74 protein-coding genes, 5 tRNA genes, 3 rRNA genes, 1 pseudogene and 1 riboswitch (2 of these 84 cut by a window edge) are annotated in these 115,343 nt (G+C 46.3%); of the genes and pseudogenes, 73 read left to right on the forward strand and 10 right to left on the reverse strand.

The window, feature by feature from the left end; translation table 11 throughout:
• From ACUN27_RS11285 to ACUN27_RS11435, 31 genes are all read left to right on the forward strand, one after another.
• On the forward strand, positions 1-680 hold the 3' portion of the coding sequence (locus ACUN27_RS11285) for a metal ABC transporter substrate-binding protein (protein ID WP_445558914.1). Its footprint begins 265 nt before the window's first position; 680 of the gene's 945 nt are visible here — the last part of the coding sequence; its start codon lies off the left edge, out of view; it ends in the stop codon at positions 678-680.
• A 15-nt stretch (positions 681-695) separates the two neighbouring features.
• Positions 696-1,934: a GTP-binding protein gene (locus ACUN27_RS11290; RefSeq protein ID WP_445558915.1), complete on the forward strand. Its 1,239-nt coding sequence runs from the start codon at positions 696-698 to the stop codon at positions 1,932-1,934.
• Positions 1,935-2,148: 214 nt separating this feature from the next.
• Positions 2,149-3,681, forward strand: coding sequence for an ABC transporter substrate-binding protein (locus tag ACUN27_RS11295; RefSeq protein ID WP_445560617.1), 1,533 nt, complete (start codon positions 2,149-2,151; stop codon positions 3,679-3,681).
• Positions 3,669-4,697, forward strand: coding sequence for an ABC transporter permease (locus ACUN27_RS11300; RefSeq protein ID WP_445558916.1), 1,029 nt, complete (start codon positions 3,669-3,671; stop codon positions 4,695-4,697). Before ACUN27_RS11295 ends, ACUN27_RS11300 begins: the two co-directional genes overlap by 13 nt.
• A complete protein-coding gene (locus tag ACUN27_RS11305) occupies positions 4,694-5,521 on the forward strand; it encodes an ABC transporter permease (protein WP_445558917.1) in 828 nt (275 codons plus the stop codon). The genes ACUN27_RS11300 and ACUN27_RS11305 overlap by 4 nt, the downstream gene beginning before the upstream one ends.
• Before the next feature lie 33 nt (positions 5,522-5,554).
• The gene (locus ACUN27_RS11310; protein WP_445558918.1) at positions 5,555-6,472 is read left to right on the forward strand and encodes an ABC transporter ATP-binding protein; all 918 of its coding nucleotides are present in this window, start codon (positions 5,555-5,557) and stop codon (positions 6,470-6,472) included.
• Positions 6,465-7,067, forward strand: coding sequence for an ABC transporter ATP-binding protein (locus ACUN27_RS11315; protein ID WP_445558919.1), 603 nt, complete (start codon positions 6,465-6,467; stop codon positions 7,065-7,067). Before ACUN27_RS11310 ends, ACUN27_RS11315 begins: the two co-directional genes overlap by 8 nt.
• Positions 7,068-7,214: 147 nt before the next feature.
• A complete protein-coding gene (gene glyA, locus ACUN27_RS11320; protein ID WP_315955333.1) occupies positions 7,215-8,462 on the forward strand; it encodes a serine hydroxymethyltransferase in 1,248 nt (415 codons plus the stop codon).
• An 81-nt stretch (positions 8,463-8,543) separates the two neighbouring features.
• Entirely contained in the window at positions 8,544-9,089 is a 546-nt protein-coding gene (locus ACUN27_RS11325; RefSeq protein ID WP_326062227.1) for an NUDIX domain-containing protein, read from the forward strand.
• 26 nt (positions 9,090-9,115) lie between these two features.
• Positions 9,116-9,315: riboswitch (cobalamin riboswitch) on the forward strand.
• Positions 9,316-9,483: 168 nt separating this feature from the next.
• A complete protein-coding gene (locus ACUN27_RS11330) occupies positions 9,484-15,510 on the forward strand; it encodes a DUF4430 domain-containing protein (RefSeq protein ID WP_445558920.1) in 6,027 nt (2,008 codons plus the stop codon).
• A gap of 99 nt (positions 15,511-15,609) precedes the next feature.
• Complete coding sequence (locus ACUN27_RS11335) at positions 15,610-17,247, forward strand: S-layer homology domain-containing protein (protein WP_445558921.1); 1,638 nt, start codon at positions 15,610-15,612, stop codon at positions 17,245-17,247.
• Between the two features lie 13 nt (positions 17,248-17,260).
• Positions 17,261-18,178, forward strand: coding sequence for a DUF4430 domain-containing protein (locus tag ACUN27_RS11340; protein ID WP_445558922.1), 918 nt, complete (start codon positions 17,261-17,263; stop codon positions 18,176-18,178).
• Positions 18,175-19,065: an energy-coupling factor transporter transmembrane component T gene (locus tag ACUN27_RS11345; RefSeq protein WP_326062222.1), complete on the forward strand. Its 891-nt coding sequence runs from the start codon at positions 18,175-18,177 to the stop codon at positions 19,063-19,065. Before ACUN27_RS11340 ends, ACUN27_RS11345 begins: the two co-directional genes overlap by 4 nt.
• Positions 19,038-21,515, forward strand: coding sequence for an ECF transporter S component (locus ACUN27_RS11350; RefSeq protein ID WP_445558923.1), 2,478 nt, complete (start codon positions 19,038-19,040; stop codon positions 21,513-21,515). Before ACUN27_RS11345 ends, ACUN27_RS11350 begins: the two co-directional genes overlap by 28 nt.
• A gap of 10 nt (positions 21,516-21,525) precedes the next feature.
• Positions 21,526-22,431 (forward strand): LysR family transcriptional regulator, encoded by a 906-nt coding sequence (locus ACUN27_RS11355; RefSeq protein ID WP_326062224.1) that lies wholly within the window; start codon positions 21,526-21,528, stop codon positions 22,429-22,431.
• Between the two features lie 138 nt (positions 22,432-22,569).
• On the forward strand, positions 22,570-24,858 hold the full coding sequence (gene metE / locus ACUN27_RS11360; protein WP_445560618.1) for a 5-methyltetrahydropteroyltriglutamate--homocysteine S-methyltransferase: 2,289 nt from the start codon (positions 22,570-22,572) through the stop codon (positions 24,856-24,858).
• A 173-nt stretch (positions 24,859-25,031) separates the two neighbouring features.
• Positions 25,032-26,543: a putative glycoside hydrolase gene (locus tag ACUN27_RS11365; protein ID WP_315955325.1), complete on the forward strand. Its 1,512-nt coding sequence runs from the start codon at positions 25,032-25,034 to the stop codon at positions 26,541-26,543.
• Positions 26,544-26,913: 370 nt separating this feature from the next.
• A 16S ribosomal RNA gene (locus ACUN27_RS11370) occupies positions 26,914-28,449 on the forward strand.
• A gap of 236 nt (positions 28,450-28,685) precedes the next feature.
• A 23S ribosomal RNA gene (locus tag ACUN27_RS11375) occupies positions 28,686-31,728 on the forward strand.
• A gap of 167 nt (positions 31,729-31,895) precedes the next feature.
• Positions 31,896-32,012, forward strand: a 5S ribosomal RNA gene (gene rrf, locus ACUN27_RS11380).
• Together the 16S, 23S and 5S rRNA genes with 5 tRNA genes alongside form the textbook arrangement of a ribosomal RNA operon.
• A gap of 26 nt (positions 32,013-32,038) precedes the next feature.
• Positions 32,039-32,115, forward strand: a tRNA-Ile gene (locus tag ACUN27_RS11385).
• 3 nt (positions 32,116-32,118) lie between these two features.
• Positions 32,119-32,194: transfer RNA gene (locus tag ACUN27_RS11390), tRNA-Asn, on the forward strand.
• Between the two features lie 18 nt (positions 32,195-32,212).
• Positions 32,213-32,285 (forward strand) — tRNA-Val (locus ACUN27_RS11395).
• A 10-nt stretch (positions 32,286-32,295) separates the two neighbouring features.
• Positions 32,296-32,371, forward strand: a tRNA-Phe gene (locus ACUN27_RS11400).
• A gap of 6 nt (positions 32,372-32,377) precedes the next feature.
• Positions 32,378-32,448 (forward strand) — tRNA-Trp (locus ACUN27_RS11405).
• 218 nt (positions 32,449-32,666) lie between these two features.
• Positions 32,667-34,208, forward strand: coding sequence for a response regulator transcription factor (locus ACUN27_RS11410; protein ID WP_445558924.1), 1,542 nt, complete (start codon positions 32,667-32,669; stop codon positions 34,206-34,208).
• 23 nt (positions 34,209-34,231) lie between these two features.
• Entirely contained in the window at positions 34,232-35,998 is a 1,767-nt protein-coding gene (locus ACUN27_RS11415; RefSeq protein ID WP_445558925.1) for a sensor histidine kinase, read from the forward strand.
• A gap of 198 nt (positions 35,999-36,196) precedes the next feature.
• Positions 36,197-37,504, forward strand: a complete 1,308-nt coding sequence (locus tag ACUN27_RS11420; RefSeq protein ID WP_315952761.1) for an extracellular solute-binding protein — start codon at positions 36,197-36,199, stop codon at positions 37,502-37,504.
• Between the two features lie 118 nt (positions 37,505-37,622).
• On the forward strand, positions 37,623-38,486 hold the full coding sequence (locus ACUN27_RS11425; protein WP_315952759.1) for a carbohydrate ABC transporter permease: 864 nt from the start codon (positions 37,623-37,625) through the stop codon (positions 38,484-38,486).
• Positions 38,486-39,310, forward strand: coding sequence for a carbohydrate ABC transporter permease (locus tag ACUN27_RS11430; protein WP_315952758.1), 825 nt, complete (start codon positions 38,486-38,488; stop codon positions 39,308-39,310). Before ACUN27_RS11425 ends, ACUN27_RS11430 begins: the two co-directional genes overlap by 1 nt.
• A 61-nt stretch (positions 39,311-39,371) precedes the next feature.
• Positions 39,372-42,416: a glycoside hydrolase family 2 TIM barrel-domain containing protein gene (locus ACUN27_RS11435; RefSeq protein WP_445558926.1), complete on the forward strand. Its 3,045-nt coding sequence runs from the start codon at positions 39,372-39,374 to the stop codon at positions 42,414-42,416.
• 548 nt (positions 42,417-42,964) lie between these two features.
• Here ACUN27_RS11435 and ACUN27_RS11440 read toward each other — a convergent pair.
• Genes ACUN27_RS11440 through ACUN27_RS11450 form a run of 3 tightly spaced genes read right to left on the reverse strand, consistent with a single transcriptional unit; the run spans position 42,965 to position 44,127 of the window.
• Positions 42,965-43,186, reverse strand: coding sequence for an IS3 family transposase (locus ACUN27_RS11440; protein ID WP_445558927.1), 222 nt, complete (start codon positions 43,184-43,186; stop codon positions 42,965-42,967).
• A gap of 57 nt (positions 43,187-43,243) precedes the next feature.
• Entirely contained in the window at positions 43,244-43,819 is a 576-nt protein-coding gene (locus ACUN27_RS11445; RefSeq protein WP_445560619.1) for an IS3 family transposase, read from the reverse strand.
• Positions 43,820-43,830: 11 nt separating this feature from the next.
• Positions 43,831-44,127, reverse strand: a complete 297-nt coding sequence (locus ACUN27_RS11450) for a transposase (RefSeq protein WP_326063633.1) — start codon at positions 44,125-44,127, stop codon at positions 43,831-43,833.
• A 500-nt stretch (positions 44,128-44,627) separates the two neighbouring features.
• Between ACUN27_RS11450 and ACUN27_RS11455 the strand changes: the two genes are divergently transcribed.
• Positions 44,628-48,584: a PA14 domain-containing protein gene (locus ACUN27_RS11455; RefSeq protein ID WP_445558928.1), complete on the forward strand. Its 3,957-nt coding sequence runs from the start codon at positions 44,628-44,630 to the stop codon at positions 48,582-48,584.
• A 127-nt stretch (positions 48,585-48,711) separates the two neighbouring features.
• Here ACUN27_RS11455 and ACUN27_RS11460 read toward each other — a convergent pair whose 3' ends face one another.
• Complete coding sequence (locus ACUN27_RS11460; RefSeq protein ID WP_445558929.1) at positions 48,712-49,359, reverse strand: peroxiredoxin-like family protein; 648 nt, start codon at positions 49,357-49,359, stop codon at positions 48,712-48,714.
• Between the two features lie 205 nt (positions 49,360-49,564).
• Between ACUN27_RS11460 and ACUN27_RS11465 the strand changes: the two genes are divergently transcribed.
• Together ACUN27_RS11465 and ACUN27_RS11470 are read left to right on the forward strand one after the other, a co-directional pair.
• Entirely contained in the window at positions 49,565-50,128 is a 564-nt protein-coding gene (locus ACUN27_RS11465; RefSeq protein WP_445558930.1) for a TetR/AcrR family transcriptional regulator, read from the forward strand.
• Between the two features lie 90 nt (positions 50,129-50,218).
• Positions 50,219-51,631, forward strand: a complete 1,413-nt coding sequence (locus tag ACUN27_RS11470; protein WP_418936932.1) for an MATE family efflux transporter — start codon at positions 50,219-50,221, stop codon at positions 51,629-51,631.
• A gap of 18 nt (positions 51,632-51,649) precedes the next feature.
• Here ACUN27_RS11470 and ACUN27_RS11475 read toward each other — a convergent pair whose 3' ends face one another.
• Positions 51,650-52,495, reverse strand: a complete 846-nt coding sequence (locus tag ACUN27_RS11475; RefSeq protein WP_315952750.1) for an AraC family transcriptional regulator — start codon at positions 52,493-52,495, stop codon at positions 51,650-51,652.
• A 124-nt stretch (positions 52,496-52,619) separates the two neighbouring features.
• Between ACUN27_RS11475 and ACUN27_RS11480 the strand changes: the two genes are divergently transcribed.
• The gene (locus tag ACUN27_RS11480; RefSeq protein ID WP_445558931.1) at positions 52,620-53,813 is read left to right on the forward strand and encodes a Gfo/Idh/MocA family protein; all 1,194 of its coding nucleotides are present in this window, start codon (positions 52,620-52,622) and stop codon (positions 53,811-53,813) included.
• Positions 53,814-53,829: 16 nt separating this feature from the next.
• Positions 53,830-54,657, forward strand: coding sequence for a sugar phosphate isomerase/epimerase family protein (locus tag ACUN27_RS11485; RefSeq protein WP_315952746.1), 828 nt, complete (start codon positions 53,830-53,832; stop codon positions 54,655-54,657).
• Between the two features lie 97 nt (positions 54,658-54,754).
• On the opposite strand, the pseudogene ACUN27_RS11490 reads toward ACUN27_RS11485, so the two are convergent.
• Positions 54,755-55,706: pseudogene (locus ACUN27_RS11490) on the reverse strand (iron-hydroxamate ABC transporter substrate-binding protein).
• Positions 55,707-55,962: 256 nt separating this feature from the next.
• On the opposite strand from ACUN27_RS11490, the gene ACUN27_RS11495 reads away from it, so the two are divergent.
• The 8 genes from ACUN27_RS11495 (at position 55,963) to ACUN27_RS11530 (ending at position 70,134) form a co-directional block, all read left to right on the forward strand.
• Entirely contained in the window at positions 55,963-57,786 is a 1,824-nt protein-coding gene (locus ACUN27_RS11495) for a sensor histidine kinase (RefSeq protein ID WP_445558932.1), read from the forward strand.
• Positions 57,779-59,299, forward strand: coding sequence for a response regulator transcription factor (locus ACUN27_RS11500; protein ID WP_315952734.1), 1,521 nt, complete (start codon positions 57,779-57,781; stop codon positions 59,297-59,299). Before ACUN27_RS11495 ends, ACUN27_RS11500 begins: the two co-directional genes overlap by 8 nt.
• Before the next feature lie 156 nt (positions 59,300-59,455).
• The gene (locus tag ACUN27_RS11505; protein WP_445558933.1) at positions 59,456-60,934 is read left to right on the forward strand and encodes an ABC transporter substrate-binding protein; all 1,479 of its coding nucleotides are present in this window, start codon (positions 59,456-59,458) and stop codon (positions 60,932-60,934) included.
• A 72-nt stretch (positions 60,935-61,006) separates the two neighbouring features.
• Entirely contained in the window at positions 61,007-61,945 is a 939-nt protein-coding gene (locus ACUN27_RS11510) for an ABC transporter permease (protein WP_127450471.1), read from the forward strand.
• Positions 61,946-61,975: 30 nt separating this feature from the next.
• Positions 61,976-62,893, forward strand: a complete 918-nt coding sequence (locus ACUN27_RS11515; protein ID WP_315952731.1) for a carbohydrate ABC transporter permease — start codon at positions 61,976-61,978, stop codon at positions 62,891-62,893.
• A gap of 54 nt (positions 62,894-62,947) precedes the next feature.
• Positions 62,948-64,267 (forward strand): glycoside hydrolase family 125 protein, encoded by a 1,320-nt coding sequence (locus tag ACUN27_RS11520; RefSeq protein ID WP_315952730.1) that lies wholly within the window; start codon positions 62,948-62,950, stop codon positions 64,265-64,267.
• Positions 64,264-67,398, forward strand: coding sequence for a beta-galactosidase (locus ACUN27_RS11525; protein WP_445558934.1), 3,135 nt, complete (start codon positions 64,264-64,266; stop codon positions 67,396-67,398). The genes ACUN27_RS11520 and ACUN27_RS11525 overlap by 4 nt, the downstream gene beginning before the upstream one ends.
• 3 nt (positions 67,399-67,401) lie before the next feature.
• On the forward strand, positions 67,402-70,134 hold the full coding sequence (locus ACUN27_RS11530) for an alpha-mannosidase (RefSeq protein WP_445558935.1): 2,733 nt from the start codon (positions 67,402-67,404) through the stop codon (positions 70,132-70,134).
• Between the two features lie 343 nt (positions 70,135-70,477).
• On the opposite strand, the gene ACUN27_RS11535 is transcribed toward ACUN27_RS11530, so the two are convergent.
• The gene (locus ACUN27_RS11535; RefSeq protein ID WP_315952727.1) at positions 70,478-70,822 is read right to left on the reverse strand and encodes an ArsR/SmtB family transcription factor; all 345 of its coding nucleotides are present in this window, start codon (positions 70,820-70,822) and stop codon (positions 70,478-70,480) included.
• A gap of 118 nt (positions 70,823-70,940) precedes the next feature.
• Here ACUN27_RS11535 and ACUN27_RS11540 point away from each other — a divergent pair, with 118 nt between their 5' ends.
• The 4 genes from ACUN27_RS11540 (at position 70,941) to ACUN27_RS11555 (ending at position 75,284) form a co-directional block, all read left to right on the forward strand.
• Positions 70,941-72,308 (forward strand): MFS transporter, encoded by a 1,368-nt coding sequence (locus tag ACUN27_RS11540; RefSeq protein ID WP_315952726.1) that lies wholly within the window; start codon positions 70,941-70,943, stop codon positions 72,306-72,308.
• 130 nt (positions 72,309-72,438) lie between these two features.
• A complete protein-coding gene (locus tag ACUN27_RS11545; RefSeq protein ID WP_315952725.1) occupies positions 72,439-73,266 on the forward strand; it encodes a thermonuclease family protein in 828 nt (275 codons plus the stop codon).
• Between the two features lie 410 nt (positions 73,267-73,676).
• Positions 73,677-74,225 (forward strand): D-lyxose/D-mannose family sugar isomerase, encoded by a 549-nt coding sequence (locus tag ACUN27_RS11550; RefSeq protein WP_315952724.1) that lies wholly within the window; start codon positions 73,677-73,679, stop codon positions 74,223-74,225.
• A 141-nt stretch (positions 74,226-74,366) separates the two neighbouring features.
• A complete protein-coding gene (locus tag ACUN27_RS11555) occupies positions 74,367-75,284 on the forward strand; it encodes an aldo/keto reductase (RefSeq protein WP_315952723.1) in 918 nt (305 codons plus the stop codon).
• Positions 75,285-75,294: 10 nt separating this feature from the next.
• Here the strand turns inward: ACUN27_RS11555 and ACUN27_RS11560 are convergent, their stop codons facing one another.
• On the reverse strand, positions 75,295-75,630 hold the full coding sequence (locus ACUN27_RS11560; protein ID WP_315952722.1) for a hypothetical protein: 336 nt from the start codon (positions 75,628-75,630) through the stop codon (positions 75,295-75,297).
• A 94-nt stretch (positions 75,631-75,724) separates the two neighbouring features.
• Between ACUN27_RS11560 and ACUN27_RS11565 the strand changes: the two genes are divergently transcribed.
• The 3 genes from ACUN27_RS11565 to ACUN27_RS11575 all read left to right on the forward strand — a co-directional run bounded on the left by ACUN27_RS11565 (position 75,725) and on the right by ACUN27_RS11575 (position 77,534).
• Positions 75,725-76,273 (forward strand): ATP-binding protein, encoded by a 549-nt coding sequence (locus ACUN27_RS11565; protein ID WP_445558936.1) that lies wholly within the window; start codon positions 75,725-75,727, stop codon positions 76,271-76,273.
• Positions 76,274-76,275: 2 nt separating this feature from the next.
• The gene (locus tag ACUN27_RS11570; RefSeq protein WP_445558937.1) at positions 76,276-76,935 is read left to right on the forward strand and encodes a DUF2306 domain-containing protein; all 660 of its coding nucleotides are present in this window, start codon (positions 76,276-76,278) and stop codon (positions 76,933-76,935) included.
• A 116-nt stretch (positions 76,936-77,051) separates the two neighbouring features.
• The gene (locus ACUN27_RS11575) at positions 77,052-77,534 is read left to right on the forward strand and encodes a CcdC protein domain-containing protein (protein WP_326062433.1); all 483 of its coding nucleotides are present in this window, start codon (positions 77,052-77,054) and stop codon (positions 77,532-77,534) included.
• 61 nt (positions 77,535-77,595) lie between these two features.
• On the opposite strand, the gene ACUN27_RS11580 is transcribed toward ACUN27_RS11575, so the two are convergent.
• Positions 77,596-78,471: a phosphotransferase gene (locus ACUN27_RS11580; RefSeq protein ID WP_445558938.1), complete on the reverse strand. Its 876-nt coding sequence runs from the start codon at positions 78,469-78,471 to the stop codon at positions 77,596-77,598.
• 430 nt (positions 78,472-78,901) lie between these two features.
• Here ACUN27_RS11580 and ACUN27_RS11585 point away from each other — a divergent pair, with 430 nt between their 5' ends.
• Both ACUN27_RS11585 and ACUN27_RS11590 read left to right on the forward strand, forming a co-directional pair.
• On the forward strand, positions 78,902-80,092 hold the full coding sequence (locus ACUN27_RS11585; protein WP_326062436.1) for an MFS transporter: 1,191 nt from the start codon (positions 78,902-78,904) through the stop codon (positions 80,090-80,092).
• Positions 80,093-80,156: 64 nt separating this feature from the next.
• Entirely contained in the window at positions 80,157-81,062 is a 906-nt protein-coding gene (locus ACUN27_RS11590) for an aminoglycoside phosphotransferase family protein (protein WP_445558939.1), read from the forward strand.
• Here the strand turns inward: ACUN27_RS11590 and ACUN27_RS11595 are convergent.
• A complete protein-coding gene (locus ACUN27_RS11595; protein WP_445558940.1) occupies positions 81,041-81,946 on the reverse strand; it encodes a LysR substrate-binding domain-containing protein in 906 nt (301 codons plus the stop codon). The genes ACUN27_RS11590 and ACUN27_RS11595 overlap by 22 nt on opposite strands.
• Positions 81,947-82,074: 128 nt before the next feature.
• Between ACUN27_RS11595 and ACUN27_RS11600 the strand changes: the two genes are divergently transcribed.
• The 20 genes from ACUN27_RS11600 to ACUN27_RS11695 form a co-directional block, all read left to right on the forward strand.
• Positions 82,075-82,743, forward strand: coding sequence for an O-methyltransferase (locus tag ACUN27_RS11600; protein ID WP_445560620.1), 669 nt, complete (start codon positions 82,075-82,077; stop codon positions 82,741-82,743).
• A gap of 149 nt (positions 82,744-82,892) precedes the next feature.
• Positions 82,893-83,792, forward strand: a complete 900-nt coding sequence (locus tag ACUN27_RS11605; protein WP_315952713.1) for a DMT family transporter — start codon at positions 82,893-82,895, stop codon at positions 83,790-83,792.
• Positions 83,793-83,955: 163 nt separating this feature from the next.
• Positions 83,956-84,864, forward strand: coding sequence for a hypothetical protein (locus tag ACUN27_RS11610; protein ID WP_315952712.1), 909 nt, complete (start codon positions 83,956-83,958; stop codon positions 84,862-84,864).
• A gap of 178 nt (positions 84,865-85,042) precedes the next feature.
• Entirely contained in the window at positions 85,043-86,248 is a 1,206-nt protein-coding gene (locus ACUN27_RS11615) for a chromate transporter (RefSeq protein WP_315952711.1), read from the forward strand.
• Between the two features lie 174 nt (positions 86,249-86,422).
• Complete coding sequence (locus tag ACUN27_RS11620; protein WP_315952709.1) at positions 86,423-87,088, forward strand: YfbR-like 5'-deoxynucleotidase; 666 nt, start codon at positions 86,423-86,425, stop codon at positions 87,086-87,088.
• A gap of 211 nt (positions 87,089-87,299) precedes the next feature.
• Complete coding sequence (locus ACUN27_RS11625) at positions 87,300-88,091, forward strand: sugar phosphate isomerase/epimerase family protein (protein WP_445558941.1); 792 nt, start codon at positions 87,300-87,302, stop codon at positions 88,089-88,091.
• An 87-nt stretch (positions 88,092-88,178) separates the two neighbouring features.
• The gene (locus tag ACUN27_RS11630; RefSeq protein WP_445558942.1) at positions 88,179-89,102 is read left to right on the forward strand and encodes a glycoside hydrolase family 43 protein; all 924 of its coding nucleotides are present in this window, start codon (positions 88,179-88,181) and stop codon (positions 89,100-89,102) included.
• Entirely contained in the window at positions 89,099-89,383 is a 285-nt protein-coding gene (locus ACUN27_RS11635; RefSeq protein ID WP_315952706.1) for a chorismate mutase, read from the forward strand. Before ACUN27_RS11630 ends, ACUN27_RS11635 begins: the two co-directional genes overlap by 4 nt.
• Positions 89,384-89,656: 273 nt before the next feature.
• Complete coding sequence (locus ACUN27_RS11640) at positions 89,657-90,673, forward strand: S-layer homology domain-containing protein (protein WP_445558943.1); 1,017 nt, start codon at positions 89,657-89,659, stop codon at positions 90,671-90,673.
• Positions 90,674-90,978: 305 nt separating this feature from the next.
• Positions 90,979-95,220: a PA14 domain-containing protein gene (locus ACUN27_RS11645; RefSeq protein ID WP_445558944.1), complete on the forward strand. Its 4,242-nt coding sequence runs from the start codon at positions 90,979-90,981 to the stop codon at positions 95,218-95,220.
• Positions 95,221-95,400: 180 nt separating this feature from the next.
• A complete protein-coding gene (locus tag ACUN27_RS11650; RefSeq protein WP_445558945.1) occupies positions 95,401-95,994 on the forward strand; it encodes a TlpA family protein disulfide reductase in 594 nt (197 codons plus the stop codon).
• A gap of 116 nt (positions 95,995-96,110) precedes the next feature.
• Positions 96,111-100,451, forward strand: coding sequence for a family 16 glycoside hydrolase (locus ACUN27_RS11655; protein WP_445558946.1), 4,341 nt, complete (start codon positions 96,111-96,113; stop codon positions 100,449-100,451).
• Positions 100,452-100,661: 210 nt separating this feature from the next.
• Entirely contained in the window at positions 100,662-106,340 is a 5,679-nt protein-coding gene (locus ACUN27_RS11660) for a family 43 glycosylhydrolase (RefSeq protein ID WP_445558947.1), read from the forward strand.
• Positions 106,341-106,841: 501 nt separating this feature from the next.
• A complete protein-coding gene (locus ACUN27_RS11665) occupies positions 106,842-107,873 on the forward strand; it encodes an ABC transporter substrate-binding protein (RefSeq protein ID WP_315952700.1) in 1,032 nt (343 codons plus the stop codon).
• A gap of 84 nt (positions 107,874-107,957) precedes the next feature.
• Positions 107,958-109,493, forward strand: a complete 1,536-nt coding sequence (locus ACUN27_RS11670) for a sugar ABC transporter ATP-binding protein (protein ID WP_445558948.1) — start codon at positions 107,958-107,960, stop codon at positions 109,491-109,493.
• Positions 109,465-110,505: an ABC transporter permease gene (locus ACUN27_RS11675; protein ID WP_315952698.1), complete on the forward strand. Its 1,041-nt coding sequence runs from the start codon at positions 109,465-109,467 to the stop codon at positions 110,503-110,505. The genes ACUN27_RS11670 and ACUN27_RS11675 overlap by 29 nt, the downstream gene beginning before the upstream one ends.
• Positions 110,489-111,517: a galactofuranose ABC transporter, permease protein YjfF gene (gene yjfF / locus ACUN27_RS11680; protein WP_127450416.1), complete on the forward strand. Its 1,029-nt coding sequence runs from the start codon at positions 110,489-110,491 to the stop codon at positions 111,515-111,517. The genes ACUN27_RS11675 and yjfF overlap by 17 nt, the downstream gene beginning before the upstream one ends.
• 37 nt (positions 111,518-111,554) lie before the next feature.
• Entirely contained in the window at positions 111,555-113,339 is a 1,785-nt protein-coding gene (locus tag ACUN27_RS11685) for a sensor histidine kinase (protein WP_326062459.1), read from the forward strand.
• A 10-nt stretch (positions 113,340-113,349) separates the two neighbouring features.
• Positions 113,350-114,555 carry a response regulator transcription factor gene (locus ACUN27_RS11690; RefSeq protein WP_326062460.1) on the forward strand — a complete coding sequence of 402 codons (1,206 nt, stop codon included), beginning with the start codon at positions 113,350-113,352 and terminating at the stop codon, positions 114,553-114,555.
• 1 nt (position 114,556) lies between these two features.
• Positions 114,557-115,343: the start of a substrate-binding domain-containing protein gene (locus tag ACUN27_RS11695; RefSeq protein ID WP_445558949.1), read on the forward strand. The gene runs 1,106 nt beyond the window's last position; 787 of the gene's 1,893 nt are visible here — the first part of the coding sequence; the start codon lies at positions 114,557-114,559; the stop codon falls past the right edge of the window.

Genomic DNA, 115,343 nt, shown 5'->3' on the forward strand with positions numbered 1-115,343 from the left:
GGATCGTCGAAGGTTGGGCCGAGCAAGCACTTGCGAGTGCAGGTAATTCGAAGCGGGTTGTTGTGGAAGCCAGCCAAGGCATCGCGTTGATGGAAGGGTTGCCGGAAGAAGAAGAGGAGCACAAAGAGGAACACAAGGAGTCTGCTGACGGTATAATCCTTGATCCGCATGTGTGGCTAAGCCCTGCCCTCGCTCAAAAAGAAGTGGAGTCCATTGTGGCTGGGTTGACCCAAGCGGATCCTGCGCACAAAGAGGACTATCGGAGGAATGCCGATGCTTATATCGCGAAGCTCAAAGCCTTAGATGAATCCTTCCGTACGGGTCTCAACAATGTGAAACAGAAAGATTTCGTAACACAGCACGCCGCATTCGGTTATTTGGCCAAAGAATATGGATTGACACAGGTGCCAATCGCAGGACTCTCGCCGGAAGAAGAGCCATCACCGGCTAAAATGGCCGAAATCATCGATTTTGCCAAACAAAATCAAGTCAAAACGATTTTCTTTGAAACATTGGTTGATCCGAAAGTGGCCCTGACGATTTCCAAAGAAATCAATGCGAAAACGGATGTGCTGAATCCATTAGAGGGCTTGACGGACGAAGATAAGAAGCAAAATTTGGACTACATCGCGATAATGACCAAAAACCTGGAAGCACTCAAGAAAGCTTTGAATGAATAGGAATGGAGAATGAATATGTCAGATCATAAAACGGATCATAAAGAAGATCATAAAATACCCGTTACGGTTTTGAGCGGGTACTTGGGAGCCGGTAAGACCACATTGTTGAATCATGTTTTACATAATCGGGATGGCTTGAAAGTTGCTGTTATTGTCAATGATTTAAGCGAAGTGAATATAGATGCCGGGCTTATTCGTGAGGGGAATGGGCTGTCTCGGACGAATGAGAGTCTAGTTGAAATGTCCAATGGCTGCATTTGCTGCACGTTGCGGGACGATTTGCTGAGGGAAGTTGAACGGCTTGCCAAAGATTATACATTTGACTATATCCTGATTGAGTCAACCGGTGTCGGCGAACCCCTACCAGTAGCTCAAACGTTCACCTACATCGATGAGGAACAGGGAATAGATCTTTCCCAGTTTTGTCGATTGGATAGCATGGTGACGGTTGTAGATGCCTATCGGTTCTGGACGGATTATTCCTCAGGCGAAACGCTGCTGGAACGGAGTCAAGCCGTTGGGGATGACGACACCAGAGAAGTGGTGGATCTGCTGATCGATCAAATCGAATTCTGCGATGTGTTGATTATGAATAAATGCGACATGTTGGAGGAAGAGGAGCTGAATGAGCTGGAAGGCGTTCTTCGTTTGCTGCAGCCAAGAGCCAAGTTAATTCGCTCTGTTCATGGGCAAGTCGCACCAGCGGACATTCTTAATACGCATCTTTTTGATTTTGAAGCGGCTAGCACGTCTGCGGGCTGGATGAAGGAGTTGGCGAAGGAAACGCATATTCCTGAAACCGAGGAGTATGGTATTTCTTCCTTTGTGTACGAAAGAGAGCGGCCTTTCGAGCCTTCGCGGCTGATGAGCTGGATGGCAGATTGGCCTGCAGAGATCGTGAGAGCCAAAGGAATCATGTGGCTGGCTACCCGAAACGATCACGCTCAAAACTTGAGCCAAGCCGGCCCTTCGGTTCGGTTCGGTCCTGCAGGGTATTGGATAGCCGCGCTTTCGGAAGAGGAAAGAGAAGCTATTCTCGAGGAGGAAGTTGACCAGATCCCGCATTGGGATGCCACCTACGGGGACCGAATCAATAAGGTTGTGTTCATTGGGATAGAGATGGATCGGGAAGATATTACGGCTTCGCTCGATGCCTGTTTACTAACTGAGGATGAGATGCGTAGCGATTGGTCGCTATTTGAAGATTATTTGCCAAATGCTGTTTTGGAGCTTGAGGATGCTAAGGAAGCCTAGTTGGGGAGGGAACTAGGGTCCGCTATTTCTCTGAAAAGGTACACTTTCCAGAAAATTCGATGAAATGAATAATGACTAGTCGTCATTTTTGTGCTACTATTTCAATTAATCGTGCTACTGCACACGTGAACATTGAAAGGTGGGAATGAAAATGAAACATCGACTAGTCATTTTTTTGATTCTGATGGTCACCATGAATTGGATTAGCGGCTGTATGGTAGAGAAGCCAAAACCGGCGGCAGAGGCAAGCAAAAAACAGCTCGTTCTAGCTATTGGCGGAGAGCCGGAAGCCGGGTTTGATCCAACAACGGGGTGGGGGCGATACGGTTCGCCACTTTTCCAAAGTACCCTGCTTAAGCGGGACAGCAATTTGAATATCACAAATGATCTGGCCACGGGTTATGAGGTTAGCCCAGACGGCTTGATCTGGACCGTGAAGCTGCGCAAGGATGTCAAGTTCAGCGATGGTCAACCGTTAACGTCAGCTGATGTCGTATATACCTATCAAACCGCTGCGTCGAGCGGATCTGCCATTGATCTGAGCAATGTCAAACGTGCAGAAGCTCCTGACGACGCAACGGTCAAGTTCACACTGAAAGAACCGCAATCGACGTTTACCCAAATGCTTGTTTCAACCGGCATTGTCCCCAAGCATGTCCACGGCAAGGATTACGCCAACAAACCGATCGGCTCCGGTCCTTACAAATGGGTCCAATGGGATAAAGGGCAGCAGCTGATTGTTGAATTGAACCAAGACTACTATGGGAAAAAGCCGTTTTTCGAAAAAATCACCTTCCTTTTCCTAGGGGAAGATGCCGCTTATGCAGCAGCCAAAGCGGGAACAGTGGATATGGCTGCGATTCCTGCGGCATTTAGCAAGCAAACCGTGAACGGTATGGAGTTACAAACAGCAGCAACCGTGGACAATCGAGGCATCATGTTTCCTTATGTAAAATCCGGAGAGAAGACGAAAGACGGTTACCCAATTGGCAACGATGTCACAGCGGATGTAGCGATTCGTAAGGCAATTAATCTAGCGCTCGATAGAAAAGCGTTGGTTCAAGGCGTTCTAGAAGGTCACGGCACTCCCGCCTATACCTTAAATGATGGCCTTCCTTGGTTTAATCCTGAAGCCGTTTTTGCTGACGCCGATATGAACGCAGCGAAGAAAATACTCGCTGATAACGGTTGGAAGGATACCGATCATGACGGCATTGTTGAAAAAGGAACACTGAAGGCAGTGATCAATTTGCTTTATCCTTCTAGTGATGTCACACGACAATCGCTCGCCATTGCATCGGCAGATATGCTAAAACCTCTGGGCATTCAAGTGAAAGCCGAAGGCAAAAGCTGGGATGACCTCGAGAAGCAAATGCACGCGAATCCTGTTATTTTTGGATGGGGAAGTCAAGATCCCTTGGAGATGTATAACGTTTACAGCAGTAAATATGGTGGAGTGGACTATTATAACCCGGGGTACTACAGCAACGCGAAGGTTGAAGGATATATGAGTCAAGCTTTAAAAGCAACGAACGAAAAAGAAGCATGGGGCTTTTTGAAAAAAGCGCAGTGGGATGGTGAAACCGGGTTAAGCACGTTAGGCGATGCACCTTGGGCATGGTTGATTAATCTGGATCATTTGTATTTGGTGAGAACAGGACTTGATATCGGCAAGCAAAAAATCCATCCGCACGGACATGGCTGGCCGGTAACTGATAACATCGAGGAATGGCAATGGAAGTTATAAAGCGTGAATCATCTAACTTGGCAAAGGTAAGCCGGATTCTGGCTCCCTTCCTTTTACGAAAAGGACTAGGGTTAATCTTGCTTTTACTTGCCGTGAGCGCTGTTTCGTTTCTGCTCGTTCACTTCTCACCCATTGATCCGGTTCAGGCTTATGTTGGTGCCGATATGATGAAGGTAAGTGCTGAACAGAGAGAACTGATCATGCAGTATTGGGGACTGAATGAACCGCCGGTAACGCGGTATTGGAACTGGCTGTGCGCTGTGGCAAGCGGTGATTTAGGAACGTCAATGATTTATAGGAGGCCCGTGCTCGAAGTGATTGGCGAACGATTTGCTGCCTCTCTTGCTTTGATGGGGATTGCTTGGGTTCTATCCGGCATTATCGGATTTGTTTCCGGTGTTCTAGCTGCTATGAATCGGAATACATGGATCGACCGAATGATTCGCTGGTATTGTTATACGCTATCCTCGACGCCTACTTTTTGGATTGGCTTGCTGTTTATGCTCGTTTTTGCGGTATGGTTGGGATGGCTGCCTGTCGGTCTGGCAGTTCCTGCGGGGGTTACTACTGAAGAAGTCAACCTGCTTGATCGTATCCGTCATATGCTGCTTCCGGCATTGACACTCAGTGTAACCGGAGTTGCAGCAATCGCTCTGCATACGCGAGAAAAACTAATTGATATTACAAACAAAGAGTATTGGATATTTGCAAGAGCAAGGGGGGAGCGGGGCTTTCAAATCTTTTGGAGACATGGGCTTCGGAATGTGGCCCTGCCCGCAATCACGCTGCAATTTGCTTCATTCAGTGAGCTGTTTGGTGGAGCCGTTCTTGCTGAGCAAGTATTTTCGTATCCTGGACTCGGGCAAGCAGCAGTGGAAGCAGGGCTCCGAGGCGACGTTCCACTTTTGTTAGGCATTGTTTTGTTCAGTGCTGTGTTCGTATATTCAGGAAATGTTATGGCTGATATGTGTTATCGCCTGATTGATCCCAGAATGAAAGAAGGCGGTAAAACATGAGATGGCTGAATGATCGTCACAAGCTTGCGTTAACTTCGGTTGCTGCTGTACTTGTTTTACTTACCATTTTCGCGATGTCTGTAGGTATGGATTCCTCAGGCCTGTCTACCAGCTTGGCCCAGCGTAATTTCGCGCCGTCTGTCGCGCATCCTTTTGGGACGGACTGGTTAGGAAGAGATATGTTAACGCGCACGATCAAAGGATTGGCGCTTAGCCTTGGGGTCGGTGTTGTTGCTGGAGCTTCAAGCGTCATCATAGCGGGAATTATGGGGCTTGCGGCAGCCGTTATGGGCAAAACAGTAAATCGACTTGTGAGTTGGCTGACGGACTTGTTTCTCAGCGTCCCTCATCTTGTAACGCTGCTATTGATTGCTTTTGTTGTAGGTGGGGGGGCCAAAGGCATTATCATCGGTGTCGCACTAACGCATTGGCCTAGTTTAACGAGGGTCATACGTGCTGAGGTGATGCAGATCCGTTCGGCACCGTATGTTTCCATATCGCGTAATTTCGGAAAATCCAGTTGGTGGATTGCGACAAGACATATCGTCCCGCATCTGCTGCCCCAGCTTTTGGTCGGGCTTATTCTAATCGTGCCGCATGCCATTTTGCATGAGGCTGCCGTTACCTTCATTGGGATGGGACTTTCCCCGCATGAGCCGGCGATTGGCATTATTTTATCCGAATCTATGAGGTATTTATCTTCCGGCATGTGGTGGCTGGCGTTGTTCCCTGGTTTGTGCTTGCTTCTGTTGGTTCGGGCTTTTGCCATGTTGGGAGAGAATTTGAAGACGTGGGTAGACCCCAGACGTGCACATGAGCATTAAACATTTTAAGCTTGGAAAGAGGGATTCGGTTTTATGTTGGAAGTCAGTGAACTTTCGATCAGCTTTAATACGTTGGACCGACACTTTCGCCCTAAAAAAATGGAAGCCATTCATAAATTGGAGCTTTCGATTGATGCCGGAGAAATTCTAGCTGTCGTAGGCTCCAGCGGTTCCGGCAAAAGTCTGCTAGCTCACGCCATCTTGGGTATACTTCCCGGCAATGCTCAAGTTACGGGGACAATTCGCTTTAAAGGCGAGAAACTGACCGCTGGAAGGCAGGCGGGATTGCGTGGGAAAGAAATCGCGCTTATTCCTCAGTCTGTACAGTATTTGGATCCCTTAATGCGCGTCGGCGATCAAGTGAGACAAGCGGTTCGGCGAGGAAATCCCGCCGAGCTTCAGCGGAAAGCTTTTAGTAAGTATAAGTTATCGGACTTTGTCGCCAAGCTGTTTCCCTTCCAACTTTCCGGAGGTATGGCGCGAAAAGTTCTCGTCTCAACCGCTACTGTAAGCGGAGCTCAGTTGTTGATTGCGGATGAGCCTACTCCAGGCTTGGATGCGCCTTCTATGAGTGAGACCTTAAGCCGATTCAAGCAGCTGGCTCAGGAAGGTTGTGCGGTCATGTTAATCACACATGACATTGAAGCTGCTTTAACGGTAGCCGATCGCATTGCTGTGTTGTATGCCGGGACCGTAGTTGAAATTGCACCCCGCAGCGATTTCACAGGAGATGGGCAGAGGCTGCGGCATCCGTATACACAAGCGTTATGGAGAGCGCTCCCGGGTAACGGATTTATTCCTTTACCCGGGGCTCAACCGCTGCCGGATGCTTTGCCGGCAGGGTGCGTTTTTGCTCCACGCTGTTCTATGGCCACTTCGGAATGTGAACGGCAAGCTCCTGAATCGCGCATTGTAAGAAGCGGAAGGGTTAGGTGCATACACAGTGATTGAGGGAAAATCTTTGGGGTATCGTTATGGGAAAGAGGCGTGGGTGTTTCGTGACCTCGATATTCAATTAGAAGCCGGAGAGATCGTAGGACTCATCGGGCCAAGTGGTTGCGGGAAGTCCACGCTAGGGCAGTTACTTGCAGGTCATGTGGGACTGCAGGAAGGGCATGTAAGTGTGGACGGTGTTCCACATAGGAAGGTGTCAAGGAACCCTGTCCAATTAGTGCTGCAGCATCCCGAGCAAGCGGTTAATCCGAGGTGGAAACTGCGGAGAACTCTTCAGGAGTCAGGTATGATGGACCCTGTTATGCGCTCGGAATTATCGATTGAAGACCCATGGTTAGATCGCTATCCGAACGAGTTGTCCGGCGGGGAGCTGCAGCGGATTTGTGTAGCGAGAGCGCTAGGGCCGGAAACACGCTATTTAATAGCGGATGAGATGACCACCATGCTAGATGCTATTACACAAGCGCAAATCTGGCGTACGGTGCTGCGATGGGCTGAACGGCAGCGTGCTGGCGTTTTGGTGATCAGTCATGAGCGGGAATTGATTGAGCGGTTGTGTGGACGGGTGATTCGCTTTCCTTCAATTCGCTAAACTGCACAAATTAACGGGAAATATTTCCTCTATCTCTTGCTGATATAGCCATTAACTATATCTAGGTATAGCTAAATCCAGTTACTCTATAGCCACAGCTCTATGGTATCTTCTTAATAACAAAACGATGCTAAGGAGCAATTGACTGTGGAGCAATTACGTAAACAAGACCCTAAAATTGTTGAGGCAATGAATCTGGAGATCGGCCGTCAACGTGACAAAATTGAATTGATTGCTTCTGAAAACTTCGTCAGCGAAGCTGTTCTTCAAGCAATGGGAACGGTTCTAACGAATAAATACGCAGAGGGCTATCCAGGAAAACGCTACTACGGCGGATGCGAGCATGTCGATATCGTTGAGGATATCGCGCGTGATCGTGCAAAAGAATTATTTGGCGCAGAGCATGCCAATGTGCAGCCGCACTCCGGCGCGCAAGCCAATTTGGCGGTATATTTAGCTGCTCTGAAACCGGGAGATACCGTTCTTGGTATGAACTTGGCGCATGGCGGTCATTTAACACATGGAAGTCCTGTTAATGCCTCGGGTATTTTGTATAACTTTATTCCTTATGGTGTTAGAGAAAGCGACGGGCTTATTGATTACAACGAGGTTCGCAAATTGGCATTCAAGCATAAGCCTCGTATGATTGTGGCTGGTGCCAGCGCATATGCACGCATTATTGATTTTGAAGCATTAGGTGAGATAGCTCATGATGTAGGAGCTCTGTTCTTTGTGGACATGGCCCATATTGCCGGGTTAGTTGCCGCAGGGTTGCACCCTAGTCCTGTGCCGCACGCTCATTTTGTAACTACAACTACGCATAAAACCCTTCGCGGACCCCGCGGCGGTATGATTCTTTGCCGCAAGCCTTGGGCTGCAGCGATTGATAAAGCAGTATTTCCCGGAACGCAAGGCGGACCGTTGATGCATATCATTGCCGCTAAAGCCGTTGCTTTTGGCGAAGCGCTTCAACAAGATTTTAAAACGTACGCTCAAAATGTTGTTCTCAACGCTAAAACGTTATCAGAACAGCTTTTAGCAGAAGGTGTCAATCTTGTTTCGGGAGGTACAGATAACCACCTGATGCTGATCGACCTGCGTAGTCTGGGTATCACCGGTAAAGAGGCGGAACATTTACTGGATGAAGTAGGAGTAACGGTGAATAAAAATGCGATTCCTTTCGACCCTGCGAAACCGATGGTTACAAGCGGAGTTCGCATCGGAACTCCAGCTGTTACCGCCCGTGGCATGGATCAAGAAGCTATGAAAACAATTGCCAAAATTGTGGCGTTAACTTTGAAAAATCCTACGGACGAAGCTGTGCATAACCAAGTACGGGGAATGGTCAGTGATCTGACAGCGCAATTCCCATTATATCCAGGGTTGAGCTACTAAATTTAAGTTTACATCTGGGCCAAGTATTTGATCTTTGGATCAAATACTTTTTTTATTATTAGAAAAAAAGTTGGTGGCATAGTGAAGTATGAATTTCCAGGTGCTTTACAGAATCAAAAGATTATTTTATCAAAGGAATGTCTCATTGAAGAAGCTAATTGTGTCCTGATTTGTGCATTTTATCAAGGTCAATTGGTTCTTGTTCGACATCACAGCCGGGGGTGGGAGTTGCCTGGGGGAATGAGAGAGAAGAGTGAGTCCGTTCTTCAAACGGTTCGAAGGGAGATGCAGGAAGAGGCTGGAGGAGAGCTCGATGCGATCGAGAGAATTGGGCAATATCTAATTTTTGAAAATGATCATCTAGTATTTGTGAAAAATATTTATATTTCCACGGTCCGTATTCTTGGAGCGCTCCCGAGCGGATTTGAGACGGATGGTATCATGCTGGCAGATGCTATTCCGAAGCAAGTTGAGATTATGAATGATCACACATTTAGTCCTTATATGAAGGATAATGTCTATATGATTGTTTCTGAGTGGATAAAGGATCATCGGTTTATTAGAGATAGTTTCAAGGCTTGTCCTGAATGCTATGAAATAAATTATGAAGTAGACAAAACGAAATAAACGATATAACATTAGCGATGACAAAATATAATATGCTAAATGAGGGTGCAAGCATACGATTTGGATGCTTGCTTAAAAGGGAAGTTCGGTCAAAGCCGACGCGGTCCCACCACTGTAATTGCCGAGTAACTCTTTCATATGCCACTGACTTGTTCACGAGATTGGGAAGGCGAAAGAGAAGCGATGACGCATGAGCCAGGAGACCTGCCTTTATTTATAGTATGTTACTAATTCTTTGGGGGTGGGAATTAGCAACAAAAAATTATGCTAAGGCATAATTCTTACTATGACACATGTTATTTGTGCGTACTGATGGATGTACAGCCACCCTAGTTTTTTAGGGTGGCTTTTTTGCGCGGTTGTCCAAATTTGGTAGGAAAGAGGAATGACAAGAATGAGTCATCGTTATGCTTCAAAACCGATTATTGCACTTTTTATGTCTTTTGTACTCTTATTTTCTTCGCTGGGGGTTTTGGCAGGACCGAGCAGTCAAGCTCTTGCCAGTACAACAGGCCCAAGTTCAATCCGCGAATGGTTGCCAGCACCGGGGCAATTCGTTAACGAGACTGCTTGGGGAGGAACGGGCGATATTAACTCGAAGTGGACGAACACGCCCGGTTCTACGGGAGTCTCCCTCGGTTCTTTTGGAGGAAGCGTCGTCTACAAATTTGATGAGCCGATCCAGAACAATCCCAAAAATCCGTACGGCGTGGATTTCACTGTATTTGGAAATGCCTTCGCTGGTAACGAAGAACCTGCCGGTGTGGCTGTAGCACAGGACGATGGGACAGGTAATCCGGGCCCGTGGTTCTATATTGCCGGATCCGAGCATTACGAAGACAGTACAATTTGGGATTATAGAGTTACTTATACGAATCCCGAGCCGGATTTTACTAGCCCTAATGGTGTCAATGTGCCATGGGTTGATAATCAGGCAGGCAGTGGGGAAGTAAAAACAAATGCTTATCATAAACATGCATATTATCCGATACCTGCAAATTACCCCAATGCCCCATCGGATTTTAACAGCCAATCGTATACTTATTCCGGTGTGAAAATAAATGTTAGAAAAAATGCTTTCGGTTATCCCGATACGCACGCGAACGGCAGTGCTCCCTATGATGTTCCTGCTAATCCCTATCTAACGACGCCAGTCAAAGGTGACCCTATCGATATTAGCTGGGCTGTTGACAGTGCTGGCAAACCTGTTAATTTAACGAATGTTAGCTTTGTTAAGGTTTATAATGCAGTTCAAATAGACGGTGGTGCCCTGGGTGAAATAGGTGCCGAAGTTACTTCTCTGCAGAAGGTATCCGTCAATGACGCGGTTTATGAAACTGACGATCTTTCAAGCATCGTATTGTCAGGGGTTGGTGCTGACGTAACGAAGCAAGTTACCGTTACTTCTGGTGTTTATGTCTATGAGGATATCCGAATCAATGCAGATAAAATTAAGGTTACGGCTAACGGCACAGCAAGCCAAATTTTCGTCAATAATAAAAGCGGTACTTCAGGTACATTAATTGACAAAGAAATTACATTGAGCGCAAATAAGGCTAAGATCGTTAGAGTTATTGCTCAAGAAGGCATAAATACCCCTAAGATTTACTACTTGAGTATTATAAAAGAGGCCAATAAAACGGCGTTGAATGCCTCGATTACTGATGTCGAGAGCATGACAAAAGGTAATTATTCAGACACGAGTTGGCAAGCGCTGCAAAATAGTTTGGCAGCAGCCAAACAAGTGGCTGCCGACAGTACGGCAATCCAAGATCAGGTTGACGTCACGTTAGCTAATTTGCTAGCAGCCGTGCAAGGCCTGCAAAATAATGCTCCTCCTACAATTTCGGTTTCTGTCATCTTAAATGGTTTCAGCGCAGCAGCTGGAAAAATAGTTAACTTAGCTAAAACAGACACTGTTGTTGAAAATGGCTCAACAGCTGCAGCTGCGATTCAAAAAGTACTAGATGCAAATCAGATCTCCGTTGTTAATGCAACTGGGAATTACATCACGAAAATAGGCGATTTGGCTACAGGTGATGGTGGTACCAAGAGTGGTTGGATGTATTTGGTCAACGGGCAATTTGCCGATGTTGGCATCGCGGATTACAAATTAAAAAGCAGTGACGTTATCTCACTTGTTTACACAGATGACTATGAGCAAGATATAACAACAACAGCCAATAAAACGGCACTGATTGCAAAAATTGCTGAACTTGATGCATTGCAGCAGGGCAATTATACTGATGCGAGCTGGCTTGTATTACAAAACAGCTTAACTCTCGCGAAAGCAGTATCTGCAAACAGTAATGCTATTCAATATCATGCAGATAGTGCATTAGCAAAAATAAGTGAAGCCTTTCAAAACTTAGTCACAACAACAGGTCCGGTGGATCCACAGACGATTGCTGTTTCATTTACTTTGAATGGCATTAGTGCTGCTGCTGGTAAAAGTGTCACTTTGCCGAAAACAACTATAAATATTGAACCAGGTCATACGGCAGCTTATGTGATTGAGAAGGTTTTAAATGAAGCAGGTATTTCCTTTGTCAATGAAAATGGTGCCTATATCTCAAAGGTTGGAGATTTGGCTGCATTTGATGGGGGGCCAAACAGCGGTTGGTTGTACTCCGTTAATGGCGTAGATCCGGATGTTGGAATTGCCAGCTACGTACTAGACCATAACGCCGATATCGTGCTTCGCTATACGGATAATTACTTGGATGAATATCCGCCAACAACGCCGGGTAATATTACGGTTTCTATCATCGTAAATGGTTTCAGCGCAACAGCTGGAAAAATCGTTAACTTAGCTAAAACAGACACTATTGTTGAGGAAGGCTCAACAGCTGCATTTGCCGTTCAAAAAGTATTAGCTGAAAAACAGATCTCCGTTGTTAATGCAAGCGGGAATTACATCACAAAAATAGGCGATTTGGACACAGGTGATGGTGGTACCAAAAGTGGCTGGATGTACTTGGTCAATGGCCAATTTGCCCTTGTTGGCATCGCGGATTACAAATTAAATAGCGGTGACATCATTTCACTTGTTTACACTGATGATTATGAACAAGATATAACAACAACAGCTAATAAAACGGCACTGAATGCAAAAATAACTGAGCTTGATGCTTTGCAAAAGAGCAACTATACCGATGCAAGCTGGCTTGTACTGCAAAATAGCTTAACGCTTGCAAAAGCAGTTTCCGCAAATATCGATGCTATTCAATATCATGTTGATAGTGCATTAGCAAAAATAAATGCAGCCTTTCAAAACTTAGTCACAGCAACAGTTCCGGTGGATCCAAATGACCCATCCGGCGGTCAGCCTTCAGCAGGTGATATTCAAGCGGCAATTAACGCTGCTTCTAATTATTTTCTCTCCAAACCAAGTGGGGTAAGCTCAGACTGGAGCGCGATCGGTTTAGCTCGCACGGGTTCTAAGCTTTCTATAGCGTATTATCAAAAACTAGCCGATAGTGTTTCAAGTTCCAAAGGTGACTTTAAATTAGTTACTGATCTTGAACGGACGATCCTTGGTATAACGGTTACTGGCGGTGACGCTTCCCAAGTTGAAGGTTATAACCTGATTGAGAAATTGTACAGTCACAGCAATATGACATCGCAAGGCATCAATGGTTTAGTCTTTGCTCTACTGGCACTCGATTCCAAAAATTATTCTGTACCGGAGAATGCCGATTGGACAAGGCAAAAAATCATCAATCAAATTATTTCTAGACAGAATCAAGACGGAGGCTTTGTTTTAGGCACTGGTAAAAGTGATCCTGATATTACTGCGATGACCTTTACTGCTTTAGCTCCGTATGCGAACAACCAAGCTTTAGTTCAGGCAGACACCCTTACAAAAGCAGCTAATTGGTTGTCACTGAACCAACAATCCAATGGGGGCTATCTTTCATATGGAGTGGATAGCAGCGAAAGTGTCTCTCAAGCCATTATTGCACTAACCTCGAATAATATAGATCCAGCAAGTGCGAAGTATGCAAAAAATGGCGTCAATTTACTTGATAAATTATTCAAATTCCGTTTGCCAGATGGCAGCTTCTCGCATGCAATGCAACTTCGATCGAATGCAATGGCTACGGAACAAGCACTTCAAGCGTTAGCTGCCTATAAGATTTTCAAAGAAGGCCATGGAGAACGGTTGTATGACTTCACCAAATCCCTGCCTGGGTTGGAGGATCCGGCACCTATTCAAGTGCCCCTACCAAGTGGTGATCAGCCTAAAGTAGTTATTCCATCTGATAATCAGAACTATCTCATTCCCATAACGAGTGCAGATGCAAATAAATTAGTTACGGTGGAAATTCCAAAAGATAGTCATTCAAAAGTCCGATTGGATTTGCCAACAGGAACAAGTTTGCCAAGAATTGAGGCAGTCAAAGGTGATCTATCTGTTGTTATTCCAGCAGGTGCGCAGATTACCACCGGTCAATCATCCGCATTGGAACTGATTACTACCAATGATACATCGGATGCTACATTGAAAAATGCTTTGAATGCGGTAATTTCTAGCGGGAAGAAGCTCGATACGGTGTATCATGCGATTACCCTCGGGGGCAATGATCGCATAGAATTTGATCAATTTGTAACACTGGTTATAGCGGGTATGAAAGGGAAAGAAGCTGCCTATATTCAGAATGGATCAACGAAATCAATCCAGAGGTTCTCGAGTGACGCTGAGGGATTGGCTAGCGGTAAAAACGAGTATGCATACGATAGTGGTAGTGACCTTATCATTAAAACGAAGCATTTTACAGACTTTGTTGCGTATACTACGAGCGATGTTACTACTGGTCCAGGGAATGGCGGTGGGGGCACTACTCCGCCAGCAACAAAGCATGTAACGCTTTCAGTAGATAAACTGACAATTAATAAAGGCTATGTGGTTTCTGAAACTAGTGTAGAACTGAAGACTGGTGATACGGCTTGGAGCGTATTAAAAAGAGTTCTCGAAACACGCGGAATCAACTACAGCGCTATATGGAATGAAGATTACGGCAGTATATATGTTCAATCTATTAGCGGCGATGGTGAGTTTGACCATGGTTCTGGAAGCGGATGGATGTATAACGTGAATGGGACATATCCAAATGTCGGTGCAAGTGAAAGTACACTGCAAGATGGCGACACCGTCCAGTGGCGATATACAACGAATCTTGGGGCAGATTTGGGGCAAGACAATAGCCAATGGCCAAAGCCTCCTGTACCTGTAACTCCAGCGTCATCAACGACAGTCGGCAATAAAACAGTCTTTGATATTCCAGCAGATCTTAAACAAGATTACACGGTTAACATCTCTGCTGATTTAAAAGGTAAAGATCTCATCACAATCAAAATTCCTGATGTAAAATCGAGAGTGCTTCTTAATCTTGGGGAAGTAAAGGACAGCATTCCGGCAATTACTGCGATTAAAGGCGATATTACTCTTTCAATCGATAAAGGCACAGTACTCAAATCAGGAGATCACAATGTCGAGCTGCTCACATCCATTAATACGGATGATACAAGTGTTCTGAATCTTGTAAACAATAGCCTAAATAACGGTAGCACAAAGTTAACGAAAATAAACCATGCGTTTGCTATGGGTAAAGCGGATCAATCCGTCCTGTTCGATAGGCCGCTTACGTTCATCATCAAAAATGGTAAAGGACAACTTGCCGGGTACATTGAAGAAACGAAGTTTACGCCAATCGAGATCTATGAGTCGGACACTCAAGGCATGGAAGCAACAAAAGGCAAAGAGAAGATTACTTACGCGTACGTGAAAGATCAAGATTTGATTATTAGAACGAATCATTTCACAAGCTTCCTGTCCTACACAGTAGGTGCCAAGGATACTGAAACGACACCGGTATTTGATCTGAAGAACCTTTATACAGATTCAAGTTCTATCTCAACTTGGGCCATCGACGCAATTAAAGAAGCCACTCAGAAAAAGTTTATCGAAGGCAACGAAGGTAAATTCTCTCCACAAGCTGCCATTACAAGATCAGAATTCACCAAAATCCTGGTCAATGTGCTGGGTCTAGAAATCAAGAAAGAGAATGCGATTCAATTCCAAGATGTGTCTCAGAATGACTGGTTCTACCCTTACGTGAATACGGCTTATCAAGCTGGCATAATCTCTGGGTACGACACCGAGCATTTTTATCCAAATGAGAAGCTTACACGTGAACAGATGGCAGTTATTATCGCCAATGCGCTAGCTCTTCCAAAAGCAGATCAGAATTCTGGTATTGAAGACATGGAGCAAGTATCCGATTGGGCTAAATCCAGTGTTCAGACCATTATGGCTAATGAGCTAATGACGGGTTGGAATAATCGCTTCCAGCCTGGTGATGAAGTTACAAGAGAAATGGCCATTGTTGTGGCTATGAGAGCTTATAAAAAAAGATAGTACAGAACGATAGCTTGCAGCATGCATGGAGAAGGAGCAGAACAATTTCTGCTCCTTCTCCAATATTTGATTTGAAATATTGGGGGGAGAACATTGAGAATGATGAAGAAGCTTTCGATTCTACTTCTTATTCTTTGTCTTTATTTAAGTAGTTCGATTCAAGCTTTTGCAGCGGATCAAGCAGAGATTTCTCAGGTAGTTACTAACACAGCATCCTATCTGACGAAGACCGTTTCAGAGCCGCATGTAGGATCCATAGGTGGAGAATGGGCAGTTATAGGGCTGGCTCGCTCTGGATATTCAGTCCCGCAGCATTATTATGACGATTATTACAAAGTGGTAGAAAAGTATGTCAAGGAGCTTGGCGGCGTTTTGCATGACAAGAAATACACAGAGTATTCGAGAGTGATTTTAGCTTTAACCGCTATTGGCAAAGATCCCTCCAATGTAGCAGGCTATAACCTGTTAGAGCCTTTAGGGGATTTCGACAAAACGAATTGGCAGGGCATTAACGGTCCGATTTTCGCTCTTATTGCCTTAGATTCAGGGGAATATGAGATACCTGTGAGCAAAAACGCGAAGACTCAAGCGACTAGAGACATGTATATCGACGAAATCTTGGCAAGACAGTTGACGGACGGGGGATTTGCTTTGTCCGGTACCACAGCTGACCCTGATGTGACGGGTATGGCATTGCAAGCTCTCGCCAAATATCAAAGTAAGGAAAAGGTAAAAGCAGCAACGGATAAGGCCGTTGAAGCCCTATCCAACATGCAGAACAACTCGGGGGGTTACGCTACCTGGGAAACCGAGAATTTGGAAAGCGCGGCGCAAGTTCTCATGGCTTTATGTGAGCTTGGCATCCGCCCAGATGATCGCAGATTTACTAAAAATGGTCACAATCTTATCGACAACCTGTTAAGTTATTATCGAGAAGGACGGGGATTTCTGCATACAACTGACGGCAGCGGCGAAAATCTGATGTCCACGGAGCAGGCATTTTATACGTTGGTCAACGTACAAAGAGTAGATGCAGGGAAAACTAGTCTTTACGACATGACAGATGTCAAAAAGGGCTCCCAGACGGATGCTGGCAACGAAACCAAATCTCCGGAAAACGGAGGATTGCCGAATAAAAATAAAGATGTTAAGCCGAGCGTCATCACTAATGCAGGTAAAACTTTTACGGATATTCAAGGGCATGTCAATCAGAAATCCATAGAAGCGATGGCTGCCAGAAATATGCTTAACGGCATAACGGACACCCAATTTGCACCGGATCAAACGATGACAAGGGCTGAATTTGCTGCCATTGTAACGAGAAGTCTAGGCTTGACACCTAAGGCAGCGTCAGTTTTTAAAGATGTTCCTGCAGATAGCTGGTATGCACCCTATGTAGGCACGGCTTACACCTATAACCTAATCCAAGGAACTTCAGAGGATACATTTACACCAGAACAAACAATTACCCGGCAGGAAGCTGCTGTGATGGTTGCTCGTGCGGCCAAACTTTGCGGCCTGGATACGAATGTACAGGACATCGAAATCCGAGATATGCTTGCTCAGTTTACGGATTATACGAAAACGGCAGAATGGGCAAGAGCAAGTCTAGCGTTTTCTTATCGTGAACATATTTTGTCCCAAGAAATGATAGAGATACAACCTGAAGCGGCAGTAACGCGCAGTGAAGTGTCAGATATGTTATATCATCTATTAATGGCATCTAAACTTTTGTGAAACAGGTGATCCTATGAAAATAACGAAAACGAAATTAGTTTCGGCTATCGTTATCGTGGTTGCGCTCGTAACCAGTTACCTGTTTATGGGACCGCAACCGAATACCCCAGCGAAATTGCCTGCACCAATGACGGAAGCGGCTGGGCAGCAAGTTGAAGTGAAGAGTCAAGCTGCCCAGCAGCCTGACTCTTCTAAAGCTGCACCCTCAGCAGCGCAGTCATCAACGGATCAGCCTATTAGTACAGTTAAGCCGACAGAAGCAGCACCTACGCAGACGCCGGAACCAACGAAGGCAGTAACCGCTAAAGAATCTGATAAAGACTCTTCAAAGGAAACACCTACTCCTGTTGTCAATCAACCTGCTGCCAGCCAACCTATTGCCAGTCAACCTGCTGCCAATCAAGAAATTGATCCCAAGACAGGTAAAGATAAATACTTAACGGAGCCAGTCCCGTCTGGGAAGCCGCTGCCTGTTGAACCTCAGAACATCAAAATTTCTGATAAGGCCATGACGGCTACCCTATCCGTTACTTGTTTGACCATTTTAGATAACATGAAGCTGTTGGATAAGGAAAAGGTGGAGCTGGTGCCAAAGGATGGAGTCATCCTTCCAGCCACAAAGGTAACTTTCTACGAAGGCGAATCTGTGTTTAACGTTCTGCAAAGGGAATTGAAAAAGCATAAAATTCATATGGAGTTTGTAAATACCCCCATTTACAATTCCGCTTATATCGAAGGAATCAACAATCTCTACGAATTTGACGTCGGAGAGCTCTCGGGTTGGATGTTCAAAGTGAACGGCTGGTTTCCCAATTACGGAAGCAGTCGGTATCAGTTGAAAGAAGGCGACGTCATTGAATGGGTCTATACGTGTGACTTAGGACGTGACGTTGGGGACACCTATAATGCTATGGGAGCAACAAAACAATGAAAGATGCGTTCTCAAGCTATCATCCTCTTGTTAATTTTCTTTATTTTGTTATGGTCATTGCGTGTTCGATGTTTTTCTTGCATCCGGCATGCCTGATCATTTCTTTGTTTTTTTCATTCGCTTACTCAATCTACTTGAACGGGAAAAGGGCGATTCGATTTAATTTTCTGGTTATGCTGCCAATGCTGATAATAACCGCTCTTGTCAACCCTGCGTTTAATCACGAAGGAGTAACCATTCTAATGTATTTGGACAATGGGAATCCGCTCACTTTAGAATCCATTACGTTTGGCGTGGCTTCGGCTGCGATGCTGATAACGGTCATATGTTGGTTTTCTTGTTACAATGCGGTCATGACCTCCGATAAGTTCATTTATTTGTTTGGCAAACTGATCCCGGCAATGTCACTCATTTTTTCGATGGTGCTGCGCTTTGTTCCAACATTCAAGGCCCAATTCCAAAGGGTATCGGATTCACAAAAATGTGTGGGCAGAGACATCTCGAATGGCGGCGTGATGACACGGATCAGACATGGCATTCGAATCATGTCCATTATGATAACCTGGGTGTTGGAGAATGCCATTGAAACGTCGGATTCCATGAGGAGCCGCGGATACGGGCTGAAGGGAAGAACGGCGTATTCCAACTACACGTTTGACCGACGTGATCAATGGGCGCTTGGTGCTTTAACGATAGTAGGAGGTTATGTCTTGATCAGCTCGTTATGCGGAGCGATGTATTTCAGATATTATCCGTCGATGAAAGGGCATGGGCTTTCGGCTTTTACGATTAGTGCATTAGGTGCTTATGCTGTCATGTGTGCAATTCCTTTAATTATGAATGTATGGGAGGATAGGAAGTGGAAGCTTTTGCAATCGAAAATTTAACATTTTCTTATCCAGATAACGATAAACTAGCACTCGACAACATCTCTTTAAAAATACAACAAGGCGAATTCATTACCTTATGCGGAAAGTCAGGGTGTGGTAAGTCGACACTACTGCGCCATTTTAAAACCGTGCTAACGCCTCATGGCCAAAGGAGCGGCATGGTCCGCTTTGAAGGTGCCGATCTTGGTACGGTCGATACAAGAACACAGTCCTCCCGGATCGGCTTCGTATTCCAGTCGCCGGACAATCAGATTGTGACCGATAAAGTTTGGCATGAGCTGGCCTTCGGGCTGGAAAGCCTAGGATATCGTACGCCTGCCATCAGGCTAAAGGTTGCTGAGATCGCTAACTTTTTCGGGATGCAGACCTGGTTCCATAAGTCCGTCACAGAGCTCTCGGGTGGCCAAAAGCAACTTTTAAATTTGGCTTCGGTAATGGTCATGCAGCCTTCGGTTTTAATTTTGGATGAACCAACGAGTCAACTTGATCCTATCGCTGCTTCAGATTTTCTGAATACACTTGTGAAGGTCAATCGAGAATTAGGAACAACAATCATCATTTCCGAGCATCGCTTGGAAGAACTTCTGCCGGTTTCTGACAAGGTAGTTATTTTGGATAACGGCAAAGTCATTACCGTTGATACGCCCCGAAATGTGGGCAAAGTGCTTAAAGAAACGAAGGATGCGATGTTTTTCGCCATGCCTGCGCCAATGAGAATTTATTCTCACATCCCTAATGATTTGGAGTGCCCCATTACGGTTCGGGAAGGCCGGAAATGGCTGGATGACCTGGCTCAGACTTCGCATTCCATTACAATTACGCCGGAAAAGAAGCAAACGAATAAAACGGGGAAAGTTGCCGTTGAGCTAAAAGAAACGTGGTTTAGGTATGAAAAAACAGCCCCTGATATAGTAAAAGGCTTGTCAATTTCCGTCCACTCAGGTGAAATATATGCCATTTTAGGAGGGAACGGCGCTGGCAAGACTACCGCTTTATCTCTGATAGCAGGCTTAAAAAAGCCATATCGGGGAGAGGTTAAACTAGGTGGCAAAAAAATTCAGGATCTGTTCGATCATGAGAAATACGGCGGTTTGCTCGGTGTGCTTCCCCAGAATCCGCAAACCCTTTTTGTAAGTAAAACCGTGGAAGCGGATCTCCGTGAAATGTTTATCGGAAGAAATGTCAACAAAGAGGTTGTGCAAGAAAAAATAGAGCAAGTAACTGAACTATGTGAGCTTGGCGGCCTATTACAAAGCCATCCGTATGACTTGTCCGGAGGTGAACAACAGAGAGCTGCGCTTGCGAAAATCTTGCTGCTTGAGCCTGAAATCCTGTTGTTGGATGAGCCTACGAAGGGGCTGGACAACCATTTTAAACTGAAGTTGGGCGATATTCTTCATAGCCTCAGGCTTGCAGGTACGAGCATCATTATGGTAAGTCACGATGTTGAATTCTGTGCTTCCTATGCGGATACCTGTGCGATGTTTTTTGACGGCAAGATTGTGTCAGAAGGCACACCGCAGGAGTTTTTTACAGGCAACAGTTTCTATACAACGGCAGCAAGCCGCATGTCCAGGCATCTGCTCCCGAGCGCAGTCACAACGGAAGAAGTGATTAAGGCTCTTGGTGGAACGGTGCCGGAGAGGCATTCTAATATCCGAAAGATACCTGAATCACGGCTTACAAAAAAGGAAACAGACACCCCAAAAAGTGATGCAACAGATCAAACACCTATGGATAAAAGGAAGTTATCCCAACGAACAATCCTCGCATCTTTTATAATTTTGCTGATCATACCTTTAACCATATGGTTTGGTATTTATTATTTGAATGATCGAAAGTACTATTTTATCAGCTTGCTCGTTATCCTTGAAACGATGCTGCCATTCGTGATGCTGTTTGAATCCAGGAAACCCCAAGCGAGAGAACTGATCGTGATAGCGGTCTTATGTGCAATAGCGGTAGCTGGAAGAGCCGCGTTTTTTATGGTTCCCCAGTTTAAACCGGTTGTTGCGATGGTGATTATAGCCGGCGTGTGTTTAGGCGCAGAAGCGGGTTTTCTTGTTGGTGTGGTTACCGGGTTTGTTTCCAACTTTTTCTTCGGGCAAGGACCGTGGACGCCATGGCAAATGTTTGCTTTCGGCATCATCGGCTTTCTGGCCGGCGTGTTATTCAAGAAAGGTATTTTAAGGAGAAATAAAGCAGCCTTATGTATCTTTGGAGGGCTAACTACTTTTTTCATCTATGGCGGTCTTCTGAACCCGGCCTCCGTGCTGATGTCCCCTATACAGCCAACCAAAGAAATGTTTCTGTTAGCCTATCTGCAAGGAATCCCCTTTGATCTCATACATGCCGTTTCTACGGTGATTTTTTTGTATTTTATTGCGAAACCTATGCTTTCCAAGCTTGATCGAATAAAGTTGAAATACGGTCTAATTGATTCCTAGGGGGATAGCGATGACAACTTTGCAGCAATTGAAATATGTAATCGAGGTAGCGAACCGCAGATCGATCAATGAAGCGGCTAAAAGGTTGTTTATTACGCAGCCCAGCCTATCGAATGCGATCAAGGATCTGGAGGAAGAAATACAAATCTCCATATTTGAAAGATCCAATAAAGGAATAACCCTTTCCAAAGAAGGGGTTGAATTCCTAAGTTACGCGCGGCAAGTCGTCGAACAGGCTGAATTATTGGAGAGCCGGTACCTGAATGCGAAGCCTTCACCGCAGCATTTCTCAGTCTCCACGCAGCACTATGCGTTTGCGGTAAATGCTTTTGTCAGTCTGATCCAGGAATTCGGATTAGATGAATATGAATTTGCGCTGCGTGAAACCAAAACGCATGAAATTATCGAAGACGTCCAAACGCTGCGAAGCGAAATCGGTATTTTATACTTGAATGAATTCAATGAAAAAGTCATAAACAAGATGTTGAAATCCGCCAATTTGCAATTTAACAGTTTATTTAAAGCGAAACCGCATGTGTTCATTAGTATTAAAAATCCATTGGCCAATCAGTCGATTGTCACCATCGAGCAGCTCCAGGAATATCCTTACCTCTCATTTGATCAAGGTGAGTATAATTCTTTTCATTTTTCAGAGGAAATTCTGAGTACGATCTCTCATAAGAAAAGCATACGAGTAACGGATCGCGCTACGCTTTTTAATTTGTTAATTGGATTAAATGGTTATACGATTTCAACGGGTGTTTTGAACGCAGATTTGAACGGTAATGAGATTATTCCTGTTCCTTTGGATTGCGAGGAAACCATCCATGTGGGGTGGATATCCCATAAAAATACGATGTTAACAAAGTTAGGCACAGCTTATATTGAAGCGCTAAAGCAGGCAATTTCCAAGTAAATTTCATGCAATTCCAAGCACTTTCTGAACGTGATCATTATAGCCCAAAACTATAGCTAGATATATGTTATTCGAATTACTTTATATCTGCGAATTTGTGATAATTTTTATATAACAAATTGAAGAGGGGTTATAATGATGGTGAAAAGCAGTGTATTGGGATACCCGCGTATCGGTGTAGATCGCGAATGGAAGAAAGCTTTGGAAGCGTTCTGGGCAGGAAAATTGGAAGAAACAGAATTTCAAGCTCGACTGCAAGAATTACGTTTGAATCATTTGCGTAAACAACAAGAGAAAGGCATCGATTTCATTCCGGTTAATGATTTCAGTTATTACGATCATATCCTGGATACAGCCGCTATGTTCGGAATTATTCCGAAACGCTTCTCTTATGAGGGTGGCCCTGTACCGTTATCGGTTTATTACGGCGTAGCTCGGGGAACGAAGGGTGCGGCAGCAAGCGAAATGACGAAGTGGTTTAACACGAACTATCACTATATCGTCCCTGAATTGGCGGATGCTTCCCCAGTACTTACCGAAAACAAACCTCTTACAGCTTATAGAGAAGCGAAAGAGAAGCTTGGTATCGAAGGAAAACCGGTTATTGTTGGGCCATTGACTTTCCTCAAGCTATCTAAAGGATACAGCGTATCGGAGACGGATGCATGGTTGGAGCGCTTAGTTCCACTTTATGTCCAAATCCTTCAAGAGCTTGCCGAAGAGGGCGTGCAATGGGTACAGATCGATGAGCCAATTCTTGTAACCAAATTAAGCCAAGAAGACCTACAGCGTTTGTCGAGTATTTATGAGACGATTGCTTCAGCAGTTCCAAACCTTAACATCATGTTGCAAACCTATTTTGAATCGGTAGAGCACTATAACGAGATTGTCAAATTACCGGTCAAAGGAATTGGGCTTGATTTCGTGCATGGTTACAATGGCAATCTAATAGCCATTAAAGCGCTTGGGTTCCCGGCGGATAAGGTGCTGGGTGCAGGTGTCATTGACGGACGTGGTATCTGGAAAGCGTCGCTTAGGGAGAAGATGGAGCTGCTTAATGAGCTAACGGAATTCGTTTCCGCTGATCGTCTGATTGTACAATCCTCCTGCAGCTTACTTCATGTTCCGGTAACGACAGAACGCGAGACGAAACTCACGACAGAGTTGAGAAACGCTCTAGCATTTGCCGATGAGAAGCTCGGCGAGCTTGTTCTTTTAACGAAAGCATTAGCTTCAGACGCCGAAGGCATTATAGATGAACTAGTTAAAAGTGATGCAGCCATTCAAGCATTGCAGCAATCGGAGGAACGCAACCGCGTCAACATTCAGCAAGCCGTTGCAGCGCTAAGCAATCAACAACCGGAGCGTTCCCATCCTTTTGCCGAGCGCCATCAAGCTCAACAGGCAAAATGGCAGCTGCCTATTTTCCCGACAACGACAATCGGCAGCTTTCCACAATCGGCAGAAGTGCGTAAAGCGCGTCAATCGTGGCGCAAGGGCGAGTGGAATAACGAGCAGTATGCGCAGTATATCCGCGATCAAATCGATACTTGGATCGACCTGCAAGAAGAGATCGGTCTGGATGTTCTCGTACACGGCGAGTTTGAGCGTACGGACATGGTCGAGTTCTTTGGTGAGAAGCTGGCTGGTTTTGCCTTCACACAGAACGGTTGGGTACAGTCCTATGGCTCACGCTGCGTGAAACCGCCGGTTATTTTCGGAGATGTGGCGTTCAAGGGTGAAATGACGGTTGAAGAAACAAAGTATGCCCAGTCCAAAACTTCACGTCCTGTAAAAGGGATGCTGACAGGACCGATTACCATCATGAACTGGTCATTCGTTCGTGACGATATTCCGCGTGAGCAAATTGCTTATCAATTAGCTTATGCGCTTAGACAAGAAGTGGAAGCTCTTGAGCAAGCAGGCATCGGCATGATTCAGGTCGATGAGCCCGCTGTTCGCGAAGGTCTGCCGCTGAAAGAAGAAGAGCAAGCCGGCTACCTTGAATGGGCAGTCAAAGCTTTCCGCATCACCACATGCACGGTACACGAAACGACACAAATCCATACCCATATGTGCTATTGCGAGTTCCATGACATGATTGACTCCATTGAAGCGATGGATGCTGATGTAATTTCCATTGAGACATCCCGCAGCCATGGTGAGTTGATTCATAGTTTTGAACTAAATACTTACAAGCTAGGCATCGGGTTAGGGGTATACGATATTCACAGTCCTCGTGTTCCTAGTGTAGAAGAAATGACAGGCATGATTGAACGAGCACTGCGCGTATTGGATGCAAGGTTGTTCTGGATTAATCCGGATTGTGGTCTGAAAACACGTGGACTGGAAGAGACAGTCGCCTCCTTGCGCAACATGGTTGAAGCAACGAAGATTGCTCGTGAGAACCATGCTGCAACTGTGTAACCTACAACAATCGATTCAAACATAGAGATTGAGTTGAAAGAGCAGATCTGCGATGGCAGCTGCTCTTTTTTTTGCGATGGAGGGCCAAGTGCAGCATAGTTTTGCCGCTTCCCGAATACTTCAAGTATGAGCATCGAATTTCAGAACATGCTTTGAAATAGGGGGAGAGCAAGGTGAAGAAACAAGTTCTTATTTGCTTGATGTTAGGTTTAGCTCTCATGTTGTCGGCTTGTCAGTCGTCTCAAGACGCTTTGACCACACCGAATCCATCGGGGCAGCCATCAGGAGCGCCGTCATCAGGGCTCACGACGACACCAACACCCACGCTCGAATCAACAGTAATGCCAACGTCAACGGCAATGCCAACATCGACACCTGCAGCGCCTTCTGATGCTCCACTTGCGATATCGCCAACTCCGGCAGCAACGCAAACACCCGGTTTTGTTCCTCCATTTCATTTTGAATATCCAGATGCCGTACGTGGGATTTATGTGACAGGCTGGTCAGCTGGCGGGGAACGTATGTCTAAACTTCTTTCACTCGTTGATAACACGGATTTGAATGCAATGGTCATCGATATAAAGGATGATGATGGCTATATCACTTTTAAACCTGAAGGAAAGCTTGCGGAATTTGGTCAGCCTTACATCAAAGACCCCAAAGCGCTTCTGAAGACACTCGAGGAGCATAAAATCTACCCGATCGCTAGAATCGTCGTTTTTAAAGACACAGTTATGGCAAAAAAACGGTCTGACCTTTCTTTTATAGATGGAAGCAGTATTTGGCGTAATTCGAACGGTGACAGTTTTATCAATCCATTCCTTAAAGAAACGTGGGATCATAATGTTGAAGTAGCAAAATTAGCGGTAGAACTTGGATTTAAAGAAATCCAATTTGACTATGTTCGCTTCCCGGAAGGTTTTGAGAGCAGGGACAATGTTCTCAAATATGCCATGGGTGATTACAAGGATAAAAAACCAACGAAGTTCGTGCAGGAGGAAAAAGATTACGCCGAAGCTTCTAAAAAGTATCAAGAGGATCTGGCTTCCTTAGAGTTGAAGTTGGCAGATGCTTCCAATGCCTACAATTCTGAGAAAAGCGAAGCAAATAAAAAAGTCATGGATGATGCTCAAAAGAACGTGTCTGATCTTAAAAAAGGAGCGCCTCGAGCGCCGGACTTTAGCGATAAGGCACGTATGACGCAGCTTCGTGTTGATGCAGTCAGCGACTTTGTTGCCTATGCCAAAGATCAGCTTAAACCGTATGGCGTAGATGTTTCTGTGGATATATTCGGGTATTCAGCGACATTGCCTGAGGCTCCGGGGATCGGCCAAAACTTTAATCGCATTGCCAGCTCGGTAGATGTAATATCATCTATGATTTATCCAAGTCATTGGTCTAACGGTTACTTTGGCATTTCAAAACCTGATAAAGAACCATACAACCTCGTCGCCGAATATATGAAAGCTGAGAAAGCAAAGTTTGCCCAGCTCCAGTCTCCACCCCAGTCACGGCCGTGGATTCAAGACTTTACTGCAAGTTGGTTAGGGGCAGGGAATTATATCAAATACGGCAAGGCTGAGGTAGATGCACAAATTAAAGCTTTACACGATGCAGGCGTTCAGGAGTACCTCATCTGGAATGCAAACAATAACTATTCAGAGGGAGTAACCTATATTCCGTAAAAAAGCTGCGGCTGTCTTGGACATTACTTTGCTGTCCTAGGTAGCCGTTCTTTTTTGCGAAAAAAAAGGCTTGTGTTGGCAAAATATCCATGGTATATTATGAAACCTGCCTTACAAGAAGTGAGATGCAGACGGTTGAATAGCTACTAAAAATGATTTGAAAAAAACACTTGCAATTGAAATTCTTACATGGTATATTACTTCTCGCTGCTTCGGCAACGCGGTAGTGAACGAAAGAAATTGATCTTTGAAAACTGAACAACGAGTGAGTAAGCACAGTCGAGCAATCGACGATAAATGAGATGAATAATCTCGCTAGCAAGTCAATGAGCTATTCAGCTTTCAATAAAGGATAAGCAATTGTCCAACTATTATGGAGAGTTTGATCCTGGCTCAGGACGAACGCTGGCGGCGTGCCTAATACATGCAAGTCGAGCGGAGCACTTCGGTGCTTAGCGGCGGACGGGTGAGTAACACGTAGGCAACCTGCCTATGAGACTGGGATAACTATCGGAAACGATAGCTAAGACCGGATAACTGGTTTTCTCGCATGAGAGAATCATGAAACACGGAGCAATCTGTGGCTTATAGATGGGCCTGCGGCGCATTAGCTAGTTGGTGAGGTAACGGCTCACCAAGGCGACGATGCGTAGCCGACCTGAGAGGGTGAACGGCCACACTGGGACTGAGACACGGCCCAGACTCCTACGGGAGGCAGCAGTAGGGAATCTTCCGCAATGGACGCAAGTCTGACGGAGCAACGCCGCGTGAGTGATGAAGGTTTTCGGATCGTAAAGCTCTGTTGCCCTAGACGAACAGCAAGGTGAGTAACTGCACTTTGTGTGACGGTATAGGAGAAGAAAGCCCCGGCTAACTACGTGCCAGCAGCCGCGGTAATACGTAGGGGGCAAGCGTTGTCCGGAATTATTGGGCGTAAAGCGCGCGCAGGCGGTTAATTAAGTTGGGTGTTTAAGCCCGGGGCTCAACCCCGGTTCGCATCCAAAACTGGTTGACTTGAGTGTAGGAGAGGAAAGTGGAATTCCACGTGTAGCGGTGAAATGCGTAGAGATGTGGAGGAACACCAGTGGCGAAGGCGACTTTCTGGCCTATAACTGACGCTGAGGCGCGAAAGCGTGGGGAGCAAACAGGATTAGATACCCTGGTAGTCCACGCCGTAAACGATGCATACTAGGTGTTGGGGATTCGATTCCTCGGTGCCGAAGTTAACACAGTAAGTATGCCGCCTGGGGAGTACGCTCGCAAGAGTGAAACTCAAAGGAATTGACGGGGACCCGCACAAGCAGTGGAGTATGTGGTTTAATTCGAAGCAACGCGAAGAACCTTACCAGGTCTTGACATCTGGGTGTAAGCACTAGAGATAGTGCCCCTCTTCGGAGCACCCAAGACAGGTGGTGCATGGTTGTCGTCAGCTCGTGTCGTGAGATGTTGGGTTAAGTCCCGCAACGAGCGCAACCCTTGATCTTAGTTGCCAGCACTTCGGGTGGGCACTCTAAGATGACTGCCGGTGACAAACCGGAGGAAGGTGGGGATGACGTCAAATCATCATGCCCCTTATGACCTGGGCTACACACGTACTACAATGGTCGGTACAACGGGAAGCGAAGCCGCGAGGTGGAGCCAATCCTTATAAGCCGATCTCAGTTCGGATTGCAGGCTGCAACTCGCCTGCATGAAGTCGGAATTGCTAGTAATCGCGGATCAGCATGCCGCGGTGAATACGTTCCCGGGTCTTGTACACACCGCCCGTCACACCACGAGAGTTTACAACACCCGAAGTCGGTGGGGTAACCCGCAAGGGAGCCAGCCGCCGAAGGTGGGGTAGATGATTGGGGTGAAGTCGTAACAAGGTAGCCGTATCGGAAGGTGCGGCTGGATCACCTCCTTTCTATGGAGACTCGGTCTTGATAAGACCAGTCAAGTGCGCAAGCACACATCGCTTACTCACTCGTGTTCAGTTTTGAAAGAGCAATCTTTCAAAATCAGTTGACAACCAACATCGCTTCGCGTATGTAATGGTTGCAACATTGTTCCTTGAAAACTAGATAACGAAACAAAACGTAAAGTAAGAACTTAGGTAGTGTAACCTACGGGTTGCACGAAATTTTCAAATGTTTTTTTCTAGGTTAAGCTAGAAAGAGCACACGGAGGATGCCTAGGCACTAGGAGCCGAAGAAGGACGTGGCGAACGACGAAATGCCTCGGGGAGCCGTAAGCAGGCTTTGATCCGGGGATGTCCGAATGGGGGAACCCAGCTGTGGTAATGCGCAGTTACCATGTAGTGAATACATAGCTACATTGGAGGCAGACCCAGGGAACTGAAACATCTAAGTACCTGGAGGAAAAGAAAACAAAAGTGATTCCGTCAGTAGCGGCGAGCGAAAGCGGAATAGCCCAAACCAAGGAGCTTGCTCCTTGGGGTTGTAGGACCTCATCATGGGGTTAGTTTGGTAGGCGAAGTGATCTGGAAAGGTCCGGCATAGAAGGTAAAAGCCCTGTAGCCAAAATCAAACGAATCTCCTAGAGGTATCCTGAGTACGGCGGGTCACGTGAAACCCCGTCGGAATCCGGCAGGACCATCTGCCAAGGCTAAATACTCCCTAGTGACCGATAGTGAAGCAGTACCGTGAGGGAAAGGTGAAAAGCACCGCGGAAGCGGAGTGAAAAAGAACCTGAAACCGTGTGCTTACAAAAAGTCAGAGCCCTCTATATGGGTGATGGCGTGCCTTTTGTAGAATGAACCGGCGAGTTACGTTCCCGTGCGAGGTTAAGTCGAAAAGACGGAGCCGCAGCGAAAGCGAGTCTGAATAGGGCGCTTTAGTACGTGGACGTAGACCCGAAACCGTGTGATCTACCCCTGTCCAGGGTGAAGGTGAGGTAACACTCACTGGAGGCCCGAACCCACGAATGTTGAAAAATTCGGGGATGAGGTGGGGGTAGCGGAGAAATTCCAATCGAACTCGGAGATAGCTGGTTCTCCCCGAAATAGCTTTAGGGCTAGCCTCGGATGTTGTGAGTTGTGGAGGTAAAGCACTGATTGGGTGCGGGGCCCGCCAAGGGTTACCAAGTCCAGTCAAACTCTGAATGCCACAAACTTAAATCCGGGAGTCAGACAGTGAGTGCTAAGATCCATTGTCAAAAGGGAAACAGCCCAGACCATCAGCTAAGGTCCCCAAGTGTGTGTTAAGTGGGAAAGGATGTGGAGTTGCACAGACAACCAGGATGTTGGCTTAGAAGCAGCCACCATTGAAAGAGTGCGTAATAGCTCACTGGTCGAGTGACTCTGCGCCGAAAATGTAACGGGGCTAAACACGCCACCGAAGCTATGGCTTGCATCACCTTCACTGCGTCTTTGAATCGTGGATAGCCACGGGACATTAGCCAGAATCGACATTTAAAAATTGTTCAAAGATTCTGGCCAAATGTTCCAGCTAAACACGCGGATTCAAAGCTGGAGTGAAGGTGATGCATGGGTAGGGGAGCGTTGTATGTACGTTGAATTCTGACCGTAAGGACAGGTGGAGCGCATACAAGTGAGAATGCCGGTATAAGTAACGAAAAGATCAGTGAGAATCTGATCCGCCGAAAACCTAAGGGTTCCTGAGGAAGGCTCGTCCGCTCAGGGTAAGTCGGGACCTAAGGCGAGGCCGAAAGGCGTAGTCGATGGACAACAGGTGGAAATTCCTGTACCACCGTAGCCGTTATGAGCGATGGAGTGACGCAGAAGGATAGTGACGCGAGCTGATGGATGCTCGTCCAAGCAGTGAGGCTGGTTAGTAGGCAAATCCGCTAACCGTAAGGCTGGGCTGTGATGGGGAGGGAAATTTTAAGTACCGAAGGTCATGATTTCACACTGCCAAGAAAAGCTTCTAGCCAGGCGAAGGTGCCCGTACCGCAAACCGACACAGGTGGGTGAGAAGAGAATTCTAAGGCGCGCGGAAGAACTCTCGTTAAGGAACTCGGCAAAATGACCCCGTAACTTCGGGAGAAGGGGTGCCTCGGTAGGGTGAATAGCCCGAGGGGGCCGCAGTGAAAAGGCCCAAGCGACTGTTTAGCAAAAACACAGGTCTGTGCGAAGCCGCAAGGCGAAGTATACGGGCTGACGCCTGCCCGGTGCTGGAAGGTTAAGAGGAGTGGTTAGGGGCAACCCGAAGCTATGAATTGAAGCCCCAGTAAACGGCGGCCGTAACTATAACGGTCCTAAGGTAGCGAAATTCCTTGTCAGGTAAATTCTGACCCGCACGAATGGCGTAACGACTTGGGCGCTGTCTCAACGAGAGATCCGGTGAAATTTTAATACCTGTGAAGATGCAGGTTACCCGCGACAAGACGGAAAGACCCCATGGAGCTTTACTGCAGCTTGATATTGGACTTTGGTACGATCTGTACAGGATAGGTGGGAGCCTTTGAAGCCTGAGCGCCAGCTTGGGTGGAGGCGCCGTTGGGATACCACCCTGATCGTATCGGAGTTCTAACCTGGTACCGTGATCCGGTATGGGGACAGTGTCAGGTGGGCAGTTTGACTGGGGCGGTCGCCTCCTAAAATGTAACGGAGGCGTTTAAAGGTTCCCTCAGAATGGTTGGAAATCATTCGCAGAGTGCAAAGGCATAAGGGAGCTTGACTGCGAGACCTACAAGTCGAGCAGGGACGAAAGTCGGACTTAGTGATCCGGTGGTACCGAATGGAAGGGCCATCGCTCAACGGATAAAAGCTACCCTGGGGATAACAGGCTTATCTCCCCCAAGAGTCCACATCGACGGGGAGGTTTGGCACCTCGATGTCGGCTCATCGCATCCTGGGGCTGAAGTAGGTCCCAAGGGTTGGGCTGTTCGCCCATTAAAGCGGTACGCGAGCTGGGTTCAGAACGTCGTGAGACAGTTCGGTCCCTATCTGTCGCGGGCGTAGGAAATTTGAGAGGAGCTGTCCTTAGTACGAGAGGACCGGGATGGACGTACCGCTGGTGTACCAGTTGTCTCGCCAGAGGCACCGCTGGGTAGCTATGTACGGAGGGGATAAGCGCTGAAAGCATCTAAGCGCGAAGCCCCCCTCAAGATGAGATTTCCCAGTATGTAAGACCCCTTGTAGACGACGAGGTTGATAGGTTCGAGGTGGAAGTGCAGCAATGCATGCAGCTGACGAATACTAATCGGTCGAGGGCTTAACCTCATATAGGGATCTTTAATCGAAGATTAAAGTCTCTCAGATTTTCCCAACCAAGTGAAGATAAGCTTTGTAGCGAATTCCGAGTACTTGATTGGGGCCCAGAAACCCTAAGAATTCCACTTTACGCAAGTTTCGTATCTAGTTTTCAAGGCGCAAACACGCTTTGACTGTTTGGTGATGATGGCGGAGGGGACCCACGCGTTCCCATCTCGAACACGACCGTTAAGCCCTCCAGCGTCGATGGTACTTGAACCGCAGGGTTCTGGGAGAGTAGAACGTTGCCAAGCAGTACCCCTATGGGGGATTTTTTTGCAGGCCCTTAGCTCAGCTGGTTAGAGCGCACCCCTGATAAGGGTGAGGTCGGTGGTTCGAGTCCACTAGGGCCTACCATATTCCCTGATAGCTCAGTTGGTAGAGCACTCGACTGTTAATCGAGTTGTCACAGGTTCGAGTCCTGTTCGGGGAGCCACTTTCTTCTTTATCCCATGGAGGCTTAGCTCAGCTGGGAGAGCATCTGCCTTACAAGCAGAGGGTCGGCGGTTCGATCCCGTCAGCCTCCATTTCATCTAAGGCTCGGTAGCTCAGTCGGTAGAGCAGAGGACTGAAAATCCTCGTGTCGGCGGTTCGATTCCGTCCCGAGCCACCATGTTATAGGGGCATAGTTTAAAGGTAGAACAAAGGTCTCCAAAACCTTTGGTGTGGGTTCAATTCCTGCTGCCCCTGTCCAAAATGAAGCTATCATCATTCTGTTATACATCTAGGAGCTGCCACGGCAGCTCTTTTTTGTATTCCATTTTACAATAAAGGTTGGTATCCTATTATTTCATGCGGTAAGCGTAGCGCTCGTCAAGAGCCATAATTTCATTTATAATCGTGCAAGATATCGCACAAAATACGTCGTACTAGTGGTAGATGATGTAAATCTGGATAAGGAGTCTGTTATGACGATTTATTGCAAGGTTCTGATTGTTGATGATGAGATGTTGGTGCGCCAAGGCATCCGGCATCTTTTGGATTGGGAAAGCGAAGGATTTCAAATTGTGGGTGAAGCCTCCAATGGCAAAGAAGCGTTAGAGATGGTTCATTTGTACCAACCGAACATTGTGCTGACTGATATCGTCATGCCGGTGATGGATGGCGAGGAATTGACCAGAATCGTAAAGGGCATGTACCCGGAGATGGAAATCGTCGTGCTCAGCAGCTTCGGAGAATTCGAGTATGTTCGCTCTACGTTTCAAAGCGGTGTCGCCGACTACATGTTAAAGCCCAAGCTGGACGCGGTATCTATGTTAGCTGTTCTGAAGAAAACGGCAGAACGAATTCCCGCTTTTCAACATTCGGAATGGAAAAGTGAAAAAAAGCAGTCGGTTGATTACATCCTGGACATGCTGATATCGGGTTATTCCATTGACTATGACAGAAATGAAATAAGTACGATGGTTCCGTATTCCAGTTTTGTTTTACTCTCGGTGGTACAGGATAAATCCGTGTCCTTGACCCGAAATGAGGAATGGTTAGAAGCGGCACTGAAAGCGATCATTCAAAAAAGGGATAGACCCGTCGCTACACGCCGCCTTTCGCATCAAGACGGCTATATTCGCTACCTGCTGAATCTAGACAACTCCGCACAAGAGGATGCCGTACAGATAGCCCAGCAGCTGCTTGAAGCTAGCGATAAAGGTCATATGTCCATCGTAGTGGCGCTCAGCCATGTTTTTGAACATCTATCTGAGCTGCACGATATTTATACCAATGACATGTTGAAAGTGTTGGACCACCGCTTCTTTTTACCGGATCGCAGACTTCTCATTATCAATGAATTGGAGAAACAGGCGGAGAAAGGAGCTCCTTTTGACATGGAGGCGTTCACCGCAGAACTGAATCATCAAGAGTTTGACTTGGCTTTTGGGCGTCTTAGCACTTATGCTCACTCAATGAATGGCAGACTGGATACCGACATGTTTGAATTTAAATCTTTTTTGGACCACAGTCTGTTTAATATTATTGTTACGCTAAAGCATTTTCACTATGAGGCAAGCTCGTTGGATGAAGGCAAATACGAGTATTTTCGTGCGATTCATGAGGCTGAGCATATTGGGGAAGTTATTCTTTTGTTAGAAAAGTTTTTGAATGAGGCTGAATCGTGCGTCAGCGATAATCGGACGGGATCTCCGGGTATACAGAAAATTTTATTGTATATGGACAAACATTTTTCGCAGCCACTGACGTTAACTGAGGTCGCCAAACACTTCCACTTCAATCCTTCCTACTTGTCCAATTACTTCACGGTTCATAATAAAGAAGGTTTTAATGAATATTTGAACCGGATCCGGATCGATAAAGCCTGTACGTTGCTGCGCGAAAATCCTAATCTCTCCATTTCAGAAATAAGCAACCTCGTCGGATACTCCGATCACAGCTACTTTACGAAGGTGTTCCGAAAGCTGATGGGAATTTCCCCAAGTCACTATCGCAAAAAATAAGCACGAAGGGACTAGGATCCATAATGGGAGCATGGGTAAAGAAAATAACCGATCAAAGTCTGTTTACTAAAATGTTTATTGTGATGGTCGTAAGCATTATTTCCGTTACGATTCTGACCTCTTGGGTCACGGTTCAAATGTCGCAGAAGCTTTTCGTCCAGACGTTCAGTATTACCAATTCGAAAATTATCAATCAGATTAAAACGGGATTAGACGCCATTCATTATTCCAATATAAATATTGCCATTAGTGTCGCGCAAAGCGGCGCGATTAGAAGCTTCCTAACGGAGGGGGATACGGATTCGTTAACGAATTTCAAAACGAATTTCAGTATGAGTGATCAGATGAAGCGAATTCAGTCCGGGATTGGGGCCAAAAATATTGGCATCAGTGTTCTGGGTATGAATGGCAGGAGCTACGTAAGCGATGTCACCTACTGGTCCGGTTCTTCGAAGGAACTCCAGAACAGCCCAATAACACAAGAGACATGGAAACAGCCTGGCAGGATCATGTACAGCTTCATGAGGGCGGGAACATGGGGCTCCAATGAAGATCGGCTTGTTGCCACCAAAGCGCTGCTTTCTTCAGAAAGCAAAGAAGGTTACGGATCGCTCTACATGATGATTAGAGAGAGTGATTTTAAGAAAATTTATGCGAGCTTCACGAGTCAAGGCAATGATGTCATGATTTTGAATCAAAATGGTTTGATTGTTTCCAGTAACAGGGAGGATCTGATCGGAACCATTTCGGAGGAACTCTTGTCAAGCGCCAAGCTAGCCCAGCAATCCCAAGCGACAAGTCAAGAAATGACTTTGTTTAATCATGATGTCATCGTCTTGGCAGATTATTTACCTATGTATGATTTCTATCTCGTCAATGTGATTGATAAACAAATGACACTAGGCCAGATGCTCAACAGGAAGGCCTTATTTATGATTGGCGCCGGTATCGTATTGACGGCCGTGCTTGTTGTATATTTTATCACTCGTAGAGTAACGCGATCTTTAAGGACGCTTGTCATGAAGATGTCGAACATCACCAAAAAGAATTTTCTCAACTACATGGCGGTGACAGGTTCGTATGAGACAAGAGAGCTTAGCAATGCTTACAACTATATGCTTGATGAGCTCAACGATTATATTATTCAGTTGGTGGAGACACAGCAGGAGCAGCGGAAGGCTGAGTTAGCTGCGCTGCAGCAGCAAATTAACCCTCATTTTCTCTATAATACGCTGACTTCCGTTAATATTCTGGTTCAACAAGGGAGTAAAGAAAAGGCAACTGACACGATTCATGCGCTGATTTCTCTCCTGCAAAATACGATTAGCAATGTGAAAGATACGATATCTGTTGAGCAGGAACTTTTGAATTTAAAACATTATGTATTCATCAATCAAGTGCGTTATGGAAACGGCATCAAGGTGGATTACTTCGTTTCGCCGGATTGTTTGAAGTCGCAAGTGCCTAAATTGATGCTCCAGCCATTTATTGAAAATGCGTTTTTTCATGCTTTTAATAAAAAAACGACGGGATATATTTATGTCATAATCACGAAGGAAGGCGATACGCTGCACTGTGAAATCGTTGATAACGGCGATGGCATGGACCTTACGGAAGCAAAAAGCGAGCAGCGTACCTCAACGAGTGCCAGACAACTTTTTACAGGGATTGGCATTCGCAATGTGCATGATCGCATTCTGCTCCTATACGGAGAAAAATATGGAGTTTCCATTACGAGCACGCTTGGGCAAGGAACAAAAATTGCCATTAGTCTTCCTTGGAGAACTTAGCAAGTCCCCCCATGTATAGAAATCTAAAGAAAGTACAAATTATAAATAAAGTACCAAAATGGTCATTATGATAGCGGATACAATACACAAGATTTTCGCTAATTATGACAAATTTTTTTCTAACAGAAGGGATTTCCGAGATGCTATTCTTTTAAAAGAAAGCATTTTCAAAAAATCAAAACTACACGGGGGGCGCACATGAAAAAGAAAGTTTCAACCATTTTATTGGCTAGTTTTTTGCTGCTATCTGCATGCTCAAGTAAAGCACCTGACACAACTGGAACAGCGACAGGGACTCCAACTGGAACAGGAGCTGCGAAGGAAATTACGGTCTGGGCCTGGGATAAGAACTTCAACATTGCAGCGATGAAGCTGGCACAAGAGGCTTATGCGAAAGATCATCCTGACGTGAAAATAAACATTGTTGAATATGCGCAAGATGATATTATTCAAAAGTTGAACACGGGCTTGAACTCCGGGACAACGACGGGTCTACCGAATGTTGTACTGATTGAAGATTATCGTGCACAAAGCTTTTTGAAAACGTATCCTGATTCTTTTCAAGATTTGTCGGCATCCATCAAAGCATCCGATTTCGCAGATTACAAAATCGGTCCAACAAGCTTGAATGGTAAACAATATGGCCTTCCATTTGATTCCGGAGTAACAGGTTTATATGTTCGCTCGGATTATTTACAACAAGCAGGCTATAAACTGGATGATTTGAAGGATATTAACTGGCAGCAACTGATTGAAATCGGTAAAGCGGTTAAAGCTAAAACAGGTAAAGATTTGTTAACGCAAGATCCGAATGACCTTGGATTAATCCGTATGATGATTCAGTCCGCAGGTGCTTGGTATCTGAAAAGCGACGGATCTACACCGGATCTGAAAGATAACGCAGCTTTGAAAGATGCTTTTGCTACATACAAAGAATTGATGTCCGCTAACATCGTTAAAATCACGTCAGATTGGAATTCCTTCCTGGCAGGTTTCAACAGCGGCAGTGTAGCAGCTGTACCGACAGGTAACTGGATTACGCCTTCGATTAAGTCGCAAGCTGACCAATCCGGAAAATGGGCGGTTGTACCTTTTCCTAAGTTGAAAAATACAGCAAGTTCTGTTCACGCATCAAACCTTGGAGGCAGCTCCTGGTATGTATTGAACAATCCTGGTAAAGAAGCGGCAGCTGAATTCCTTGGCAAAACACTTGGTTCCGACGTGAATCTGTACCAGAAGTTAGTAACAGACGTTGGTGTTATCGGTACGTACAAACCGGCAGCACAAGGTGAAGCTTACACGAAAGCGGATGATTTCTTCGGAGGTCAAAAAGTCATTTCCGATTTCGCAACGTGGACGACGCAAATTCCTAAAGTAAACTACGGCATGCATACGTATGCGATTGAAGATATTTTGAAAGTAGAAATGCAGAACTACCTGAAAGGCACGGATATCAATAAAGTATTAAGTGATGCTCAGTCTCAAGCGGAGTCTCAAATTAAGTAAGTTTTTCCAATTAACCTAAAGGGCGCTGACCCCCGAATTGCATGATCGTGCAAGCGGGGGACAGCGTTTCGATTTTTAAATGCAATATAGGAAGGATCTGGATAAATTGAACTACTCAATGAGTAACCGTGTAAGACTGACAGGTTGGCTGTTTATCGGTATAGCGGTATTGATGATTTGTTTGTTTTACTTCTATCCCATGATTCAGGCGCTGCTGTTGTCGTTTAAAACCGGCGCAGGGGCTAATCTGCATTTCAATGGGGTCAGCAACTATAAGCGGCTTTTGAGCGATAAAACGTTCTTCACAGCCGTAAAGAATACGTTTCTATTTCTAATCATTCAAGTTCCGATTATGATCGTTCTGGCGATGATGATCTCTGTCTTATTGAATGACAGCAAACTTCGCTTCAAAGGATTTTTCCGTACAGCGATTTTCTTGCCTTGTGTCACCTCGCTTGTTGCCTACTCCGTCGTATTCAAATATTTATTTGGCAATGATGGACTTATCAACTTGGCTTTAGTGAAAATGCACTTGATTGCACAACCGATTCAATGGATTTCCGATCCTTTCTGGGCGAAAATTACGATTATTATTGCCATTACATGGCGCTGGACAGGATACAACATGATTTTCTTCCTTTCCTCTTTGCAAAATATCGACAATTCGATTTATGAAGCAGCGCGCATCGACGGAGCCTCTCCGTTCAAACAGTTTTTCTTTATTACGTTCCCAATGCTAAAACCAATCGTTCTTTTTACGTCGATTACATCAACGATCGGAACCCTGCAATTGTTTGACGAGATCATGAATATTACGAAGGGTGGCCCAGGTAACGCAACCCTCTCCATATCGCAGTATATTTACAATCTTTCCTTCAAGTACACACCTGATTTTGGCTATGCGGCGACAGTCTCCTATTCGGTTGTAGCTATGATCATTGTGTTATCTGTCCTTCAAATCAAATTGGCAGGTGATAAATAATGAGAGTACTGAATCGAACAATTGTATATGTTTTCCTTTTTGCTGTAGCTGTCATATCGATTTTCCCATTCCTATGGATGGTCGTTAGTTCAACGAATCTTTCTGTGGATGTAACGCAGGGAAGAATGCTGCCGGGTACCCATTTTGTCGCTAACTTCAATAAACTGGTTGATTCCATCAATCTCATTCCTGCACTCTGGAATTCCCTTAAAATTTCTTTATCGACTACGATATTGGCTTTGCTCGTTGCTTCGCTCGCGGGGTATGCTTTCGAAGTTTATCGGAGTAAAGCGAAGGATGTCGTGTTCAACTTGCTGCTTGTCTCCATGATGATTCCGTTCGCAGCGTTGATGGTTCCGCTTTACCAAATGTTCTCCAGCTTGTCGAAGACGGTTCCTTTTCTCGGAATCAACACGATGACTGCTGTCGTTCTTCCAACATTTACAACGGCGTTTCTCATTTTCTTCTTTCGCCAAAGCACCAAAATGTTTCCGAGAGAGCTTTTGGAAGCAGGACGCATGGATGGGTTAACGGAATTAGGATTGTTTTTCCGAATTTATATGCCAACCATGAAAACGACCTATTCAGCTGCAGCTATTATTACGTTCATGTCCAGTTGGAACAATTACTTGTGGCCGCTTATCGTGCTGCAAACGCCGGAGAAACGCACAATTCCTTTATTGATTTCAAATTTAGGATCTAGTTATGCACCGGATTTCGGGGTCATTATGACCGCTATTGTCATTTCGACGATTCCGACAGCGCTCGTGTTTTTCCTTATGCAAAAACAATTTGTTGCAGGTATGGTTGGTTCAGTAAAATAGGAGCTGATGGCAGTCAAAACATAGGTGTTATTTCAGTTTTATTTCTCAGGAGGCATTATTCATGAAACATTCGGTTCCAAGCCTTGATTGGCTGCAAGATGTGCGTGTATTTCGAGTTAACAGGTTGGACGCACATTCCGACCACCGCTATTATCACTCGATGGCTGCTGCTGAAGCAGGCGCATCCATGGACATGAGGCATAGCTTGAATGGCAGCTGGCAGTTCAGCTATGCGCCAAACGCAGCGAGCCGTGTGCAATCGTTTTTTCAATTGGACTATAACTGCAGCAGCTGGGAGCATATCCAAGTTCCGGGACATATTCAGCTGCAGGGCTGGGGACAGCCGCAGTATGTGAATACGATGTATCCTTGGGATGGCGTAGAAGCGCTGCGTCCTCCACACATTTCGCAAGAACATAATCCTGTCGGCAGCTATGTGAAAAATTTCCAACTTCCAGACACGATGAAAGGAAAGCCGGTTTATATCTCCTTCCAAGGTGTTGAATCAGCTTTCTACGTGTGGCTTAACGGCGAATTCGTCGGTTACAGCGAAGACAGCTTCACACCTTCGGAATTTGATCTCACGCCTTATATTCGTGAAGGTGAGAATAAGTTGGCCGTTGAGGTTTATCAAAGAAGTACAGGAAGCTGGCTGGAGGATCAGGATTTCTGGCGGTTATCGGGCATTTTCCGGGATGTATACTTATATACGGTTCCTAAGGTGCATGTGTGGGATTTGCGTGTAAAAGCAGATTTGGATGATGCGTATGTGGAAGGATTGCTCGAAATTGATCTTGATCTCCGAGACGCTCATGCAGAAACGGCTAGTGCCAAGCTTAAATTGAAAGATGCTAAGGGACAGGCGATTCTTACAGAAAAGGGCGAATTCCGAAACGGCAAGCTGTCTTTCAACCTCGCTGCGGGCATTGTTCAGCCATGGAGTGCAGAAAATCCATATTTATATGCGGCATGTATTTCGATCTACGATGAGAACGGAAGTTTGGTCGAGGCCATCGTGCAAAAGACCGGCTTCCGCCGATTTGAGATGAAAGACAAGCTGATGTGCTTAAATGGCAAACGGATCGTATTCAAAGGTGTAAACCGCCATGAATTCAACAGCCGCAGCGGACGAGCCATCACGAAGCAGGATATGTTATGGGACATTCAAACGCTGAAACGCAGCAATATCAATGCAGTCCGTACTTCCCATTACCCGAACCAGACCTTATGGTATGAGTTATGTGATGAGTATGGCGTCTACGTCATCGACGAGATGAATTTGGAGACGCACGGCTCGTGGCAGAAAATGGGGGCTGTCGAGCCTTCGTGGAACATTCCGGGCAACGATATGCAGTGGCAGGATATCGTACTTGACCGTGCGATTTCGATGGTTGAACGCGATAAGAATCATCCTTCGATTCTCATCTGGTCCTGCGGAAACGAATCCTATGCCGGCCAAGTTATTTTGAATGTAGCCGACTATTTCCGTGAGACGGACCCAGGCCGACTCGTTCACTACGAGGGCGTGTTCCACAATCGTGATTATGACGCTACTAGCGACATGGAAAGCAGAATGTATGCCAAACCTGCGGACATTGAAGCATATCTCAACAGCCAACCGGCCAAACCGTATATCAGCTGCGAATATATGCACGCAATGGGCAATTCCGTCGGAGGGCTTCACAAGTATACGGAGCTGGAAAACAAATATCCAATGTATCAAGGCGGCTTTATTTGGGATTATATCGATCAGGCGATTATGAAAAAAGATCGGAATGGCCGTGAATTCTTGGCGTATGGCGGGGATTTCCAAGACCGTCCTACGGATTACAGCTTTTGCGGCAACGGACTGGTATTCGCTGATCGCCAGCTGACTCCTAAGATGCAGGAAGTTAAATTTCTTTATCAGAATATCAAGTTGGAACCTACTAGAAACCATATTAAAGTAATTAACGATAATTTATTTGTGAACACAGATCAGTATGTCCTTGAATATCGCCTTTATCATGAAGGAACGGAAATCGGTCATGGATTTAGGGATGTTGCCGTTGAAGCGCAGAGCGAAAGCATCGTTCCGATCGAGCTGCCGGACGTGAATGGGCAATCAGGTGAATACTGCATCCAGGCTTCATTGGTGCTCAAAGAGTCTGCGATATGGGCCGACGCCGGGTTTGAGACGGCTTTTGGCCAATCCACTTTCATCATAGAAGCAAATAGTCAAAATGAACAACCTGCCGGTGAAGTCAACGTGGTAGAGGGAGACGTCAATATCAGCGTCACTGGGAAAGGATTCGCCGTCATTTTCTCGAAGCAGGTAGGATCACTTGTTTCGCTTAGATACCATGGTCGGGAGATGATTGCGATACCTCCGGCTCCGTTATTTTGGCGGGCTACCACAGACAATGATAAAGGTACCGCAATGGGCTATACGGCCGGCGCTTGGTATGCCTCGAGTCTGGCGCGCAAATGTGTCAGCACAGAGCTGAAGCAAGAGAAAAGCTCGGCAACGGTTGCCTTTGAATACAGATTCAGCATTAGCTCTGAAGTCAGCGTTCGTATTGCTTATACGGTGCATGCGGATGGAACCATTCGGGTTCACACGAATTACAAAGGAGCAGCGGGTTTGCCGAATCTTCCGATCCTTGCCGTTTCCTTCAAGATGTCGGCTGATTATAACCAGTCAGAATGGTACGCAATGGGACCGGAAGAAAACTATAGCGATCGCAGCTTCGGAGCTCGTTTGGGAATCTTCAGCCGTCAGGTTGATCAGTTGCCAACACCTTACCTCGTTCCACAGGAATCGGGTAATCGAACTGGTGTTCGTCGTGTGAGTGTGACGGATGTGAAAGGGAACGGTCTTATGATTAAGGCTGACCCACACGCTCCAGTAGAATGCAATTTGTCTCCATATACGGCATTTGAGCTTGAGCATGCTGACCATGCTTGGGAGCTGCCGGATGTTCATTATACGGTTGTAACAGTTGCCGGCAAACAAATGGGTGTCGGTGGCGACGATAGCTGGGGAGCTCCTGTGCATGAGGAATATCAGATTCCGGCTGACCAGGAAATCTCGTTTGAGTTCGTTATTGCTAGTGCAGGAAACTAGTTATATATGTAAATGGAAACAGCCCGAGACATTTGTCTTGGGCTGTTTTTTTGCGCCTTGTGTGAAGTGACCAATCCGCTTGGCATGTCCGCCTCGCGCTAAGTGACCAAACAGCTCGGCATAACGGCCTCGCACCAAGTAACAAAACTGCTCGGCATGCCCGCTTCACGCCAAGTAACCACTCCACGCGGCGTCACCGCCTCGCGCCACGGCCTCACGCGCCCATGTCTATGCTGCACTTTGTGCAAAAACTGCGCTATCCTCACCAAATCGTTGTACTTTGTACAACGTTGAAGGCGGCAGCGGCCGACCTGGGGCCTTAATATTGCACAAAATGCAATATACTGATGGCGGTGGCCATTGTTTGCGACTGACATTGGATTTCATCCAATGTCACACTCATCCACAACGCGCCTGCGCCGTGCAAATGGCTCGTAGTTTTTGGAAGGGAACTACAGTCCTCTATTTTCCTGTAAACTTACTATTTTCCATTTCAAAGGGAACTACTGGACCTCTGTCAAGAAAGTAAACACATCATTAAGTGACGATCACGCAGTTTCTGAAAAGGTCGCCGCAAACTGAACAGGCGAAACATAGCCGAGGGAGCTATGAACTCGTTTGCGGTTATAGAAGAATTCAATATACCGAAAAATGGCTTCGTATGCCTGGTGCTTGGTTTTGAATTTCGTGCAATAAATAAGTTCTTTCTTTAAAATGCTGTGGAACGACTCTATGCAGGCATTGTCGTAGCAGTTCCCTTTGCGGCTCATGCTGGCTTGCATAGAGTATGAAGCTAGCTTTTCTCTGTATTCTTTAGAGGCATACTGTCATCCACGATCGGTATGATGAATAAGTCCCTTAGCTGGCTTTTTAGCTTGATGAGCGGCTTCTAGAGCGCTTAGAGTGAGCTCTGTTGTCATTCGATCATGAAGTCGCCAGCCTACAATTTCTTTGGTGCACAAGTCCAAAACACTTGCTAGATACAGCCGGCCTTCTCGACACGGGATATACGTAATGTCTGCCACCCAGACCTTCTCAGGCTTATCGGTTGCAAACTTTTGATTAAGTACATTTGGGGCAATCGGGAGGCTGTGATTAGAATCTGTCGTTTGCACTCTAAATTTACGAGATACGCAGGAACGTAATCCTAGCTCTTTCATGTAAACACTGACGGTACGCTCTGAGATGGTTAAGCCCTCTTTCCACAGCATACGAGTAATTTTGGGGCTGCCATAGCGTTCCCCGGAATCATGAAAGTGATAAACAATTCGCTTCAGTAGCGCTGTTTTATGCAATTCCTGCTCGCTTGGTAGCGCCTGTTGCCACTTGTAGAAACCGCTCCTCGATACCTGCATGACCCTGCACATCTTCGCCACCTGAAACTCAGAGCGATGATCTTCGATGAACTGGAACCTTAGTTCCTTTCTTTGCTGAAGATGTGCAGCGCCTTTTTTAGGATCGCTAGTTCTTCCTGCAGATCCTGCTTCTCCCGCTCAGAGGCCTGCAGGCGTTTCTCAATGTCCCGAAGTTTCTCTGGGTTACCTACAGGCTCGTTTTCAAAGGAACGATATTTTGTCATCCAATTCTTTAATGTTCCAGCGGGGATGTTCATTTCCTCTGCGATTTCCGGTAATGTCTTTGTTTGTTCTTGAACGTATTTTACTGCTTGTTTCTTAAAATCTTCATTATATCGTTGGCGTTGCTCTCCCATGGGCGGACCCCTCCTATTCGTTAAGTCTATTATTGGGGTCACTTAACGATGTGTCCACTTCTAATTCTAGCCCCATACAGTCTACTATTTTGCCGATTTTACATGAATAACATGTCATGGAGGCTAAATAAGACCCTGTAGTTCTGCTAGGAAAGGAAAACAACTCATTTTCCCCCAAATAGAGTACCCTAGTTCCCTCCAATCGTAAAACTTTCGTTCAACTCTTATGTAAATTGCAGGGTGAGGTAGGAGTTGCTGTTGGTGAACAGTCTGAATGGACGTCAGCCAGGCGACGATACGACCCACACAATAGATTGCCATAAAATTACAAGAAATGCCTGAAATCTGTAAATACAAATAGCTAGAGGGACATATATGCTTGATATGCGCTCACTTTTGATTTGAGGGTAATGCCAAGTTGAGAAGGAGAGGAGGCATATGCAAGAAGATTCGTTTCATAACTCGTAAATCCAGTAATTCAAAAGAGGAGAATTGTACAAATGAAAACGACCAAAAGGCTTGTGCAGTTATTTATCTTTTCTATGCTGATCTGTATCATTCTTCCGTCTAGTTTATCCAAAAGCCATGCGGCAGATTCCAATCCAAATGCAACAAATTATGGCTTGAAAGCTGACTATTACAAGAACTCGGGACCCGATGAGTTTAGGTTTGAAGACTTGGTGACGACGGTGGTCGATCCGTACATTAATTTTAGTTCATTGGAAGGAGCATTCACAACGCTGGTGGGGCAGAACAATCACGTGAATGTGAGATGGACAGGACAGATTACACCTGAGTTTTCCGAAAATTATACGTTCTGGATGATTGGTGACAACGGTTTCCGATTATGGATTGACAACAAACTAATCATTGATCATTGGGTCAATGACTGGGATAAAGAACAAACAAGCAGTCCGATTACCTTGGTAGCCGGCAAGAAATACGACATTAAAGTGGAGTATTTCGAGAATGACGGCGGGTCCAATTTGTTTTTACGGTGGGGCAGCCCAAGTGTGCCGAAGCAAATCGTACCTGCAACAGCCTTCACGCTGCCTGTCGATTTTGAGAATAGCGGACCCGTTGCCGGATCGGTTCTGCCTGATGGATTGCATGCCGAATTCACATTTGCGGAGGCATTAGCGGAGCTGGGCAGCGATGCGCACAAGCAACTTTCGGCTAATGTGCTCGGGAAGGATTGGCCGATCAAATCGGCGGTTTTAAAGTCCGGTGATCCTAAAACGATTCAGATAGAGTTTGAATATCCGATGTATTACCAAGATGCCCCGATGGCCAATCTCGGATATACAGGCGGCGGCGCTCTTGTGTATGCAGCTAGCGGTAAGCCACTCAAAGATTTTTATCTTGCAATCAAAAATTACTCTACTTATCAGATCGAAACGCCGTGGGCAAGCCAAGTTAATCCGAACAATCCGTTGCCGGATTATCCGAGACCGCAGATGGTTCGCGATCAGTGGCTAAACCTGAATGGGAAGTGGGAATTCCAACCCGCCAAGCAAGGGGACGCCCTTCCAACAGGTCAAACGCTGAAAGAGAACATCACGGTACCGTTTGCCGTGGAGTCCCGACTTTCAGGCATCCAACGCCAAGAGCAGCTTATGTGGTATAAGCGAAATTTCACGGTGCCGCAAAATTGGAATGGCCAACATGTGAAGTTGAATTTTGGCGCAGTGGATTACGAAACGGACGTCTATGTGAACGGAACAAAGGTAGGAAGCCATAAAGGCGGCTACACGTCATTCAGTTTCGATATAACAAGTCAGTTGAAGCCCGGGGAAAATGAATTGATTGTTCATGTACTCGATTATACGGATACCCAAGGGGATCAAATCAAAGGGAAACAAACCGTTGTACAACCAGGAGGCATCTGGTATACGTCGGTGTCCGGGATCTGGCAAACCGTTTGGCTGGAGCCTGTCGCGAGCGCAAGTATTGACCGGATGAATATGGTGCCTGATATCTGGAATGGCCAGTTGAAGCTGACCGTAGATGCGGTAAATGGTACAGGTAAAACGGTGGAGGCTGTGGCACTAAAAAATGGCGTTGAAGTCGGTCGCATTAGCGGAAACGCAGGTACTGAATTGCAACTTCCGGTACCGAATGCGAGATGGTGGACACCGGACGACCCGTTCCTCTATGATCTCAAGGTGTCTTTGAAGGATGGCGGAACGATCATCGATAATGTTGACAGTTACTTCGGAATGAGAGAAGTGAAACTGGGAAAAGTCGATGGCATCCAGCGTCCATTGCTGAATGGGAAGTTCGTTTTTCAAATGGGAACCTTGGATCAAGGGTATTGGCCGGACGGCCTGTATACAGCGCCAACCGATGAGGCATTGAAATTCGATATTGCAGCCGAGAAGCGGATGGATATGAATATGATCCGCAAACATATTAAGATCGAACCGGCCCGTTGGTATTACTGGGCAGACAAGTTGGGACTTCTCGTTTGGCAGGACATGCCAAGTGGAACCAGCAGAGATGTCTCGGCTCAACCGCAATATTATAAAGAATTCGATGAAATGATTAAGCAATTGCAGAATTCACCTTCCATCATCGTTTATATTGTTTTTAATGAAGGGTGGGGGCAATTCGACAACGGCGGTGATTATACCCGAGAGGCAATTGCACATGCGATAAAAGCAGATCCAACTCGCCTCATTAATGGAGTTACCGGTTGGTATGATGCCGGAGGCGGGGCCAATGAATCCAAAGCAGGACATTTCCTGGATTGGCACAAATATCCTGCACCCGAGTCGCCGACGCCTTCGGAATATCGGGCAGCCACGCTTGGCGAATATGGGGGCGTAGGACTTCGCGTGCCAGGGCATGAATTCAGTCCTTTGACCGTGTATGCCGGACTGGCGATGAACACGAAAGAAGAGTTAACAGATCAATATATTCGTTATATCAATACGATCAAAACACTCAAAGATAAACCTGGACTTAGTGCGGCCGTATATACCCAAATTTCGGATGTCGAATACGAAATCAATGGACTTTTAAGCTACGACCGCAAAGTGGAAAAGGTTGATTTCGCTCGCGTTGCCGCAGCACACAGGGAATTAATTGGCAATAGCAATAAGTCCGACCTTTTGACCAGAATTCAAGCGGCGAAGCAGCTTCGTGATAACGCCGCTGTAGGCGATGGACCGGGGCAGTACAAGCAGCAAGTTGTGAATCTTTTCTCAGCGGCCATTGTAAGCGCACAAGCTGCGTATAACAACGAGCAAACTACCGCGGACGGCATTAAAACAGCGATAGCTGCGCTGGATGCAGCCACGAAGCAATTTCTCGATAAAGCCAACAATCCTTTGCCTTTTGTTGATACATTTGATGATCGGAATGCAGATGGTTGGACGACGTATGGTGGTGAGTGGAGTGCTGCTAACGGCAACTACACCGTAATTAACGGTGAAGGTTACAAAGCTGTGGCTAACGATACGAAATTCAAAGACTTCACTTATGAGACGGATATCTCCATGAGTGCCAGCCCTAATTTAGCTAATGCCGGCGTCATATTCAGAGTGAATAATCCAACGGTTGGAACGGATAACTTGCAAGGATATTATGCGGGCATTACATTGGCTGGTCGTGTTCAACTGGGCAAGCTGAATAACAATTGGACAGAACTGGCGAATAAAGCGCTCCCTTCGATCACCGTAGATACGGTCTACCGGTTAAAGGTTGTAGCCAAGGGGCCTAACATTGATGTTTATGTGAATGATACACTCGTGGCTAGTGCGGTTGACGGTACCTACACAGAAGGTGCTATTGGGGTACGCACATACAAGGCCAATGCAACGTTCGATAACATTCGTGTGACTGAAATGGAAGATGCGGTACAACCGAACATGACTTTAGACGGAGCAAGTCTTGTTAATGAAGGTTCGACGTTCGCGGTGAAGCTTGGTGTATCCAGTGTAACAAATGCGGTCTACGGATCAGATGTTACGTTGAAGTATCCAGCAGATTTGTTTGAACTGCAGAAAGTAGACTCGGCTGCAGATGCTATTGCCGTTGTTCATTATGTCGATGATCACAAGGGCAGCGTTCGTATGGTCCTCGCGAACATCGGAGGAGATGATCGAAGCAAGCATGAAACACCGCTGGTTACGCTGCAATTTAAAGCGAAGGGTTCTCCAAATTCCTCTGGTAACATCTCGGTGCTCAAAGCCATTTTGGCCGATGAGAAAGGTGTGGAGATCGAAGCCGTACCTGCTGAGCTTGCGGTGAGCATTGAGGGTTATGTCTCGGATGGCGACTTGAACCATGACAGTAGATATTCGATTGGTGATTTGGCAATCCTTGCTACTCATTATGGGAAAAATAGCAGCAGCCCGGATTGGAATATTGCTAGAGCAGCAGACTTGAATGGCGATGGCAAAGTAGATGTTGAAGATCTGGCGAAAATGGCACAGAAGGTTTTGAATCAATAGGAAGAATGATAGAAGAATGGAATCATGGCTTTTTTAGCCTGATTCCATTTTTTTTGATGTTTTTGGGACTTCAGGGAACTACAGTTCGTTACTTTATCTTTCTCCAAATAGAGGACTCCAGTTCCCTTTAGTCGAGCCTTTTCAATTGATTGATCATTTCTTGTGGCTCCGTTCGATTCATGAAATCAGGATCGACGCGGGCATAACGGATAATAAGCTGCCTGTCAATGAGGTAAGTCGCCGGAACCGGCAGCAGCCAGCGGTCGCTTTCATTGAACTTGGCGAGATCCCGCCCAAGTATGCCAGTAAAGGTATTTTGAAGATAAGCAGGTAATTCAAATAAAAGCTTGTAACTGTCGGCGACCTGGCCGTTCGGATCGCTTAGCACGTGAAACGTAAGCTGCTCCTTCTCCATCTGAGACAGCGAGTTGTCGGGGCTTTGCGGAGAGACGGCCATCAGTTGGCCGCCGATCTTCTGAATTTCAGGCAGCAATTGCTGATAAGCTCTAAGCTGGACATTGCAGAATGGGCACCATACGCCCCGGTAGAAGATGAGAATGACCGGGCCATTGGCAAGCTGGTCGTAGAGGGTGATTTGCTCTCCGAGCGGATTAGTTAATGTAAAGTTGGGGGCACGATCCCCCTCATTCAAACCAAAAACGATACCGGATTGCTGCTGCTCCTGGATATGGCGGAAAATGTTCACTTGAGCCAATTCAGGCACTTTTGCAATAAAACCTGCTTTGGTTTGTTCCAATTGTTCGTTCATCGACATGGGACAACGCTCCCTTTTGAATGGAATTTTGGCGCTTCACTCTGGGTCTCATTGAACATAAGATACCATGTGGTATCTTTTAATTGTAGCATACATCCAATAAATGGCAATGGATCCCTCGGAAAATTTGCTATAATGAATTATCGACTACGGTTTGTACGGAGGGCTTATGAAAAAAGGAGATAGAACCAGGGAACACATCATCATGAAATCTGCCGAACTTTTTAATCAACATGGCTATGCGGGTTCATCGTTAAACGATATTATTACCGCCACCGGCATTAAAAAGGGAGGCATCTATCGCCACTTTAGCAGTAAAGACGAAATTGCCCTCGAAGCCTATCAATATGCGGCTAGTACAGTCGGCAGGAGATTCACCGAAGCTATGGAGAAAGAGGAGTCTGCCTCGGGGCGATTGCTCGCTTTTTTTCACGTCTACGAAGATGTTGTGGATAATCCCCCTTTCATCGGCGGGTGTCCCTTGCAGAACACAGCGGTAGAGAGTGATGACACTCATCCGATATTGCGTGATAGAGCGCAGCGTGGTCTTATTAGTACTCTGGATATGATGAAAAATATTATTCGTGAAGGCATACGATTGGGGGAATTTAAGGGGAATTTGGATGTAGATGCATTGGCTACGTTTGCCCTTTCCTTATTGGAAGGAGGCATCATGTTGAGTAAGCTAGAAGGTAACAGCAGGCATATGCATAGGAATATTGCCAGTTTCTCTTCGTACCTGAAGCAGTGTTGTTTGAATGTTCATTGAACGGCCGCACCTGCTCCCGGCACCTCGAATCATCTCAGGAAATTCGAATCAGCATACTGGGGACTGCGGACAAATACGGATGGGAAGTGAATCATTAGCATGATGGTACGATTTAAGGCTTATTGCCATGCTATTTTAAACAAATATCTTTCAGGGGAATCTATCGATTACCGTCAGGTGATCTCATTATTTCTACCGATTCTCATCGACCAAGCCTTCCTTGTCGGCTTAAGTTTGGTGAACACGGCGATGATTAGTTCATCGGGTGTGGCGGCGATCAGCGCCGTAAGTATGGTCGATTCGCTCAACATGTTTTTGGTTAACGTTTTTGTCGCCATAGCGACCGGCGGTACAGTCGTAGTGGCGCAGTATAAGGGCAGCGGGAACGATAAAATGGTTTCCAAAGCGGCGGCAAGCTCGCTTTCCGCGGTCACGTTGGTTGCGGTAGCGCTCAGCCTGCTCGTTCTGCTGTTTTATCATCCTATTCTTAAGGTGCTGTTCGGTACGGCGGAGCCGGAGGTGTTCTCCCATGCCGGTACCTATTTGGTGGGCAGCTGTATCTCCTACACGGGGATCGCGATCAAGGAAGCGGTTAACGGAGCGCTTAGAGGGATCGGCAGAACGAGAGTGACCTTGGTGCTGTCGTTGATCATGAACCTCACCTACGTGCTGCTCAATGTCGTATTTGTCCATTATCTGGACATGGGCGTTCTAGGGTTGAGCGTGGCTGTGAATATTTCCCGGTATGTAGCGGCCGGTTGCGCATTATTCTACCTGCTGCGGATGGATGCCAGCCTGCGAATTCAACTTCAGGATGTACTCGAATGGAATTTCTCCATGTTTAAGAGAATCATGTTCATTGGGCTGCCATTCGCAGCGGAGCAGTTATTTTTTAACGGGGGAAAAATGTTAACCCAAATCTATATCGTCAGCCTGGGCACCTATGCGATTGCAACTAATGCTATCAGTTCTGTGATCGCCATGCTGCTGCAAATTCCTTCAATCGCCTTGTCGACGGCGTTAGTCACGGTGGTAGGGCAATGTATCGGGAGGCGCAATATTCAGGATGCCCGCAAATTTACGAGGTCGTTTATGTGGCTGTCATCGGGTGCCCTCTTATTGATGGGGCTGCTGTTACTTCCGTTTTTCAATCCGCTTGTAAGAATGTTCAGCCCTCCGGCAGAGATTATGGACGATCTGTATCTCATTATGCTGGTCAATTTCTTAGCTCAAATTCCGCTATGGTCGATCAGTTTCCTGCTGCCAGGGGCACTGCGAGCTGCGGGGGATTCACGTTTCACCTCGATTTCTTCGATGCTGACCATGTGGTTGTTCCGGGTTGTGCTCGGTTATGTGTTCGGCATCACCCTTGGTTACGGCGTCATCGGGGTTTGGGCGGCTATGCAATTGGAATGGGGCGTGCGCGGGGCGGTTTTCCTCTGGCGCTACTATGGGGACAAGTGGTACAAACACCGCTTGATCGAGCCAACGGGCGGGAAATAAGCCCCATTCCATGAGGGGTCATTTGAGAGCTTGTTTGCTTGCATAATACTTGGGCAGCACGCCTACTTTTTTCTTAAACATGCGAAGGAAGCCGGTGTAATCATTAAAACCTGACCCCATGCAGGCCTCGGTAACGTTGTAACCATCTGCGAGCATTTTTTTGGCAAGCGCAATCCGTTTGTAGATGATGTACTCATGGATCGTGCTGCCTGTATGTTTTTTGAAAAGTCTGCTTAGATGATATTTGCTGATAAAAAACATTTTCTCAAGCCGTTCAAGGGTCAAATCTTCCGTGAGATGTTGATCCAGATAGGCCAGGATGGGGCTCAATCTTTTCGGCAAATCCATGCCGTTTTCGTTTGCTTTGTTGGTATAAAAGAATCGATGAACCAGAACAAGAATTTCAATCAAACAGCCAAGTTTCACGAGGGAATCGCCTGGAAATGGATGGTTGATGATTTCATTATATTTCGTAAACAAATCAAGCAAGGCGGAGGATTGTTGTTCGCTAAGCTTGATTTTGTTTTTTTCACCGGCGGGACGATCATAGAAGCATTGAAGCGGTTTCAAGTTTTCGGTTTGAAAGAGAGCAATCAGAGCCGGATTAAATTCTATGGTTACACGTTCATATAAGTCGTCTGTCGTGAGCGCAGGCTTATGAATTTCATGCTCATTGGTAATGATGAGATCACCGAATTCCAGAGGATACATCGTCTTGTCAACGAAATAGTTCACATCACCCCGGATTAAAAAGAAGATCTCACAGCCCTGATGCAAATGAAAATGAACATTAAAGGGGGCTGTTCGAATGGCATGACGGAATTTCACATGTTCATCAAACTGTTCCAAGTAATCAGAAATCAAGATAATGACCTCCTGTGATGAGAGCAAGTTTATCCACTTTTGAGGCAATTTCATCAAGGAAGTGGTAATTGTAATGATATAGGATGATAGTGTGATATTCAATAGATTTGGGAGGGAACTACCTATGAGTGAGCAAAAAATCAAATTTGGACTTGTTGGCATTGGCAATATTGGAAATACGCATTTGAAGTATTTGAGTGAGATGGAAAATGTAGCGCTTGTGGGCGTTTGTGATGTAGATAAAGAAAAAGCTGATTTGAATGCTAAAACGTATGGGACGACGGCTTATTACGATGTCTTGGATTTATTGGACAACTCCGGGCTGGATGTCATCATTATCGCCGTTCCCCATTACGATCATCCATACATTGCCATTGAGGCTTTCAAACGCGGGATTCATGTCATGTGCGAGAAACCGATCGCCGTTCATGTCAATGATGCCAACCGCATGATTGAAGCTTATGAATCCGCTAAAGAGACATACCCGGGCCTCCAGTTTGCCATTATGTTTCAAGAAAGAACGCTGCCTTTCTATGCAAAGCTCAAAGAAATTGTGGAAAGCGGAGAGTTGGGCCAACTCACTCGCGCTACTTGGATTCATACCAAATGGTTCCGCTCCCAGTCTTACTATAATAGTGGTGGATGGCGTGCGACATGGGCCGGCGAGGGCGGCGGCATCTTGACGAATCAGTGTCCGCACACGCTCGATATGTATCAATGGTTGTTCGGGCTGCCTTCGCTAATTTCCGGTCATGCGCATATCGGTAAATATCATGACATTGAAGTTGAGGACGAGGTAACCGCTTACTTTGAACATTCAAACGGGATGATCGGGCATTTGATTGTGACAACAGCTGAGCTGCCGGGAACGAACCGCCTGGAAATTGTCGGCGATACCGGCAAACTGGTGCTGGAGAACGGTAAGCTGCTTCACTATAAATATCAGGAATCCATGCTCACGTTCACGAGAGAGACTGAGCAGAAATTTGCCACTTGGCAGATTGAACCGGAGGAAGTTGAAGTGGATGAGGATGCTCCTAATGGCCATCATGTCGTAACCGGCCGCTTGGTTGACCGCCTCCTAGGCAAGGAAACAGATTTGATTGCCGAAGGACCGGAAGGTCTTGGCTCTTTGACGCTGGCTAATGGCATTATACTGTCTTCCTTCCAGAAGCGCCCTGTTGAGGTACCAATTGACGGCGATGCATTCCAATCTCACTTGGACGAACTGATCAAATCTTCTACATTTGTGAAAAAGGTCGTCACAGAGTCTAAAACGCAAGAAGATATGTCAGCTTCTTTCGGCAGCAGCAAATAATAAAGGAGAGATGGCCATGCTTAAAGCTAAAATTACTTGTTTCGCCGATGAAATATCGCAGGATTTGGAAGAACAGTTAGACGTGCTGCAGCAAGAGGGGATCTCCTATATTGAGCTGCGGAATGTTTGGGGCAAAAATGTCTTGGAGCTAAATGATGAGGAGCTCTCCAGCATCCACCAAATATTGAAGGAACACGGTTTTCAAGTATCTTCCATTGCTTCTCCCATCGGTAAATATCCGGTTGCGGAAGAATTTGGTCCGCAAGTGCAAGCGGTCCAGAAGGCAATTCATGCAGCACACGTGTTAGGAACCCCGTATATTCGTATATTTTCCTACCATCCGCCCGAGAATGCGGATCTCGATACGTGCAGAGACGAAGTACTGCGCAGAATGAAGCAATTGGCAGAGATCGCAGAACAGAATAACGTTGTCCTTATTCTTGAGAATGATAATAACTTGTATGGAACGACGGATGAACGTTGTTTGGAAATTTTACAGCATTGCGCGTCCGATTCCCTGCGTATGGCTTTCGACCCAGGTAACTTTGTTAAGAATGATATTAAACCGATGCAGGACGCGTATCCGAAACTCCAAGCCTATACGGATTACATTCATATTAAGGATGCTACGTTCGAACCGAAGCTATTTGTTCCTGCCGGAGCGGGTGACGGAGAGGTTGATGCACTGCTGCTGTCTCTAAAAGAGAGAGGCTACGACGGGTTTCTGTCTGTAGAGCCGCATTTGCAGCATTACATGCCGCACGCGAGTAATCCTAAACGTGTTGTCACTGCGGTCCGCGCACTCAAGCAACTGCTTGAACGGGCGGAATACCAGTGGGAGTAGAGTATTCATAAGAAATTAGAAAAAAGAGCTGAATCCATTTGGATTGGCTCTTTTTTAGATTATGGACTGTTTATAAATCCTGTGGAATAAAGTGACATTATTTTTTGCCAAGGAATCCTTCCTTGAAAATATTCAGTAAATATTCGAGCGTTGTCGGATCGCTATACGTTGAAGCTTCCGTATCGATCTCGATGACGTGCTTGTTCTTGACGGCCGGAATGTTGTTCCATGTTTCGGTTTTCATGAATGAATTGTTGGCTGCCGAGCTTCTGCTAAGGACAAGGTAGTCTCCGGCATAATTGGGGATAACCTCTTGTGAGAGCGCATAGTAGCCTGGGCCCAGGGCATCCTTTTTAACTTTCTCAGGCATGTTTAAACCCATTGCTTGGTAGAGGACTTCAGTACCGCGAGCCCAGTTATTGCCGAATACATAGAAGTCCTTCGAATCTGTTTCAATGACGGATACAGTAGCCTGGTCACCGATTTTGGCTTTGATTTCCTTGCCGATATCTGCCGCACGTTTCTTGAAATCATCGATCCAATTTTGCGTCTCTTTTTCTTTTATTCAGCAATTTACCGATTTCAAGCTGTTGGGCTAGATAGTCCAGTTTGCCCCACGTATAGACGACAGTTGGCGCAATTTGTTTTAACTTTTCGATATTTTTCGATTCGGAGCCAGCGATAATGAGATCCGGTTTCTGCTCGATAATTTTCTCAAGTTCATTATCTGAAACAACATGGATGCCATTCAGTTTTTCTTTGAAAAGAGGGTTCTTATTCGTCCATTCGTCGACTCCGACCAGTGTGCCGCCTAGCGATAGCACGTTCGGCGCATTCGTCAGGGCAACGATACGCTTAGGACTCGACGGAACCTGAACAGGTCCTGTCTCGGATGCATAAGTCATCATGCCGGAAGCTTCTTTGGCAGCGGCTGGCGCGTTCGAGCTTTGTGGGGAAGCGGCAGGGCTATTGCTTGTCGCATTGTTGCCGCAAGCGGTAATAGCGAACATGAACACGAAGAGAATAGGTATAAAAAGCTTGTTTTTCATCTTGGAGTCTCCTTAATGGTGGAACTAAACCACATATTTATTGATAATGATAATCGGTCTCATTAAATAAATATAGATACTAGCTGCCTGTTTGTCAACGAGAATCTCATTTTTTTTCTTCTCTCAACAGCGCAGAAACCACCCGAAATGTCCGTCTGGGTAAAGGCGTAGGGAGTGCCGGCTCATCCGCCGGTTTTCCTGTGCGGCTTCCGACATGATATAATGAACCCGATTAACAGCAGGAGATGATGGTCAGATGGGGTTCGTGAACGTTTATTTAGCCTACTTGAGAAATAATTTATTCATGAGATTGCTGCTCCTGTTTTCACTCATTACGATTGTTACGATTATTTCCTTTTCTTTTTTCATGTATCACTCGATGTCACAAGCTGCGATCAACCGTGAGCTGGATATACAAAAGAAGGCCATGATGAACGTTAATGATTATTTGGGGCAGAAATATGACTCGGCGCAGTCCATTTTATTTGGGTTATATCGGGATAGTTCGCTGGCCGCAGGCGTATCCTTCATGCTGCAGCACCCCTTTCAAGAATATGTGCAGCATAGCCTTGAACAGAATAATTTAGGCGGAAACAGCACATGGAATGACGGCTTGGAATATTTCAAAAACCATTTGGAAGATGACGAGGATATTCGCAATGTGATGTTGTACAGCGTGGATCAGCAGGTTTTGTACGTTCTGAGCCACAATCGGCCGATGCGGCTGATATCCACGAATGCGGCGCACTCCTATATTCCGGAAGTGATGGCGCTTGACAGCAAAAGTGTCTCGCTTCCGAATATTTGGGTGCGCGAAGCCGCGGATCAGTGGGATAACCATCTATATGCCGTGCGCACACCGATAAATGATAAACAAACGTTGAAAAACATCGGTCAACAGCTTGTCTATTTCAGTTCGGACAGCATTTGGAAAGTGTTATCCGATGAGCAGCAAGATCTGAAAGGGGCGATTCTCGTCCTGTCATCAGAGGGCGGCGTCCTGTTCGACTCCTCGGATCAGTATTATGGCAAGCCTTATCCATACATGGATCAAGTGAATGCGATGTATGAGCACAGCGAGATGAATAATAACAATTATGTGACGAAGCTTACGCAAAACAAAGGAGATTTTATCGTCGTCGGCCTGATGCCCAAAGAGGAGCTTTCCGCTTCTTCGTGGCGAATCGGGAGCACGATTTTTTCAATTAGTGCCGTGTGTATTGCTATCGCGATCCTGCTGCCATCGTTGGTCGTGCTGAATGTCGCTAAGCGAACGAACCTGATCATCCGCTTCACCCGGAAGGTCAAACAAGGCGATTTGACAGCGCGGATTCAGGACGCTCGCGAGGATGAACTGGGCCAGATTTCCCGCAGCTTTAACGAGATGATCGATGAATTGAACCAATATATCGACCGCGTATATAAGGCGGATATTAAGCAGAAACATACGGAATTAACCGCTCTGCAAGCCCGTGTTAATCCTCACTTTCTATACAATACTCTGGAAGTGATCCGCATGCGGGCGATATCCCAAGGCGCTCATGACGTTGGCGAAATGATCTACAGCTTATCAGCATTATTTCGCAGTTTTGTCCAGCAGAAGAAAGTGTACACGTTGAAGGACGAGCTGGAAGCCTGCCGCTTGTATTTGGAGCTGTTTCAGATTCGCTACAAAGATAAATTTACGTACACAATCGAATGGGATCGGAAGCTTGCTCCTCTTCGTATCATGAAAATGTCGCTGCAGCCTATTATTGAAAACTACATCGTGCATGGATTGCGGAATGAAAGTACGGACAACCAGCTGCACATTCGAGTCCATCAAATGGAGGAATTCCTGCACGTTCAAGTGACTGACAACGGTAACGGGATAACGTCAGAACGTTTGAAAGAGATTGAGCAGCGCCTGCAAACGGAAGAGTCCGAAGATGAGTCTTTTGGTCTGCGGAGCATTCATCAACGACTAAAGCTTCTCTATGGAAGTAAATATGGCATCGAGCTGAGAAGCACGCCAGGGCATGGAACGACTGTAGATGTATGGCTGCCTGCAGACGGCGGGAAGGAGGATTACGATGTTTAGGGTTTTCATTGTGGATGATGAACCATTTATTGTAGAAGGATTGTACGACATTATCGACTGGGCGGAAATGGGGCTGGAGATTGTTGGACATGCGGGCAACGGTCAAAAAGCCTTGGAGGCTTTACAGGAAACGACCGTGGACATCCTCTTGACGGACATCTCCATGCCTGTGATGAACGGATTGGATTTAATTCGGGGTGCCCGGATTCACCACCCGGATCTGAAAGTCATCGTGCTCAGCGGATTCGATGAATTTAGTTATTTGAAAGAAGGCATGATGCTGGGCATTGAAAATTATTTGCTGAAACCTATCAATATCAAAGAGTTCAAAGCAACTCTACACAATACGGTTGAGAAGCTGAATTCTACGAAAGAGACAAGACTTGTTCAAGCATACAGCAAACAAATTTTGAAGGATAACACGTTGCAGCGCTGGCTGACGCATCAGATTGCGCCGACGGAATTCTACGAACGAGCGGATTTGCTGGGTTTCAACCTGGATTCTCCGTATATGGTAGTCTCCGTATTGCGGACCGAATCTAATGCCGCGGAGGTTTTTGAGACACTCTCACAACGAGTGGAGGCTCATGACGGTTTGACGTCCTTCTACGATATGGATGGCGATATCGTACTGCTTGCCGTTATGAATGATGCAGATCGCGGCAGAAAAACGTTGAAGGATTTGCTTCGACAATTCCAAGTCGATCTGCACGACCGTTTACTCCGCATCACGGTAGGAAGTGTTGAGCAGCTTCCTGAACAAACAGGAGAAAGTTATGCAAGCGCGAAGAAAGCACAGGAGTATTTCTGGGTTTATCCGGAGCTTTATCTGATTGATGTTAGCGACTTAGCGTTCCATGAAGGCCATCCCAAGGTGGATTTCTCGATGATTGACTGGTCCTGTTATGCCAAACTGATCGTGGGCAAAGATCTGGAACAATTAAAGCTGCAAATTCAGAGTGATTTCAAGCGGATTCAGGCGCTGCCGGGAATTACCCCGCAGCATTTTCAGGATATTGCTTTCGAGATGGTCATTCATTTCAAAATGGAACTCAAGGCGATCCGTCACACGGAAGAACAAGACGTATACAATCAAGCTTTTCAACAAATCAGGAGCTCAGTGACACTTGACGAATTGGAAAAGGCGATTCTGGAAGTTGCCGAGATGACAGTCGGATTATTAATCTCTGACGTTCGAAGTCCGATCGTGCAGCAAGTATTGAAATATATTCATGAATCGTACGCGGATGAGCTTTCACTCAAAATGTTAGGCGCTCACTACCATATTCATCCGGTTTATTTAGGACAGCTGTTTCACAAAGAAATTAACGAGTCGTTTACGGAATATATCAATCGGTACCGGATCGAGAAAGCAAAGGAACTGCTCAAAACAACGCATTTGAAGGTGCATGTTATTGCCAAAGATGTGGGCTATTGGGAAGTCGGTTATTTTTATAAACAGTTCAAAAAGTACGTGGGAATATCCCCGACCGATTATAGAGGACTGCTCTAGGGTAAACTGGAGTGCAGTCCTTTTTTTGTTTTTTCTTTGATTTGTACATGCTTACATTTAATTTATCGTCTATTTGTAAATGCTTTCATAGGTTACTGTAAATATAGCCCCTCGGGCGTTATACAATAGAGCACTGAACAGGGAGGATACACACAGATGAGCAAGATCAAAAAACGATGGACTGCGACAATTGGACTAACACTTGCAGCTTCAATGGTACTTAGTGCATGTGGAAGCAAAGATGCTAGCGATACGAATGGGGCGGGAACGCCAGATAAACCGGTAGAGTTGATTTGGTACACGATCGGAACGCCGCAAAAAGACGTTGACCGCGTGATGACGGAAGTTAGTAAATACACGGCTCAGAAAATTGGCGTAACGGTGAAAATGAACATGATCGATTGGGGCGACTATCCGCAAAAGATGCAGGTCATGACCGCTTCCGGTACACCTATGGACATTATGTTCACGTCTTCATGGGCATTTGACTATGTGCAAAACGCGCGTAAAGGCGCTTTCATACCTATTGATGAACTTCTGCAAAAAAATGGACAAGGCATTGTCAAAGCGTTGGACCCTGCATTCTTGAACGGATCTAAAGTAGATGGCCACAACTACGGTGTTCCAGCCAATAAAGAGCTTCCGGCACAAGACGTATGGCGTTTTAACAAAAACCTGCTTGATAAATACAACTTGAAAATCGATAACGTAAAATCAATCGAAAGCTTGGAGCCATTGCTGAAAACGATTAAAGAAAAAGAGCCGAATGTTTATGGTTTAGCTGTGGATAAAACTTTCATGCCATATGTTCCGTATGACTATGTCATTGAAAAAATGCCGATGGCTGTGAAAATCGACAACCCGGATTACAAAGTCGTCAACATTTTGGATACACCGGAAATGAAGCAAGCGCTTCAAGCCATGAACAAATACTACAAAGCGGGATACATCCCGACAGAAGCGGCAACGCTTAGCTCTTTGAACGATGTTCAAGTGACAGGCAAATGGTTCGCGGACAAAGCGACCAACCAACCTTTCGCAGATAACCTATGGTCGGCGAGCTATGGTTATCCTGTTGTTTCTACGCAAGCAAGCCCTGCTTTGATTTACAACTGGTCCGTGATGGGTTCCATGCAAGCGATCTCAGCAAATTCCAAATATCCTGAGAAAGCGATGGAGTTCCTGAACTTGCTGAACACAGATCCGGTTCTACGCAATATGGTTGACTCCGGTATCGAGGGCGTTCACTACAAAAAGCTCGATAACGATAAAATGGAAAACCTGCCGGATTCCAAAAACTACGATATGCCGACTTTCTCTCTTGGAAATGTTCTACTGACGTACAAAGATGCAAAAGATCCTGAGAACAAGTGGGAAGAGTTTAAAAAGTTTAATGACACCGGCGTACCTGCACCGCTTCTTGGTTTCAACTTCGATCCTTCGAAAGTAACAGCTGAAATCGCTGCGGTTCAGAACGTGAAAGAAGAATTCTGGGCGACATTGATGACAGGTACCGTAGATCCTGATAAATTCATTCCTCAAGCTAACGAGAAGTTCAAAGCGGCTGGTCTGGATAAAATCATCGCAGAAGCACAAAGTCAGATCGATGCTTGGAAAGCGGCAAACAAAAAATAAGCTCGAATTCGGATTAGGCGAATGTCACACATTCGCCTGATCTTTTTAATCGCAAACGTGAGGGGTGGTTTTATGAATAGAATAGGAGCATTTCTAAAAGATGTTAAACAAAGCAAAGTGCTGCTGCTCATGGCATTGCCAGCGACGCTTTGGTTCCTGTTCTTCTCTTATTTACCGATGGCTGGCATGGTGATTGCGTTCAAACAATATCGCTATAGCCGAGACGGTTTTTGGGCAAGTATTATGGAAAGCAAATGGGTCGGATTGCAAAATTTCAAGTTTCTATTCAGTACGAATGATGCCTATATCATTACGCGAAATACGCTGCTGTACAATATCGTATTTATTGTTGCTGGGCTGGTGCTTTCCGTGGCGTTAGCCATTGTCTTATCGGAAATTGCCAACAAGAAGCTGGCGAAACTGTACCAAACCGGAATGTTTCTGCCTTACTTTTTATCCTGGGTCATTGTAGGTTACTTCGTATTTAGTTTTCTTAGCTTTGATAAAGGGATGCTTAATCATATTCTTTCGGCATTCGGAGTCGATCCGATCCGGTGGTATAACGATAAAACGTACTGGCCTCTTATTATTATTTTCGTCTATCTATGGAAATCCGTAGGTTATAGCAGTGTTGTTTATTTGGCCGCTATTATGGGGATTGATAAATCCCTTTATGAAGCTGCGATGATTGACGGTGCTAGCAAATGGCAGCAAATTAAGCACATCACGTTCCCGATGCTGAAGCCTCTGATGACCATTCTGACGCTGCTCGCGATCGGTCGTATTTTCTATGCAGATTTCGGATTATTTTTGCAAGTGCCAAGAGATTCAGGAACGCTATATTCGGTAACGAATGTTATCGACACGTATGTTTATCGCGGACTCAAATCTACCGGTGAAATCGGGATGAGTACGGCTGCAGGTCTCTATCAATCTGTTATTGGCTTTATTCTCGTTATGACATCCAACTATATTGTTCGAAAATTTGATAAAGATAATGCATTGTTCTAAGGGAATTGCAGGGAAAGGAGGAACTTCACAATGATAGCAAAACCGATGAAAAGTCGTGATTTTCATAAATTACCGCCAGTGCTTAATGTCCTGTTTAACCTCGTTGCAGGGATCTTTGCTTTGGCATGTGTGTTTCCATTTCTATTTGTAACGATTATTTCATTCACAGATGAGAAGACGTTAAGCGCGAACGGGTATCGACTCTTTCCAGAGAAGTGGAGTCTGGAAGCCTATCGCTATTTGTTCAAAGCGGGCGATCAATTGCTCATGTCTTACGGGGTCACGATTCTAGTAACGGTTGTCGGCACGATTGTAAGCTTGATATTGACAGCTACTTTTGCTTATGCGATTTCAAGAAAAAGCTTTAAATTCCGGAATTTTTTCGGTTTCTTCGCCTTTTTTACGATGTTGTTCAATGGCGGTCTCGTGCCGACCTATATCGTTGTTACGCAATTAATGGGGCTTAAGGATTCCTTGTGGGCTCTTGTATTACCGCTTGCCGGTAATGCGTTCTACATGATGATTATGCGGACTTTCTTCAGCACGTCGGTGCCTGATGCGATAATTGAGTCCGGGAAAATCGACGGCGCGGGTGAATTTGGTATTTTCGTCAAATTGGTGCTGCCGCTTTCGCTTCCGGGACTGGCAACGATCGGCTTGTTCAGTACGCTAGGTTACTGGAACGATTGGTTCAATGCGCTGCTCTATATCGATTCGCCTAATCTCGTACCGCTGCAATCCATGCTGATGCGGATCGAGAACAGTATGCAGTTCTTGCTGCAAAATACGAGCAATCCATCCATTGGCGTGGGCTTACTGCAGTCACTCCCGCAGGATACGTCGCGAATGGCGATGGTTGTGCTTGCAACGGGACCGATTATCTTCGCTTATCCGTTTTTCCAACGGTACTTTATTCAAGGTTTGACCATTGGCGCAGTGAAAGAGTAAGACAGACGAATTCATACAATCATTGTTAATCATAATTATTTTGGAGGACTTACCATGGAACAATTCAGACTGCCGAAAATTCCCATGCCGAAGCTGGAAATGCCAAAGGCGATTCAAGAGATATTAGCGGAAGCCGAAGAGAAGTTGGCGCACCGTCCGAAGCTTTTGCAATTATTTAAAAATTGTTTCCCAAACACGCTGGAGACGACAACGAAATTGATGGAGGACGGCACGACATTCGTCATTACGGGGGATATCCCGGCATCCTGGCTGCGTGATTCGGTTGAACAGGTGATGCACTATGTGCCGTTTGCCAAAAACGATCCGGATCTTGGGCGAATTCTTAGCGGGTTAATTAAAAGGCATGTGCAATATATTCATATTGACCCTTATGCGAACGCTTTTAACGAATCGGCAAACGATTGGCATTGGAACAAAGCGGATCAGACGGACATGTCGCCATGGGTGTGGGAACGGAAATTTGAACTGGATTCCTTGTGTTTCTCGATGCGTCTGGCTTACGCCTATTGGAAGGAGACCGAACTAACGGATATCTTCGATGCCGGCTTTAAAGCGGCAATGTTCAAAATCTATGAGCTTTTCAAGACGGAACAGCATCACTTCGAGCAATCTCCTTATCGGTTCACTCGCAATAACGGAATTCCGACGGATTCGCTGCGCAACAACGGACTGGGGATGCCGGTGAATTATACCGGTATGGTTTGGTCGGGTTTCCGTTCCAGCGATGATGCTTGCGATTTCCATTACAACATTCCTGCGAATATGTTCGCGGTTGTAGCCCTGCGCCATATGCAAGAATTCGCGGAATGGGTGTTCCGGGATATGGATTTCTTGCATGATCTGAAAGCGCTGGAAGCGGATATCGATCACGGGATTAAGCTTTACGGCATTTATCGCCATCCGGAGTTTGGACCAATCTATGCGTACGAGACCGATGGTTTCGGCAATTACTGTTTGATGGATGACGCAGGAACGCCAGGCCTTATGTCGATTCCTTATCTGGGATATGTCTCTGCTGACGATCCGATCTATCAGAACACAAGACGATTTGCGCTGAGCAAAGAAAATCCGTTCTATTTTGAAGGGAAAGTGGCGAAGGGGATCGGCAGTCCGCATACACCGGACAATTATATTTGGCATATGGCTTTGTCCATGCAAGGAATTACGGCCTCAACAGCCGAAGAGAAATTAGCGATGATCGCCATGCTCGAAGCGACGGATGCGGACACCGGATTTATGCATGAAGGCTTTCATGTGGATGATCCAACCATTTTTACGCGCAAATGGTTCGCTTGGTCAAACAGTCTGTTCTCCCAGCTCGTGTATAAAGCGATGAAGGAAGGCTTGCTATGAGTCCGAGCCATCCTGTCGTCATTTTCTATGATCCGGCTTTCCCGATCAGCGCTTCACTTGAAGTTCCTGCGGCTGAGTTGAAAGCGCAAGGTGGAATCCTTGCAGACGCCGACTCGCTTGCGGAAATGCTTCGGCAAACGGAGGGAGGGTGCTTCGTCAACCTGCATGCTCCCTATTTTCCTAAATCCGCATGGCAGGAAATTCTAGCTTTCTTGAAACGCGGCGGCGGATTGCTAAGCGTCGGAGGCGCAGCCTTCAAGCGGCCGGTTCGCTGGCAGGCTGACGGCTGGCAGGTGGAAGCGGAACAAACCGCGTACCACCAGCAGCTATTCATCCATGAGATGCTCCGCGTCGAGTCGAGCCCGATTCTTAGCTATGCGGCTTTAGACACCATACCGCTGCTGAAGGGACAAGAATCGTTGTTTGCGATTGCCGACACATGGAACATGGTGCCGCATACGACGCGCAACAGTGATTTGCCCCATCAAATGGGTGCGGCTGGAACGATGAGCACGCAGATTTATCCTCTCATGAAGGGCGTCAGTAACGAAGGCCGAGAGGTTGCTGCACCTGTCGTTCTATGGGAAAACACCCGCGGCGAATTTGTGGGTTCGCGTTGGCTGTTTGTCAATGTCCCGCTCAGCGCAGGGTTCTGGCAAGAAGGCGGAGCAAAGGCCTTGCTCGCGTGGGCGGCATTTTGCGCCAAAGGGGTTACGGAGCTGTGGATCAAGCCGAATTATGCCAGTTACGAGACTGGCGAGCATGCGGTGCTGACGATTCAAACACAATGGATGGGAAGGAACTTGGCGGAAGTCAAAACCCCTTCTCGAAAATGGAAGTTTGATCTGACTTTGGAGCGCGAAGATGGCGCTGGGGCCAGTTGGACGCATCAAGTAACAGCAGCCGTGAACAAAGAATTTAATCTTGTGCGTATTCCAGTACCTATAGACATTGAGCGCGGCTTGTATCGTGTAACGTGTGTTGCTCAGGCTGAAGATGGGGAGATTCGGGTGCTGCGCCAGGGCTTTTGGGGTCACGATTCGGAACTGCTCGCTGAAGGCAGTCCAATCACGTGCGATCGCGATTATTTCATCAAAGATGGACGCCCACTGCCAATTGTCGGCATGACGTATATGACTTCCGATGTCGCTCGGAAATTTCTGTTTCTGCCGAACGCGGACGTTTGGGACCGGGATATGGCCCAGATGGCGAAAGCGGGCATTAACTGGATTCGTACGGGCATTTGGACGGCGTACCGCAATGTGATGCAGGTGGATGGCCATGCTTCCGAAGAAGTGCTGAGAGCTATCGACGCCTTTTTCTTAACGGCTAAAAAGCACAATTTGCAAGTAACGTTCACCTTCTTCTCCTTTACACCGGAGACTTGGGAAGGCGTGAATCCGTTCTTGGATCCGCAAAGCGTAGAGGCGCAGAAGCGGTTTATCCGCTCCATTGTGTCACGCCACCGTGAGTCTACCCATGTGGACTGGGACTTGATCAATGAGCCGTCCATGTTCGATCCGGCGCAGATTTTTGCGAATGGCCCTCGCTCCAGCCGGGACACTTTCGAGCAGGCCGCTTTCACAGCTTGGCTGAAGCAGCGCCACGAAAGTATTGCGCTCCTTCAAGAGCGGTGGAATATGTCGCCGGAACAGCTTCCAACCTTTGAAGCGGCTATCATTCCAGAGGCAGATGAAATCAACTTTGACGTGCAGGATATGCACCGGGCCAAAAAGGGAACTCGTTGGCTCGATTACTGCCTGTTCTCGATGGATATGCATAATCGTTGGGCGAAGGAACTCTACGACACAATCAAGGAAATTTGTCCGAATCACCTTGTCGTGGTCGGGCAAGACGAGGCGCTTGGCGCGCAGCGGCCTTCGCCTTTCTTTTATCAGGAAGCCGTCGACTATACGACTGTTCATTCGTGGTGGCTGAACGACAACCTCGTTTGGGACGGTATTTTTGCCAAAACACACAATAAACCTAACGTTATTCAAGAAACAGGCATCATGTACGTAGAGACGCCTGATGGACGCGCCAAACGCTCGGAGAACGAACTGCGGAGCATGCTGGAACGCAAATATGCCTACGCATTCGCTACTGGCGGCGCTGGCGCTATTCACTGGATTTGGAATACAAACTTCTATATGGATAATGCGAATGAATCGCATATTGGCGCGCTTCGCGCAGACGGAACGGAGAAGCCGGAAGCCGATGTTTCCTATGATTTCGGACGATTTATGGCTGAAATTAGAGACTTATTCGAGGATCGGGCGCTGGAAGACATCGCAGCGATTTTCCCTTATTCGAACGATTTCTCGAATCGGAAGCTGGCCTTCGATGCTACGACACGAATGATCCGTGTGCTAACGTATCAGATGAACATGCCGGTGCGAGCGGCTTCGGAGTATCATCTGGACGTGCTTATGGACCAACCGCCGAAGCTGATTGTGCTTCCGAGCGCTCATAATATCGACGAGCAGGCTTGGGAGAAGCTGCTGGAGATTGTTAAGACGACGGGGGCGACACTGCTTGCAACGGGCCCGCTAAGTCTTGACGCCTACTGGAAGCAGACGCCACGCTTAACCGATGTGCTGGGCGAAGCGGAGCTTCAGAATGTGCGCCGGGAAGAAATGCTCTTGCTGTGTGGCGAGAAGCTGCCGGTATCCTTCGGCCAGCGACGCATTGCCGAGGTGGTTAAGGAAGTGCGCACGGGTTCATCCGTTGGAGAGGGCAGCCGGGGCGACGCGGTCGCTGAGATTCCGCTTGGACGCGGCAAGCTGATTTGGAGTCCGCTGCCCGTTGAACTGAACGAACGGACGGAACCAATGCTTGCGTTATATCGCTACGCGATTGAAGCAGCAGGCTGCGACAGCGGCTTGCAGTGGAAGCAAGGCGGCGATATCGCTGGCGTGTACGGAAGGAAGCTGCGTTACAAGGAAGGTTTCCTGTACGTATTTGTTTCCGAATATGCTTGGGATGCGAACATTGAAGTGAAAGATACGGATAGCGGAGCAACCTATACCTTTACGTTGGAGAAAGAGCGCTCTTTGCTCTTTGCAGCTAATGTGAAGGGTGAAATCTTACCTGTCTACCGACCGGATGAAGTTCAAATTGAGAGGAGCTAAGCCATGAGCGCCAAACGAACAGCTCATATCATTTCCCATACACACTGGGATCGGGAATGGTATTTACCTTATGAGAAGCATCATGTACGTCTTGTGAAATTGGTGGACACTTTGCTGGATAAATTAGATAACGATCCGAATTATCGCAGTTTTTACTTGGATGGCCAAACCATTATTCTCGAGGATTATTTGCAAGTCCGACCTGATCAAAAAGGGAAATTGGAAAAATATATCCAAGATGGCCGAATCATCATCGGTCCTTGGTACATTCTGCAGGATGCTTTCCTGACTAGCGGTGAAGCGAATGTACGCAATATGCAGATTGGGCATCAAGATGCGAGCAAATATGGCTCCGTAGCCAAAATCGGCTATTTCCCGGATACGTTCGGGCTTGTTGGCCAAACGCCGCAGTTGATGCAGCAATCCGGCATTACGAACGCCTTTTTTGGCCGTGGGGTCAAGCCTACTGGTTTTAACAATACGGTCTCTGATAGTGATTATGAATCCTCTTTCTCTGAACTGATGTGGGAAGGGCCGGATGGTTCCAAAGTCCTCGGCATTCTTTTTGCGAACTGGTACTCGAACGGTAACGAAGTCCCTGTGGATCTCGAAGAAGCTAAGGCATATTGGGAGAGGAAACTGTCGGATGCCGAGAAATACGCTTCGACGAGCGAACTGCTGTTCATGAATGGCTGCGATCATCAGCCGATTCAGCTTGATCTGCCTGAGGCGATTGAAACGGCACGGGAACTGCATCCGGACACGGTATTTATCCATTCGAATTTCAATGACTACTTGCAGTCTGTTCAGCGTTCATTGAAGCATGAGCTTTCTACAGTAAAAGGCGAGCTTCGCAGCCAACGCACGGACGGTTGGTCCACACTGGTGAACACGGCTTCGGCGCGTGTTTATTTGAAGCAGATGAACCAGCTGGGTCAAGCGATGTTGGAGAAAGTCGCGGAACCACTGGCTGCATTCGCACATACGCTTGGCGTCGGGGAGAAATACCCGCACCATCTGTTCACTTATGCTTGGAAAACACTCATGCAGAACCATCCGCATGACAGTATTTGTGGATGCAGCGTGGATGAAGTGCACCGTGAAATGGTCACTCGTTTCGAGAAGAGTCGTCACGTGGCGGAAGCGATTGTGGAGGAGAAATCCCGCGCGCTTGCTGACGCGGTTGATACTTCGAGCTTCGAGGGAGCAGGCAAGGACGCCCTGCCGGTTGTCGTTTTTAACACTTCGGGTTGGGAACGTACCGGCGTTGTCAGTATTGAGCTTGATGCGCTTAGCCTGTACTTCCGTGACGGTTATAAGCTTGAAGAGGCAAGCCGTCTTGCTAAGGAAGCGGATCTCACGGGGCGTGTGCTCGTGGATGAGCAGGGAACGGAGCTTTCCTGCACCGTGGAAGATCTAGGTTTGCAGTTCGGCTACGATTTGCCGGATGATAAATTCCGCCAGCCGTATATGAGCCGCAAGGTGAAGCTAACTTTTGAAGCGGAGAAAGTGCCTGCTTTAGGTTGGAAGACGTATGCTTGGGTGAAAAAGGAGTCGACGGTCTCTCAGCAGGCTTCCTTGATCACGGCAGACCGTGTAATGGAAAATGCAGCGCTGAAAATCGCCATTGCGGATGACGGATCGTTCAGCCTGTTGGACAAGAAGAGTGGCCGTACGTACCGCGATTTGGGTGTATATGAGAACACCGGGGATATCGGGAACGAATATATGTACAAACAGCCGGACGGCGAAACGCCGCGTACGACCAAGGGCATTGCCGCGCAGATTCGCGTGCTGCAAGATACGGCTTATCAAGCTGCGATCGAAATCATCCATGAATGGGTGATCCCTGCATCGGCTGATGACAAGCTGGATGAAGAGCAGCGCGATTTGATCTACTTCCCGCATCGCAAAGCTCAGCGTTCCACACGGATGGTGCCTATGACCATTCGTACGGTTGTTTCTTTGAGCCGTGGCGGCAAAGGGGTTGAGATTGATGCGACATTTAACAATCAAGCGAAAGATCACCGTCTGCGGATGCTTTTCCCTACGGATTTGGACACGAGTGTTCACCAGGTGGACTCCATGTTTGAAATCCCACAGCGCAGCAACAAGCCGGCAGCGGAATGGGAGAATCCAAGCAATACCCAGCACCAACAGGCTTTTGTTGATGTCAGTGAAGCGGGAGCAGGACTTGTTGTTGCTAACCTCGGTTTGAACGAATATGAGGTCATGCAGGACGGACGCAATACAATTGCTGTGACCTTGCTTCGTGCCGTTGGCGAGCTTGGCGATTGGGGCTTGTTCCCTACACCGGAAGCGCAATGTTTAGGTGAGCATACGGTTCGTATGGAGATCATTCCGTACAGTGATCAAGCTATTCAGTCCGCCGCGTATGCGGAGGCTTACCAATTCCAAATCCCTTGGACGTTAAGTCAGACGGGGGTTCACGCTGGCAGCATTGCGCCAACGTATGCACCATTCGAGTGGGAAGGCGGAGATTTGGCATTTTCTTCGCTGAAAATGAATGAAGGCACGGGCGATCTGCTGCTGCGTTGGTACAACATGCGGTCTCATGCGGCTGAACTGAAGCTTCATTCGAATACGCCGTATTACTACTTCTACAAGAGTACGATCTTGGAAGAGCACGGTGAGCGTATGGATACAGATGCATCAGGCCGTTTGACTCTGCCGGTTGGCCGTTGTGAAATTGTAACGATTGGGGTTTCCCGTTGAATCATGAAAAAGAGCTGAGCGCCTTATGCGCTTAGCTCTTTTTTTATGGCGATAAAGTTGCAGCGCGAAGAACTGAGGGCGCTTTCATACATGCAGAGGACTGTTCATGACGACAGCGCTCAACAGAATAACAGGAAATTCTACCGTTAAACCCGCGCCACGTCGGTCCGGTGAATGAAATAGCGGTAGAAATGCCATCTAAATCGCTTCAGAGTGCGGGATTCCTAGAAATTGATCGTATTAGCGGTAGTAACTCCAGTTAACTTCGCAAAAGTGTATCAAATGCCGAAAATAGCAGCAGAAATCGGCGTTATTTACAGGTAGTCGTCCTCCTGTTGACCTGTCATCCTAGCTCAGTTGATAAAAGCCGCTTTTTCTCATCGGAAGCGTCATAAGCAGCTAGAATAGAGGAAAGCAAGCCAGGGAAACGTAGCTCTAAATCCTCTGTTCTTAAGGAAATAAGCCGTTGAGTGCCTTGGACGCGAATATTCACAATGCCGGCTTCTCTTAACGTTCGAGCATGATGAGACATGGTTGATTTTACAACAGGTACTTGGAAATCGCCGCAAGCTCGTTCGTTCAAAGTGCTGAGTTCAGAGACGACATGCAAGCGGATAGGATCGCTCAGAGCATATAAGACGGTGGACAAATGAATGTCTGCAATATCTGGATGATGTAAATGTTTCATTCTAGAGCCCCCTCATTTATTTCGGGTTAACGATTGTATTATAGCATAACTCATGTTATTATTCTATTGTTCGATAATTATCGAATTATTAAATTGGATGAGGAGGCGAATAAACGCCATGCAAAAAGATACAAATAAAGCACAAGAGAGTGGCATCAAAAAAGAAGGAGTCGTTCTCTTTCTGCTCGGATTAACGATTGTACTCGTCATCATGAACACGATGATGTTTAACTTAGCATTGCCCGATGTGGCCAAAGCGTTCCAACTCACAGCCGCATCCACGTCATGGATCGTAACGGGATATTCCATTGTATTCGCGATCTCATCCATTACGTATAGTCGACTTGCAGATTTCGTTCCAATAAGAAGGCTTTTCGTTATCGGAATCCTGTCGTTAAGTATTGGAGCCATCATGGGATTATTCAGCAACAGCTTCGCTGTTCTGCTAATTGTCCGCATTCTGCAAGCCTCCGGAGCGGGTTCAATTCCAGCACTGGCGTTAGTCCTATTGTCCCGTTACATTCCATTGGAACGCAGAGGTAAAGCGATGGCGTTGATCATGTCTTCCGTCGCATTTGGACTTGGCTTCGGCCCTGTTGTCGGTGGTTTTATCGTTGAGTTTTTAGGCTGGCATCTGCTGTTTGTCGTAACGGCTATCACTTTGGTGCTAGTTCCTCTGTATATGAAGCTCATTCCAAAAGAAGAACCACGCAAAGGTTCCTTCGATGCGCTAGGCGCACTATTCATCGGCGTAGGTACGACTGGACTTCTTTTATTCCTAACGAACCATTCTCTCATTGCACTGCTTGCCGGGCTTGTCTCGATCGTTCTCTTTATTGTGCGCATCCGGTCAGCAAAAGATCCTTTCGTACTTCCGTCATTATTTGCGAACCGATCGTTTCTTATTTTAGGCGCTGTGGGCGTGGCCGCGTATTTGTGCAGCTTCGCAACCTTGTTCCTCATGCCGCAGATTCTCGTTAAACAGTATCACCTAAGTGCGATTCAAGCGGGTTTGGTGATTTTCCCAGGATCAGCTCTCGCGATGATCATTTCCCGTCAAGTTGGCCGTATTATTGACTTACGCGGCAACAGCTCGATCATTCGTTATACGCCACTGCTTCTACTGGCATCTGTGATTCTTTTTGCCTTATTCGAGGGCATATCTTTCTTTTCAATCATGTTCATCTATATGTTAATGAGCGTAAGTTATACGATCTTAACGAGCAGTATATCCAATGAAATGTCGAGACTGCTTCTTCCATCACAGATTGCGTCCGGCCTTGGATTATTTCAGCTGCTACAATTTTTCAGCGGAGCGTTCGGGGTTGCAGCAACGGCAAGTGCCCTTGTTTGGCAGAAAGATCTCCCGCTCGCGCATGCTTACAGCAATATTTACTGGGGACTTACGCTGATTGTCATTCTAGCCATCGTGTGTGCGATTGCGTACCTTCGGTCTACTTGGAGAAAAGCACAGCCTGCGGCTTAACATGTTTGGAACGAATAAGGTTGGTCCATTTGTCTTTTAAGGCGAATGACCAACCTTTTCCTATTTTCTAATCCCACGATTTGTTATAATGGCGAAGTCGTATAGATCAGTCATACTTGGAGGTCTTCACATGCTGCATGAAAAGTTTAAAAAGGTTCTTATCAGTTCAATCGTTTTGATCGTTTTTATCGTGACAGGATGTTCGCAACAAACAGCGGTTCCCACAGCAGTCTCGCCATCACCGAGTGCGTCAACAACGACTGCCTCCGCACTAGCCAACAGCAAGATGATACCGGCGAAGATCGTACGGGTCGTCGATGGGGATACTATGAAAGTGTCATTTCAAGAATCGGGGAAAGTAAAAGAAGAAACAATAAGATTATTGCTTGTGGATACGCCAGAAAGCGTAGCCCCCGATAAACCTGTTCAACCGTTTGCTTTAGAAGCTTCCAAATTCGCCAAAGATACGTTAAATGATAAAGATGTGCGTTTGGAACTTGACGTATCGGAGCGGGATAAATACGGAAGGCTGCTTTGCTATTTATACATAGGGGATAAAATGTTCAATGAAATGCTGCTCGAAAATGGGTATGCCAGAGTGGCCTATATCTACCCGCCGAATGTCAAATATGTCGATAAGTTTCGTGAGATACAAAAAGAAGCACAGCTTAAAGGAGTTAACATCTGGAGTGTCGAGAACTACGCCCAAGAGGACGGGTTCCACGAAAATGCTGTGAAAGCCAAGCCAAGTCCGTCAGCGGCAGCGACGGCTGTGCCGACAACCACGGCACCAATGCCATCACCTGCGGTGAAGCCTGCGCCAACGACAGAGTCGAACGTTATCTATAATTCTTGCGCGGAAGCCAAGGCTGCCGGCGTTTATAATATCAAAAGAGGTCAACCTGGATATAGTTCTAAACTTGATAAAGATAATGACGGCGTTGCTTGTGAGAAATGATGCAGGCATACTCCACCCCATGAAATTTGAAAATTGCTGCTATCGCTTGAGCGGTTCCTCACTTGCAGGGGAACTATAGGGCGCTATTTCATCGGAAAAGGCCCCTTTTTGTGTGGAGGGGAACTGTGGGGCGCTATTTGTCCGTTTTCTTAAAGAAAACGGGATTAGGCGGTCAAATAAGGCCCTGTAGTTCCGCTTGAACGCGGAAACGGGCTGATTTACTTGAATAGCGGACTCTAGTTCCTCAAGGTGTGTAGTTGGTCGAATGAACCGTCAGGATGTTTTCCCTGACGGTTTTTCTGGTTTTCTATGTTGTTAACGAACATTTGGCGTTATAAAATTACATTGAAAACGGTCGGCAAATTTGGATTGGACCGCATCGTAAGATAGCCGAAGGGAGCCGGTAATCGATGAAAAGAAGCGAAGTAAGCCAGGCGCAGGAGCGGGCCGCGCAAATGTTGGAAACAAACGGTATTGTGCTGACAGAGGAGGAAATCCGGCATATTGAAGTGGCTGGTTTCGGACTCGGCCAATTGGACGTACAAGGACTTGAATTAGTGACTTATGTCAATACCGATCGTTATTGCGCGAAAGAACTTGTTCTTTTTCCTCGGCAAACCTGTCCAGAGCACTTACATCCACCAGTAGGTGAGGATCCCGGCAAAATGGAAACGTTTCGCTGCCGTTCCGGAAAAGTTTTTCTGTATGTGGAAGGAGAAGCGGCCATAAGCTTGAAAGCGACAATTCCTGTAGGAAGCGAAGCTTACTATTCGGTTTTTCACGAAATTGAATTGCATCCTGGTGAGCAGTACACGATAAACCCTGGGATCAAGCACTGGTTTCAAGCTGGGGATGACGGAGCGGTCGTTTCGGAATTTTCCAGTACAAGTCGGGACGAATATGATCTGTTTACAGATCCCCGTATTGCACGAGTGCCGCTCATTGAAGATGATGAGTAGGGTAACGCCGTTAACCGTCTGAGACTTAAAAAAACTTAATAACAGCAGTTCTTGAAAACTACTAGCCTAATGTGTGACAATGAGAGTGTTACATAAAATGAGTGAACAAGTTGGAAGCCTTGAAGGAGGATATTTAGCACAATGAGAACGATGAAACTTGGTACAAGCAACTTGGAAGTTCCGGTTATCGCAGTAGGTTGTATGAGAATTAATTCATTGGAAAAAAATGAGGCTGAGCGCTTCGTCCAGTCAGCGCTGGATGCAGGGGCCAACTTCTTTGACCATGCTGATATTTACGGTGGGGGCACTTGTGAAGAAATCTTCGCCGATGCCATTCATATGAACGATGATATTCGCGAGAAAATCATTCTGCAATCCAAATGCGGAATTCGGAAGGGTATGTTCGATTTCTCGAAAGAACATATTTTGGAATCCGTTGATGGCATCCTGAAGCGCCTCAAAACCGATTATTTGGACATTCTGCTTCTGCACCGTCCGGATGCATTAGTAGAGCCGGAAGAGGTCGCCGAGGCTTTTGATCTTCTTGAAAGCTCAGGAAAAGTTAGACACTTCGGTGTTTCGAACCAGACTCCGATGCAAATTCAACTACTGAAGAAAGCGGTCAAGCAGCCGCTTGTTGCCAATCAATTGCAGCTAAGTATCACGAACTCCACGATGATTTCAAACGGCATGAACGTGAACATGCTGAATGAATCCGCTGTGAACCGTGACGGCAACGTGCTTGATTATTGCAGACTGAACGATATCACAATTCAGCCTTGGTCGCCATTCCAATACGGATTCTTCGAAGGCGTATTCCTTGGCAACGAAAAATTCCCCGAGCTGAATCTGAAAATCGATGAGATTGCTGCCAAATACGAAGTGAGCAATACCACTATCGCAATCGCATGGCTATTACGCCACCCAGCGCGGATGCAGCCGGTTACTGGCACGACAACGATTGAGCGTTTAATGGATTGCTGTAAAGCAGCTGATGTTCATTTGACACGCCAGGAATGGTATGAGATTTTTCGCGCGGCAGGCAATGTGCTGCCATAAGAACTGCTATTCAAAAAGACTTCCAGCGCTGCTCGCTGCTGGAGGTCTTTTTTTTTGATGTTCGTTCGCTGAGCGGAGTAACAGGCATTTCTAACGTTAAAAATGGCGCATGAGTGAAGGAATGGCATAAGGATGAACTTGAGGTGACATCAAACGGCTGATCAGCAATATTGAAGGCGTATGTTGCATTATATACAATATAATGGCGTGGTCTGATCGCGAATACGGTCATTCGTTGCACAATATACAACCAATTAATGCGAAAAGGTGAGATGAAAGCGATATAGAGCATGAATCGTTGTAGAAAGTACAACATAGAGGCGATCTGAGGCCCAATTACAGCCAAATGGTTGTAAAAAGTACAACATACTTGCTACTAACCGAGGTTTGACAGCCTTAAGGAAAAGAACATTAAATTACCTTGAAGAATGGAGCTGCCTATGAAAAAATTAGTGATTATAACGGTTGGCAAAACCCATAGCGGCAAAACGACATTTGCCAAAAGCTTAGAACAACAGTTGCCTAACTCCCTAGTGATAGACCAAGATAATCATGCTGAGTTCATCAATACGTATTACCAAACCTTACTTCCGAAAAAAGGACCTAATGCGATTAAGTACGCCATCACTCAAACAATAGTCAATTTTGCGGTTCACCAGACCGATGCTCATCTCATACTTTGCAACTCCAATCGCGCTCGTCAAGGAAGATTGAATCTGCTTGCCCATTTTCGTAATAATGGCTTCGAAAGTGTCCTTGTTCATTTTGAAATTCCGGATCATATTCTTCAGGCCCGAGTTGTGGATAGCCAGCGAAGCAAAGCTATATTTAGGAGCGCTTCATCATTTGAGGAAGTGCTTATTCGGCAACAGGCTGAATCTCATAAAAACGGCATGACAGATCCGATAGAGGGTGAGGCTGACCATCTTTTTGTCATCAGGAATACGGAGGATATTCAGCCAGTTATTCAAAGTATTCTCCAAATATAAGAATGGATGAACTAGAGAAAGGTTATACGATGCTCAATAAAAAAAATGCTTACCTATTGTTGGTTTTCGTCACAGTTGTTTTAATTGTGTACAGTATTTACGCCAACTTTGTTCATGATCCCCGAGCAACCGCATTTCTAAGTCAAAAGATCGATCTCAGACGGACTTTACAAGTCGCTGTATGGCTGAAGGTGATGCATGTGCATGTCGCATTTGCTTGCTTAGCGATGATCGCGGGTGCAATTAATTTCTCATCTATAATCCTAAAAAAATACAGGAAGTTCCATCGCTTGAACGGTTATTTGTATGTGATATCCGTTATGATCGTTGATCTTACGTCCGGTTACATGGCTCCCTTTGCGACGGGGGGGAAGATTAGCAGCATGGCTTTTAATTTGTTAAATATCATATGGATGTTCTTTATCATCATGGCGATTGTAAAAATCAGAAAAAAACAAATAGACCGCCATCGGAAGTGGATGATCAGAAGTTACGCATTCGTTTTTACCAATTTCTCCATTCATCTGCTGACTACAATCTTCCAAAAGGTTTTTGGACTTATCTATACGGAAAGCTATACGATTAGCATATATTTCTCGATTGTTTTACTGCTTCTGGTGGGTGAGATGGTTACTCGTATCCCTTCGAAGGCGGCGGGTTAGCAGCTCATCTCGAATATGACGATTGTCACCTCGAACCGATGACTTGATTCACTTCTGAAAAACTCCCTCAAAGGTGATAATGATATTAATAAATCCTTTAAGGGAGTGTTCAAATTATGAATTCAACAGTATCGATGATGATTTCAGCGTTAATATTCTTTTTTATCCTGCGTGGACAATTAAGTGGAATGAATAAGCCGCTAAAAAAATCAGGAGTAACGCTGCTGCTGCCAATCTTATATATTTCAACTTCATTCACGCAGTTGTTCGATCCGTCGCTGCATATTCGTGAAGAGCAAGTTATTCTTGCACTTTTGATCGGTATGGTTGTTTCCATACCCCTTATCTTAACGACCAACTTTGAAGTGCGGGACAATGGCAACACATTTATTAAACGTAACAAAACGGTGTTCGTGCTGCTGGTTGTAATCTTTGCATTACGTTTCCTTGCCGTAGCAACTATAAAATCAATTGATCCAAGCACACTCAGTTTTATGTGCAACCTCTTTACCTTTGGGTACATCGCGACTTGGCGCATTACGAGTTATGTGAAGTTCCGCGGCGTAAGTTCTTCAAAACAAGCGATGATAAATGTTTAAGTATTAAGCGGCGCATCCCTTGCGCTGCTTTTTTGCATTTATGGGTGACGATGAATGACATTTACTTGATGATTACATGTTTTATTTTTGACACAGCATCTTCGATTTCTGATGGATCATAGCGAAGAGCGTGTACTAGTCCGCCTAATTCTCGAAGACCTTGATGTCTTTTTACCCGATGTTCGATGGTCGTATCTGCAGGAAAACTGTTTGCGTATTCTCTGCACATCAGACGATAAAAGGCTTCTCCCATGTAGCTTTGCGTTGCCAAATCTTGCGCAGGATCTCCAATGTGCGTCGCACTAAAGTCAATGACCCCAGTTAGCTGCTCACCTAATTCATCGGTTAAAATATTGGCATACCATAAATCTCCGTGGCACAAAACGTTTGGATGAGTATAAAATGTTTCATCTTCCAAAGTTTCCTCCCACCAGGAAGACAGTATTCTCTGCTCTTTTACCGTTAAAACTTTGGTTAAAATGTCTTGTGTATTTGCCCGCAATTCCCGCATGCGGTTCTTGTTGTTTACATCTTGCGGACAATTGGCAGGCAAAGAATGGACAGGTATTGCATGCAACTTACTAATAAATTCCGCGAGCTGCTTTGCAATAATAGGTAGATTGCCGGGCGAAAGACGGTCTGGATGAAGCGGGGTTCCCTTCAATTTTGTATAGCTCATGATTCCTGGAGGGACGATGGATGGATCATAGCGATTGGAAATAGGCAGCGGAATTTCAACATCCAGTGAAGATCGAATGTGAGGCAACAACTGACACTCTTTTGTATAGTGAAGAGCGGTTTCAATCGTTTTTGCAATCCTAAAAATAGTTCCATCTCGCTGTTCAATCACGATACTCTCAAATCCTTCGCCTAGAACGGTGATATCTTTTTTATCTAGGCTCAATAGCAGCAGTGCCGCACCCAGTAAATCTGTCATCCATATTCACCTCTTTGATCATTAGTTTATCATTCTCCGTACAGGGCGCGCTATCGTGTATTGCATACCGCCAAACCGCACATGCAAACCACCGCGCTTGTTTCGCTAACGGACCCCACAGCCATTATTTCAGGGAAATAGCGCCTATCCATAATCTAACGGATTCCAGAGTCGTTATAGGACAAAAATCAGCCGATTTTCACGAAAATAACGCCAATAATTGCGCTGGAGTCCGTTAGAAATTCGGATGGTCGTTTTTTCACTCCTAATAAGGTCGCCTCAGTCCGATAGCAGCCCAGTAAGCACTATACCCAAGAGGAGCGCCAAGGTAATTGGTGGAATCGGTTGCTCTAGTTATGCAGGAAATCAATTTGCCCTAATCGAATGTTTATTGGATGTCCATGAACACTCGAGAAGGCGGATGAAAGGGATGCAGATTAGCGGTCAGATGAAACGGTTGCTGCTCATGAATGCAGCATCAACAGTCATATTTAACTACATTGGTATTTTCGTCAATTTATTTATTTGGGAGAAGAACAACAACATCTCTGAGGTGGTATGGTTTAACCTCATAATGTTTATCACATGGACTTTCGCGTTTGCGGTGGGTTCCAGATTGTTAACCAGCTATACGACACGTGTGTTGATTCGCACGAATGCGGTCTGCGGCGGAGTCGTTTTTCTGCTTTTATCGGTGCTGGAGCTGGAAAATAGGCTTTTATGGATCACAATCATCGCTATTCCCATCGGCGTCATGTGGGGATTTTATGCCGCGGCGCAAAACATTACTCTGAGTGTGTACGGGAAAGGGAAGGATTTTGAGCAGTATTTTTCAATCGCCAATATCATCAACCAGCTCGTATCGATTATTAATCCAATTGCTTTTGCGCTCATTATCAAATGGATTGGATACTCAGGGTCCTTTTTACTGATGTTCGTGTTTGTGGGCTTGTTATTGACTGTTTCGTTTTATATTCCTACCATTACCCTCGCCGGTGAATCTGTGCCATTATTTCGTGGCATCCAATTTCGGCTCGTATTTGCAACCAGTGCGCTGCGATGGATGGTTCCGTCTCTGCTGGCGGCCGGCATATTTTTGCAATTTCAGGTGCTGTTTGCGTTGGTGTTTACGTTTTCAGTATCAGAGGACAAATTGGTCATCGCCATGCTTAATGTGCTTTATGCCTGCTTCGCCATTGGGGCTATGATGTTATACAGAAGACTGAAGACGCGTGAAGGGGTATGGCTGGCTATCGGGATGATATTTGTGTCAGTCGGCATTCTTCTGCCGCTGCTGCCCAAAGCACCCATCCTCATCATTTCCAATATTTTAACGACCATTGGGATGTTTTATTTCGGGACGGTGTGGAACACGAGGCAGTTCCGAATTATTGCCAAGCAATCGGCTATCCAGCAAGCGCGAATTTTCTTGTGGCGGGAATGCTTTTTGAATGCATCGAGGATACTTTTGCTCATACTGGCTTTATCGGTAAAAGATATTCGAGGAGGAGCGTTTATCTTCTTAATCATGCTGGCGCTTGCCTGTGCACTCATGGTTCCGTATTTCTCAGGGAAGAGCACAGAAGCTTTCGAGCGGCAGACAGAGCAAGAGGAGAGTTAGGCATAGAATGCGAAGGGTCGGATTATTCAGGTACAAATAAGTAGGGTCAGGGAGGTTATGTCCAATGAGCCAAGCAAACGATCTTGTAATTGATGCAGCACTTGTGAAAAGCTTAATTTCTACGCAATTTCCACAGTGGGCAGATCTTCCGATAGAACAGGTCATTTCCGGCGGGACGGACAATGTGATCTATCGGCTCGGCACGGATATGGCCGTAAGATTGCCGCGGGCGGAATGGGCGGTCGGGCAGGTGGAGAAGGAGCAGAAATGGCTGCCAAAACTGGCTGCGCTGCTGCCGATTCCCATTCATGCTCCGATAGCTTTTGGGGCGCCGACTGAAGGCTACCCCCGGCACTGGTCTGTGTATCGCTGGCTGGAAGGGGAGAACGCGACGGTCCGGCAAGTGGAAGATCACAACCATGCAGCTAACGCACTGGCTCAGTTCGTAACCGCCATGCAGCGGATTGATACCGATGGAGGTCCTCCGCAAGGCGCACATAACTCAGGCCGTGGCGAACCTCTGGCGAAGCGGGATGCCGCTGTTCGTGCTGCCATCGTAACCCTGCAAGGCATTGTCGAGGCTCACGCAGCAACCGCTGTATGGGAGGCAGCCCTGCAGGCCCCGGTGTGGCAAGGCAAACCGGTTTGGATTCACGGTGATCTCCACCCAGGCAACCTGCTGATCGAAGAGGGCCGGCTAAGCGCCGTTATTGACTTTGGAACTTTGGGCGTGGGAGATCCTGCATGCGATCTTATGGTCGCGTGGACATTCCTTGCCGCGCAAGGCCGCGAACGCTTCCGCGCAGCCCTGCCAATCGATGATGCGGCTTGGTTACGCGGGAGCGGGTGGGCGCTTTCCTTCGGGTTAATCGCGCTAGCCTATTATCTAGAAACAAATCTTGTCCTCGCAGAGATTTCTCGGCGCACAATCAATGAAGTTCTCGCTGATTATAAGAACGGCTTGTTATAAGGGTTTTGACGGATCATCTGAATGAGATTGTTTGTTGAAGCAGATAAGGGTTCATTTTTACGTGTACAAATGGCGATTGTATTCTTAAGTTGGATTCCTTCTACATAAACTCGGGACAGCTCACCACGATTTACATATTCCCGTACAACGAGGGAAGACACGAAGTTAGCGCCATACCCGGCAATCACGGCAGTAATCGCTTCATGCAGTCCGTTAAATTGCAAAGAAATGGCGGGAACGGCTGAATGATAGGTGCGGCATAAAGACAGCAGTCTCTCGCGAGTTGAACTGCCTTCTTCACGCATGACAAAAGGTTCTTTCATCATTTCGGACAGAGAGACCTGCTGATTGGCATATTTGTGATGAGGCGCCACGACAAACCATAACTCGTCCTGAAACAATTCCTCTGTCAGAATGGTGTCCGGATAAGTTTCGGCTATGCCCCCATAAATGGCGATATCAACTTCTACATTGAGCAGCTGTTTCAAGGCACCGCTGGAATTGGTCGTGTTGATCATCATTTCAACTTGTTCATATTGCTGCTTAAACTTTGCGATCCAAGTTGGGATGAGGAAATGAGCGGGTAAGTAGGTAGCGGCTAGCCGAATACTTCCGGTTGTGCCGCTGCGGTAATTGTGAGCGAATTGTTCGATTTGTTGTTCAACCGCAAAAAGCCTTTTTGCAAGTAAAGACAGTTCTTCACCGGCATCCGTTAGCGCAACCCCTCTTCCCAGAGGTTTCAGCAGGAGAAGCTGCAGCTCCTTTTCGAACTTTTTGATCTGTGCAGTAATGGCGGGTTGGCTTATATTTAACAATTCGGAAGCGCGTGTCACACTACCGCTGGTTGCAACTGTATGAAATAAGCGTAAGGCATGTAAATTCATTAGAAGGCTCCCTTTGTTTCTGATTTATATATTATATATATGATTCTAACATAAAGATATATTATTTATATGATTAGATTCGGTTTATAATGAATCCAGAAGGTAAATATCAAAGAGGAGTGATAACGATGAATGCAACTAACACATGGGAAAAAGTAGATCAGTATATTAAAGAACGGTTGATTCCACACGACACTGTTCTGGAAAATGCCTTGGCCACGAATCAGCTTGCAGGGTTGCCAGCTTATGATGTTTCACCTACGCAAGGTAAGTTTTTGAATTTGTTGATTCAAATGAACGGCGCTAAACGGATTTTGGAAATCGGCACATTAGGCGGATATAGTACCATTTGGATGGCGAGGGCATTACCATCAGATGGAAAGTTAGTTACATTGGAACTGGATCCGATTCATGCTCAAGTTGCGAGTGAAAACATATCCCTTGCTCAGTTAAGTGAACTTGTCGAGCTTCGAGTGGGAGACGCTTTAGAACAATTAGCTCAGTTGGACAGTGAAGGTGTTGAGCCTTTTGATCTGATATTCATAGATGCCGATAAACCCAATAATCCTCATTATTTAAAATGGGCGCTGCATTTTTCTCATCCTGGGACGGTGATTATTGGAGATAATGTCATCCGTGATGGCGAGGTCATCAATGAGGAAAGTCAAGATCCCCGCGTTCAGGGAGTAAGGAAATTCTATGATCTGTTGGCGGATGAACCAAGGATTTCGGCAACGGCCATTCAGACGGTCGGCAGTAAAGGATATGATGGTTTTGTATTAGGTATTGTAAAATGATGAAACCGGACATGGGATTTTCCATGTCCGGCTTCTCGTTTGTGGGAGGAATTCCAGGAGTCCGAGCGAATATCTTTTTAATGATCTGTTTGCTGTCACTGTCAGGCAATCATCAAATTTGATTTAGAGGTTAAGGAGATTTCAGAGAGATGCCAGAACGTAATGTTTTATGGAAGCTTTGGGGAGTATCGCTGTTATGGGGCTTTAACTATGTTGCAAGCGCCTATCTGCTGCGAGATTTCTCGCCTATTTTTTTATCATTCGCCCGACTCGTTGTTATGTCACTGTTCTTAATTTCTGTAGCGGTCATTAACAAATCCATCAGACGCCCAACCTCGCGGGAGTGGGGACTTCTATTGTTTGCCGGTATTTTTGGGACTTTATTCAACCAATTGTTTTACTTTACAGGGCTGCAGCACTCAACAGCAGGTAACGCAGCGCTCATTATTGCGCTTTCTCCTATTGCTACGCTGATGTTATCGCGTCTGTTTCTGAAAGAAGAAGTCACCTGGTTGAAGCTTTCCGGATCTGTCGTAGCATTAGTTGGCGTCGTGTGTATAGTCCTGTATGGAGGAAAGACACTTGGAATTTCTAAAGGCGATGTGTATTTGCTGCTTGCAATGTTGGGCATGTCAATCAGCTTGTTGTTTATTCGCAGACTAACTAGTGGGATGACCTCCTACGAAGTAACCATATATTCAACGGTCATTGGGACCATTCTAATGTCACCTGCCGTTGGAGTTGAAGCGCTTCAAGGCCATCTGCATGCGAGCCATCACTTGCTGACTTGGTTATTGCTGATCAGCGTAGCCGTCATCGGCCAAGGCTTGGCCGGCTTTTGGTGGAACCAGGGCATCGCCGTAGTTGGCCCTTCTACTAGTGCAATGTTTATGAATATCCCGCCATTTATCGCGATTATCGTAAGCTTTTTCTTACTGGGCGATCCGATTCGAGCGGCCCAAGTAGGCGGGGGCATTCTGATTCTGGCTGGTGTTATGATAGCCAATATGAAACGCCGTCAGCCCCGGGAAATAGGGGCGGGAATTTAGCCAATATGAAATAACGATTTATTTCTTGGGAAATAATTCATAAATTCTTGTACGCAAAGGTAAACAGATTTCGACACTCCTATTTCGACTGTAAATGCAACTCTATGAATCTAGAATACTATTAGAAGCATTTTATCCTTGGAAATAGTGAGGAGATGGCGATATGGTCAATTTAGATTTAGAGTTGGTATACAGTCCAAAACAGGTGCATGAGCACCTCCGGGTAAGCGATTCAAGTTTGCGCAAATATGCGATGGCGCTTGAAGCGAGAGGCTACAAGTTTCGTAAAGAAGATAATGGCAATCGGATTTTCACGCAGCATGACATCGATATTTTTGAAATCCTGAAACAACGGCTGGATGCTGGTCAAAGTATGAAGACTGCGGCAAGCTCAACGATGAATCATGTTCGCAAGAACGTCCCAAGAACGCTACCCGTTCCTGTGGCGCCAGCGGTTCCCCCGGCAGCTCCCCAAGCATCCCAAGCGGTAACCGAGCGTTCTGCGGACGCTTTCAAACAGAAGTTTGAGGAGGGTTTTGCCGTACTGCTGGAAGACCGTATCCATACCGCGATTAAGCCACTCATCGAAGGTGTCACTCAGCTAAGCGGTCTTGTAGCGGACCTGACCAACCAAAATAAACAGCTGCTAAGCCAAAATCAAGAGCTAAGAACCATGCTACCAGCTCCTCGGGACATCGAGGAAGAGAAGCGTCAACAGCGAGAGTTCGTAGATGAGGTGAAGGTGCTTCATGAAAAACAAAAGAAGCTAGAGCAGCAGCATTATGAAGAACTGAAGCGTCAGAATGAGGAAATTCAAAAACTGATTCCTCCTGCACCAGATCTCGAGAAAGAGCGCTGCGAAAGAACCAATGAGTATCTCACCATTCGCAGAATCAATCTGGCACTTGAGAAGGAAGCCTACGAACATTGGAGTCGAAAGCCGGAACATGAACGGATTCGAAAAATTGGCTTATTCAAGAAAGAAGAAAATATTGAAGTGCGTAACCAGTTCATAAAATCCTATATGGATGAATATTTTGAAGATCGGTTGCGCGGTGAATTTGCGCAATAAGAGAAGGAAGCAAGCTAATTCTTTGAGTGAAAGAGCTCACGGAATTAGCTTGCTTTTTTCCTTATCCATTTATTAAGATTATGTAATTGACCGCCGAGGAAATCGGTGGTAATTTATCAATGTTTATCAATGTTTCATTTCAAGAAATTAAACGATCTAGTTGGAGGTATCACAATTCGTGGAAAAGGATACGATCGCAAAGGAACAGATACCTATTAGCAAAGTACGGGCTCATCTTGAAATATTGGCCGTGTCCGCGAAGTTAGGCGTAACTTCATTTGGCGGGCCGATTGCGCATCTCGGTTATTTTCATAACGAGTACATACGTCGCCGCAAATGGTTGAATGAGCAGGATTATGCGGATATCGTTGCTCTATGCCAATTCTTGCCCGGCCCGGCCAGCAGCCAGGTAGGCATAGCCGTTGGGATCGTTCGCGCTGGAATGCTGGGCGGGTTGACAGCCTGGCTGGGGTTTACACTGCCATCGGTCATTGCGTTGGTACTGTTTGCCTTACTGCTGCAAGGGTTTGATATTGGTAGCGCCGGCTGGATTCATGGCCTCAAAGTTGTTGCAGTAGCTATCGTCGTTCAAGCTGTTTTGGGCATGGGGCAGAAGCTTGCTCCTGATCGCAATAGGGCAACAATTGCCGTACTTGTAGCAGCTGTTACCCTCCTGTGGCAGACGGCTATTAGCCAAGTTTTACTTATAGGAATTGCGGGAATTGCAGGGATGTTTTTGTATAAAAATACGAAGATCCCGAATACGACAAATCTCTCCATTCCCATTAGCCGAAGCGTTGGCATGCTCTCCTTGGGTGTTTTCTTTGGACTTCTGATCCTGCTTCCCTCACTTCGGCAAATTGTTCATATCGAGTGGCTTGCTATGTTTGATAGTTTTTACCGCTCAGGATCGCTTGTTTTTGGCGGGGGCCACGTTGTTCTCCCCATGCTGGAAAGGGAAGTCGTCCCGACAGGGTGGGTCAGCAAGTCGGACTTTCTAGCGGGATATGGTGCCGCGCAAGCTGTGCCTGGACCGTTATTCACCTTCGCAGCGTATTTGGGGACGATGATTGGCGGAGTGAAAGGTGCGATTATCGCTACAATAGCTATCTTTCTCCCGGCGTATCTTTTAGTCGTAGGAGCTCTGCCTTTCTGGCACACTTTGCGTAAGAGCGTTAAAGTCCAAGGAGCATTAGTCGGCATTAATGCAGCCGTTGTTGGCATTTTGCTTGCTGCGTTATATAACCCGCTTTGGATCACGGCTATCCTAGCTCCCGTCGATTTTGTTTTGGCCACGCTGCTGTTTGTGATGCTTGTCTTTTGGAAGCTGCCCCCATGGGTTGTCGTAATCTCGGGAGCCATCGGCGGAATGCTAATTAGCTGATTTAATGTTGTAAGCCTGAGAAATCAGGCTTTTTAGCATTTGCAAATTTTCAGACATTTAACTTGATTACGCATTAGATTTAATCTAGATTTTACAGGCAGATTGTAAACTAATGATTGTGAAGACCAAGAATGAAATGGACGAGCTATTCTAACATAATGGGGGGCTGAACGTATGGGAATCCATGCTTATTTTAGGTCTTTAAATGATTTAGAAAGAATTATTCGCTGTCCAGGCAAGTTCAAGTTTGAGGAACACAGTGTCGCGGCTCACTCATGGAAGGTCGTCCAGTACGCCAAAACTCTCGCAGACATTGAAGAGAAAAACGGCGCCAGCATTGATTGGAAAAAGCTTTACGAAATCACAAGCAGCCATGATTATGGTGAAATATTTATTGGGGATATCAAAACGCCTGTCAAACACGCATCCCCTGAACTTCGTTTATTGATTCAAAAGGTTGAAGAAGGCATGGTCTATAACTTTATTGAAGAACAGATTCCTGAGGAGTTTAAAGAAATTTTTCATAATCAGCTTCGTGAGGGCAAAGATCATTCGATTGAAGGATTAATTTTGGAAGTGGCAGATAAAATGGATCAGGTGTATGAAGCATTTGCGGAACTTAAAAGGGGAAACACGGAGAAAGAATTCATTAAAATGTACCGTGACGCACTTATCAAAATTAATACGATTCCTTTACATTGCGTTGATTATTTTTTGAAAAACATCCTGCCGGATATGGTGAATGACGAAATTACTTCACCGGTTGATATCAAAAGAATTACAGAAGAAGCTTTGTCTTATCGTGATCAGAGGTGCAATCCCCAAAATATAGTAAGCTAATGACTATATTTATGAATGAAGGCGCATTTTAAAAGTAACCATAATGGCTATTGACCGTCTACGGTCCGCGTCGATAAAGACGGTCGCTCCGCAATTCATCCCCTTTACCGCTATTTCATTCCCTTCAATTTTTCGCCTTTAAAGGTATTTGGCTAGTCAGGGGCGAACTAATCGATGATCAGCCATTTTTATAATCAATGGAGGGAATACGTTGAAATTACATCTTTTTCACGCGCTGTGGGGCATGTCAGGTTCGCTTAGCGAGCAGCTGCATCGCGCCAAGCAGCATGGTTACGAGGGAATCGAAGCACCTATGCCAAGTCAAGAGCAGCAAAATGAATTTATTGAGTTGTTAGGCGACTTACAACTGGCATACATCCCTCAGATTTTCACATCCAATCATCATGAAGAGTCCTTTCAAGAACAAGTCGAGCGGGCGAAGCAATTTTCTCCTGTGCTAATCAACTCTCATAGCGGAAAAGACTATATGTCGGAAGATGAGCAAAATCGCTTTTTCGAACAGGCGTTGCGCGTGGAGAAAGCGGCTGGCATTCAAGTTGCGCACGAAACACATAGAGGACGGGTTATGTTCACTCCGAAAGCTACGGCCAGAGTGCTGAAATTGTTCCCGGATCTGAAAGTCACAGCAGATTTTAGCCATTTCACATGTGTATGCGAATCCATGCTGGCCGATCAGCAAGAGGATCTTGAACTGATTAAGAGCAGAGCTCTGCATGTTCATGGAAGGGTCGGCTTTGAGGAAGGTCCGCAAGTTCCGCACCCGGCAGCTCCTGAGTATGCCAATTATTTGCAGCAATTCGAGACGTGGTGGGACGAAATGTTCCACAACGCGATCATCCCAGCGCAGCCATTTGCAACGTTCACACCTGAATTCGGCCCGCCAGGTTATATGCCGACTTTACCTTTTACACGCCAGCCTGTGGCGGATCTTTTTCAAGTAAATCACTGGATGGCTGAGCGAATTCGGAAAAAATACGAGTAAGAGGTAGTGGGGGAGTCGCGCTATGCGGCTCTTTTTTAGGCGCATATGCCTGCATAAATATGCATATATACGAGGGGATTGACGCAGATGCCTGTAATAACGAATCCTATTGTGCCAGGATTTTATGCCGACCCTGAAGCTAGAACCTATGAGGGTAAGCACTGGATTTACGCTACGCGATCTTTTACAGCGTATACGGACCAGATGAATCTGGATGCATTTAGCTCTACGGATTTGATTCACTGGAATAAGCATGAAGCCATACTGGAAATGTCAGATTTCCCATGGGTGTGGAGGGCTGTTTGGGCACCAACGATCATTGAAAATAAGGGGAAATACTACCTCGTATTTGCATCAAACGATATCCAGTCCAATGATGAAACAGGCGGTTTGGAAATTGCCATATCGGACAATCCGGCGGGGCCGTTTAGAGGATATTTGGGGAAACCGCTTATCGATCGTTTCATTCACTCGGCTCAACCGATTGACGCCCATCTCTTTAAAGATGATGACGGTACCATTTATCTCTATTATGGAGGTTGGGGGCACTGTAATGTGGCGAAAATGAATGAGGATATGACCGGTTTTGTTCCTTTTGAAAATGGGGATACTTTCCTTTCTGTCACGCCGGAAGGCTATGTTGAAGGCCCATGTATGATAAAGAACGGGGACCTTTATTATTTCATGTGGTCCATGGGAAGTTGGGTGAATGGCACTTATCGGGTGGCTTATGGCATAAGCGATAGTCCGCTGGGGCCATTTGAGAATAAAGGAACGATTCTTCAAAAACAGGAACCGATTGCCGAGGGGCCTGGCCATCACGGTTATTTGTATTTGCCGGAAACCGATATGTGGATCATTGTATATCATCGTAGACTGATAGGCGATACTGATCCAGGAAGCAGGGTTTTATGTATAGACAGATTGCACTTTGAGGATGGCGCAATTATGCCCGTTACGATGACGGATAACTGGCAAACATCGGATGAAACGCGGAGGAATGGCAGATGACAAAATTAGATGAACTAAGAAATGGCATAGATGAAGTTGACCAAAAGATCATTGCTTTGCTGGCTCAAAGATTTCAATATACGGAAGAAGTCGGGATTTATAAAGCGGAGAATCACTTGGACTCGCAAGATGTCAGCCGGGAAAATCAACAGTTTCAGAAGATCGCTAAGCTTTCGGCTCAATATGGATTGAACCCTGCTTATGCTTCGGAAATATATAGATGTATCATCGATATCGTCATTTCAAGGCACGAAGAATTACTTAAATCGACATGTAAATAGAGGTAAAAGCCAGCTATCAGCTGCAACCGGAAATGGGAAGTTTAATTCCTGTGTCCGGTTTTTTTACGTTAATGCTTGATTTCAGTGCACCGCGATGCTGTAGGGGAACTACACCCTTATTTTGCGCGGGCCGGGCAAGACAATGCCGTTTTAAGCAAAATATCCGAAAATAGCAAATTTACACCTGATAGTCTAAATACATGAATGCTAGTTTTTTTTATATTGGAGGTAATGAAAGGAAAGGGGCACTCCAACGTGAAAGTAAAAAAAATAATGACAGGAAGTTTAATGACCGTTTTCGCTGCAACGATGATAGTAGGGGGTTCAGCATCAGTTTCAGCAGAGGAATCACCCTCGTATACGCTGACAGTTCTTACGGATAAGCCGTCCAAAGGAGAAAATGTGGAAGTTCTCATAAAAGGGCATCAGCTAAAAGATGTCTATGCGTACGAAATCAATTTGGATTTCAATCCGAAGCAGCTTAAATTAAAAGAAGCTACGACGGATATTCCTGGATTTTCAGTTCCTCCCATTGTGAAAGATAACCATATTCAGCTCGCGCACACACGCATAGGCCGAACTAAGGGCGACGATGGCGAACAGATTTTGTACAAATTAAAATTTGAAGCGATTGATGACGGGAAGGCGGAACTGGCAATCGGCAAGGTCAAATTGGTCGATTCTATTCTAGCAAGCACGGATCAGGATTCGAATGCCAAAGTGGCCGTCGATATTAACGATTTGTTCCCATTCGATGATCTGGGCGATTTCACATGGGCCAAAACAGCGATTGCCTTCCTAGCTGAGAAGGGGATTGTGAATGGAACCGCTGAGCGTACTTTCAGTCCGGGCCAGCCTGTTACACGTGCTGATTTTGTGGTTCTTCTGATGAGAGCATTGGAGGTAAAAGGTGGTTCAGGCGAGCGTTTTGACGATGTGCAGCAGGGTGAATACTTCGATGAGCACTTATCCGCTGCAAGAAGCTTAGGAATTGTTGAGGGTGACGAGTATAATAACTTCCATCCGAGAGAGTCTGTGACGAGAGAGGACATGATGACCCTCACGGCTCGTACGTTAAAAACGCTGAATAAGCTCCCGGCAAGTAAAGGGACCTCTTTAGCTGATTCGTTTAACGATACTTCGGATATTTCGGATTATGCGCTACAAAGTGTTACAAATCTAGTCGAGATGGGCTTGGTAGATGGATATGGCGAGGGCATTCATCCTAAGGAATTTACGAATCGCGCTCAAGCGGCCATGCTCATTTATAAACTGTTGACTGCGAAATAATGATTGGTAAAATGACTGTGAAATAACATCAGGGAGGGGCTTGAGTGGCGGAAAATGCCTAAGAGCAACCTCCTTTTTGTATTGGCGTTTGTTTTTTTACATGGCTGTAAACATCTGAAGCGAAATGGCAAGAAAACGTACAAAAAGGCGGAATAACCTAAATACTTCCTGTCTCCATTGTTACATAATGTATCTGTAATCTTCCAATGAATAGGATGAAAGGAGTTAATGTATAAAAAGCGAGGCGAATTGATTGAAATGCTCTCGCCCATTCATCATTTATGTGATCAGGAGGCTGGAATAGGATGAAGTTAAAGAAGACGTTTAATCTGCTGCTTATTGCCGCTTGTGCATTCGGAACAATCTCAACGGCTCCGTTGATGTCCCTTCAAGCACAAGCAGCGGAAGTGGCGAATGAGCCAGTCGTTCACGGCTTAAAAGGGGAGTACTACACAAGTTCGGGTTCTCCGCAGTTTAACTTTGGCACGTTAAAATCAACCGTACTTGATCCCAATTTGGACTTCGGCAACTTGGAGACGGCGCTTGGGATTTTAACCGGGCAGCAGGATAATGTGAATGTACGTTGGAGCGGGTTCATTGAACCGCAGTTTTCCGAAGACTACACGTTCTCCATCATTGGTGACAATGGCTTCCGGCTCTGGATTGACAACAAACTGGTCATCGATCATTGGGTCAACGATTGGGATAAAGAGCAGGTTGCAGCGCCGATTTCACTGGTTGCAGGGCAAAAATATGCGATTAAGGTTGAGTATTTTGAAAATAATGGCGGATCTAACATTCACATGCGCTGGTCGAGTCCATCCACACCGAAATCCGCGATACCGACGGAGGCGCTTACTCCGCCAAGCGGTTTCTCCTACGGGGGCAGCGTAGCCGTCAATGGAGCGACGGCGGAAGTTAAACTGGATAAACCTTTGCAATCGCTTCCAGATGGGTTCGTTAATCATTTCAACGTCAGTGTCATGGGCAGCAACTGGCCGATTGCTTCAGCAGCGCTCAAGCAAGGCGATAACAGCACCATCGTGGTTACTTTCCAGTATCCGGTATATTCGAAGGATGTATGGTTAGTTAAGGCGAGCTATGACGGCCAGGCTGGCCTGGAGGATCAGGATGGCAGAGTCGTTCAGGCGTTCGATAAAATGTTGAAAAACGATTCTACGTATCAAATCACGACGCCATGGGCGAGCCAAGTAGATAAGGATCATGTCCTTCCTGAATACCCTAGGCCGCAGCTCGTTCGCGATAAATGGCAGAACTTGAACGGGGAATGGCAATTCCAGTCGGCTAAGGTCGGGGAGGCGGTTCCAACCGGGCAAACATTGAAGGAGAAAATCGTTGTTCCTTTTGCTGCCGAGTCGGTGCTTTCGGGGATTAAACGCGTAGAAAATCTCATGTGGTATAAGCGGTCATTTACGGTTCCAAGCGATTGGAACGGGCAGCGCGTGATGCTGAACTTCGGCGCTTCTGATTATTTGACAACGGTTTATGTCAACGGTGTGCAGGTTGGCGAGCACAAAGGTGGTTACACTTCGTTTAGCTTCGATGTCACCGATCAATTAAAAGCAGGCGATAATGAACTGATCGTTCACGTACTGGATAATACGGATATGGGTGAAGATCAAGCTGTCGGTAAGCAAACGGTGAAAAAACTCGGCGGCATCTGGTACACGTCCGTCTCCGGGATTTGGCAAACCGTATGGATGGAGCCTGTCGCACCGGCTCATATCGAAAAGCTGGATATGACGCCGGATCTTACGAATCAAACGTTAAAATTAACCGTTCCTGCGGGAGCAGCTAACAATCTCACCGTTGAAGCTATTGCGACGAAGGACGGGCAGGAAGTTGGAAGAATCAGCGGTCCTGCCGGTACAGAGCTGAAAGTTCCAGTTCCGAATCCTAGGTTATGGACGCCGGATGATCCATTTTTGTACGATTTGCAGGTTCGCTTGAAAAACGGGGATCAAGTTGTCGATCAAGTTAACAGCTATTTCGGAATGAGGGAGATCAAGCTAGGAAAGGTAGACGGCATTACAAGACCGCTGTTGAACGGCAAATTCGTCTTCCAAATGGGGCCGCTGGATCAAGGCTTTTATCCGGACGGCATTTATACGGCACCAACGGAAGATGCTTTGAAATATGATATTCAAACCGTGAAACGAGTCGGTATGAATTTGATCCGTAAGCATATTAAAGTAGAGCCGGCTCGCTGGTACTATTGGGCGGATAAGTTAGGCGTCCTCGTTTGGCAGGATATGCCGAGCTTGGAGGATCGCCAAAATAACCATGGCGCGGATATCACACAAGCTGCCAAAACGCAGTGGCTGAAGGAATACAAAGAAATGGTCGACCAGCTTCGCAGTGTACCGTCAATTATTGAATGGACAGTCTTTAACGAAGGCTGGGGCGAATTCGATTGGGGCGGACAGCAGACGAAGGATGCGACCAATTATGTGAAAAGCCTTGACCCGACGCGTTTAATTAATAACGCGAGCGGCTGGCAGGATTCCGGTGCAGGCGACTTGGTTGATATGCATGCTTACCCAGCTCCGAATTCACCGAAGCCAACGGACACACGTGCTGCTGTGCTCGGGGAGTATGGAGGGCTCGGTCTGCATACACCTGGACATGAATGGAGTCCGCTTGTGTTCTCGTATCAAGAGATGAAAAGCAAAAAAGAGATTACGGACAAATACATCGATTATATTAACCAATTGAAAAATCTCAAAGGAAATCCTGGCTTGAGCGCAGCGATTTATACGCAGATCAGCGACGTCGAATATGAGATTAACGGCTTGCTGTCCTATGACCGCAAAGTGGAAAAGCTCGATTTTGACCGGATCGCCAAAGCTCACCGCGAGTTAATCGGCACGGTTACGGCAGGCGATTTGTCCGGCGGCATTCAAGACGCTGAGCTCTTTTTCAGTAAGCTCACCGCAGGTACGAAGCCTGGCCAATACCCGCAAGCTGTGGTGGATCATTTCCAAGGTGTCATTCAATCCGCTAAGCAGGTACTTGCCGACAGCAACGCCACTGCAAGCAATTACCAGCAAGCGCTTAATGACTTAACAGCTGAGAAGGAAAAAGTTTTCGCTGGTGTAAACGATCCGCTTCCAAAAGGCTCCACGGTGGATAACTTCGACAGCACTACGCTAAACAGCAATTGGAGTATTTACCGTCAAAATAACGCGAATTGGAGTCTGACGACCAATCCTGGCAAGTTGACGATTCAAACGCTTACAGGCGATAGCTTTGGCAATTCAAATGCGCTGAAAAATGCCTTCTTGCAAAACGCGCCTAGCGGTGATTTTGTCATCACAACGAAGGTTGATGCGCAGGTAAGAAAGAACTACCAGCAAGCCGGTCTGCTCGTTTGGCAGGATGAAGATAACTATGTGAAGTTTGGGCATGTGTGGGATACAGACGGCGCAACGGGCAAATCCCTGGAATCCGCCTCCGAGAAAAATGCCACATACACCAAAGCTGGGCATATGGCGACTCATCCAGGTTACGATACATCGTATATGCAAATCCGTAAGGTGGGTAACGTTTATACGACCTATTATTGGGATGGTTCCAGCTGGAAGCAGGCTGCAGACCCTGTTACCGTTCAATTATCGAATCTCAAAGTGGGATTCTATGCATTCTCCGCAACCGACGGGACGTCCATCCCGGCTAAGTTCGATTACTTCTCAGTCGGCCCGATTGTGAATGATCCTACGTCGTCGTTAACTGGACCTGCATCGGTCACAAGCGGACAATCGTTTGATTCGACGCTTGGCATGAACAGTGTCACGCAAAGTGTGTATGCTGGAGATGTAACCGTTACGTATGACGCGAATCAACTCGAATTTGTATCCGCTGAAAGCGTGAAAAGCGGTTTAGAACTTCTCGACAAGAAAGTAGTTCCTGGTTCGGTCCGTCTTATTACAGTAAATGTAAGCGGTACGAGTATAAATGGCGATTTGCTGAAGCTGCATTGGAAAGCGAAGACGACTGGTGAGGATATGACCAGCACAATTACCCTTTCTAATCTTGTTTTGGCGAACGGTGAAGGCGTAGAAACGGCTGTTGACGGTACCACGCAAAGCATTCGTATACTTGCTAATGTCGATAAAACAGCGTTGAACTCTCTCATCGCTACAGCGCAAAGCAAGCATGACGGTGCGACGGAAGGTACAGCCGTTGGTCAGTATCCTGCTGGAGCCAAAGCGCTATTGCAAGCAGCTATCGATAAAGCTGTGTTCATTGCTAACGATGCGAATGCGACGAATGCGCAGGTGGCACAAGCGGTTACTGAACTGAATGGTGCGTTGCAAGCCTTTAACCAATCGGTTGTTACTGGCAATTCCGGTGACACGAATGGCGACGGTAAGTACTCAATCGGCGATCTGGCTATTGTTGCAGCCGCTTATGGCAAAACGTCGAAAGACGCAGATTGGGATAAGTACAAACAAGCGGATCTGGACAACAATGGTCGCGTAGACCTTGTCGACTTGGCCATGTTGGCACAGAGAATTTTGGAATAAACGGATAGGAAAGTCGTCTAACTTCAGGATTTATTGGGGTTGGGCGACTTTTTTTTGCGCCATCAGATGCCTTGTCCTGAACTTTTGTCAGAATCGCGCAAAGTTTCGCCTAATCGCGTAAAGACGCCCTTTTTTTACATGGATATAATCAGGGTAAACAACGTTCAGGGAGAGGTTCACATGAAAAAGATGATCAGTGTGCTAGTTGGCATTCTACTGCTAAGCTGCTTGCCATTGTATCTGCATTTCGCACACAAAAGTACGGAACCTGATTCAGGCGGCGACGGGCAGCGTTTGGATGTCCACAAGCTGGAGAGCATCGTGAATTTGGCAAGCTCAGGGGAAAAGGCAGGCACCAATGATGTCAAAGCGCCTTCTTTTACCTTAAAAGCATTGGACGGTTCGTATCATACGATTGGGGGCAAACGGGAGAAGCCGGTTGTCATTCATTTCTGGGCCAGCTGGTGTGAAGCCTGCTCGGTTGAGGTGGCCACACTGCGTAAACTGTATGGACAGTACAAGGATCAAGTTGATTTTCTGGGCATCAACGTGTCCACCGAAGAAAAGCCGGAAAATATTGAGAAATTCATCAAACAGAACAATCTCAAGTATCCCATCCTGCTGGATGAGCATAAACATGCCGCTGATTTGTACCAGCTTCATGCGCTGCCGACTGTTTTTCTAATCGATAAAAACGGTTATGTCATGGATACGTTTCACATGGTAGATCCGCTGGAATTGGAAGAAAAGATCAGGCATCTTGTGGAGCCTTAACAGCTTTCAACTTTATGGAAAGGAGGAGACAGCTTGACGGCTGACGATTTACATAACGACGTGGCAGAAATCCACAAGGGGTAAGGTTTGATTTATTTTAGGAAAAGAGGTGTCCTGTGTTAAAAGGAAAAACGGTAATCGTCCAATTGCTTATTTTTGCTTTATATTTGACTATGTTATCTCCCTATCCGGTGCAAGCAGCGGAAGCGGAAAAAATACCTGGCTATTTTGCAGATCATTTCGATAAAATGAAGATAAACGATACATGGAATGCCATTGAAGGCCCATGGTCCATTGATGCTGGCAGGCTGTCGGTAGCGAAAGGCCAAGGCTATAAAGCGATCTCCAACAAGGATGACATGAGCGACTTTACGATAGAGTCAGATATTCGTGTGGCTGATCGTAATGGAGACGCTGGCCTTTTATTCCGAACCGTAAGCGCAACACCAGGCGCTGATAATGTGCGTGGTTATTATGCTGGACTTAGCGCGACCGGAACAGGAGCGGTCATGCTTGGCCGCATGAGCAACAATTGGACGGAATTAAAGCGTTCCAATGTAACCATTAATCCGAATACGGATTATCGTTTGAAAGTTTCTGCAGTAGGTAGTCAAATCAACGTATATGTCAATGATGTGTTAGTTTTGCAGCAAACGGACAGCACGTACACACAAGGTAGTGTTGGCGTTAGAATGTACAATTCAATGCCATCGTACGACAATATTGTAGTGAAATCTGTGGGAGGCGATACGTTGTTATCGGATAACTTCGATACGCCGGCTGAACAAACGATTGAGCATTGGAATGTGGTGGATGGAAGCTGGAAATTGCAATCCGGAGCCATTACGGTTAATAAAGGTGACGGTTACAAAATGCTGGCACAAGACGCTGAATTCCAGGATATGACGCTGGAAAGCGATATTAAACTGCCGAGCGATACAGGTACAGGAGATGCAGGGCTGCTCTTCAAGACACAAAGCGCAACACCCGGGGCCGATAATGTGAAGGGCTACTACGCGGGTTTAAGCGGTGATGGCAAGGTTACACTTGGCCGCATGAACAATAACTGGACACCGTTGAAGCAAGTTAAAGTGTTCGACACGATCGATTCGAACCGTTACTATCACATGAAGGTCGTCACGTATCAGAATGACATTAAAGTGTATGTCAACGATTCCCAAAGACCCGTCCTCACCTTCACGGACGACAGCCCGCAGAAATATACAAAAGGCGGAATCGGTTTACGAAGTTACCGTGCGCAGGCGAGCTACGATAATGTCATCGCAAGTGAATATGTGGTGCCGGACAAAGAATTCACTTCACCTGTAGCGAATAAGGATCCGCTGGTGCAAACGCCATTTATCCCGCTGCCGCTTGGTTCGGTTGAAGCCAAAGGCTGGCTCCTGAAGCAGCTTGAACTTCAACGTGACGGGGCTACCGGATATGCAGAGGATTTATACGGAGAACTCAGTACGAACGCTGCATGGCTTGGGGGCACAGCGCCAGATTCTGATTGGGAGCGTCCCGTGTATTATTTGAAAGGACTAGTCCCTCTGGCTTACACGTTGAAAGATCCGAACTTAATTGCCAAATCGCAAAAATGGATTGAAGCCATCTTGGCGAGCCAGCAAGCGGACGGTTCCTTTGGTCCCAAAAGCAGCGATGATTGGTGGCCACGCATGGTCGCGCTCTATGTCATGAAGGACTACTATGAAGCTACGAATGATGCTCGTGTGCTTACGTTCATGACGAACTATTTCCACTACCAAGCCGCTCAATTACCTGCTCGACCACTCAGAGACTGGGGCAAGGTGCGTGTAGGCGATAATATTGATACTGTGCTTTGGTTGTACAACCGGACGGATGACGCTTTCTTATTGCAGTTGGCTGATACACTGGCCGGACAAGGGTATCCTATCACGGATACGTTTACGAATGACGGTTTCCAGAATTTCGGCAATGACTTCCAACCGACTCATTCGGTTAACGTGAATGAAGCGATTAAAATGCCGGCGATTTATTATCAAAGATCACATGACAATGTGGATCGTGATGCGTTCCAGGCAGGCGTTGAGAATTTGACCAAGCATACGCAAATTACAGGAATGCCATCCGGTACAGAGATGTTGGCCGGTATTGCGTCTACGCAGGGTGTAGAGCTCTGTGCGATTACCGAGCGGATGCAAAGTAATGAAGAGGCGGCCATGATTCTCGGGGATCCTCACATTGGTGATGCGCTTGAGAAAATTGCCTTCAATTCATTGCCAGGTGCGATGGATAAGGACTTGAAGCTTCATCAGTATTATTCATTGCCTAATCAGGTTGAGAGCAATATTGCGGATCATGGCTTCAAACAAAACTATGATAACGGGATGATGCCTTCCCCAACTTCCGGTTTCCCTTGCTGCCGTTTTAATATGCATATGGGTTGGCCGTATTTTGTGAAAAATATGTGGGCAGCTACGAAGGATGGTGGACTTGGCGTTATTGCTTACGGGCCAAGCCGCGTTTCGACCAAGATTAAGAATGCCAATGTAACGGTAGAAGAAACAACGAACTACCCGTTTGAAGATCAGATCGGGTTTGAAGTGAACACATCTGAATCTGTAAGTTTTCCACTCAAGTTAAGAATCCCTGCATGGGCGGATCAACCGACGGTTACGGTAAACGGCCAAGCTCAGCCGGCTGTGAAAGCAGGAGAATACCTGACGATCGACAGAACATGGGCGGCAGGGGACCATGTTGTTCTGACGGTGCCGATGAAGTTGAAAACATCGACGTGGGTTAACAACTCCGTCGGGATCGAACGCGGTCCACTCGTGTTCTCTCTTCAAGTGGAAGAAGATTGGCAAGTACAATCGAATCCGATTGCGGCCGTGCCAGGATTTAATAGCACAGCGCTTGGGTTCAGCCAGTTCCGCGTGCTTTCCAAAACACCATGGAACTATGGGTTATTGATTGACCGTGAACATCCGGAAGAATCTATTGAGGTTGTGCAGGGGCCAATGCCTGAGAATCCTTTCATCCAGGCGACTAGTCCAGTCAAGCTGATTGCCAAAGCGAAGAAAATTCCTGCATGGGGCAAATCGGCCAACAACGTAGAAGCCTCCGAACCGCCAAACGGCCCGCTGCTTTCGACAGAGCCGACGGAGAATATTACGCTGGTTCCATACGGGGCGGAGAACTTGCGGGTCAGTTACTTCCCTGAAGTGACCGAGAATCCGGATGCCGTCGCCTCCATCAAATATGAGGCTGAACAAGCCGAGTTGTTCAGAGCGAAAGTGAATACAAACAACAACTATGCATCCGGTAAAAGCTATGTAGGTGAAATTGACTACGTGGATAGTTACGTGAAGTTTGGTGATGTCCAGGCCGCAACAGCCGGTACTTATACGGTTGATGTCTGGTTTGCCAATGGCAGTGATTTTACGGCTGCGACGGGTAAAATGCTCGTAAACGGTAAGGAACAGTCGTTCAAGCTCCAAGGCACTCAAAATTGGGGCAGGTTCATGGCGATCCCTGTGAAAGTCGAGCTGAACGAGGGCTCCAACACGGTCACATTCATGAAAGGCACCGGTTTCTATGAACTGGACTACATTGTCGTTAGACCGCTGCAAGCCACTGTAACCGAACCATCTACTCCAGCTTCTGCGACTTTGACAGGACCTGCCGAAGTTCAGGCGAGTGAACCGTTTGATGTGGAGCTAGGATTCACAAGTGTTACTGAGCGTGTGTACGCCGAGGATTTGAACATAAGCTACGACCCTAATCTAGTGGAATATGTAGGCGTAGATGAGCTGAAGGAAGGATTTAAGGTTGTAGATCAATTACAAACTCCTGGTAAGATACGTATCATTATGGTCAATTTGGGAGCAGGTACTATCAATGATCACTTGTTGAAGCTGAAGTGGAAAGCCAAATCCATTGCACAAGAGAGCAGCACGAATATTACGTTAACGAAAGCCGTTATAGCTGATGCCAACGGCGTAGAAACGCAACTCGACAGTGTTACGCACAGCTTGCAAATTGCTACTGTCGTTGACAAAGCAGCCTTGAACAATCTGATTGCTCAGGCACAAGATAAGCATCAAAACGCAACCGAAGGCTCAAGTCCAGGAAACTATCCTGCTGGCTCGAAGGCTGCTCTCTGGTCTGCGATTAGTCAAGCCAAAGCCGTCGCTGACAATACGGCATCGACACAAAGTGAAGTCGAGCAAGCGATTGTGGCATTGCGTGAAGCTTTGAACAGCTTCTTGAATTCAGTCCTAACGGCCAGCCCTGGAGATACGAATGGAGATGGCAAATATTCCATCGCGGATCTAGGCATATTGGCTGCCGCCTACGGGAAGTCTTCCAAGGATGCGGACTGGGAGAAATACAAACAATTTGATTTGTTTAACGATAATCAAATTGACATTAAAGATTTAGCGATCATGGCGCAAAAAATTCTGCAATAGGTGTAAGAGGGGACGTTCCGGACGGATCACGAGGTGGATCTGTGCGGAGCGTCTTTCTTTTAATAGGATGGATGGTTTGCGCCGAATCGGATTCTTGTCTGAAAAGTATAAAGGAAAACCAAATAATCTAAATACAAAAAGTGCTTTATCCGTCATGATGAAGATAACCACAGCATGGTTACATAGGTGATTCAAGGGGGAGGATTTGGTTTGAACAGAGTATTTGCTTTTCAACACAAACAGATTCGACAAGTATGGGCGTATATGCTGCTTTTATGCATGGCAGTCACGTATTTGCCCGTTGCCTCGGTTTCGGCGGCAGCAGGAGATCCATTGCCGGTATTTAGAGAGGATTTCAGCGATGGCAATGCAGATGGTTGGACAACCTATGGGTCGGCGGATGCCGGGAACAGAGGGACTTGGACGGTCAATGCAGCCAAGCAGTATAAATCAACTGGCGCACCTGGCTTAAAGACGGTGTATGAAAGCACAAATTTTAAAGATCTGGTTTATGAAGCGGATCTTCAAGTGTCCGGGATCAACGATGATCAATCAGGGCTTTTGTTCCGGGTCACAACGCCAACCGGTAACGTACCGGATGGATATAATGGGTACTTCGCAGCTCTGCGTGTAGACAAGACCATTATGCTTTCCAGAGTAACCGGAGCGGGTGGCAATGAATATAAGGAATTGCAGAAAGTACCGTATCCTTATGCGAGCGGTCATATGAAAGTCGTCGCGGTAGGCAATCACATTCAAATCTTCGTTGAAGATATGAATACCCCTAAGATTGATTTTATCGATAACGACGGCAAACAGATTACGTCCTCCGGTTCGATTGGCCTTCGAACATGGTGGGGTGGGGCGATCTTCGATAATCTTGAAGCCAAAGCGTATAGCACTTCAGCGACGTTTGCGCCTGAGTTCAGCGTAACGTCCGGGGTTTACGACAGTGCGCAGCACGTTGCCATTACCTCGGCGACGGACGGGGCGACGATTCGGTACACGCTTGATGGCACGCTGCCGAATGCGACTTCTCCCATCTACACGTCGCCTATCGGGATAACATCGGATACGATTCTTAAAGCCTATGCTGAAAAAGCAGGGGAAATGGTCTCGGATGTAGTGACAGCCTCGTATATCATTGCGCAGAGCGAGCAAGTTTTCGCGGATGATTTCAGTGATGGCGCTGCAGACGGCTGGACGAATTATATGGGTGCGGCAGTTGGTACTCCGACATCCTGGTCTGTAACGCAAGGCGTTTACAGCTATATGGCTGTGAATCCAAGAGGTGCAAAGTCAGTCGTGGATGCGGTTTATCAAAATTTTGTGTTTGAAGTGGATGTGAATCCGCAGGATGCGATCGCCAATAATAGCGGAGTCATTTTCCGAGCGACGGAGCCAACTGACGGCGTAGATAAAGTTAATGCGTACTACGCTGGTATGAACGCTGCTGGAAAGCTTCAAGTCGGCAAAATGAGCACAGCGGGTGCGTCTGGCACCTGGACGGAAATCGCGTCAACGGTTGTGAGCGGTGTAAACCCGAATGCCTATAATCATCTGAAAGTGATTGGGATTGGGACGCATTTTTACATCTATGTGAATGATAAACTTGCATTTGATTTTACAGATGCAACGTACGCATCAGGTACCGTTGGGCTTAGAGCTTGGAACGATGATAAAGCGGTTACTTATGACAATGTCTCTTTGCAGCGTTTGACGGCGGTTGTGCTGCCGGTTGCAGCGCCGGTCATCAGTCCGGCATCGGGCACGTTCCCTAATACGCAAATCGTCACATTGACGAGCTCGACAGCAGGTGCCGATATCCACTTTACTTTAGATGGCAGTTTCCCTACAGCATCATCGCCTGTTTATAGTGGACCTATCACTTTGACGGCAACTACGACGGTGAAAGCTTATGCGACCAAAAGCGGGATGCTCGATTCAGCGGTGCAAAGCGCTACATTTACGCTAGTCAGCCGTACTTTCTCGGATGACTTCAACGATGATAATGCGAACGGCTGGAAGACGTACCAAGGCACGTGGAATGTATTCGGGAAGGCCTATCAAGTAACGGATAAAGGTCCTGGCTACAAATCCGTAGCGGATGGCACTTCGTTCAGCAACTTTGAATACGAAGCTGATATCACAATGAAAGACGGCGTTAATAACGACAATGCAGGTTTAATCTTCCGCGTTACAGACCCAAGCAATGGCGGAGATAACTTGAAAGGCTATTATGCAGGAATCACTTCGAATGGCCGCGTTCAATTGGGCAAATTCAACAACAATTGGAAAGAGCTTGCCTCCATTTTGTATCCGATCCAGCAAAATAGAGCCTACCATATGAAGGTGACGGCAGTAGGCAGCCATATCGATATTTATATCGATGGTGAGCATATCGTAAGTGCGGTAGATACCTCCTATACGACGGGAGCTATCGGTGTCAGAGCGCACTATGTTGCGACCAGCTATGACAATCTATTTGTCAAAGACTTGGGCGAGGTTCAACTGCCGACCTATGATTGGTCTTGGGTAAAAGGCGCGGTTTTCGTGCCAACGAATGTGGTGAACCAGATTCAACAATGGAATGAGTACGATCATGATATCAATGATCGTGAATTAGGATATGCGCAAATGTATGGTATCAACTTTGTACGGGTATTCGTGCATAACTTGTTGTGGAAAGATAACAGCGCCAAGCTGCTTGCCAATCTGGAAGATTTCTTGGCACTTGCCGACAAACACGGCATCAAGGTCGAGCTTGCCTTGTTCGACGATTGTTGGGATGACTATCCGGTCATGGGGCCTCAGTTGGCACCTAGATACGGTGCTCATAACAGCCGTTGGGTGGAAGGCCCGGGTGATGCGGTGAAAGCGAACTATGAGGCTAACAAGCAAGATTTGAAGGAGTATGTACAAGGTATCGTAACAGCGCATAAAAACGATCCGAGAATTGCTTTCTGGAACATTTATAATGAACCAAGCAATGGCGAGACCGGTCTTATGGACCAAATCACGAAGCAGATTATGAACGATGCGCGGATTTGGATCAAAGAAATTGATACCGTGCACCCGGTGTCTTCAACAGCCGGCCAATTTAGCGGTGAAGTTACTTCGGACTTCATTACTTGGCATCCCTATGAAGCGGATTACCCAACTCCTTACGGGGTCAGCAAGGGAATTCTTGCGGATGAAGCCATGAACCGTTCGACACAAACCGTTCCGGGCATCGTGGAACACTATGGGATTAAAGGCATTGGCTACGTTATGTGGGAGTTCGGTATTGGCCGGGATAACACACGGTTCCCTTGGGGATCCGATACGAATCCGATGACATCGGAGCCGACGATGCCTTTCCATGGAATTGCGTATCCGGATGGACATCCTTGGGATGTCAATGATATTAAGGCGCTGACAGGTGCTGCTTTCGACACGCTGCCCTTATTCAACGTGAACTATTACAAAGATGATCAATTCACATCGTTAGCCAAATCTTCTATCACGCCCAAAATTGATTTTGACCTTGGGGATGAGAAGGGCACAGGATCTTCCGATCCAACCGTAGGCATTGGCGAAGACCATTTCTCAACTAGATGGATGGGGACTGTGCAGCCTGAGAATACCGGAACGCATACGATCTACGTTGATAGCGACAACATTGCTAGAGTGTGGATTGGTGAGACACTGGTCGTTAATAAAACAAGCGGTACAAGAGAAGAAAAAACCGGAACGATTACTTTAACAGCCGGCCAACAATACCCGGTTAAGGTCGAGTATGTGCATGCAACCGGCGACGCAAGCTTACATGTGAAATGGTCGCACGCGAATTTGATTAAACAAGCCTTAACACCTGTTTATTCAGGCAAAAGTGTGCAGTCTGTTACCTTGGATGCGGCAACGTTAACTGTAAAGGTCGATGAAACGAAAAAACTGACAGCTACGATTGCGCCTGAAGACGCTTCTAGCCAACAGTTGACGTGGAGCTCCAGCCACACAGGTACGGTGAGAGTTGACAACAACGGATACGTGAAAGGGATTAACAAAGGAACAGCGACCATTACGGTTACGGCAGCGGGAGGCGTGAGCGCTTCAGCCGTGGTGACGGTTACGGATAGCGGTACGTTCAAAAACCCGATCGTACCTGTCTCAAGCGGTGCTGGTTCGGCAGATCCGAGCGTTATCTTTAAGGATGGCTACTATTATTATGTCAAATCGGAGAATGACGGTTCAATTCAGGTGGCGAAGGCCAAACGTCTGCAGGATATCGGAATTGAACCTCGCGTAACGGTCTATACACCGCCTGCCGGACAAATGTATTCAAAGGAACTATGGGCGCCTGAAATTCAGTATTTGAATGACAAATGGTACATCTATTTCGCTGCGGATGATGGCAACAATAATAATCACCGAATGTATGTGATTGAAGGCGATTCGCAAGACGCGCAAGGGACTTATACAATGAAAGGAAAGATTGCAGATGCCACAGACAAATGGGCTATTGACGGCACGGTCCTAACGAAAAGCGACAACTCCATGTATTTCGTATGGTCTGGTTGGGAAGGCGACACCAATGTTAGTCAAAATTTATATATCGCTCCAATGAGCAATCCTTGGACAATTAGCGGACCTAGAGTTCGGGTGTCTACGCCTGATCAAGCTTGGGAGCTGAAAGGCACGCCGCCTAGCATTAATGAAGCTCCGGAAGTTTTGATGAAAGATGATAAAATTTTTATCGTCTATTCGGCAAGCGGCAGTTGGACGGATGATTATACGCTGGGCATGTTGACGAATACGGATGGTGATGTACTGAATCCTGCTTCTTGGACGAAGTCCGGTCCTGTGTTCAGCAAAGCTCCGGGTGCCTTCGGACCGGGACATAACAGTTTCACCAAGTCCCCGGATGGTACGGAAGATTGGATCGTGTACCACGCTGATCTTAAATCCGGCGGAAGCTGGGGCAATCGCACCGTTCGCGCGCAAAAATTCACTTGGAACCAGGATGGTACGCCAAACTTTGGAACACCGGTGGCATATGGCGCATTGGTTCAAGAACCATCCGGCACGCCGTCTGTCTCCCTGTACAGCTATGAGGCAGAGGACGCTGATCTCGGCGGAAATGCAAGAGTCAACAGTTCGGACGACGCTTCCGGCGGCAAAGTGGTCGGTTATGTGGACACGGCTGGCACCGACTATATCTTATTTAACGTCAACGTAGAAGAAGCGGGTACATATGCCATGACGGTTATGGCTTCTAACGGAACGGGAGGCACTGTCATTTCCCAGCACGATGTTTCTGTCAACAATGGCGCTAATCAAGTGATTGATTACAAACAATTCGGCTGGGGACGTTACAATCCGTCTTCCATAACGATAACGTTGAATCAAGGATTAAACACGATTAAGTTGACTAAAAAGACGAACTTTGCCGAGGTCGACAGGCTTATTCTCGAACTTAAGGAGCCGGCAAACCCAACGGGGAATAGAGCAGCTCTCTTGGCAGCGATTGCTTCAGCCCAAACGAAGCATGATCAAGCCGTTGAAGACGCGCAAGATGGCTACTATGCGGCAGGCGCCAAAGCGGCCTTGCAAGCAGCCATCGATCAAGCAGCGCTTGTTGCAGGCAATGGTGCTTCAACAGAGGAGCAGCTGATTGCGGCCAGTAACATGCTGGCAGAGGCAGTTACTGCTTTTGAAGCGAAGAAAATTAATGCCGACCTTAATTCGGGAGGCTTTAGCGTAGGCGATTTAGCGATCGTTGCGGCAGCGTATGGCAAGAAGCAAGGCGATGCGGATTGGGACACGGTAGGGAAGAAAGCAGACGTCAACATGGATACCAAAGTCGATATCGCAGATCTTGTCATTGTTGCAAGAGCGATCATGCAATAAACAACTGTCCGGCCATTCATTTGGCCGGATTTTTTGTGTTTAGCTGGTGAGGGGAGGCTGGGCAACATGCTGGGGAACTGTGGTCCGCTAATTTGGCGAAATAAAGCCAATTGATGCGGCAGTGGGAACTACGGGCCGTTATTTCGCCATTATTGAGTGAAGTACTGCCTCCATCGAGCGAATAAGGTCCTGTAGTTCCCCTCCAACGCTAAATCTGCCTGTTTTAGCCGGAATAGCGCCCTGTAGTTCCGTTTAGCGGGTGATGGAGGCCAGGCAACGTGCTTGGGAACTGTGGTCCGCTCGTTGTGGTGCTCCGTTGTTGCCCCTCACCTCTCCGTTCAATTCGCCAGCTTCCGCTGCTGCCTGGCAGTTGAATCCTTTTTCCGCTGTTTTCATCCGGTATGACGGAATAAAGCAAAAAATGACTTTTACGTGTAAAGACCTTTACCTGGTTAAATATTACACTAAGGTTGTAAATAATTATTTCGAGGAGGAACACAAATGGTACAAAGAAAAAGAGTCATGGGGGCACTTGTAACAGCAACGGTATTAATGTCATTGGTCGCAGGCTGCGGGGCTAAAACAACAGAAACGACATCCGCTACAACAGCGCCTCAAGCTACAAAGGCGGCAGAAGCAGCTAAAGCAGGAGATGGCAAAGTTACCGTTGGTTTCTCCCAAATCGGTGCGGAGAGCGGCTGGCGCGGTGCGGAAACGCAATCCATCCAAGACACAGCGAAAGCTGATCCTACGATCGACTTGAAGTTCTCTGATGCGCAGCAAAAGCAAGAAAACCAAATTAAAGCCATTCGCTCTTTTATCGCCCAAAAGGTTGATGTCATCGCGATGGCTCCTGTCGTAGAAACAGGCTGGGAAGCTGTTCTGAAAGAAGCGAAGGATGCGAAAATTCCGGTTATCCTCGTTGACCGTGGCATCGACAAAAAGAACGAAGATCTATACACAAGCTTCATTGGTTCCGACTTTATCGTAGAAGGCCAAAACGCGGCCAAAGCAATGGCGGAGCACCTTGGAGACAAAGGGAATATCGTTGAGCTGGAAGGAACCGTTGGTGCGAGCGCAGCAACCGACCGTAAAAAAGGCTTTGACGACGAAATGAAAAAACACCCGAACATTAAAATCGTGAAATCGCAAAGCGGTGATTTCAACCGTGCAACAGGTAAACAAGTGATGGAAGCGATTTTGAAATCCCCTGAAGGTAAAGATATTCAAGGCGTATACGCTCATAACGACGACATGGCACTAGGTGCAATTCAAGCGATTGAAGAAGCTGGTAAAAAACCAGGTTCAGACGTGAAAATCGTATCCATTGACGGTATTAAAGAAGCTTTCGAAGCTGTCAAAGCCGGCAAGCTGAATACGGTTGTTGAGTGTAACCCACTTCTCGGACCTCAATTGTTCCAAGCGGCAAAAGACCTGAAAGCAGGAAAACAGCTTCCGAAATGGATTAAATCCAATGAAGATGTGTTCACAGGCCAAAAAGCCATCGACGCTCTGCCAAACCGTAAGTACTAAGATAAATAGAGAATTAAACGAAATCAAGAGTCAATCGGAGCTCTTGATTTCGTTCATCCAAGATGAATAAAGGAGTGGAGAGGAATGCAGCAGCAACCCGTATTAACGATGACTGGCGTTAGTAAATTTTTCCCTGGTGTCAAAGCTTTAACGAATGTGGATTTTCAGCTTAAAAGAGGAGAAATTCATGCTTTGATGGGACAGAATGGCGCAGGGAAATCCACCTTGATTAAAGTTTTGACAGGTGTGCATGAGATGGACCAAGGCATCGTTACCTTGAACGGCCAGGTAGTGCACATCAAATCTCCAAAGGATGCGCAGGCTTTAGGCATCAGTACGGTTTACCAAGAAGTGAATCTCTGTCCGAATTTATCCGTTTCGGAGAATTTGTTCATCGGCCGTCAACCACGTAAGCGCGGAGGAAGCATCGATTGGCACACCTTGAACCATAAGGCGGAGGAACTTCTGGAGCGATTGAGCATCCAGCTCGACGTAACGAAGCCGCTTTCCGAGTTCTCCGTAGCGATTCAGCAGATGGTGGCGATTGCACGAGCGGTCGATATTTCTTCCGGGCTGCTTATTCTGGATGAACCGACGTCCAGTTTGGATCAGCAAGAAGTCAAGGAACTTTTCCGAATTATGAGGAAACTGAAGGACGAGGGGATGGCGATCGTCTTCGTTACTCACTTCATGGATCAAGTCTATGAGGTATCCGATCGCATTACGGTGCTGAGAAACGGCGAGCTGGTAGGCGAGTACTTAACCGAGGAATTGCCGAGAATTAACCTGATCTCCAAGATGATTGGCCGTGAATGGACGGATGAAGAACAGCAAAGCAAGATTGTCGGAATGAAAAAAGGCGAGGTGTGGGTGTCAGCCAAACAATTAGGACGTCGAGGTTCCATGGAGCCATTTGATATAACGGTTCGCAAAGGAGAGGTTTTAGGACTTGCAGGTTTGCTTGGATCAGGGCGCACGGAAATCGCAAAGTTGATTTTTGGCATCGATAAGGCGGATGAAGGTGCTATGACAATCGATAATGATAAGATCCGCACCATGTTTCCTAAGAAAGCGATCGAATACGGTTTAGCATTTTGTCCGGAAGAACGTAAGGTTGAAGGCATTATTGGGGAATTGACGGTTCGGGAAAATATTGTGCTTGCGCTGCAAGCCAAACGCGGAATCTTGCATAATTTATCGCTTCGCAAGCAGCAAGAAATCGCAGAATATTATATGAAGCTGCTTAGCATCAAGGCTTCCAGCATGGAGCAAAGAATTGATCAGCTTAGCGGAGGGAATCAGCAGAAGGCGATATTAGCGAGATGGTTAGCGACAGAACCGAAGCTCCTTATCTTAGATGAGCCAACTCGCGGGATTGACGTAGGCTCCAAAGCGGAAATTCGCAAATTAATTTTATCGCTTGCAGCGGAGGGAATGACCATTTTGATGATCACATCGGAATGGGAAGAGATGGTTGGCTGCTGTGACCGCATTCTGGTATTGCGCGATCGCCAGATCATCGGTGAGTTGAGCGGGAACGAAATCGGTGAACAACGAATTATGCAGATAATTGCAGAGGGAGGGTATAAAAATGACGCCGCTAAAGAGCATGTTTCATAATGCGATTCGCTCCAAATTGTTTTGGCCCTCACTAGGGATCGCGGTAATTTTATTATTTAATGCCCTGTTTACTCCTGGTTTTTTCAACATTCGGATACAAGACGGGCACTTATTTGGAAGTTTGATTGATATTTTAAACAGAGGAACACCAATCCTTATCATAGCGCTGGGCATGACGCTGGTTATTGCCAAAGAAGGAATCGATATCTCGGTAGGTTCCGTGCTGGCGATTGCCGCTTCCTTGGCCGCATTTCTATTGCAGAAACATGTTCCGTTCGCTTTAGCCTTATTGGCAGGTTTGGGAATAGGCGTACTGTGCGGGTACTGGAATGGCTTGCTCGTAGCGAAGTTGAAAATCCAACCGATGATCGCCACACTGATCTTGTTAACCGTAGGTCGAGGCATCGCACAGCTGATCTCCGGCGGAAAGATTATTACGATCTCCGATAAAGCTTACCGCTTTGTAGGAGGAGGCTATTTGCTCGGTTTACCTTTTGCCGTTATTTTGGCTGTCGTTGTTTTTGTTGTTTTACATGTCATTACACGGAAAACGGCGTTTGGGTTGTTCCTGGAATCCGTTGGGTCCAACCGCGTTTCCAGTGAATTTGCCGGCATTAATTCTACACGTATTATGATGTCTGTCTATGTAATTTGCGGCTTTTGTGCAGCCCTTGCCGGCATCATCGTCAGCTCCAACATTACAGGTGCAGATTCTAACAATGCCGGGTTATGGTTCGAGCTCGATGCGATCCTGGCCGTTGTTATCGGCGGTACCTCCATGCGAGGCGGGCGTTTCTACTTAGGCGGCACCGTGTTAGGCGCACTATTCATTCAAACCTTAACGACGACGATTTACACGTTAGGCGTCCCATCGGAGTCAGTTATGGTTGTCAAAGCCGTCGTTATTATTCTTGTCAGCTTAGTCCAATCTGACGTATTGAGAAGTATGTTCGGTCGTACGTTTAGCAGAAAACCGGGAAAGAAGGTGCTTGTTCATGAAAATGCCGCTTAAAATTACATCCTCCAACATCACCATTCTTGCCACGATTCTATTGTTCATTTCGTTATATGGAACAGGCTCCGCGATGTTTGACAGCTTTTTCTCCATGCAAGTCTTTTTAAATTTGTTCGTTGATAACGCGTTTCTGATTATTGTTGCGACGGGCCTTGCTTTTGTCATTGTAACAGGCGGTATTGATCTTTCCGTTGCGTCATTGATTGCTTTGGTCAGTGTACTTTCCGCCGTTATGCTAAGAGCGGGCATTCATCCATTCGTTGTTATGCCAAGCGTATTGCTGTTAGGCACCATATTTGGATTATTGCAAGGTTATCTGATTTGCCGCTTCCATATTCATCCGTGGATTGTCACGCTCGGCGGCATGTTCTTGGCACGTGGCACGTGCTTTTTGATCAGTCCCGAGAGCATTGTGATTGATAATCCCATTTACAGCGCCATTTCCAACTTCAGAATTCCTTTGCCAGGGGATGGGTCCATCTCCATCGGGGTTGTTGTCGCGTTAGTCACCGTCGCTGCAGCTGTCTACGTTTCAAGATATACGGCGTTTGGCAGAAATGTTTATGCAATTGGCGGGAATGAGAAATCTGCGGAATTAATGGGTCTTCCTGTGTATGTGACCAAATTAGCGGTGTATACGCTTAGCGGATTTTGCTCGGCATTAAGCGGAATCGTGTTTACCTTCTACATGCTGTCCGGTTATGGCCTTCATTTAATGGGAGGCGAGATGGACGCAATTGCGGCTTGTGTCATTGGAGGCATCTTGTTAACGGGCGGATTTGGTTATTTCGTGGGTCCAATGCTTGGTGTTTTGAGCGCTGGCGTTATTCAAACGATGATTATGTTTCAAGGGTCTTTAAGCTCCTGGTGGACGAAAATCGTGATCGGTTTTCTCTTGTTTGCCTTCATCGCCCTGCAGCGGGCCATCGTATCGAGAAGGGAAAGAAAGCGGAATCCGCATAACCCGAAAAAAACGAAAAGTACCGTCCAAAACGTAGTTCAGTTGTGATATTATAAGAACCATATCAATTAAGAGGAGGATCGCAGTGAGAGCATATCTTCGTTGGTGGCACGACCGCAGCATACGTTTTAAGCTAAACTGCATCTTTCTCTTAATTATTCTTATTTCTATTCTTACGCTCAGCTTTTGGGGCATTCGAACATACAGCAGTTACTCCGAGAATCAAGCGGACCAAAGTACGCTGCAGATGATTCATCAGGTTGAAAGCAATGTGGATTATTATATCGAGCATCTTAAGGATGTTCAACACTACATAAGCCAGGATCCGGAAGTCGAGAAGTTTATGCAAATGAAAGGGCAAGAACCTTCTAAAGACGAGGTTGCACGGATTGACAAGACGTTGTCCATGTACACAGAGCGCAACAAAGAAATCATGGGCATTATGTTAGTTAATAAAAGCGGGGCATTTACATCGCATGATATGTTTCGCATTACGCGCGATTCATTGGTCGAGGAAAGCTGGTTTCAGGATGCGCTAAAAGCACCTAATGATACGATGATCATTAGTAATCCGATAGGGCGTAACGTTTCGACGTCCCAAAATTACAGTTCCTACGATGTATTATCGCTCGTACACGCAGTAGTGGATCCCCAAACGGAAGAAGTGCTGGGGGTCGTTCTTATGGATTTAAGAATGGATATGATTAAATCCATCTTTGAAAATGTGAAGCTCGGCAAATCCGGTTTTATGTACATCTTGGATCACAAAGGCAATATTGTGTATGCGCCAACCAACGATATCGTATACCGCATTCAAAGCAAATGGCTGCCGGACGGTTCGCAAGGAAGTTTAACGCAGCAGATTAAAGGGCACGATTATCGCATTTTGTTCAATGATTCCGCAACGAATAAGTGGAGATTCATTGGGGTTATTCCGAATGACGATTACCAGAGAGTTATCACAGATATTCAGCTATATACACTCATCGTTACCTTCATAACGATTGTTTTGGCGTCTTTGTTGTCCGCTTACTTTACCGGTACATTGATCCGTCCCATCCGTAAGCTGATGAGTTTGATGAGTCATGTGAAGAACGGTGAGCTCAATCAACGTTTCGTCTCCGAGACCAATGATGAGATCGGACAGCTGGGCAACAGCTTTAATCATATGCTGGAAGAAATTAATAATTTAATTAATGTGGTCTACGTGGAGCAGAAAAAAAAGCGGGAAGCTGAGCTGCAGGTTCTTCAAGCCCAGATCAAACCGCATTTCCTATATAACACACTGGATACCATCCAGTGGATGGCGCAAGAATATGAAGCCGACGATATTATTGAAGTAATCGGAGCGCTTACGAATCTTTTCCGAATCGGATTGAATCGTGGAAACGAGTGGATTCCAGTACGGGATGAGGTTAAGCACGCCGAGAGCTATATGATTATTCAAATGTCCCGCTATATGGATAAATTAGATTTTAAATTCGATATTCCGGAACATTTGTACAGCTATCAGGTCCTTAAACTTATTTTGCAGCCTTTAATTGAAAACGCGATTTATCATGGCATCAAGGCAAGAACAGGCAAGGGGAAAATCAGTATTTGTGCTGAGCTGGAGTCGGATCTGATTTGTTTTCGAATCACAGATGATGGAGCTGGCATACCTCCGGAAAAACTGGAGGAAATTAATCAAATTTTACGTGGGGAGAAAATGCGCGAAGATCACTACGGAATCGGCTTGTTCAATGTGAATGAGCGTATTCAGCTCACTTATGGTACCGCTTACGGGATTCAGATCTATAGTGCCCTTGGCAAAGGTACAACAGTCGAAATCAAGCATCCAATGGTGCAAGCAGTGAAAAAGACAGGATGAGGTGACGAATATGTGGAAACTTATGATTGCAGACGATGAACCACGCATTCGAAACGGTTTATGTAAAACGCTTCCATGGGCAGATATGGGCATTGAGGTTGTTGCAGAAGCTGAAAATGGGAAAGAAGCGCTCGAAATTGCGGCTTCAGCTTGTCCTGATCTGATGTTTGTGGATATTAATATGCCCTTCATGAATGGCCTTGAATTGATTGAAAAATTGCATGATCAAAATCCGAATTGCCTGGTGATCGTCATTTCTGGTCATGATGAATTTGCTTACGCCCAGCAAGCTGTCCGTCTCAATGCCTTTGATTATTTGCTAAAACCTGTGCAAAAAACGGAGCTTAGCTCAGCCGTAAACAAGGCGCTCGAAGTGCTGATGAAAGATAGAGTGGAGCAAAAGCATACGCAATGGATGAACCATAAATTGGAGTTCAATGCGGAGACGATGCGGGAAGAGTTTTTTAGCAAATGGATTACCGGGAAATTAACGAAGGAGCAGTTTGATGAAGAATGGCTGTTTTTTCAACCGCAGTTCCATGGGAAAATCAGCATGCTGCTTCTGAAGCCGCTCGGCAAAGTGACAGCGAATGCCCCGAGCAAAATTTGGGACCCGTCATTGCTTGAGTTTGCCATCAAAAATATTTTAAGCGAAATGCTTCCGCAGCTGCCGATCTCCACGGTGTTTAGCGCTGAAAAAGGCCGAATAGCTGCCCTTACACAAATTTCAGATCTTAACAGTATACGAGCTGTCTATCAAGAGTTTGAACGTGTGGTCATGACCTATTTGGGAGTCAGCATGCTGCTTACGCATTCGGTTGTAGAACAGCTTGAACAAGTGCCAAAACATTATGAAGAGATGAATCAGGAACTGATTCGTGAAAGCGCTTTGACTCCTATTGTTATGATGACGAAGAAATATTTGGAAACCTATTATTATAAAGAAGATTTGTCCTTATCCGAAGTGGCCGAACAGATGAATGTCAATGCCACGTACTTGAGTAAATTGTTAAAAAGAGATTTGGGCAAATCATTTGTAGATTGTCTTACCGATATTCGGATCAAAAAAGCCATTCAATATTTGAATGATCCGACTTCCAAAATGTATGAAATTGCGAAAAAAGTCGGCTACCAATCGCAGCATTATTTCAGCCATACCTTCAAAAAAATGACAGGCGTATCGCCACTGGAATATAGAAAGCGTGGAGACTACTAGGATGAAGGTTCCCTCAAAAAAAGGTTACATTTGGCTGCTTATCTTTAGCTTGATTGGCCTGGTTGTGGTCATGCTCGTCGCAAGCCTCTTGCACCTTAAAGCGGTAAAAGATGAACCTGATTTTTTAATTGGCATTAGTCAACCGAACTTGAATGAACCCCGGCAGCTGCTGATGAACAATGAAATACGGAAAGAAGCCGAAAAGCACAAGAACGTTAAGCTTATTTTTACCGATGCTGCTGAAAATAGTGAGAAGCAGGTTCACGATGTCCAGAAGCTGATGAAGTACGGCATCGATCTGCTCATTATATCGCTGAATGACTCGGAGAAACTGACCCCGATCGTGACGGAGGTCTATAAGGAGATTCCTGTCATTGTCCTTGGGCGAGGCGTTACCGGCTATGATTATTCGCTTTTTATCGGGTCGGATAATCTGTCGATTGGCAAAAAATCGGGTAAGTTAGCTGCTGACTTACTGGGGGGCGCGCCAGCCGATGTTGTGGAGATCAAAGGAGCCGTCAGTTCCAGATCCGTTGAAGAAACGAGCCGTGGGTTTCGAGATTACTTGTCGCAATCACCATCGATTCAGGTGGATAAAGTCATCGTCGGGGACTGGCAGCGGGATCGGACAGAAGACGAGTTGAAGCGTATTTTACCAAGTTCTCCCGGGATTAAGCTCGTATTTGCGCATAGTGATGCCATGGCGCTGGGCGCATCTCGAGCGATTGATGCCTTAGGTTTGAGCAATGTTCAAATCATCGGTATTGATGGCTTGGATACGGTAAATG

The organism is Paenibacillus sp. WC2504 (assembly GCF_052682475.1).

Coding starts and splice junctions, on each gene's coding strand:
- ACUN27_RS11525 (WP_445558934.1), top strand. CDS start 64,264: ATGAGTCCGAGCCATCCTGTCGTCATTTTCTATGATCCGGCTTTCCCG.
- ACUN27_RS11545 (WP_315952725.1), top strand. CDS start 72,439: ATGCTGCATGAAAAGTTTAAAAAGGTTCTTATCAGTTCAATCGTTTTG.
- ACUN27_RS11600 (WP_445560620.1), top strand. CDS start 82,075: ATGAATGCAACTAACACATGGGAAAAAGTAGATCAGTATATTAAAGAA.
- ACUN27_RS11455 (WP_445558928.1), top strand. CDS start 44,628: ATGAAAACGACCAAAAGGCTTGTGCAGTTATTTATCTTTTCTATGCTG.
- ACUN27_RS11520 (WP_315952730.1), top strand. CDS start 62,948: ATGGAACAATTCAGACTGCCGAAAATTCCCATGCCGAAGCTGGAAATG.
- ACUN27_RS11345 (WP_326062222.1), top strand. CDS start 18,175: ATGAAAGATGCGTTCTCAAGCTATCATCCTCTTGTTAATTTTCTTTAT.
- ACUN27_RS11425 (WP_315952759.1), top strand. CDS start 37,623: ATGAGTAACCGTGTAAGACTGACAGGTTGGCTGTTTATCGGTATAGCG.
- ACUN27_RS11305 (WP_445558917.1), top strand. CDS start 4,694: ATGAGATGGCTGAATGATCGTCACAAGCTTGCGTTAACTTCGGTTGCT.
- ACUN27_RS11335 (WP_445558921.1), top strand. CDS start 15,610: ATGATGAAGAAGCTTTCGATTCTACTTCTTATTCTTTGTCTTTATTTA.
- ACUN27_RS11355 (WP_326062224.1), top strand. CDS start 21,526: ATGACAACTTTGCAGCAATTGAAATATGTAATCGAGGTAGCGAACCGC.
- ACUN27_RS11460 (WP_445558929.1), bottom strand. CDS start 49,359: ATGTCGATGAACGAACAATTGGAACAAACCAAAGCAGGTTTTATTGCA.
- ACUN27_RS11550 (WP_315952724.1), top strand. CDS start 73,677: ATGAAAAGAAGCGAAGTAAGCCAGGCGCAGGAGCGGGCCGCGCAAATG.
- ACUN27_RS11620 (WP_315952709.1), top strand. CDS start 86,423: ATGGGAATCCATGCTTATTTTAGGTCTTTAAATGATTTAGAAAGAATT.
- ACUN27_RS11585 (WP_326062436.1), top strand. CDS start 78,902: ATGCAGATTAGCGGTCAGATGAAACGGTTGCTGCTCATGAATGCAGCA.
- ACUN27_RS11645 (WP_445558944.1), top strand. CDS start 90,979: ATGAAGTTAAAGAAGACGTTTAATCTGCTGCTTATTGCCGCTTGTGCA.
- ACUN27_RS11555 (WP_315952723.1), top strand. CDS start 74,367: ATGAGAACGATGAAACTTGGTACAAGCAACTTGGAAGTTCCGGTTATC.
- ACUN27_RS11450 (WP_326063633.1), bottom strand. CDS start 44,127: ATGGGAGAGCAACGCCAACGATATAATGAAGATTTTAAGAAACAAGCA.
- ACUN27_RS11630 (WP_445558942.1), top strand. CDS start 88,179: ATGCCTGTAATAACGAATCCTATTGTGCCAGGATTTTATGCCGACCCT.
- ACUN27_RS11670 (WP_445558948.1), top strand. CDS start 107,958: ATGCAGCAGCAACCCGTATTAACGATGACTGGCGTTAGTAAATTTTTC.
- ACUN27_RS11595 (WP_445558940.1), bottom strand. CDS start 81,946: ATGAATTTACATGCCTTACGCTTATTTCATACAGTTGCAACCAGCGGT.
- ACUN27_RS11415 (WP_445558925.1), top strand. CDS start 34,232: ATGGGAGCATGGGTAAAGAAAATAACCGATCAAAGTCTGTTTACTAAA.
- yjfF (WP_127450416.1), top strand. CDS start 110,489: ATGAAAATGCCGCTTAAAATTACATCCTCCAACATCACCATTCTTGCC.
- ACUN27_RS11690 (WP_326062460.1), top strand. CDS start 113,350: ATGTGGAAACTTATGATTGCAGACGATGAACCACGCATTCGAAACGGT.
- ACUN27_RS11430 (WP_315952758.1), top strand. CDS start 38,486: ATGAGAGTACTGAATCGAACAATTGTATATGTTTTCCTTTTTGCTGTA.
- ACUN27_RS11500 (WP_315952734.1), top strand. CDS start 57,779: ATGTTTAGGGTTTTCATTGTGGATGATGAACCATTTATTGTAGAAGGA.
- metE (WP_445560618.1), top strand. CDS start 22,570: ATGGTGAAAAGCAGTGTATTGGGATACCCGCGTATCGGTGTAGATCGC.
- ACUN27_RS11580 (WP_445558938.1), bottom strand. CDS start 78,471: ATGACAGATTTACTGGGTGCGGCACTGCTGCTATTGAGCCTAGATAAA.
- ACUN27_RS11605 (WP_315952713.1), top strand. CDS start 82,893: ATGCCAGAACGTAATGTTTTATGGAAGCTTTGGGGAGTATCGCTGTTA.
- ACUN27_RS11310 (WP_445558918.1), top strand. CDS start 5,555: ATGTTGGAAGTCAGTGAACTTTCGATCAGCTTTAATACGTTGGACCGA.
- ACUN27_RS11295 (WP_445560617.1), top strand. CDS start 2,149: ATGGTAGAGAAGCCAAAACCGGCGGCAGAGGCAAGCAAAAAACAGCTC.
- ACUN27_RS11635 (WP_315952706.1), top strand. CDS start 89,099: ATGACAAAATTAGATGAACTAAGAAATGGCATAGATGAAGTTGACCAA.
- ACUN27_RS11640 (WP_445558943.1), top strand. CDS start 89,657: ATGACAGGAAGTTTAATGACCGTTTTCGCTGCAACGATGATAGTAGGG.
- ACUN27_RS11465 (WP_445558930.1), top strand. CDS start 49,565: ATGAAATCTGCCGAACTTTTTAATCAACATGGCTATGCGGGTTCATCG.
- ACUN27_RS11570 (WP_445558937.1), top strand. CDS start 76,276: ATGGATGAACTAGAGAAAGGTTATACGATGCTCAATAAAAAAAATGCT.
- ACUN27_RS11535 (WP_315952727.1), bottom strand. CDS start 70,822: ATGAAACATTTACATCATCCAGATATTGCAGACATTCATTTGTCCACC.
- ACUN27_RS11650 (WP_445558945.1), top strand. CDS start 95,401: ATGAAAAAGATGATCAGTGTGCTAGTTGGCATTCTACTGCTAAGCTGC.
- ACUN27_RS11665 (WP_315952700.1), top strand. CDS start 106,842: ATGGTACAAAGAAAAAGAGTCATGGGGGCACTTGTAACAGCAACGGTA.
- ACUN27_RS11675 (WP_315952698.1), top strand. CDS start 109,465: ATGACGCCGCTAAAGAGCATGTTTCATAATGCGATTCGCTCCAAATTG.
- ACUN27_RS11610 (WP_315952712.1), top strand. CDS start 83,956: ATGGTCAATTTAGATTTAGAGTTGGTATACAGTCCAAAACAGGTGCAT.
- ACUN27_RS11495 (WP_445558932.1), top strand. CDS start 55,963: ATGGGGTTCGTGAACGTTTATTTAGCCTACTTGAGAAATAATTTATTC.
- ACUN27_RS11530 (WP_445558935.1), top strand. CDS start 67,402: ATGAGCGCCAAACGAACAGCTCATATCATTTCCCATACACACTGGGAT.
- ACUN27_RS11330 (WP_445558920.1), top strand. CDS start 9,484: ATGAGTCATCGTTATGCTTCAAAACCGATTATTGCACTTTTTATGTCT.
- ACUN27_RS11590 (WP_445558939.1), top strand. CDS start 80,157: ATGAGCCAAGCAAACGATCTTGTAATTGATGCAGCACTTGTGAAAAGC.
- ACUN27_RS11440 (WP_445558927.1), bottom strand. CDS start 43,186: ATGAGCCGCAAAGGGAACTGCTACGACAATGCCTGCATAGAGTCGTTC.
- ACUN27_RS11290 (WP_445558915.1), top strand. CDS start 696: ATGTCAGATCATAAAACGGATCATAAAGAAGATCATAAAATACCCGTT.
- ACUN27_RS11540 (WP_315952726.1), top strand. CDS start 70,941: ATGCAAAAAGATACAAATAAAGCACAAGAGAGTGGCATCAAAAAAGAA.
- ACUN27_RS11340 (WP_445558922.1), top strand. CDS start 17,261: ATGAAAATAACGAAAACGAAATTAGTTTCGGCTATCGTTATCGTGGTT.
- ACUN27_RS11435 (WP_445558926.1), top strand. CDS start 39,372: ATGAAACATTCGGTTCCAAGCCTTGATTGGCTGCAAGATGTGCGTGTA.
- ACUN27_RS11420 (WP_315952761.1), top strand. CDS start 36,197: ATGAAAAAGAAAGTTTCAACCATTTTATTGGCTAGTTTTTTGCTGCTA.
- ACUN27_RS11300 (WP_445558916.1), top strand. CDS start 3,669: ATGGAAGTTATAAAGCGTGAATCATCTAACTTGGCAAAGGTAAGCCGG.
- ACUN27_RS11410 (WP_445558924.1), top strand. CDS start 32,667: ATGACGATTTATTGCAAGGTTCTGATTGTTGATGATGAGATGTTGGTG.
- ACUN27_RS11485 (WP_315952746.1), top strand. CDS start 53,830: ATGCTTAAAGCTAAAATTACTTGTTTCGCCGATGAAATATCGCAGGAT.
- ACUN27_RS11480 (WP_445558931.1), top strand. CDS start 52,620: ATGAGTGAGCAAAAAATCAAATTTGGACTTGTTGGCATTGGCAATATT.
- ACUN27_RS11510 (WP_127450471.1), top strand. CDS start 61,007: ATGAATAGAATAGGAGCATTTCTAAAAGATGTTAAACAAAGCAAAGTG.
- ACUN27_RS11505 (WP_445558933.1), top strand. CDS start 59,456: ATGAGCAAGATCAAAAAACGATGGACTGCGACAATTGGACTAACACTT.
- ACUN27_RS11565 (WP_445558936.1), top strand. CDS start 75,725: ATGAAAAAATTAGTGATTATAACGGTTGGCAAAACCCATAGCGGCAAA.
- ACUN27_RS11515 (WP_315952731.1), top strand. CDS start 61,976: ATGATAGCAAAACCGATGAAAAGTCGTGATTTTCATAAATTACCGCCA.
- ACUN27_RS11575 (WP_326062433.1), top strand. CDS start 77,052: ATGAATTCAACAGTATCGATGATGATTTCAGCGTTAATATTCTTTTTT.